Origin of the sequence: Cystobacter fuscus, assembly GCF_044360685.1 — a bacterium.
GTDB lineage: Bacteria > Myxococcota > Myxococcia > Myxococcales > Myxococcaceae > Cystobacter > Cystobacter fuscus_C.
This window is the reverse complement of record NZ_CP043491.1, coordinates 8,331,596-8,444,123: the sequence shown is the minus strand read 5'-3', so window position 1 is coordinate 8,444,123 and position 112,528 is coordinate 8,331,596. Positions and strand designations below refer to the sequence as shown.

At 69.8% G+C, this 112,528-nt stretch carries 97 protein-coding genes, 1 tRNA gene and 1 pseudogene (2 of these 99 cut by a window edge); 49 read left to right on the top strand and 50 right to left on the bottom strand.

Going from position 1 to position 112,528, the window contains the following annotated elements:
• The 5 genes in view from F0U63_RS34530 to F0U63_RS34510 are tightly spaced (at most 2 nt apart) and all read right to left on the bottom strand, a layout consistent with a single transcriptional unit that may run on beyond the window.
• On the bottom strand, positions 1 to 1,132 hold the 5' portion of the coding sequence (locus tag F0U63_RS34530) for an ABC transporter permease (protein WP_395836667.1). Its footprint begins 743 nt before the window's first position; the window shows 1,132 of its 1,875 coding nt (coding positions 1-1,132); its start codon is at positions 1,130 to 1,132; its stop codon lies beyond the left edge, outside the window.
• Positions 1,129 to 2,976 carry a hypothetical protein gene (locus tag F0U63_RS34525; protein ID WP_395836665.1) on the bottom strand — a complete coding sequence of 616 codons (1,848 nt, stop codon included), beginning with the start codon at positions 2,974 to 2,976 and terminating at the stop codon, positions 1,129 to 1,131. Before F0U63_RS34525 ends, F0U63_RS34530 begins: the two co-directional genes overlap by 4 nt.
• Complete coding sequence (locus F0U63_RS34520; RefSeq protein ID WP_395836663.1) at positions 2,973 to 3,851, bottom strand: ABC transporter ATP-binding protein; 879 nt, start codon at positions 3,849 to 3,851, stop codon at positions 2,973 to 2,975. Before F0U63_RS34520 ends, F0U63_RS34525 begins: the two co-directional genes overlap by 4 nt.
• A 2-nt stretch (positions 3,852 to 3,853) precedes the next feature.
• A complete protein-coding gene (locus F0U63_RS34515) occupies positions 3,854 to 4,252 on the bottom strand; it encodes a DoxX family protein (RefSeq protein ID WP_395836661.1) in 399 nt (132 codons plus the stop codon).
• Positions 4,249 to 5,718 carry a sigma-54-dependent transcriptional regulator gene (locus F0U63_RS34510; protein ID WP_395836659.1) on the bottom strand — a complete coding sequence of 490 codons (1,470 nt, stop codon included), beginning with the start codon at positions 5,716 to 5,718 and terminating at the stop codon, positions 4,249 to 4,251. Before F0U63_RS34510 ends, F0U63_RS34515 begins: the two co-directional genes overlap by 4 nt.
• 462 nt (positions 5,719 to 6,180) lie before the next feature.
• Between F0U63_RS34510 and F0U63_RS34505 the strand changes: the two genes are divergently transcribed.
• The 12 genes from F0U63_RS34505 (at position 6,181) to rpmE (ending at position 18,782) form a co-directional block, all read left to right on the top strand.
• A complete protein-coding gene (locus F0U63_RS34505; protein ID WP_395836657.1) occupies positions 6,181 to 6,939 on the top strand; it encodes an OmpA family protein in 759 nt (252 codons plus the stop codon).
• Positions 6,940 to 6,966: 27 nt separating this feature from the next.
• Positions 6,967 to 7,401, top strand: coding sequence for a chemotaxis protein CheW (locus tag F0U63_RS34500; RefSeq protein ID WP_002621268.1), 435 nt, complete (start codon positions 6,967 to 6,969; stop codon positions 7,399 to 7,401).
• A 9-nt stretch (positions 7,402 to 7,410) separates the two neighbouring features.
• The gene (locus tag F0U63_RS34495) at positions 7,411 to 7,776 is read left to right on the top strand and encodes a protein CrdC (RefSeq protein ID WP_395836655.1); all 366 of its coding nucleotides are present in this window, start codon (positions 7,411 to 7,413) and stop codon (positions 7,774 to 7,776) included.
• On the top strand, positions 7,773 to 9,572 hold the full coding sequence (locus F0U63_RS34490; RefSeq protein WP_395836653.1) for a methyl-accepting chemotaxis protein: 1,800 nt from the start codon (positions 7,773 to 7,775) through the stop codon (positions 9,570 to 9,572). The genes F0U63_RS34495 and F0U63_RS34490 overlap by 4 nt, the downstream gene beginning before the upstream one ends.
• On the top strand, positions 9,569 to 11,419 hold the full coding sequence (locus F0U63_RS34485) for a methyl-accepting chemotaxis protein (RefSeq protein ID WP_395836651.1): 1,851 nt from the start codon (positions 9,569 to 9,571) through the stop codon (positions 11,417 to 11,419). Before F0U63_RS34490 ends, F0U63_RS34485 begins: the two co-directional genes overlap by 4 nt.
• Positions 11,416 to 13,872: a response regulator gene (locus tag F0U63_RS34480; protein WP_395836649.1), complete on the top strand. Its 2,457-nt coding sequence runs from the start codon at positions 11,416 to 11,418 to the stop codon at positions 13,870 to 13,872. The genes F0U63_RS34485 and F0U63_RS34480 overlap by 4 nt, the downstream gene beginning before the upstream one ends.
• Positions 13,873 to 13,941: 69 nt before the next feature.
• Positions 13,942 to 15,000, top strand: a complete 1,059-nt coding sequence (cheB, locus tag F0U63_RS34475) for a chemotaxis-specific protein-glutamate methyltransferase CheB (RefSeq protein WP_395836647.1) — start codon at positions 13,942 to 13,944, stop codon at positions 14,998 to 15,000.
• 7 nt (positions 15,001 to 15,007) lie between these two features.
• Positions 15,008 to 16,333, top strand: a complete 1,326-nt coding sequence (locus F0U63_RS34470; protein WP_395836645.1) for a CheR family methyltransferase — start codon at positions 15,008 to 15,010, stop codon at positions 16,331 to 16,333.
• Positions 16,334 to 16,411: 78 nt separating this feature from the next.
• Complete coding sequence (locus F0U63_RS34465; RefSeq protein ID WP_395836643.1) at positions 16,412 to 17,263, top strand: tetratricopeptide repeat protein; 852 nt, start codon at positions 16,412 to 16,414, stop codon at positions 17,261 to 17,263.
• Entirely contained in the window at positions 17,260 to 17,391 is a 132-nt protein-coding gene (locus F0U63_RS34460) for a hypothetical protein (protein ID WP_395836641.1), read from the top strand. Before F0U63_RS34465 ends, F0U63_RS34460 begins: the two co-directional genes overlap by 4 nt.
• 123 nt (positions 17,392 to 17,514) lie before the next feature.
• Positions 17,515 to 18,369, top strand: a complete 855-nt coding sequence (locus F0U63_RS34455) for a 5'-nucleotidase (protein ID WP_395836640.1) — start codon at positions 17,515 to 17,517, stop codon at positions 18,367 to 18,369.
• A 122-nt stretch (positions 18,370 to 18,491) separates the two neighbouring features.
• Complete coding sequence (gene rpmE, locus F0U63_RS34450) at positions 18,492 to 18,782, top strand: 50S ribosomal protein L31 (RefSeq protein ID WP_395836638.1); 291 nt, start codon at positions 18,492 to 18,494, stop codon at positions 18,780 to 18,782.
• Between the two features lie 347 nt (positions 18,783 to 19,129).
• On the opposite strand, the gene F0U63_RS34445 is transcribed toward rpmE, so the two are convergent.
• From F0U63_RS34445 to F0U63_RS34405, 9 genes are read right to left on the bottom strand one after another with little or no spacing between them, the layout of a single operon-like run.
• Positions 19,130 to 20,281 (bottom strand): BMP family ABC transporter substrate-binding protein, encoded by a 1,152-nt coding sequence (locus F0U63_RS34445; protein WP_395836636.1) that lies wholly within the window; start codon positions 20,279 to 20,281, stop codon positions 19,130 to 19,132.
• A 19-nt stretch (positions 20,282 to 20,300) separates the two neighbouring features.
• Complete coding sequence (locus F0U63_RS34440; RefSeq protein WP_395836634.1) at positions 20,301 to 21,164, bottom strand: ABC transporter permease; 864 nt, start codon at positions 21,162 to 21,164, stop codon at positions 20,301 to 20,303.
• Complete coding sequence (locus F0U63_RS34435; RefSeq protein ID WP_395836632.1) at positions 21,161 to 22,216, bottom strand: ABC transporter permease; 1,056 nt, start codon at positions 22,214 to 22,216, stop codon at positions 21,161 to 21,163. The genes F0U63_RS34440 and F0U63_RS34435 overlap by 4 nt, the downstream gene beginning before the upstream one ends.
• Positions 22,213 to 23,769, bottom strand: a complete 1,557-nt coding sequence (locus F0U63_RS34430) for an ABC transporter ATP-binding protein (RefSeq protein ID WP_395836630.1) — start codon at positions 23,767 to 23,769, stop codon at positions 22,213 to 22,215. Before F0U63_RS34430 ends, F0U63_RS34435 begins: the two co-directional genes overlap by 4 nt.
• A 41-nt stretch (positions 23,770 to 23,810) precedes the next feature.
• Entirely contained in the window at positions 23,811 to 24,962 is a 1,152-nt protein-coding gene (locus F0U63_RS34425; RefSeq protein WP_395836628.1) for a VWA domain-containing protein, read from the bottom strand.
• Positions 24,946 to 27,177: a DUF5682 family protein gene (locus F0U63_RS34420; RefSeq protein ID WP_395836626.1), complete on the bottom strand. Its 2,232-nt coding sequence runs from the start codon at positions 27,175 to 27,177 to the stop codon at positions 24,946 to 24,948. The genes F0U63_RS34425 and F0U63_RS34420 overlap by 17 nt, the downstream gene beginning before the upstream one ends.
• Positions 27,174 to 28,259, bottom strand: coding sequence for an AAA family ATPase (locus F0U63_RS34415; protein ID WP_395836624.1), 1,086 nt, complete (start codon positions 28,257 to 28,259; stop codon positions 27,174 to 27,176). Before F0U63_RS34415 ends, F0U63_RS34420 begins: the two co-directional genes overlap by 4 nt.
• Positions 28,256 to 29,761, bottom strand: coding sequence for a DUF5691 domain-containing protein (locus F0U63_RS34410; protein WP_395836622.1), 1,506 nt, complete (start codon positions 29,759 to 29,761; stop codon positions 28,256 to 28,258). Before F0U63_RS34410 ends, F0U63_RS34415 begins: the two co-directional genes overlap by 4 nt.
• On the bottom strand, positions 29,758 to 31,086 hold the full coding sequence (locus F0U63_RS34405) for an SWIM zinc finger family protein (protein WP_395836620.1): 1,329 nt from the start codon (positions 31,084 to 31,086) through the stop codon (positions 29,758 to 29,760). The genes F0U63_RS34410 and F0U63_RS34405 overlap by 4 nt, the downstream gene beginning before the upstream one ends.
• A gap of 174 nt (positions 31,087 to 31,260) precedes the next feature.
• On the opposite strand from F0U63_RS34405, the gene F0U63_RS34400 reads away from it, so the two are divergent.
• Positions 31,261 to 32,145, top strand: coding sequence for a site-specific DNA-methyltransferase (locus F0U63_RS34400; RefSeq protein ID WP_071897515.1), 885 nt, complete (start codon positions 31,261 to 31,263; stop codon positions 32,143 to 32,145).
• A gap of 4 nt (positions 32,146 to 32,149) precedes the next feature.
• Here F0U63_RS34400 and msrB read toward each other — a convergent pair whose 3' ends face one another.
• The 3 genes and pseudogenes from msrB to F0U63_RS34385 form a co-directional block, all read right to left on the bottom strand.
• Positions 32,150 to 32,572, bottom strand: coding sequence for a peptide-methionine (R)-S-oxide reductase MsrB (msrB, locus tag F0U63_RS34395; protein WP_395836618.1), 423 nt, complete (start codon positions 32,570 to 32,572; stop codon positions 32,150 to 32,152).
• Positions 32,573 to 32,697: 125 nt separating this feature from the next.
• On the bottom strand, positions 32,698 to 35,922 hold the full coding sequence (locus F0U63_RS34390; RefSeq protein WP_395848473.1) for a PAS domain-containing protein: 3,225 nt from the start codon (positions 35,920 to 35,922) through the stop codon (positions 32,698 to 32,700).
• Between the two features lie 30 nt (positions 35,923 to 35,952).
• Positions 35,953 to 36,438, bottom strand: a pseudogene (locus tag F0U63_RS34385) (PAS domain-containing protein); the annotation flags it as partial.
• 303 nt (positions 36,439 to 36,741) lie between these two features.
• On the opposite strand from F0U63_RS34385, the gene F0U63_RS34380 reads away from it, so the two are divergent.
• Complete coding sequence (locus F0U63_RS34380; RefSeq protein ID WP_395836616.1) at positions 36,742 to 37,284, top strand: chalcone isomerase family protein; 543 nt, start codon at positions 36,742 to 36,744, stop codon at positions 37,282 to 37,284.
• A gap of 18 nt (positions 37,285 to 37,302) precedes the next feature.
• Here F0U63_RS34380 and F0U63_RS34375 read toward each other — a convergent pair whose 3' ends face one another.
• The 3 genes from F0U63_RS34375 to F0U63_RS34365 all read right to left on the bottom strand — a co-directional run bounded on the left by F0U63_RS34375 (position 37,303) and on the right by F0U63_RS34365 (position 40,343).
• Positions 37,303 to 38,124: a type VI immunity family protein gene (locus F0U63_RS34375; RefSeq protein WP_395836614.1), complete on the bottom strand. Its 822-nt coding sequence runs from the start codon at positions 38,122 to 38,124 to the stop codon at positions 37,303 to 37,305.
• Positions 38,125 to 38,189: 65 nt separating this feature from the next.
• On the bottom strand, positions 38,190 to 38,963 hold the full coding sequence (locus F0U63_RS34370) for a hypothetical protein (protein ID WP_395836612.1): 774 nt from the start codon (positions 38,961 to 38,963) through the stop codon (positions 38,190 to 38,192).
• Between the two features lie 84 nt (positions 38,964 to 39,047).
• Entirely contained in the window at positions 39,048 to 40,343 is a 1,296-nt protein-coding gene (locus tag F0U63_RS34365; protein WP_395836610.1) for a hypothetical protein, read from the bottom strand.
• Between the two features lie 213 nt (positions 40,344 to 40,556).
• On the opposite strand from F0U63_RS34365, the gene F0U63_RS34360 reads away from it, so the two are divergent.
• From F0U63_RS34360 to F0U63_RS34340, 5 genes are all read left to right on the top strand, one after another.
• Positions 40,557 to 42,671 carry a catalase gene (locus F0U63_RS34360; protein WP_395836609.1) on the top strand — a complete coding sequence of 705 codons (2,115 nt, stop codon included), beginning with the start codon at positions 40,557 to 40,559 and terminating at the stop codon, positions 42,669 to 42,671.
• A 19-nt stretch (positions 42,672 to 42,690) separates the two neighbouring features.
• Positions 42,691 to 42,780: transfer RNA gene (locus F0U63_RS34355), tRNA-Sec, on the top strand.
• A gap of 52 nt (positions 42,781 to 42,832) precedes the next feature.
• On the top strand, positions 42,833 to 43,231 hold the full coding sequence (locus F0U63_RS34350; RefSeq protein ID WP_395836607.1) for a hypothetical protein: 399 nt from the start codon (positions 42,833 to 42,835) through the stop codon (positions 43,229 to 43,231).
• A gap of 44 nt (positions 43,232 to 43,275) precedes the next feature.
• A complete protein-coding gene (locus F0U63_RS34345; protein WP_395836605.1) occupies positions 43,276 to 44,172 on the top strand; it encodes a hypothetical protein in 897 nt (298 codons plus the stop codon).
• Positions 44,172 to 44,522 carry a DUF2019 domain-containing protein gene (locus F0U63_RS34340; RefSeq protein ID WP_395848472.1) on the top strand — a complete coding sequence of 117 codons (351 nt, stop codon included), beginning with the start codon at positions 44,172 to 44,174 and terminating at the stop codon, positions 44,520 to 44,522. The genes F0U63_RS34345 and F0U63_RS34340 overlap by 1 nt, the downstream gene beginning before the upstream one ends.
• A gap of 45 nt (positions 44,523 to 44,567) precedes the next feature.
• On the opposite strand, the gene F0U63_RS34335 is transcribed toward F0U63_RS34340, so the two are convergent.
• The 3 genes from F0U63_RS34335 to F0U63_RS34325 form a co-directional block, all read right to left on the bottom strand.
• Positions 44,568 to 44,930, bottom strand: coding sequence for a GFA family protein (locus F0U63_RS34335; RefSeq protein WP_395836603.1), 363 nt, complete (start codon positions 44,928 to 44,930; stop codon positions 44,568 to 44,570).
• Positions 44,931 to 45,041: 111 nt separating this feature from the next.
• Positions 45,042 to 46,130 (bottom strand): metallophosphoesterase, encoded by a 1,089-nt coding sequence (locus F0U63_RS34330; protein ID WP_395836601.1) that lies wholly within the window; start codon positions 46,128 to 46,130, stop codon positions 45,042 to 45,044.
• Between the two features lie 43 nt (positions 46,131 to 46,173).
• The gene (locus tag F0U63_RS34325) at positions 46,174 to 48,915 is read right to left on the bottom strand and encodes an ATP-binding protein (RefSeq protein WP_395836599.1); all 2,742 of its coding nucleotides are present in this window, start codon (positions 48,913 to 48,915) and stop codon (positions 46,174 to 46,176) included.
• 274 nt (positions 48,916 to 49,189) lie between these two features.
• Here F0U63_RS34325 and F0U63_RS34320 point away from each other — a divergent pair, with 274 nt between their 5' ends.
• Positions 49,190 to 50,533 (top strand): family 16 glycosylhydrolase, encoded by a 1,344-nt coding sequence (locus F0U63_RS34320; RefSeq protein ID WP_395836597.1) that lies wholly within the window; start codon positions 49,190 to 49,192, stop codon positions 50,531 to 50,533.
• A 125-nt stretch (positions 50,534 to 50,658) separates the two neighbouring features.
• Entirely contained in the window at positions 50,659 to 53,079 is a 2,421-nt protein-coding gene (locus F0U63_RS34315; protein WP_395836595.1) for an FG-GAP repeat domain-containing protein, read from the top strand.
• Between the two features lies 1 nt (position 53,080).
• Here the strand turns inward: F0U63_RS34315 and F0U63_RS34310 are convergent, their stop codons facing one another.
• On the bottom strand, positions 53,081 to 54,835 hold the full coding sequence (locus F0U63_RS34310; protein ID WP_395836593.1) for a M1 family metallopeptidase: 1,755 nt from the start codon (positions 54,833 to 54,835) through the stop codon (positions 53,081 to 53,083).
• A 117-nt stretch (positions 54,836 to 54,952) separates the two neighbouring features.
• Here F0U63_RS34310 and F0U63_RS34305 point away from each other — a divergent pair, with 117 nt between their 5' ends.
• The 5 genes from F0U63_RS34305 to F0U63_RS34285 all read left to right on the top strand — a co-directional run bounded on the left by F0U63_RS34305 (position 54,953) and on the right by F0U63_RS34285 (position 61,485).
• Positions 54,953 to 57,343 carry a 3-hydroxyacyl-CoA dehydrogenase/enoyl-CoA hydratase family protein gene (locus F0U63_RS34305; protein ID WP_395836591.1) on the top strand — a complete coding sequence of 797 codons (2,391 nt, stop codon included), beginning with the start codon at positions 54,953 to 54,955 and terminating at the stop codon, positions 57,341 to 57,343.
• Positions 57,344 to 57,430: 87 nt separating this feature from the next.
• On the top strand, positions 57,431 to 58,603 hold the full coding sequence (locus F0U63_RS34300; protein ID WP_395836589.1) for a thiolase family protein: 1,173 nt from the start codon (positions 57,431 to 57,433) through the stop codon (positions 58,601 to 58,603).
• A gap of 142 nt (positions 58,604 to 58,745) precedes the next feature.
• Entirely contained in the window at positions 58,746 to 59,438 is a 693-nt protein-coding gene (locus F0U63_RS34295) for a TIGR02269 family lipoprotein (protein ID WP_395836587.1), read from the top strand.
• A gap of 24 nt (positions 59,439 to 59,462) precedes the next feature.
• Complete coding sequence (locus F0U63_RS34290) at positions 59,463 to 60,179, top strand: double-CXXCG motif protein (RefSeq protein WP_395836585.1); 717 nt, start codon at positions 59,463 to 59,465, stop codon at positions 60,177 to 60,179.
• A 52-nt stretch (positions 60,180 to 60,231) separates the two neighbouring features.
• Positions 60,232 to 61,485 (top strand): P1 family peptidase, encoded by a 1,254-nt coding sequence (locus F0U63_RS34285; protein ID WP_395836583.1) that lies wholly within the window; start codon positions 60,232 to 60,234, stop codon positions 61,483 to 61,485.
• Between the two features lie 33 nt (positions 61,486 to 61,518).
• Here F0U63_RS34285 and F0U63_RS34280 read toward each other — a convergent pair whose 3' ends face one another.
• The 4 genes from F0U63_RS34280 to F0U63_RS34265 all read right to left on the bottom strand — a co-directional run bounded on the left by F0U63_RS34280 (position 61,519) and on the right by F0U63_RS34265 (position 64,583).
• Positions 61,519 to 61,899 carry a VOC family protein gene (locus tag F0U63_RS34280; RefSeq protein WP_395836581.1) on the bottom strand — a complete coding sequence of 127 codons (381 nt, stop codon included), beginning with the start codon at positions 61,897 to 61,899 and terminating at the stop codon, positions 61,519 to 61,521.
• 132 nt (positions 61,900 to 62,031) lie between these two features.
• Positions 62,032 to 62,358, bottom strand: coding sequence for a hypothetical protein (locus F0U63_RS34275; protein ID WP_395836579.1), 327 nt, complete (start codon positions 62,356 to 62,358; stop codon positions 62,032 to 62,034).
• Between the two features lie 93 nt (positions 62,359 to 62,451).
• Entirely contained in the window at positions 62,452 to 63,306 is an 855-nt protein-coding gene (locus tag F0U63_RS34270; protein WP_395836577.1) for an SDR family NAD(P)-dependent oxidoreductase, read from the bottom strand.
• A gap of 35 nt (positions 63,307 to 63,341) precedes the next feature.
• Entirely contained in the window at positions 63,342 to 64,583 is a 1,242-nt protein-coding gene (locus F0U63_RS34265; RefSeq protein WP_395836575.1) for a cytochrome P450, read from the bottom strand.
• Positions 64,584 to 64,769: 186 nt separating this feature from the next.
• Between F0U63_RS34265 and F0U63_RS34260 the strand changes: the two genes are divergently transcribed.
• From F0U63_RS34260 to F0U63_RS34250, 3 genes are all read left to right on the top strand, one after another.
• Entirely contained in the window at positions 64,770 to 65,915 is a 1,146-nt protein-coding gene (locus F0U63_RS34260; protein WP_395836573.1) for a GDSL-type esterase/lipase family protein, read from the top strand.
• A 167-nt stretch (positions 65,916 to 66,082) separates the two neighbouring features.
• Positions 66,083 to 66,382: a hypothetical protein gene (locus tag F0U63_RS34255; protein WP_395836571.1), complete on the top strand. Its 300-nt coding sequence runs from the start codon at positions 66,083 to 66,085 to the stop codon at positions 66,380 to 66,382.
• Positions 66,383 to 66,422: 40 nt separating this feature from the next.
• Positions 66,423 to 66,545 carry a hypothetical protein gene (locus F0U63_RS34250; RefSeq protein ID WP_395836569.1) on the top strand — a complete coding sequence of 41 codons (123 nt, stop codon included), beginning with the start codon at positions 66,423 to 66,425 and terminating at the stop codon, positions 66,543 to 66,545.
• A gap of 437 nt (positions 66,546 to 66,982) precedes the next feature.
• Here the strand turns inward: F0U63_RS34250 and F0U63_RS34245 are convergent, their stop codons facing one another.
• The 3 genes from F0U63_RS34245 to F0U63_RS34235 all read right to left on the bottom strand — a co-directional run bounded on the left by F0U63_RS34245 (position 66,983) and on the right by F0U63_RS34235 (position 70,594).
• On the bottom strand, positions 66,983 to 67,474 hold the full coding sequence (locus F0U63_RS34245; RefSeq protein ID WP_395836567.1) for a response regulator: 492 nt from the start codon (positions 67,472 to 67,474) through the stop codon (positions 66,983 to 66,985).
• The gene (locus tag F0U63_RS34240; RefSeq protein ID WP_395836565.1) at positions 67,471 to 69,723 is read right to left on the bottom strand and encodes an ATP-binding protein; all 2,253 of its coding nucleotides are present in this window, start codon (positions 69,721 to 69,723) and stop codon (positions 67,471 to 67,473) included. The genes F0U63_RS34245 and F0U63_RS34240 overlap by 4 nt, the downstream gene beginning before the upstream one ends.
• 142 nt (positions 69,724 to 69,865) lie before the next feature.
• Positions 69,866 to 70,594: an ArsR/SmtB family transcription factor gene (locus tag F0U63_RS34235; RefSeq protein ID WP_395836563.1), complete on the bottom strand. Its 729-nt coding sequence runs from the start codon at positions 70,592 to 70,594 to the stop codon at positions 69,866 to 69,868.
• Positions 70,595 to 70,669: 75 nt separating this feature from the next.
• On the opposite strand from F0U63_RS34235, the gene F0U63_RS34230 reads away from it, so the two are divergent.
• Entirely contained in the window at positions 70,670 to 71,272 is a 603-nt protein-coding gene (locus F0U63_RS34230; protein ID WP_395836561.1) for an O-methyltransferase, read from the top strand.
• Between the two features lie 12 nt (positions 71,273 to 71,284).
• Here F0U63_RS34230 and F0U63_RS34225 read toward each other — a convergent pair whose 3' ends face one another.
• A complete protein-coding gene (locus F0U63_RS34225; RefSeq protein WP_395836559.1) occupies positions 71,285 to 73,156 on the bottom strand; it encodes an erythromycin esterase family protein in 1,872 nt (623 codons plus the stop codon).
• Between the two features lie 228 nt (positions 73,157 to 73,384).
• On the opposite strand from F0U63_RS34225, the gene F0U63_RS34220 reads away from it, so the two are divergent.
• On the top strand, positions 73,385 to 74,608 hold the full coding sequence (locus tag F0U63_RS34220; RefSeq protein ID WP_395836557.1) for a hypothetical protein: 1,224 nt from the start codon (positions 73,385 to 73,387) through the stop codon (positions 74,606 to 74,608).
• Positions 74,605 to 75,186: a hypothetical protein gene (locus F0U63_RS34215; protein WP_395836555.1), complete on the top strand. Its 582-nt coding sequence runs from the start codon at positions 74,605 to 74,607 to the stop codon at positions 75,184 to 75,186. The genes F0U63_RS34220 and F0U63_RS34215 overlap by 4 nt, the downstream gene beginning before the upstream one ends.
• A gap of 22 nt (positions 75,187 to 75,208) precedes the next feature.
• Here the strand turns inward: F0U63_RS34215 and F0U63_RS34210 are convergent, their stop codons facing one another.
• Entirely contained in the window at positions 75,209 to 76,024 is an 816-nt protein-coding gene (locus tag F0U63_RS34210) for a YhfC family intramembrane metalloprotease (RefSeq protein WP_395836553.1), read from the bottom strand.
• Positions 76,025 to 76,178: 154 nt separating this feature from the next.
• Here F0U63_RS34210 and F0U63_RS34205 point away from each other — a divergent pair, with 154 nt between their 5' ends.
• Positions 76,179 to 78,371, top strand: a complete 2,193-nt coding sequence (locus F0U63_RS34205; RefSeq protein WP_395836551.1) for an FUSC family protein — start codon at positions 76,179 to 76,181, stop codon at positions 78,369 to 78,371.
• A gap of 21 nt (positions 78,372 to 78,392) precedes the next feature.
• Here F0U63_RS34205 and F0U63_RS34200 read toward each other — a convergent pair whose 3' ends face one another.
• The 8 genes from F0U63_RS34200 to F0U63_RS34165 form a co-directional block, all read right to left on the bottom strand.
• Positions 78,393 to 79,103 carry a hypothetical protein gene (locus tag F0U63_RS34200; RefSeq protein ID WP_395836549.1) on the bottom strand — a complete coding sequence of 237 codons (711 nt, stop codon included), beginning with the start codon at positions 79,101 to 79,103 and terminating at the stop codon, positions 78,393 to 78,395.
• Positions 79,097 to 80,167 carry a TadE family protein gene (locus F0U63_RS34195; RefSeq protein WP_395836547.1) on the bottom strand — a complete coding sequence of 357 codons (1,071 nt, stop codon included), beginning with the start codon at positions 80,165 to 80,167 and terminating at the stop codon, positions 79,097 to 79,099. The genes F0U63_RS34200 and F0U63_RS34195 overlap by 7 nt, the downstream gene beginning before the upstream one ends.
• Positions 80,167 to 81,672, bottom strand: a complete 1,506-nt coding sequence (locus F0U63_RS34190) for a pilus assembly protein TadG-related protein (RefSeq protein ID WP_395836545.1) — start codon at positions 81,670 to 81,672, stop codon at positions 80,167 to 80,169. Before F0U63_RS34190 ends, F0U63_RS34195 begins: the two co-directional genes overlap by 1 nt.
• Positions 81,669 to 82,430 (bottom strand): TadE/TadG family type IV pilus assembly protein, encoded by a 762-nt coding sequence (locus F0U63_RS34185; RefSeq protein ID WP_395836543.1) that lies wholly within the window; start codon positions 82,428 to 82,430, stop codon positions 81,669 to 81,671. The genes F0U63_RS34190 and F0U63_RS34185 overlap by 4 nt, the downstream gene beginning before the upstream one ends.
• 118 nt (positions 82,431 to 82,548) lie before the next feature.
• On the bottom strand, positions 82,549 to 84,432 hold the full coding sequence (locus F0U63_RS34180) for a DNA mismatch repair protein MutS (RefSeq protein ID WP_395836541.1): 1,884 nt from the start codon (positions 84,430 to 84,432) through the stop codon (positions 82,549 to 82,551).
• A 131-nt stretch (positions 84,433 to 84,563) separates the two neighbouring features.
• Positions 84,564 to 85,310 (bottom strand): Crp/Fnr family transcriptional regulator MrpC, encoded by a 747-nt coding sequence (mrpC, locus tag F0U63_RS34175; protein WP_002621158.1) that lies wholly within the window; start codon positions 85,308 to 85,310, stop codon positions 84,564 to 84,566.
• 281 nt (positions 85,311 to 85,591) lie between these two features.
• Complete coding sequence (locus F0U63_RS34170) at positions 85,592 to 87,022, bottom strand: sigma-54-dependent transcriptional regulator (RefSeq protein WP_395836539.1); 1,431 nt, start codon at positions 87,020 to 87,022, stop codon at positions 85,592 to 85,594.
• Positions 87,023 to 87,027: 5 nt separating this feature from the next.
• Positions 87,028 to 88,032 (bottom strand): ATP-binding protein, encoded by a 1,005-nt coding sequence (locus F0U63_RS34165; RefSeq protein WP_395836537.1) that lies wholly within the window; start codon positions 88,030 to 88,032, stop codon positions 87,028 to 87,030.
• A gap of 271 nt (positions 88,033 to 88,303) precedes the next feature.
• On the opposite strand from F0U63_RS34165, the gene F0U63_RS34160 reads away from it, so the two are divergent.
• On the top strand, positions 88,304 to 88,564 hold the full coding sequence (locus tag F0U63_RS34160) for a hypothetical protein (protein ID WP_002621155.1): 261 nt from the start codon (positions 88,304 to 88,306) through the stop codon (positions 88,562 to 88,564).
• A 47-nt stretch (positions 88,565 to 88,611) separates the two neighbouring features.
• Here F0U63_RS34160 and F0U63_RS34155 read toward each other — a convergent pair whose 3' ends face one another.
• Together F0U63_RS34155 and F0U63_RS34150 are read right to left on the bottom strand one after the other, a co-directional pair.
• On the bottom strand, positions 88,612 to 90,864 hold the full coding sequence (locus F0U63_RS34155) for a hypothetical protein (RefSeq protein WP_395836535.1): 2,253 nt from the start codon (positions 90,862 to 90,864) through the stop codon (positions 88,612 to 88,614).
• Complete coding sequence (locus tag F0U63_RS34150; RefSeq protein WP_395836533.1) at positions 90,861 to 92,168, bottom strand: ATP-binding protein; 1,308 nt, start codon at positions 92,166 to 92,168, stop codon at positions 90,861 to 90,863. The genes F0U63_RS34155 and F0U63_RS34150 overlap by 4 nt, the downstream gene beginning before the upstream one ends.
• A 306-nt stretch (positions 92,169 to 92,474) precedes the next feature.
• On the opposite strand from F0U63_RS34150, the gene F0U63_RS34145 reads away from it, so the two are divergent.
• The 9 genes from F0U63_RS34145 to F0U63_RS34105 all read left to right on the top strand — a co-directional run bounded on the left by F0U63_RS34145 (position 92,475) and on the right by F0U63_RS34105 (position 100,569).
• Complete coding sequence (locus tag F0U63_RS34145; protein ID WP_395836531.1) at positions 92,475 to 92,858, top strand: hypothetical protein; 384 nt, start codon at positions 92,475 to 92,477, stop codon at positions 92,856 to 92,858.
• 83 nt (positions 92,859 to 92,941) lie between these two features.
• Positions 92,942 to 93,949 (top strand): SPFH domain-containing protein, encoded by a 1,008-nt coding sequence (locus F0U63_RS34140; protein WP_395836529.1) that lies wholly within the window; start codon positions 92,942 to 92,944, stop codon positions 93,947 to 93,949.
• Positions 93,946 to 94,848 (top strand): SPFH domain-containing protein, encoded by a 903-nt coding sequence (locus F0U63_RS34135; RefSeq protein WP_395836527.1) that lies wholly within the window; start codon positions 93,946 to 93,948, stop codon positions 94,846 to 94,848. The genes F0U63_RS34140 and F0U63_RS34135 overlap by 4 nt, the downstream gene beginning before the upstream one ends.
• Positions 94,849 to 94,981: 133 nt before the next feature.
• A complete protein-coding gene (locus tag F0U63_RS34130; protein WP_395836525.1) occupies positions 94,982 to 95,407 on the top strand; it encodes an MGMT family protein in 426 nt (141 codons plus the stop codon).
• Positions 95,408 to 95,448: 41 nt separating this feature from the next.
• Positions 95,449 to 96,810, top strand: coding sequence for an amidohydrolase family protein (locus F0U63_RS34125; protein WP_395836523.1), 1,362 nt, complete (start codon positions 95,449 to 95,451; stop codon positions 96,808 to 96,810).
• Positions 96,807 to 97,793: a class I SAM-dependent rRNA methyltransferase gene (locus tag F0U63_RS34120; protein WP_395836521.1), complete on the top strand. Its 987-nt coding sequence runs from the start codon at positions 96,807 to 96,809 to the stop codon at positions 97,791 to 97,793. Before F0U63_RS34125 ends, F0U63_RS34120 begins: the two co-directional genes overlap by 4 nt.
• Before the next feature lie 83 nt (positions 97,794 to 97,876).
• Positions 97,877 to 99,031, top strand: a complete 1,155-nt coding sequence (locus F0U63_RS34115) for a serine/threonine protein kinase (protein WP_395848471.1) — start codon at positions 97,877 to 97,879, stop codon at positions 99,029 to 99,031.
• Between the two features lies 1 nt (position 99,032).
• Positions 99,033 to 99,827 (top strand): tRNA pseudouridine(38-40) synthase TruA, encoded by a 795-nt coding sequence (gene truA / locus F0U63_RS34110; RefSeq protein WP_395836519.1) that lies wholly within the window; start codon positions 99,033 to 99,035, stop codon positions 99,825 to 99,827.
• Between the two features lie 49 nt (positions 99,828 to 99,876).
• Positions 99,877 to 100,569 carry a hypothetical protein gene (locus F0U63_RS34105; RefSeq protein WP_395836517.1) on the top strand — a complete coding sequence of 231 codons (693 nt, stop codon included), beginning with the start codon at positions 99,877 to 99,879 and terminating at the stop codon, positions 100,567 to 100,569.
• A gap of 25 nt (positions 100,570 to 100,594) precedes the next feature.
• On the opposite strand, the gene F0U63_RS34100 is transcribed toward F0U63_RS34105, so the two are convergent.
• Both F0U63_RS34100 and F0U63_RS34095 read right to left on the bottom strand, forming a co-directional pair.
• Positions 100,595 to 100,963, bottom strand: coding sequence for a translation initiation factor (locus F0U63_RS34100; RefSeq protein WP_395836515.1), 369 nt, complete (start codon positions 100,961 to 100,963; stop codon positions 100,595 to 100,597).
• 5 nt (positions 100,964 to 100,968) lie between these two features.
• A complete protein-coding gene (locus F0U63_RS34095; protein ID WP_002621142.1) occupies positions 100,969 to 101,202 on the bottom strand; it encodes a hypothetical protein in 234 nt (77 codons plus the stop codon).
• Between the two features lie 143 nt (positions 101,203 to 101,345).
• On the opposite strand from F0U63_RS34095, the gene F0U63_RS34090 reads away from it, so the two are divergent.
• The 4 genes from F0U63_RS34090 to F0U63_RS34075 all read left to right on the top strand — a co-directional run bounded on the left by F0U63_RS34090 (position 101,346) and on the right by F0U63_RS34075 (position 102,780).
• Positions 101,346 to 101,483: a hypothetical protein gene (locus F0U63_RS34090; RefSeq protein ID WP_187344977.1), complete on the top strand. Its 138-nt coding sequence runs from the start codon at positions 101,346 to 101,348 to the stop codon at positions 101,481 to 101,483.
• The gene (locus F0U63_RS34085; protein WP_395836512.1) at positions 101,480 to 102,211 is read left to right on the top strand and encodes a helix-turn-helix domain-containing protein; all 732 of its coding nucleotides are present in this window, start codon (positions 101,480 to 101,482) and stop codon (positions 102,209 to 102,211) included. The genes F0U63_RS34090 and F0U63_RS34085 overlap by 4 nt, the downstream gene beginning before the upstream one ends.
• A gap of 98 nt (positions 102,212 to 102,309) precedes the next feature.
• Positions 102,310 to 102,576 (top strand): hypothetical protein, encoded by a 267-nt coding sequence (locus F0U63_RS34080; RefSeq protein ID WP_395836510.1) that lies wholly within the window; start codon positions 102,310 to 102,312, stop codon positions 102,574 to 102,576.
• A 3-nt stretch (positions 102,577 to 102,579) separates the two neighbouring features.
• Entirely contained in the window at positions 102,580 to 102,780 is a 201-nt protein-coding gene (locus tag F0U63_RS34075; RefSeq protein WP_395836508.1) for a hypothetical protein, read from the top strand.
• Between the two features lie 207 nt (positions 102,781 to 102,987).
• Here F0U63_RS34075 and F0U63_RS34070 read toward each other — a convergent pair whose 3' ends face one another.
• Positions 102,988 to 104,607, bottom strand: a complete 1,620-nt coding sequence (locus F0U63_RS34070; protein WP_395836506.1) for a hypothetical protein — start codon at positions 104,605 to 104,607, stop codon at positions 102,988 to 102,990.
• A gap of 196 nt (positions 104,608 to 104,803) precedes the next feature.
• On the opposite strand from F0U63_RS34070, the gene F0U63_RS34065 reads away from it, so the two are divergent.
• The gene (locus F0U63_RS34065) at positions 104,804 to 105,484 is read left to right on the top strand and encodes a GNAT family N-acetyltransferase (protein WP_395836504.1); all 681 of its coding nucleotides are present in this window, start codon (positions 104,804 to 104,806) and stop codon (positions 105,482 to 105,484) included.
• A 9-nt stretch (positions 105,485 to 105,493) separates the two neighbouring features.
• Here the strand turns inward: F0U63_RS34065 and F0U63_RS34060 are convergent, their stop codons facing one another.
• The gene (locus tag F0U63_RS34060) at positions 105,494 to 106,093 is read right to left on the bottom strand and encodes an HmuY family protein (protein WP_395836502.1); all 600 of its coding nucleotides are present in this window, start codon (positions 106,091 to 106,093) and stop codon (positions 105,494 to 105,496) included.
• Positions 106,081 to 108,039: a TonB-dependent receptor plug domain-containing protein gene (locus F0U63_RS34055; protein WP_395836500.1), complete on the bottom strand. Its 1,959-nt coding sequence runs from the start codon at positions 108,037 to 108,039 to the stop codon at positions 106,081 to 106,083. The genes F0U63_RS34060 and F0U63_RS34055 overlap by 13 nt, the downstream gene beginning before the upstream one ends.
• Positions 108,040 to 108,126: 87 nt before the next feature.
• Between F0U63_RS34055 and F0U63_RS34050 the strand changes: the two genes are divergently transcribed.
• The gene (locus F0U63_RS34050; RefSeq protein ID WP_395836498.1) at positions 108,127 to 110,346 is read left to right on the top strand and encodes a UTP--glucose-1-phosphate uridylyltransferase; all 2,220 of its coding nucleotides are present in this window, start codon (positions 108,127 to 108,129) and stop codon (positions 110,344 to 110,346) included.
• On the opposite strand, the gene galK is transcribed toward F0U63_RS34050, so the two are convergent.
• Together galK and F0U63_RS34040 are read right to left on the bottom strand one after the other, a co-directional pair.
• On the bottom strand, positions 110,343 to 111,452 hold the full coding sequence (gene galK / locus F0U63_RS34045) for a galactokinase (protein ID WP_395836496.1): 1,110 nt from the start codon (positions 111,450 to 111,452) through the stop codon (positions 110,343 to 110,345). The genes F0U63_RS34050 and galK overlap by 4 nt on opposite strands.
• 15 nt (positions 111,453 to 111,467) lie before the next feature.
• A protein-coding gene (locus tag F0U63_RS34040; RefSeq protein WP_395836494.1) for a family 43 glycosylhydrolase crosses the window boundary here: on the bottom strand, positions 111,468 to 112,528 show its 3' portion. Its footprint extends 622 nt past the window's final position; 1,061 of the gene's 1,683 nt are visible here — the last part of the coding sequence; its start codon lies beyond the right edge, outside the window — the gene reads right to left on this strand; it ends in the stop codon at positions 111,468 to 111,470.

Genomic DNA, 112,528 nt, shown 5'->3' with positions numbered 1-112,528 from the left:
TCGTCTCGTGTCCGAGCACGGCGAGCGCTTCCTCGTCGCCGGAGAGGTTCTCGAGACCCATGCGCAGCGTGTTCCAGTAGGCCGTGCCCGCGGTGTGCCGCATGCTTCCACCGAGGTCGACACGGATGGGCTCTCCCGCCTCGACGCCCAGGAAGGCGCGCGCCTTCTCGAAGGCGGCATCCGCTCCCCGCAGGAGGGGCTCGGTGCGTTGGCGCAGGCTGGCGGGGTAGGTGAAGTGGTAGTGCCGGGTGTCGGCCTGGGCGCTGGCGCTGGTGGGGAATTCCACCCGGATCTCCTCGCCGCTCGTGGCCGCCTCGTCGTCGACGCCCCCCCACCGCATGAACACCGCGAGGAACAGTCCCACGGTGGCGGCCGAGGCCAGCACCCCCAGCCAGGAGCCCTGGAGCCGCTGTTGCGCGGCGGCGAGCAGCCGCTCTCCCCAGCCGAGGAACTGGACGAGGGCGAGGGCGAGCAGGGCCGCGGTGACGGAGAGCTGGAGGCGCAGGGCCTCCACGGGCCAGCGCCAGTGGTTTCCCTCGAACGCGGGCGCGGTGAGTCGGAACGGGTTGAGGGCGGACCACCCGGGAGCCCGGTCCTCGAGCAGACCCTGGGCGAGCATCAACACGGCGAGCAGGGTCCAACACAGCCGGCGCAAGGGGGCCAGGGCCAGGCCGAGGGCGAGCACGAAGAGCGCCTGCACGACGCGCAGCACGCTCGCCACGCCGATGACGTCCAGGTGCAGGCCGGGCTCGAGCGAGGTGCGTGACAGGACCTGTTCGACGAGCGTCCAGGCCGTCATCCCGAGCGGGTACACGAGCACGGTGGCGAGCGCGACGAGCACCTTGACCCAGAAGATCGTCCAGCGGGAGGTGGGCAGGGCGTCGAGGAACTCCAGCGTGCGGTCGTCCTGTTCCCGCACGAGCAGTCCGCTGCCGAGCGCGAAGGCGAGGAGGAAGGTGAGCACGGACAGGTCATCGTCCGGATCGAAGCGCTCCGGGAGGCTCACCGCGTAGGGGGAGAAACCCAGGGGCTCCCACAGCGCGGAGAGCACGTTGAGCAGGAGGAGGAGGAGCGCGAGTCCGAGGAACGGCCGTTGATCGCGCGCTTCCTTGGCGACGAGGGGGCGGATCATCGGATCTCCCGGCGCTGCGCGAGCAGGCGGATGGGGCACCCGAGCACCTCGGAGTCCACCTGCACCACGAAGAGCCACCGGTCTCCCCAGGCGAGGCCCAGGGGCAGCCGCGCGCTCGTCCCGGACATAACGTCCTGCCGGGAGAGGGCATGTGTGGGCACCTCGTTCTCGAAGGGCTCCAGCGCGTGGTGGAGCAGGGCGTAGCTCGGGGGTGGGGCCCCGGAGTCCGTCCGGAGCGCGTGTTCCAGGCGGAAGGTCCGTGCCGACTCCGCCACCAGGGTGAGGGTCGGCTGGAGCCAGGCCAGGGGCTCCAGCACGGCCGCGTGGGACTCGCGATCCCGCCGCAGCGCCTCGCGCCAGAAGCCCGCCAGCTCGTCTACGGTGGGCCCATCGCGGTGGGCCAGCAGCTCGGCCAGCCGGGGCTCCCGCCACAGGCCCCAGAACCCCGTGGCCTCGGGGAGCACGAGGACGCGGCGCATCAGCTCCTGGAAGGCGGCCTGTCCGAGCCGGTGCCGCAGCACCTGGATGCCCCGGGCGGCCAGTGCACCCGACAGACAGGGGCCGAGGCGCTCGCGCGTGGTCAACCAGTGCTTCTCCTCGAAGTCCTCGCGGGAGGCCACGGCGGCGCGTGCGGGCAGGGGCTCGGCGCCCGTCTGGTTCACCCACCACGAGGTGAAACCATCGAGCAGCCACTGACGCTCCTCGCGCAGCACGCGGCCCTGGCTGGCCTCGATGAGCACTTCCCGGAAGAGGAAGGACTCGAAGGCGAGCGGATCGAAGTCCGGGTCCGCGAGGTTCGCCCGGACGACGACACCATCGGCCTTCTCGAGCTTCGCGCGCTGGAACACGTCGGCATCGAGCTCGAGGATGGGCAGCACCGCCACGGGGGGGAGCTGCTCGAGCCCGAGGAAGTCGCTCACGGCCCGCAGGTCCGTGGCGAGCAGCTCCGCGAGCCGCCGGGCCCGCTCCGGGGGAAAGCCCACGCCGGAGGCCACCTGGAGCGACGAGGACTTCACCGTCACCCGCTCCGCCTCGCTCAGGGCGAAGGGCTTGCGCTGCTTCGCCTCGCCCCACGTGGCCACGCACACGAAGAGCCCGACGAGGAGGCAGGCGATGAAGACCTTCTCCCGGTGGCTCATCCGTTGGGAGAGCAGCTCGGCCAGGGTGCCATCCCGGTAGAGCACCAGCCCGAAGCCCGCGCCGGCCAGGGCGCCCGAGAGCGCCCAGCAGGTGAGCAGATCCTTCCAGGGCACCCGGTGGCGCTCGAAGGCGAAGTCCGAGCCGAGCAGGGCGACGGGCCCCCAGCGCGACAGATCGAAGTCGGTGAGGTGATCCGCCGCGAACAGGGCGATGAGGAGGAAGAGATAGAGGGGGTTGCGGTAGCGGCCGAGCAGTCCGGCGAAGGCGAAGAAGCACCAGCCCAGCAGCACCGGGGTGAACGCGCGCGAGAGCAGCAGCAGCACGAAGCGGCCGGAAATGGGCTCGTGCGCTCGTGCCTGGTGCCAGAGCAGCAGCAGGCTCAGCACGAGTGGCGGCAGCAGCGCCGCGGCACCCAGGACGAGCTTGGTGGCGAGCACCCGGGCGCGCGAGACGGGGAGGACCTCGAGGAAGAGCTGGGTGCGCTGACCGTACTCGCGCACGATCAACCGGTGGGCCACGAAGAGCGCGCCGCCCGTGGCGAGCAGCAGGGTGGGGCCCTTGAGCAACGCGAAGAGGCTGCCCTGTTCGGCGAAGGCTTCCTGTCCCCGCCACGCCACGAACAACACGGCGGCGACGAACGACTGGAGCAGCAGCCAGGCGCCGCGATGCTCGCGCCACTCCTTGCGCACCAGGGCCAGGCTCATGACTCGTCCGAGCGCCGGGCGTAGGCGAGGAAGATGTCCTCGAGCGAGAGCCGCTGGGTGGTCTCGGGGGAGAGGGACGCGGCGTCCCAGTCCGCGGGGGAGCCAAAGAGGACGGCGGCCACGCGCCCATCGGGCAGGTGCTCGCGTCTCACGAGCGAGAGGCCGGGGGGGAGGGACTCGGCGGTGGAGTCCAGGAGCACGCGCCGGACGGACTGGCGCAGGGTGTCGAGGCCTCCCTGGAAGCGCAGCCGGCCCTCGTGGAGGATGCCGATGCGGTGCGCCACCTCCTCCACCTCGCCGACGAGGTGCGAGGAGAAGAGCACCGTCTGTCCCTCGCGCCGCACCTGGTCGCGCAGGATGTCGAGGAACTCCCTGCGGGCCACGGGATCCATCCCGGCGGTGGGCTCATCCAGCAGCAACAGGGGCGGGTGGTGGGCCAGTGCGAGCGCCAGCCCCAGCTTCATCCGCGTTCCACCGGAGAGCTGCGCGGCCTTGCGATCCTCGGGGACGTCGAGCACCCGGAGCAGCCGCCGGAACTCCTCGTCACTCCAGCGGGGATAGAAGCCGGAGACGAACGCGCCCAGCTCGCGCGCGGTCATCCACGGGTAGAAGACCTGCTCCTGCGACACGTAGCCGAGCTGCCGCTTCTGGGTGCTGCCCACGCGGCGCACGCGCTGGCCCATCAGCTCGATGTGGCCCCGGTCCGGGCGCAGGATGCCCATGAGCATCCGCAGCGTGGTCGTCTTGCCCGCCCCATTGCGTCCCAGGAAGCCGTAGACCTCGCCCCGGTGCAGCTCCAGGTCCACGCCCTCCACGGCCGCCACCTCGTGGAACAGGCGGCTGAGCCCGTGGGTGCGCAGGATGATGTCGGACATGGTCAGAAGGGGCGGCGGCGCATCTTCGCATCGACGCTCAAGGGCCCTCCGCCGATGAACACGGCCGCGAGGAACACCGCGAGGTAGAGCACCGCCAGCTCCATGCGCCCGAAGGCATCCATGCGGTGCTGGTAGAGGGCCACCCCCATGGTGCAGGCCACGAAGAAGGCCCCGAGCCGGGTGAACAGCCCCAGTGCCACGAGGACTCCGCCCACCAGCTCCGACAGCGCCGCGGCCCAGGCGAAGTAGAGCGGGTAGGGGAAGCCCAGCGCCTCCACGCCCTGGGCGAAGCGATGCATGTCGCCCATCACCTTGGGCAGCCCATGGGCGAACGCCAACGAGAGTCCGAACACCACCCGCACCAGCGTCCAGCCCAGCGTGAGTCCACGTGAACCGTTCATCCTTCACCTCCCGAGGGGGACGGCTCCTTGTCGCCGCCGCGCTTGAGTCCGAGGGCCTTCAACTTCTTATAGAAGTGGCCGCGTTCCAGATCCAGCAACCGTGCCGCCTCGGTGACGTTGTCCTGGGTATGCGCGAGCGCGAACAGGAGGATTTCCCGCTCGGCGTCCTCGACCTGCTCGCGGAAGGTGCGGTCCGCGCGGGGCCGGAAGCCGCCCGGGGCCCCCGCGGGCACGGCCGTGGGAGCGGGAGCGCGGGGCGCCGGAGGAGAGGAGGCATCGGAGGGGGCGGGCGGTGGGGCGCCCTTGCTCCGAGGGAGCAGCTCGGCGGCCTCGGCGCCGGTGACGATGGGGCCCTCGCACAGGATGGCCAGACGCTCCACGAGGTTGCGCAGCTCGCGCACGTTGCCCGGGTAGGAGTGGGCGGCCATGACGGCGAGAGCGTCGGGTGACAGGGACAGCGGGCGGCGGCCATTGCGCGCGCACGCCTCCTTGAGGAAGGTGTCGATGAGGATGGGGAGATCCTCGCGCCGCTCGCGCAGGGGGGGCGAGTGAATCTGCACCACGTTGATGCGGTAGTAGAGATCCTCGCGGAAGCGGCCCGCCTCGATTTCCTTCTCCAGGTTCTTGTTCGTCGCGGCGATGACGCGCACGTCGACCTTGAGCGTCTCGGCGCCGCCCACGCGCTCCAGCTCGCCTTCCTGCAACACGCGCAGCAGCTTGGCCTGCATGGCCTGGGGCATGTCGCCGATCTCGTCCAGGAAGAGCGTGCCCTCGTGGGCGAGCTCGAACTTGCCCCGGCGCATGCTCACGGCGCCGGTGAAGGCGCCCTTCTCGTGGCCGAACAGCTCGCTCTCGATGAGCTCGTGCGGCACCGCCGCGCAGTTGAGCTTCACGAAGGGGCCGCCCTTGCGCCGGGAGTTCTGGTGCAGGGCGCGGGCGATGAGCTCCTTGCCGGTGCCGTTCTCGCCGGTGATGAGCACCCGGCCCTCCGAGGGGGCGGTGCGTTGGATGAGGGAGAAGATGTGCTGCATGGCCGGGCCGCCGCCCACCATGTCGTAGCGCCCCATCTCCGCGCGCAGGGCGCGCAGCTCCTCCAGGGCGGCCTGGTGCTTGAGCGCGTTGCGCAGCGCCACGAGCATCCGGTCCCGGGCGATGGGCTTCTCCAGGAAGTCGCGTGCCCCCAGTTGGGTGGCCTTCACCGCCGTGTCGATGGTGCCGTGCCCGGACATCATGATGACGGGCAGCTCGGGCTTGAGCTCCATCAGCCGGGCGAGCACGGTGAGCCCGTCCATGTCCGGCATCTTCACGTCCATGAGCACCACGTCCACGGGCCGCGCGGACACCACCTCCAGGGCGAGCTGCCCATGGGCCGCGAGCTCCACGTGGTAGCCCGCGAGCTGCAGCGAAGTCTGGAGCGTCAGCAGGATGTTCTTCTCGTCATCGACGATGAGGACGGAGGCGGGCATGGAGGCGCACCTGGAGAGCGGACAGGGTGGACGTCGCACCGTCTCGTAAATCAGCCAGCCCTTCAAGTGGGCCGAGCCCTCCCGGGGGTCCTCGTGGACGGCTCGCGGCAGCGGAACGACAGACACCCTTGCCACGCTGGGGCCGCGTGCTTGTCATTCTTTGCCGCGCTCCCGCCCGCTGGCCCTTTTCGAGTCCGGGGGTCAAGGGAAAAGCGGACCCTGAAGCCGTCCGCCCTGGCGCGGTCCGTGCTTCTCTCCACCGGGTTGAGTGGACGACAAATCGTCCGGCCCGTGTGGAAGTGTCCAACAGCAGTGCGTTCTTGCACCTGAAACAGACCGGCAAGGAGCGGGCCCGCTCCGGCCAGGGGGCAATGGACAAAAGGCTTTGACTCGATGTTCCAGGGCGGGCTAGAGGCGAGCGCGTTGCCCATCCACTGGATGACATCATTTTTTGGAGGATCAATGCGTCGGATCTCGATGGTCGCGGGGCTCGCCCTCGCCGTGGCCGTACTCACCGGCTGCCCGCCGACCTACCCCAACTGCAAGAGCGACGAGACCTGCCAGGAGAAGGGCGAGGTTTGCGTCAACGGCACCTGTCAGGAGTGCTCCACCGACGCCAACTGCAAGGAGGGCTTCGCGTGCCAGGGGAACAAGTGCGTGCCCAAGGCGCCCGAGTGCTCGCGTGACGAGCAGTGCACGGGCGGGCAGATCTGCGAGGGGGGCAAGTGCTCCGCGCCGCAGTGCACCGCCAAGGCGGACTGCCCCGGAGCCCAGGATTGCCAGAAGGGCCGCTGCGCGCTGCCGCCCGGCGCCTGCAACTCCAGCACCGACTGCGGTGATGGCCAGGAGTGCCAGCAGAACAAGTGCGTGGCCGCCTCGGCCCCCCAGGCCCAGTGCGACTGGGAGCCGGTGCGCTTCGGCTTCAACGAGTACACCCTGCCCTCCGACGCCCAGGGCCGTCTGAGCGAGCTGGCCCAGTGCATCAAGGCCGCGGGCTCGGGCCGGATCGAGCTCGCCGGGCATGCGGACGAGCGTGGCACGGAGGAGTACAACCTCCAGCTGTCCAACAAGCGCGCCGCCTCGGTGCGCAAGTACCTGCTGGACCTCGGCATCCCGGCCAACCGCCTCAAGGCGGTGGGCTACGGGGAGAACCGGCCGGCCGAGCAGGGGGCCACGGAAGAGGCCTGGGCGGCCAACCGTCGCGTCGAGTTCGTTCGCTAGCACCCTTTTGAGGTAGGCTGCGCGCGAATGGCCTCGATCGAGACCGAGACACGGCAGTCCTACCTCGTCTTCGCCTGCGGCGGCAGTTGGTATGCCGTGCCCGCCGAGTGCGCGGCGGAAGTGGTCAGCTTTCCGGAGCTGACGCGGGTGCCCGGTGCCGCCGGGCATCTGCTGGGCGTTTTCGCCCATCGCGGGGAGGTCATCCCCGTGGTGGACATCAGCATGTTGGTTTCTGGGGAGCGCGAGCCCACGCGTCGCGCGGTGCTGGTGCGGCTGACGCGCGGCACCCTGGCGCTGACGGCCAGCCGCGTGGCGGGCGTCTCCCAGGTGGATGGCCGCCTGGAGCCGCTGGGCGCTGGCGGGGTGCACCTGCACCTGCGTGGCCCGGCTCGCAGCGCGCAGCGCGACGTGGCGGTCATCGACCCCGAGGGACTGTTCGACCACCTCAGCCAGGGAGGCTGAGCGATGGGGATGGACAGCCGTATCACGGGCACGCTCCTGTGCCGTGCGGGCGAGGGCCGTGTGGCGTTCGCCGCGCATGAAGTGGCCTCCATCGAATCTCCCGAGACGTTCGGAGGCTGGGCGGGCTCGGCCTGCGAGGCGTTCGCGGAGGAGTCCTCCTCCGGGCGCATCCTCGTGGCCGCCTCGGGCGAGGCGGTGGGGGTGAGCGCGCTGGAGATCGACGCCGAGCCCTTCACGGTATTGCCCGCGCCGGCCCTGCTCGTGCGCGTGGCGGGGGGCAGCTTGAGGGGCTTCATCCAGGTGCGTGGCATGTTGTGGCCGGTGATGTCCCTGGTGGACTTCGGCCGTTTCCTGGCGCCCGGGGAGGCCGCGTGAGGGAGCCGAAGGATCTCAAGGGGCTGTCGGCGTGGACCCTGCGGCCGTCCTGGTGGGGCGGGGTGCTGGGCCTGCTGTTGTCGTTGCTGTACGGGTACGTCACGCACTCGCTGCCCCGCGAGGGCCTGGGGCTGTTCCTCGGGTTGGTGGGGGCGGTGATGACGATGAACGTCCTGCTGACGTCCGCCCAGGAGCGGCACGCGCTGCGTGTGCTGTGGGCGCTGGAGCAGGGGCGGCTGCCCGCGAGCCCGGACAACCTGCGCCGGGCGTTGCAGGAGGTCCGCCGCGTTCCTGGACGCTCCTTCTGGTTCACCCTCCAGGGGTGGTTGGGGGGCACGCTGCTCCTGGCGGCGACCTACACCTCGCTGGCAGGAGTGCACTGGATGGTGGGCGTGCGCATCGGCCTGGTGGGCGTGTCGCTCGGGCCGCTGTCCTCCATGCTCGTCTATCTGCTGGTGGTGCGCCGCAGCCGCCGGGCCGCCGTGCTCCTCGCGGACAAGGGCCTGTCGCCGCAAGAGGTCATCTCGGCCCTGCCCGCCGAGCGGTTGCGGCTGCGCAGGCGCCTGGTGTTGTTCACCGCCGTGGCGGTGCTCTGTCCGTCCGTCTTCATCCTCGACGTGTCGGTCAGCCGCACCATGGACACCTTCGATCAGATCCTCCAGACGAGGGATCCCCAGGAGCAACAGCGCGTGGTGCATCAGGCGCGCCGGGCCACGGGCCTGCCGCTGGGGGTGCTCGCCGGGCTGGTGGTGGTGCTGGTGCTGGGCACGGCGTACGTGGCGGGCACGGCGCTCGCCGAGCCGCTGCGCGCCTTGTCGGAGGACGCCACGCGCATCGCCCAGGGCGAGGTGCGCACCCCCCGCTTCATCCCCGCCGAGGACGAGGTGTGGGCCGTGTCCGCCGCCTTCACCCGCATGCAGGCGCAGCTCGCCCAGGCGCTCGTGCAATTGCAGCGCGCGGGGCTTCAGATCTCCTCCACCACCGAGCAGTTGGTGGCGACGTCCGCGGATCAGGAGTCCGGCGCGGGCGAGCAGGCCGTGTCGCTCAACGAGACGCGCGCCACCACCGAGGAGCTGGCGCGCTCGGCGCAGCAGATCGCCGTCAACGCCGAGTCGGTGTCCGCCATGGCGGAGACGACCTTCGGGGCGGCGCAGAGCGGGCAGCGCAGCGCGGCGGCCTTCCTCGCCGCCATGCACCGCATGAAGGGCGACAACCAGGCCATCGCCGACGCCGTGGTGCGGCTCAACAAGCGGGTGCAGCAGATTGGCAAGGTGGTCGAGTTCATCAACGAGATCGCCGACAAGTCGGACCTGCTCGCGCTCAACGCCGAGCTGGAAGGCACCAAGGCGGGCGAGCCCGGCCGGGGCTTCTCGCTGGTGGCGGCGGAGATGCGCCGGCTGGCGGAGAACGTGCTGTCCTCCACCCTGGCCATCGAGCGGCTCATCGATGAAATCCGCGACGCCACCCAGGCGGCGGTGATGGCCACGGAGGCGGGGTTGAAGACGACGGAGCGGGGCGCGTCGCTGGCGGCGCAGGTGGACGCGAGCCTGGGCCTCATCCTCGAGCTGGCGCGGCAGACGTCCCACGCCGTGCGCTCCATCTCGCTCGCCACCCAGCAGCAGCAGACGGGCACGGATCAACTCGCCGCGGCCATGGGCGACATCCTGCGCGTGACGGAGGAGAACGCCGAGGCCACCCAGCAGATGGTGGCCGCCAACACGGACCTGTCCGCGCTCGCGCGCGACCTGAAGGCCACCGTGCAGCGCTTCCGCGTGGCGGACCGGGAGGGGGCATGAGCCGTCCCGTGTTGTCGTGGCTGCACCGTCCCTTCAGCCGCCCCCTGATGGGCGCCATCGTCACCGCCAACGTCATCACCGCGCTGCTCGGCTCGCGCTACGCGCTGTTGACCGCCAGCATGCGCCTGAAGGAGAGCCTGACGCTGTTCCTCTCCCTGATGGGCAGCTTCTGTCTGGCGGCCATCGCGGTGGTGTGGTTCCTGGCCCTGCGCCGGCTGCGCGTGCTGCGCGAGGTGGAAGTCCTCCGCCCTCCCGTGGCGCCCGAGCGCTTGAGCCAGGCCATGCTGGAGAGCCACCGGCTCGCGGACTTCGCCTTCGTCGCCACGCTGGCGGGGTGGCTATTGGCCGCCGCGTTCGCCAACGTCGCGCTGTGGAGCCTGGGCGGGTTCACGGGCTCGCTCGTGGAGCTGCGCACCTGTCTGCCGGGCCTGCTCTTCGGGCCGCTCGCCGCGCTGCTCACCTACTGCATGGTCACCCTGCGCGCACGCGCGGTGGGCTTGTACCTGTCGTCCCGGGGACTGACGCACCCGCAGGCCATCGCCTTGGCGCCCAAGCGCGCGCAGATCCGCCTGCGGCTCATCCTCTTCACCGCCATCGTCGTGGTGACGCCCGCGGTGTTCATCTGGGACGTGTCCTCGGTGCTCACCCACCGGGCCTACGACGAGCTGTTGGCGACGAGCCCGGATCGCCAGGCGGCCCTGGTCGAGCAGCTGCGCATGGACGCCATCGAGGTGGGTGGCGCCATGTGCCTGCTCGTCTTCGCCGTGGCGTTGGCGGCCGCCTACCTGGGCGGCACGCTCCTGGGCCGCCCCATGCGGCAGCTCGGCGAGGCGGCCCACCACATCGCCGAGGGGGACCTCAGCCAGTCCCGCCTCATCCCCGCGGAGGATGAGATCTGGTCCGTCTCCGCCGCCTTCTCCACCATGCGGGCGCACCTGGCGGGCGTGCTCGCGCAGCTCCAGCGCGCCGGCAGCCGCATCGGCACCACCACCGAGGAGATCCTCTCCACCTCCTCGCGCTACGAGGCCGGGGCCGCCGAGCAGGCCAGCTCCCTGGATCAGACGAGCGCCACCACCGAGGAGCTGGCGCGCTCGGCGCGGCAGATCGCCGAGAACGCGGGAAGCGTGGCGGAGATCGCCCACAAGACGCTCGCGGCGGCCAAGGCGGGCCAGGCCAGCTCCGAGGCCTTCATGGAGACCATGAGCCGCATGCGTCACGACAACCAGGCCATCGCCGCGGCGGTGGCCCGGTTGAACAAGCGCGTGCAGCAGATCGGCAAGATCGTCGAGTTCATCAACGGCGTGGCCGACAAGTCGGACCTGCTCGCGCTCAACGCCGAGCTGGAGGGTACCAAGGCCGGTGAGGTGGGGCATGGCTTCTCGCTCGTGGCGGCGGAGATGCGCCGGCTCGCGGAGAACGTCATCGAGTCCACCAAGGAAATCGAGGGGCTCATCGAGGAGGTGCGCGACGCGTCGGGGGGCGCGGTGATGGCCACCGAGGGCGGCGTGCGCGCCACCGAGACGGGCACCACGCTCGCCCAGCAGGTCTCCGAGTCGCTGCGGCAGATCGTCGAGCTGGCCGGGAGGACCTCGGACGCGGTGCGCGCCATCTCGCTCGCCACCCAGCAGCAGCAGGGCGGCACGGACCTGCTGGCCGAGGCCATGGCGGACATCCTGCGCATCACCCAGCAGAGCCACAACGCCACCAAGCAGGTCATCGGCGCCAACGGGGACCTGTCCACGCTGGCCCGGGACTTGAGGAGCGTGGTGGAGCGCTTCCAGATCGAATCCTCGTCCGCTTCTTCCTCCTCCTCCTCGTCTTCTGCCTCTCCGGGAGCATTCGGGTGAGCAGCGCGCGGGAGAAGTTGCTCAAGCAGTTCCGCGAGCTGGTGGGGGTGCGCCTGGAGCGCATCAACCGCCGCATCGTGGAGCTGGAGGCGGGAGCGAGCCTGGAGGCGGGCCGCACCGTGTTGCGCGAGCTGCACGGCCTCAAGGGCGAGGCGCGGATGATGGGCTTCGACGCCATCAACGCCGTCGTCCACGAGATGGAGGAGCTGGTGCGCTCCACGGAGCGCGTCGACCATGCGCTGTCCGCCGGCTCCATCGACGCGCTCCTGCAGGCCGGGGACGCGGTGTTGGTGTTGTCCGGCGCCGCCGTGCATGAGCCTCCGCAGCCGCCTCCCGAGGTGGACAAGCTGGTGCGCTGGCTGCAGGAGTGCACCCGTCTCGAGCAGTCCGGTCTCGCGGGAGCGGGGCAGGGGAGCACGGCGCCTTCGTCCCGCGCGGTCCCTCCCCCCGCGCCGCCCCCTCGCCCCGAGCCCTTGGAGCGGGTCGAGGAGGACGTCACTCCGGCCTGGGGCTCGGCGCCGGTCACCTTCGCGGCCCCGTCGCTGGTGTCGCGTCAGACGACGCCCCCGCCCACGCCACCTCCCTCGCCCGCCGCTTCCCGGACGCCGCCAGGAGGACGGATGGGAGGTGAGCCCGCGCGCCCCGTGGCCTCGGCGGTCGTCACGGCCACCGCCGCCGCGATTGGCCGGATGCCGCCCGCGGCGCCCGAGCCTCCCGCTCGGAGCACGGGCGCCTCCCCCGCGGTCCGCCCGGGGGATCGCGCGGATGGCTCGGTGCGCATCGGCGTGGCGAGCCTGGACCGGTTGACGAGCGCGGTGACCAACCTCACCCAGGTGTCGCGCCGCCGCGAGCTGGCCACCACCCGGCGGTTGGATCTGGCGCGAGAGCTGAGTCTGCTGGCGCGCGCCGCGGAGGACCTGGGCCCGGCGGTCGCGGAGCTGGCCGAGCGGCTGGGCCGCGCCAAGGAGCTGGCGGCCACGCTCCACCGCGAGGAGAAGCTGCTGGCCAACGAGGAGCTGCGGGATCTGGGCTACGTGGCCGACGAGGTGCAGCGGCTGCGCATGCTGCCCCTGTCGGTGCTCTTCGAGCCCTACCCGCGCATGGTGCGCGACCTCGGGCGCGAGCTGGGCAAGGAAGTGGAACTGAAGGTGGAGGGCGAGGACACGCGCGCCGACCGGGCCGTGGTGGAGGCGCTGAGGGATCCGCTGCTGCACCTGGTGCGCAACGCCCTGGACCATGGCCTGGAATCGCGCGTGGACCGGGTGGCCGCGGGCAAGCACCCCCGGGGCCGGTTGTCGCTGGTCGCCGCGCGCGATGGCAACCGGCTCGTGCTTCGGGTGGAGGATGACGGCGTGGGCCTGGAGCCCTCGCTGCTGCGCCGGGCGGCGGTGCGCAAGGGCTTCCTGGACGAGGCCGCGGCGTCGGCGTTGACGGATCAGGCGGCGCGCGAGCTCATCTTCCTCTCGGGCTTCACCTCGCGCGAGGTGGCCACGGACATCTCCGGACGGGGCGTGGGGCTGGACGCCGTGCGCAGCTCGCTCCGGGCGCTGGGCGGCGACGTGCTGGTGTCCTCCGAGGCGGGGGCGGGCACGCGCTTCGAGCTGCGGGTGCCCGTGTCCCTCACCGTCTCCCCGCTGCTCTTCGTGAAGGTGGCCGAGGAGACGTTGTGCCTGAGCGCCGCCCATGTCTCGCGGGCGGTGAAGGTGGAGCCCGGTCACCTCAAGGACGTGGCCGGGCGCGCGGTGCTGCAGGTGGATGAGCAGCCCATGCCCTTCGCCTCCCTGCGCTCCCTGCTCGGCCTGGGCGCCGAGCCGGGCCTGGACGAGGGCGCGCTGGTGCTCGTGGTGCGCAGTCAGGGCGCCATGGCCGCGCTCGCGGTGGATCGCGTCCTGGAGGAGAGCACCCAGGCCATCCTCCCGCTCAAGGGGTTGCTGGCCCACTTCCCCCACCTCACCGGAGCCACCACCCTGGCGGATGGCCGGCTGGCCATGGTGCTGTCCGCAGCGCACCTCATCGCCAGCGCCCGGGGCCTCGCGGGCTCACGCATCGCCCGGTCGGCCGCCGCCCCCCGTCCCGCGCCCGCTCCCCGCCGCCGCATCCTCGTGGTGGATGACTCCCCCCTGACGCGCGAGCTCATCTCCTCCCTGCTGGAGGCCGTGGGCTACGACATCCTCATGGCCACCGACGGAGCGGAAGCCCTGGACCTGCTCGCCCAGAATCCGGTGGACCTGGTCTGCACGGACCTGGAGATGCCGCGCGTGGATGGGCTCGAGCTGACCCGCCGGCTCAAGGAACACCCTACCCACAAGGTCCTCCCCGTGGTCATCCTCACCACCCGTGGTGGAGAAGAGGACCGCCAGCGTGGGCTCGCCGCAGGGGCGGACGGGTACATCACCAAGGGTGACCTGGTGCGTCAAGATCTCGTGGATGTGGTTGGCCGGCTGCTCGGCTGATGGCGCAATGCCGCATGTGGGGCCACATTGGCTATACTCCAGGAAGTGCGCACGGGGTATGGAAGTCACATGGGCAAGAAAGTGTCGGTGCTGGTCGTTGACGACTCGCACATCTGCCGACAGCTGATTTGCGAAGCGCTGAGCCGGGATCCGGATCTGGAAGTGGTGGGCACGTGCGCCAACGGCAAGGAGGCGCTCGACGCGGCACGGGATCTCCGTCCCCAGGTCATCACCATGGACGTGGAGATGCCGGTGATGGATGGGCTCACGGCCGTCGAGCACATCATGGCCGAGGTGCCCACGCCCATCCTGATGCTCACCGCGGATCCGCGGCAGCAGGCGCCGGAGCTCACGTGCCGGGCGCTGGAGATCGGCGCCCTGGCGCTGCAGATCAAGCCCTCCATCGACGCGGGCACGGAGGCGTGGAACCTGTCGCGCGAGGTGAAGCTCCTGTCCTCGGTGCGCGTCATCCGCCACATCCACAGCAAGCGCCGGCCGCCCCTGCCGGGCGGAGGCGTGGCGCCGCCCGCGCCGGTGGGCATGCCCTATGGCGTGCTCGCGGTGGCCAGCTCCACGGGAGGCCCCCAGGTGCTCTTCCGCATGGTGTCGGAGCTGCCGGCGGACTTCCCCACGCCCATCGTCATCGTGCAGCACATCAACGCCGCCTTCTCCGAGTCGCTGGCGGGCTGGCTCGCCAACTCCTCCAAGCTCAAGGTGCGGCTGGCCCAGGACGGCGAGCAGCTCCTGCCGGGCAATGTGCTCATCGCCCCGCCGGGCCAGCACATGTCCATTCCCTTCCGGGGCCGGGTGGCGCTGCGGCCGGGCGTGGAGCGTGACGGGCACATGCCTTCCGGCACGGTGCTGCTGGAGAGCGCGGCCAAGGCGTACGGCCGGCGCTCGATGGGTCTCATCCTCACCGGCATGGGCGAGGATGGCGCGGATGGCATGCTCGCCATCAAGCAGGCCGGGGGCCTGACGCTGGCGCAGAACGAGGAGTCCTGCGTGGTGTTCGGCATGCCGGGCGCGGCGGTGGCGCGCAAGGCGGTGGACCACCTGGTCCACGGAGATGACGTGGCGAGCACGCTGGTGCGCCTGGTGCGCGGTGAGTCCCTCTCCGTGGGTCGCTGAAGCCTCGGTGCCTCCCTCCCGCTCTCCCTTCGCTCCCATCCACGCGCTCGTGGCGCGGCGCACGGGCATGGCCCTGAGCGAGCTGCAGTGCCGTCGCATCGACGAGAAGCTGGCGGGGCGGGACGGCAGCACGAGCGCGCGCTACGTGCTCTATCTGCAATCCCCCGCGGGGGCCGCGGAGCTGGCCGAGCTCATCGACGCCATCTCCGTGCAGAAGACGGAGCTGTTCCGGGACGAGGCCCAGCTCGAGGCGCTGCGCACGCACGTGCTGGTGCCCCTGGTGGCCCGGGCCCGCCGGCCGCTGCGGCTGTGGAGCGCGGGGTGCGCCACCGGCGAGGAGGTGGCCACGCTGCTGGTGATGCTCGCCGAGGCGGGCGCGGATCCGGCCAGCACGGTGCTGGGCACGGACATGTCGGAGACGGCGATCGCGCGCGCGCGCGAGCTGTGTTTCAGCTCGGAGCAGCTCCAGCGGGTGCCGCTCGGCGTGAGGGATCGCTGGTTCGTGCCCCTGGGCTCGGGCCGCCACTCGCTCATCGGTCACCTGAAGGAGCGCGCCAGCTTCTTCGTCCACAACCTCGTGGATCCGTCCTATCCCTCGACGGCGGAGGGGCGGGGCTTCGACATCATCGTCTGCCGCAACGTGCTCATCTACTTCACCCCCGCGTCCTTCACCCAGGTGGTGGATGCGCTCGCCGAGCGGCTCTCGCCCGAGGGTCTGCTGGTGCTCTCCTCCGCCGAGCCGCTGCTGAGTGCTCCGCCGAGCCTGCGCACCCTGCGCTACGCGGACGCGTTCTTCTATGGCCGTGCGCCCCCCGCGGCTCCGCCGGCTGTCCCGGCCCCATCCCTGTCGGGTCTGCCCGCGTTGCGCCCCTCTCAATCGGGCCTTCCCGCGGTACGTCCCTCGCAATCGGCGCTGCCCCCGGTGCGTCCCTCGCAGTCGGGCCTTCCCGCGGTGTCTCCCACCCGGCCGGAGGCTCCTCCGGAAGCCGCTCGCGGCGAGGACTCCGCGCATCGGGACGCCGATGCGCTCTTCAGCCAGGTGCTGGAAGCGGTGGGCAATGAGACCCAGCCGAATCCCCAGACGGAGGAAACCCTGCGGCGGTGCCTCTTGTTGGATCCGGATCTGGCCGCGGCGCGCTATCTGCTGGGCATGGTGTTCGAACAACGCGGCGCGTGGGCGGAGGCCGCGGGCGAGTACCGGCGCGCGCTGCGCTCCCTGGAGGAGGGCAGGGCGCGCGCCACTCCTTTCTTCCTCAACAACTCCCGGCTCCAGGTGGCCTGCGCGCGGGCCATCGAGCGCGTGGAGCGGGCCACTCCCCCGACGTCGCGCTGAGGGGCGGACGGGCGGGCCCACCCGAAGCGTGAAGAAGCACACGCGCGCCGGGACTTTGCCCGATAGGATGCGCCGCCTATGCGAAGGCTTGCCCTCATCGCCCTCCCTTTCCTGCTCTCGGGCTGCTTCTACCCGGCGGCTCGCGGACGCGCGCTGGAGACCCGGCTCGATCAACTCGATGCCTCCCAGGCCCAGATCCAGGCGGAGCTCAAGCGCACGCGCGAGCAGCTCGACGCCACGCTGCCGCTCATCGACGAGAAGATCGCCCAGGTCACCAAGGCCCTGGACGGTCTGGACAAGGCCTCGCGCCGCTCGGGCGCGGACATCGGCATCCAGCTGCAGAAGACGGTGGAGGACCTGGCCCAGTTGCGCGGTCAGGTGGAGACGTACGTCTACAAGATTGGCGAGCTGGAGGCGGCGCTCGCGAGGACGAGCGAGGACACCGACAAGCGGCTGCTCGAGCTCAAGGGCGAGCAGGCGCTCAAGGAGGCCGAGGCCCGCAAGAAGGCCGAGGAGCTCAAGCGCCCCACGGACAAGAAGGAGTTCCTCGCGCTGGCCCAGGACAAGGCCAAGGCCGGTGACGTGGTGCTCGCCCGCCAGCTCTACGGGGAGTTCCTCAAGAAGTGGCCCAAGGACGCGCTCGTCGCCGAGGCCCACTTCGGGCTGGGCGAGAGCTACTTCGCCGAGGACAAGTGCCGCGAGGCCCTCTTCGAGTACGGCAAGCTCTTGCAGGAGCACCCCAAGGCGGCCTCCACGCCCGAGGCCTACCTGCGCTCCTCGGAGTGCTTCCAGAAGCTGAAGATGCAGGACGAGTCGCGGCTGGCGCTCGAGGAACTGGTGAAGGGCTACCCGAAGTCCGAAGCGGCCAAGACGGCCAAGACGCGGCTCGCCGAGCTGGACAAGGCCAAGAAGAAGGGAAGCAAGAAATGAGCAGACGACCGTTGCTGCTGGCGCTGCTGGCGCTGCTGCTCTCGCCCTGGGGGGCCGGGGCGGAGCCCAAGCACGTGGTGCTCCTCTTCACCGGAGACAATGGGGGCGAAATCGCCCCCTGTGGTTGAAGCCACAACCCGTCTGGCGGTCTGGCCAGACGAAAGACGGTCTTGTCGCGGGAGCGCGCGAAGGGGCCGGTGCTGGTGCTGGATTCAGGAAACGCTCTGTTCAAATCCCCCGCTCCCGGAGGCATGGCTCGGGAGAAGGAGCGGGCCGTGCTGTTGCTCGAGCAGATGGAGGCCCTGGGCACCACGGCCCTGGCCGTGGGCGCGCGCGATCTCACCCTGGGGGCCGGCTTCCTCACCCAGACGGTGAAGGGCAAGAAGCTCAAGTTGCTGTCCGCCAACCTCGTGGACGCGGAGGGCAAGCCCCTGTTCGCCGCCTCCACCGTGGTGACGGTGGGCGGGGTGAAGTTCGGCGTGGTGGGCGTGTCGCCCTCGGGCCCGGTCTCCACGGCCAAGGGGGTGAAGGGCCTGCCTCCAACCAAGGCGGCGCTCTCCGAGGCACGCCGGCTGCGCGAGCAGGAGAAGGTGGACGTGGTGGTGGTGCTCGCGGCGCTTCCCCAGGACGAACTGGAGCCCCTGTCGGTGCAGGTGGGCACCACGGTGGACTTCATCCTCCAGTCCCACGAGGGCCGGGCGTTCCTGCCCCAGCGCAACGACTTCGCCGTGCTCCTCGGGGGAGCGGAGCGGGGCAGGCAGGTCGCCCGGCTGGAGCTCTCCGTGGAGGGGAAGGGCCCCTTCCAGGATCTCTCGTCCGCCGAGCGGGCCCAGCAGGGCGTCAAGCTCGTCGAGGAGAACCTCCAGCAGGCCCGGCGCAGCCTCGCCGCCGCCAAGGACGAGACGGTCCGGGCCTCCTGGCGCGAGACGATTGCCAGCCTGGAGAAGCGCGTCCAGCAGCTCACCCAGGAAGCGAAGCTGGTCGGGAAGGCGGGCGAGCGCACCTTCCGCTTCTCCTACCTCCAGCTGGGGAGCGACGTGGTGGATGATCCGGCGGTGAAGCGGCTCGTGGAGCGAATCGAACCCGCGGGGTCCGCATCTCACTAGGACGGAACAGGGCCCGGTCACGGGCCTTGTGCCCCGCCCGGCGCGCCGTTATAAGCGCCGGCCTACCTCGAAAACGCCAGACCTCCCACCTTGGGGTGGGGGCAAGGCGCAGGGAGTTGCACATGAAGCCCGATCTGCACCCGGTTTACGCCCCGTCTCGCATCACCTGTGCGTGTGGCAACGTCGTCGAGACGCGGTCCTCGCGTGGCTCGTTCGCGGTGGAAGTCTGCTCGAACTGCCACCCCTTCTTCACCGGCAAGTACAAGCTGCTCGACACTGCGGGCCGCGTGGAGAAGTTCCGCAAGAAGTACGCCTCCAAGCCCGCCGCCGGCGAGGGCGCCGCGGAGGGCGCTGCCCCCGCCGCCGCTCCCGCGGCTCCCGCCAAGAAGGGCGGCAAGAAGGCCGAGGCCTGATCGTCTCGCCTGGTCGTTGCTTCACCGCCGGGCACGGCGCCGGAAATCCTCTCCGAGGGTTTCCCGCCGTGCTCGCGGCGTTTGAGGGGGCGTCTAGAACAGACTCGCGAGAGACGGCGGAGTCTGCTTCGTCGACGCGGTCGCCATGGACAGAAGCTCGAGCCGATCCTGCCCAGTGCTCTCGTCGGGATTGGTGCCTTCGTTCATGTTGCGGAGCCGAGCCATGAACTCCCCACGAAATGGAACTGCCTCCTGCTCGTGGGGTGCACGCGCGGGAGGCAGCAAGCGGTGAGCCGCTCCGGACTTCTATGGATTCGTCATGACGGGCACCCCGGCCTTTTCTTCGTCTATTTGGGCTCGTCGGCCACCGGGCCGGTGACGCCGGGGGACACCCACTGCATCTGGTTGAGCTCCTCCTTCGTCAGCGTCTTGCCCGCGGGCACGCGCGTGGCCCCGTGGCGATCCGGGAGCGGACCGGTGAAGGGATCGAAGCCGGGCTTGCTCGAGGACATGTCCTTGAGCAGCTCCAGCACCCGGTCATGCACGGACACCTGCTTGCCGCCGACCGTCATCTGCGCCTTCTTCAGCGCGTCCACGAACTTGGGATTGATGGGCACTCCCGGCTGGCCCCCCATCTCCACCGCGCCCTCGCGCAGCAGCCACCAGTAGTCCACGTCCTGGAGCTTGCCCGGCGCGTACGTGCCGTCGCGCACCTTGCTCAGGAAGTCGATGTAGATCTTCTCCCAGTGCACCAGTTGTCCGGACACCACGAAGTCCGGCGCGAAGCGCAGCATGGGCGAGTAGTGCGAGAAGACCGGCACCTTCTTGCGTCCCGCCACCTGCACCACCGTGGCCGTGTCCTCGCTGAAGGCCAGGACGTCATTGCCCTCGGCCATCAGCGCCTCGGCCGCCTCGCGCGCCTTCACGGGGCTCACCCAGGAGCTGATCCACTTCACGTTCACCGTGGCCTGGGGATTCACGGCCCGCACGCCCATGGCGAACGCGGAGATGTGGCGCTTCAACTCGGGAATCGGGAAGGCGCCCACGTAGCCCACCTTGCCGGACTTCGTCAGCGCTCCCGCCATCAGGCCGTTGAGGTAGTAGATTTGATAGAAGTCGGCCATGTAGGTGGCCATGTTGGGCGCCCGCTTGAAGCCCGCGGCGTGCGCGAACACCACCTTCGGGTACTTCTTGGCCGCCTCGAGCGTCTGATCCATGAAGCCGAAGCTCGTGGTGAGCACCACCTGGCAGCCGCCCTTCACCAGCCGATCGATGACGGGCAGCGCCTGGCCCTCGGGCACGGACTCCACGTACTGGGTCTCCAACCACGGCAGCGCCTTCATCGTCAGCTTGCGTGCCTCGTCGTGCGCATGGCTCCAGCCGATGTCGCCCACCGGCCCCACGTAGATGAAGCACGCCTTGAGCTTCGCCTCGTCCGCTCGCGCCGAGCCGGACAGGCCCAATGCCAGCAATACCAGCCACATCACAGGTGACTTCATCCGTATGCTCCTTGTCTGATTACCGCTCGCCCCGATGATAGGGTTTGCCCAACGACGCCGGCGCCGAGCCCTGGGTGCGCCGCAGCCCCGCGAGCGCCAGCACCCCCACGACGAGCAGGTAGGGCATGGCCGCGAAGAGCTCGGTGGGCACCCGGCTCTGGTCCTGGAGCCGGAATTGCAGATAGTAGAGCAGTCCGAAGAAGACCGAGCCGAGCACCGCGCGCGGGGGGCTCCACCCCACGAAGATGACCAGCGCCACGGCGATCCACCCGAGGCCCGCCGTCATGCCATCCGTCCACGCGGGACGGTAGGCCAGCGACAGGAACGCGCCGGCCAGTCCCGCCAGCGCTCCACCCACGGCCACCGCCAGGTAGCGCACCCCGCCCACGCTCACGCCCAGCACGTCCGCCGCCGCCGGGTTCTCTCCCACCGAGCGCAACACCAGCCCCGGCCGCGTGGCGTACAGGAAGGCCCAGAGGCCCATGGCCAGCACTCCCGCCGCCACGGTGAAGGGCAGCTCGGGCGCGGGCTCCAGCAGGATGGCGCCCTCGTAGCGGTTGCCCAGCAGCCCCGACACGCCCAGCCCCAGCATCGTCAGCGCCAGCCCGGACACGTACGCGTTGGCGCGCAGCGTGAGCGTCACGAATCCATGCAGCAGCGCCGCCAGGGCTCCGGCCACCAGGGACAGCGCCACCGCGAGCCCCAGCGACTCCGTCTCCGTCGCCACGCCGAAGGCCGTCAGGGCCCCCAGCGCCATCATCCCCTCCACTCCCAGGTTCACCACGCCCGCCCGCTCGTTGACGAGCGCGCCCAGACACGCCAGCAGCAAAGGCGTGCCAAAGGAGAGCGCGCGGAGCAGCGCCTGGAGCATTTCGTCGATCATCGTCCCCACCTCACGCGGTAGCGCGCCAGGGCCTCGCCGGAGATGAGGCAGAGCAACAACACTCCACTGAAGACGTCGATGACCCGGAAGGGCATGTTGAAGCTGATCTTGAGCAGATCCCCTCCCGCGAGGATGACGCCCATGAGGGGCGCGGTGAGCAGCACCAGCGCCGGGTGACCCCGGGCCAGCCACGCCACGATGATGGCGGTGAAGCCGTAGCCGAGCGAGAGCTGGGTGGGATCCAACAGCCGGTGATGGATGCCGGCCACCTCGCCCACGCCCGCCAGCCCCGCGGCTCCGCCCGACAGCAGGCCGGTGAGCAGCACCACGCGCCCCGTGGGCAGGCCCGCGTAGCGCGCCGCCCGGGGGCTCGCCCCCACCACCCGCAGCGCGTAGCCGAGGGACGTCCGGGTGAGCAGCACCTGCAGCGCCAGCGCGAGCACCACCCCGAGCACCCCGGTGGGCCAATGCACCAACGAGTCCCCCAGCACCGGCAGCGAGGCCTCGTCCGGGAACGTGTCGGTATAGGTGTAGCCCTGCACCTGCTCCCCTCGCCACGGACCACTGACGAGGTAGAGCACGAAGGCGCTGGCCACCGCGTTCAGCATCAACGTGGTGAGGATCTCGTTCACGTCCACGTTCGAGCGCAGCCACGCGGCGGGCAGGGCCCACAGCCCTCCGGCCACCGCGCCCGCGAGGAACATGAGGGGCAGGCTCAGCACCCCCGGCGGCAGGAAGAGCGCGACGGCCGTGCCCCCCACCGCGCCCATCAGGAGCTGGCCCTCCGCGCCGATGTTGAAGAACCCCACGCGGAAGGCCAGGGTGAGCCCGCTCCCAATGAGCACCAGGGGGAGGGTGCGGCGCAGGACCTCGGCCAGCCCCTGGCGCTCGCCCAGCGTGCCCTCCAGCAGCGCGCGGTAGACCTCCCACGGGCTCACGCCATAGGCCGCGAAGACGCCTCCGGTCAGCGAGAACGCGACCAGGCCCATCCCCAGATACACCCCGAGCACCTTCGCCCGGCGGGGCCGGGGCTCCTGTTCCAGGCGGATCACGCCGCGCCCTCCGTCGCCTGCGTCATCATCCGCCCGAGCCGCTCCACGTCCACCTCGCCCGCGGGCCAGGGCCCCCTCAGCTCGCCCTGGTAGAGCGCGGCCACGCGATGCGAGAGCGTGAACAGCTCCTCGAGATCCTCCGTCACCAGCAGCACGGACATGCCTTCCTGGGCCCGCTCGATGAGCAGCCGGTGCACCCGCTCGGTGGCTCCGATGTCCACCCCATAGGTGGGATGGACCGCGATGAGCAACCGGGGCGAGCCCGCCAGCTCCCGGGCGATCACCGCGCGCTGGATGTTGCCTCCGGACAGCAGCCGCAGGGGGGTGCTCGGGCCCGGCGTGGCGATGCCATACGTCTGGATGATGCCGAGCGCCTCGCGTTCCATGCGCGCCCGATCCAGCCAGGGCCCGCGCCGCAGCGCCGTGTTCCACGTGCGCAGGGCGAGGTTCTCCGCCACGCTCAGCGCGGGGACCGTTCCGGCGGCGCGCTCCTCGGGGACATGGGCCACGCCCTGGGCGAACAGCTCGGCGGGTGATGTCGCCCGCAGGGGCTGCCCCTCGAAGCGCACCTGCCCCTGGTAGGGCCGCAGGCCCGTGAGCGCCTCCACGAGTTCTCGCTGGCCACTGCCCGCGACTCCCGCGATGCCGAGGATCTCCCCGGGCGCGAGCGAGAAGTGGATGTTCTTCACCGCCCGCGTCCCGCGATCCGAGCGGACCTCCAGGCCCTGGACCTCCAGCCGCACGCCCGGCCGGGGCGGTGCGAGTTGGGGCCGGGGCACCGCCTCGCGACCCAGCATCAACTTCACCAACTGCTCCCGCGTCGTCTCCCGCGCGGACGCCTCGCCCACCTTGCGGCCCGCGCGCAGCACGGTGATGCGATCCGAGTGCGCGAGCACCTCATCCAGCTTGTGGCTGATGAAGAGGATGCCCACGCCCCGGGTCTTGAGCTGGGCGAGCTGCTGGAAGAGCGGCTCCACCTCCTGGGGGGTGAGCACGCTGGTGGGCTCGTCCAGGATGAGGACGCGGACGCCTCGCAGCAGCGCGCGGAGGATCTCCAGCCGCTGCTTCTCTCCGGCGGAGAGGTTCTCCACCCGGGTGTCGAGGTCCATCGGAAGAGTTTGTCCGGCGAGCCGCTCGCGCAGGGTGGCGCGCAGCCGGCGCTTGGTCATCAACCAGCCGCCACGCAGGCCGAGTGCCAGGTTCTCCGCCACGGTGTGGCGCTCGACGAGCAGGGGGTGCTGAGGCACCAGGGCGATTCCCCGCCGCAACGCCTGGGCGGGAGAGCCCATGCGCACGGGGCGGCCGTCGACGAGGATCTCCCCCGAGTCCGGTGCATCCAGCCCGTAGAGGATGTTCATCAACGTCGTCTTTCCCGCGCCATTCTCGCCCAGCAGGGCATGGACCTCGCCCGCGTGGAGGTCGAGGCTGACGTGGTCGTTGGCGACGACGCCGGGAAAGCTTCGGGTGATGTCCAACAACCGGAGGAGCGGGGGGGACGTCTCCATGCGGGCCGCGAGCTTGCCACAAGGCGGGGGCGCGCGAAGCGGGTTCACGTGCGAGCACGTCGAATCTCCGTGAGGCGTCTCCGCCGCGCTCACCCGGGGCGGGCCACCTGGAGTTCCTGGCGTGAGGCCCAGGCGCGCAAGTCCTTGCGTTGAAGCGCCGCGGCCATGAGTTCCGGAAAGAGGTCCGGTGTGCACGCGAAGGTGGGGATGCCCAGCGCCGCGAAGTGCGCGGCATGGTGCGGGTCATGCGAGGGCGTGCCCTGATCGCTCAAGGCCAGAAGACACACGACCGTCACGCCGCTCTGGACGAGCGCGGCGGCCCGCTGGAGCATCCGCTGTGCGTTGCCTCCCTCGTACAGGTCCGTGACGAGCACCAGGATGGTCTGTGCCGGGCGGGTGATGATCTGCTGGCAATACCCGAGCGCCAGATCGATGTCCGTGCCCCCTCCGAGCTGGGTGCCGAACAGCAGGTCCACCGGATCCGACAACTGCTCGCTCAGGTCCACCACCGCCGTGTCGAAGAGCACCATCTTCGTGGACACCGCCCGCAGGGACGCGAGCACCGCGCCGAAGATGCTCGAATAGACGACCGACGCCGCCATGGAGCCGCTCTGGTCGATGCACAGCACCACGTCCCGCAGGCTCGAGCGCTTGCGTCCGTGGCCCACCAGCTTCTCCACCACCACGCTCTTGCGCTCGGGCAGGTAGTTGCCCAGGTTGGCCCGCAGCGTCCGATCCCAGTCGATCTCCGAGGCCCTCGGCCGGCGCGTGCGCGACGCCCGTGACAGCGCTCCCCGCACGGCCCGCTCGGTGGGGGCCCGCAGCCGCCGCTCCAGCTCGTCCACCACCTTGCGCACCACCCGGCGCGCCGTCTCCTTCGTCTTCTGGGGGATGACCTTGCGCAAGGACAAGAGCGTGGCCACCAGCTGCACGTCCGGCTCCACCGCCTCCAGCATCTCCGGCTGGAGCAACATCTCCGTCAGCCCGAGCCGTGCCATCGCATCCCCCTGCATGACGCGAACCACGGACGAGGGGAAGTACTCGCGGATGTCCCCGAGCCAGCGCGCCACCTGGGGCGAGGACGCGCCGAGCCCCGCCTTGCGCTCGGAGTCGTACAGCGCCTCGAGGGTCTTATCCATGCTCCGCTCGGTCTCCCCGAGTGACACCCCCAGCGATTCCTGCGCCGGCTGCCCCAACACCAACCGCCAGCGCTCCAGCCGCTCTTCATCCGAGGTTTTCATCGAGCCTCACTCCCAAGATGAGCGACAGCACGGGCAGCACCTGCGCCACACGCTCGGGATCCAGATCGTCTCCAGCCCTCGTGCTCCGGGCTGCTCCCGGCGCGGTGGAGGGCCGCCGGATGCGCTCCGCCATGGCGCGCCGCTCGGCTGCTCCGAAGCGCGAGAACGCACGCCGCACCAGGGGAAGCTGCTCGACGAAGGTCTCCCGCGTGAGGCCGGAAAGCCACCCGTCGAGCGCCGCCCACAGCTCGTCGCGGTGCAGCAGCAGCAGCGCGCTCCCGGTGACGAGCCCCTCCAGCCACGCGGCCGCCTCGGCGGGGGGCACCGCCGGAGACAGCGCCTTCCGGGCGAGCGGGCCCAGCACGGCGTCCTCCACGTGGCCCATCTCCACCCGCAGCCGCAGCGCCGCTCCGCGCAGCAGCCCGTGCACCGCGTCCCGCTGCACGAGCCCCTCCAGCGCCTGGGACCACTCCTCCAGGCGCGCCTTGTCCTCGAGCAGCACCATCGCGGCGTGCAGGGCGCTCAACTGGCCATGGCGCTCGCGCGCGGCGTCTTCATCCAACGCGACGCACGCCCCGGGCAGTCCGATGAGGATGCGCTCGAGCAGCCCATGGATGATGGCGAGGATGGGCTCGGTGGGTGTTTCCCGGACGCTGCCGTAGCGCACCGTGCGCACCAGGGGCGGGAAGGCCTCCATCAGCTTCGGCACGTCCGCCGAGCGCGTGGAGAGCTCCTGCACATGGCCGAGCACGGTGTTGATGGACGCGGACAGCTCCGCGAGGAGACTCGCCTCGAGCAGGGCCGTCAGCGTGTCCAGCTCCTTCGCCTCGGCGGCCCGGGCTTTCACCCGGCCCGTGGCCGCCGACTCCACCGTGTTGCCAAAGAGGCTCGCCTCCACGACGCGCACGGCCAGCTCGGGCTCCCACTTCACGCGCCAGTTCTCGCGGAAGGTGCCCTTCGCGTTGCGCGTGTCGTCCTCGGGCGCTCCCCAGGGAATGTCGAGCAGTCGCAGCCGGTGCAGGAGTCGGCTCCGGCCCCGATCGAGCTCCTTGCGCAGGTCCAGCTCCAGGAGCTTGCTCTCGGCCGTGGGCGGCAGGCGCAGGGACTTCTGCAGCGCGGCCAGGTCCCTCGCGAGCGGCACCGCGGGCACGTCGGAGGGCACCTCGCCCAGGCCCGTGCCCACCTCCAACCGGTCGTGCACGAGCGCCAGCGGGGTCGCGTCCCCCTCGCACAGCACGCTGAGCGCGGCGTCGCGCAGCTCTCCCAACCCCACCGCGCTCCGCCCCCGCAGCGCCGCGAGCGCCTCGGCGAGCCGCACCGTCTCGATGACGCTCGCGGATGATGCGTCCAGCCCCTCACCGCGCAAGAGCTGCGCGATGCGCGCCGCCCAGGTGCTCACCGGCCGCTCGGGGGTGAGCCACAGGTGCGCGTACCACCCGGGGGAGTCCACGCCCGCGCCGTACCCGCTGCGCCAGCCGAGCCGGTCATACGTCCAGGGAATCCACGTGGCCGCCACCTTCGTCTTCGGCAGGCCCTTGAGCAGCGCGTCGTCCTCGCGCGCGGGCTTCGCCTGGACGAGCGCCGGGCCATGCCACGCGCCACACACGACGGCGATCCGCTGGAAGCCCTCCTTCCTCGCCTGGCGGATGCAGCGCCGCATGTGCGCCTCGCGCAGGGCCTCGCGCGCGGGAATGTCTCCCCCCGCCTCGCGCACGGCGGTCATCGCCTCGAGCACGGCCTCGAAGACGCCCCGCGCGTCCTGGCGTTGCTCGATGAGCTGCTCCCACCACGCCTCGCCCTCCTCGTGGCCGGCCGCTCGCGCGAGTCCCCCCAGCGCATCCTCCCGGGGCGGCTCCGCCTTCTCCTGGGCCAGGGCTTCCGGCACGAGCTGGTGCGCCTGGGGCAGGTCGATGAAGCGCACGGGCAGCGAGCGCCCCAGGGCGTACTGGATGGCCTGCCACTCCGGGGAGAAGACGGCGAACGGGTAGAAGACGGCGTGCGCGGGCGTATCGAGCGCGTAGACGAGCAGCGCCACCGGCGGCTTCATGCCGGCCTGGGCCGCGAGCGGCAGGAGCTCGTCCGCGTCGGGAGGGCCCTCGATGAGCACCACGTCGGGTTGGAGCGCTTCCAGCGCGGAGCGCACGCCGCGCGCGCTGCCGGGCCCATGGTGCCGCACGCCGAGCACATGAACGGCCGCGCCCGGCTCCGTGCTCACAGGACCTCCATGCACGCGCGGTAGAGGTCCTTCCACCCCTCGCGCTCCTTCACCACCGTCTTGAGGTACTCCAGCCACACCACCCGGTCCTGCACGGGATCCTTCACGATGGCGCCCGTGAGGCCCGCGGCCAGGTCCGGCGCCTTCAGCACGCCGTCCCCGTAGTAGCCCGCCATGGCCAGGCCCCCGTTCATCACGGAGATGACCTCCGCCGTGGACAGCGCGCCCGAGGGCGTCTTGAGCTTCATCGTCCCATCCAGCGTCGCGCCGCCACGCAGCTCGCGGAAGAGGGTGACCACCCGGCGGATCTCCTCCAGCGCGGGCTTCTCCGCGGGCAGCGCCAGGGTGCGTCCCATCTCGGCCACGCGCTTCTCGACGATCTCCACCTCCTGCTCCAACGAGTCGGGGGTGGGCAGCACCACCGTGTTGAAGCGGCGCAGCAGGGCGCTCGACAGCTCGTTCACGCCCCGGTCGCGGTTGTTCGCCGTGGCGATGACGTTGAAGCCCGCGCGGGCCTGCACCTCGCTGGACAGCTCCGGAATGGGGAGCGTCTTCTCGCTGAGCAGGGTGATGAGGGCGTCCTGCACCTCGCCCGGCATGCGTGTCAGCTCCTCGATGCGCGCGAGCTTGCCCTCGCGCATGGCGCGCATGATGGGGCTTGGGACCATGGCCTTCTCCGAGGGGCCCTCCGCGAGCAGCCGCGCGTAGTTCCAGCCATAGCGCAGGGCCGCCTCGTCCGTGCCCGCCGTGCCCTGCACGAGCAGTGTCGAGTCCCCGCAGATGGCGGCGGCCAGGTGCTCGCTCAGCCAGGACTTGGCGGTGCCGGGCACGCCGTAGAGCAGCAGGGCCCGGTCGGTGGCGAGCGTCGCCACGGCGATCTCCACCAGCCGCGCGTTGCCGATGTACTTGGCGCTCACCCGGAAGCCGTTGGGCAGCGTGCCGCCGAGCAGGTAGAGGCGCACGGCCCAGGGCGAGAGCGTCCAGCCCTGGGGCTTGGGCCGGTCATCCGCCTTGGCGAGCGCGGCCAGTTCCTCGGCGTATTGCTGCTCGGCGTGTTGACGGAGAAGGGCGGTGGCGGTCACGGTTTCAGCTCCTCGTGAAGGGTCCGGCAGAGCGAGACGCTCGTCTGGAAACGGTGCAGGGTCCGCTCCCAGTAGGACAGGGGAGTGGGCAGTTGGATGGGCTCGGCGGCGGCGGCGAGACACTCCGCGGGAAGAATGAGCGCGGAGCGGGTGAGAACTCCGAGCAATGCCTCGGCCCGGGGAGTCGCGTCGAGCTGCTGGCGAAGGGCCGAGAGCCAGGCCCGGGCGAGCTCCTCCGGCCAGGGCGCGGGCGTCAGGTCGAGGGCGCGCTCCAGCGGGGGCAGGGGCTGTGCTCCACGCAGCACGCGCAGGGTGTGTCCGGCGCGCTCCGGGGGAGGCAGGGCCTCGAACAGCGTGGACGCCAGGTCCTCCGCGCGCTCGGGCGGGAGCACCTTGGGTTTCTGACGGGCCCAGAAGTCGAACAGGGCGGAGGCCCAGGCCGGCGAGGCTCCCAGGCGCACCGCGTGGGCCCATCCCACCGTGAGCCCGATGCCGTCCTCGCTCCTCTCGGCGGCGGCGACGAGCTGCTCCGGCGTGGCGCCGAACGCGTTCTCCCAGGTGGACAGGGGGAGGGCCGACAGGAGCCGCTGGAGCCAGTGCTCGCCCTGGCCGAGGCCGGCGGGCGGCTTGTCCAGACCATCGCGTTCGGCCTCGGCGTCCCACTTCGCGGGGAAGCGGACGCGGATCGTCCCGGGTGCCTCCCAGTGCAGCACCGCCCGGGCCCGCTCCTCCATGCGCCGCGCGAAGGCGGACATGGGCAGCCGGGAGAGCAGCTCCCTCGCCACCTCGCGCACCCCGGCCGCGCGATCCTTGCGGCCCAGCTCCAACAAGGGCTCATCCTCCGGGGAGAGTCCCTGCTTCAGGCTGGAGAGGAACCGGACGCGGTGGTCGCTCTTCTCCTGGGCGAAGGTCCCCTGGAGCCAGGCACGGGCGCGGGCCGGCTCCGTGAGCCGGGTCTGCTCGAGCACCGTGCGCCGCTCCTCGAAGGTCCCCTCCGTCCACACGCGCTCGGCCTCCTCGGGGGAGGTGCCGGTGCCGGTCGGCGCGGAGCGCCATTCGGGGTGGAGACGGGCGAGCCACTGGCCCCGCTCGCCCAGCACCGGAACGATCGCCTCGCGCATCGGTCCCTTGAATCCGAGCAGGCGGGGCAGCAGCTCCGGGGGAAGGCGGCGGCGTACGTGGGCCATCCGCTCGAGGATCGCCCGCAGCATCTCGGCGTCCGCGGCGGCCATGACCTCCACCAGGAGGGCGCTCACGCGGGGAGGACAGACTTCCAGGGTGTCGGGCGGTGCCGCTTCCCCGGGCGGGCCGAGCTGGGACAGGCGGCCACCCGCGGCCCGTGCCACGCCCCGCGCTCCGGCCGCGAGCAGCACCCGCTTCTCCACGGACAGGGCACTCAGCGCGCGCGCCGTCTGGCCCTCCACGCCTCCCAGGGAGTCGGGCTCGGGCGCGTGGGCGGTGCCCAGGAACGCGAGGCGCGTCAATGCATCCAGATCGTTCACCGCGCGCCTCCTCCCAGGGAGTACAGCGTTCCGTCCACGAGCACGCTCAGCGGACGCAGCCGTTCCCCATCCCATTCGCCGAACACGTCCACCGGGTGGCCTCCCGACAGCGCCAGCAGCTTCCACCGGTCACACGGGCCGAGCCGGAGCGCCGAGCCCGTGGCGTCGCGCAGCCACATCCGCTCCTCGTTCTCCAGCACGGGGACGACGCCGCCCAGCATCGCCGCCACGCGCTCCTGGAAGGGTTGCCGGGCCAGCTCCTCGGCGAAGCGCCGCTGGAGCGTGTCGAGCGAGAGCGAGGGCAGGGCGCCCGTCCAGGGCCGGAGGTCTCCCCGCCGCTCGAGGACCTTCGCCCGCTGGGGCGCCGCGCTCGGCCAGTACACGAGCTCCGCGTCGAAGGCGGTGCCCGGAATGAGCTTCTCGGAGAACTGCCCCGAGGCCCCGACCGCGAACTGGAGGACGCGGGCCGTCCGGCCGTGGGTGGTGCCGAGCAGCCACGTGCGTTGCTCGCGCACGTGCGTCGAGTCGTCCAGCTCCTGGCTGACGACGGCCCAGGTGTCCTGGAGGCGCTCGCCGCGGGCGAGGACATCCTCGTCGCGCAGCGGGGCGCCCACCCGCGCCTGGACATCCGCCGCGAGGGGCTCGGGTAGCTGCTCCAGCTTCCGCCAGGCCTCGACGACGAGGGCGATCCGCCCGAGCCGCTCCACGAGGCGCCGGGGCTCGGGACGTCCCTCCAGCTCTCCCGCGAGCAAACGCAGTTGCGCCGCGAGGCCCGGGCTCTCCGCGTCCACCAGCCGCGCCGCCTGTTCATGCACGGACGCCGCCGTGTCGAGCCGGGCCAGTCCCCCGCGCACGAGATCCTCCATCCACAGCCCCAGGGCGTCCATGCCCCGGGCCATGCGCTCCTGGCGCTCGGAGGCGCGCTTCGCCCGTGCCTTCGTGTCCACGGGGGCGGCGCCTTCCGCCGCGGGCGCCGCCTTCTTCGCCGCCTTGCGCTCGGCGGCCGCGGAGCGTTTGGTGAGCCACTCCTCCACCCAGGCGGGAGTCGCGGCCTGGGGCAGGCGCTCCGCGGCGAGCAGCAGCAGCAACCCGATGCAGTGCTTGCAGGGAATCTTGCGGCTGGGGCACGTGCACGAGGGCGTGAGGTCCGATAGATCGATGCGCACCTGGTACAGCGCGCTGCCCTGACACTCGCCCCAGGCGGCGCGCTCGCCGAGGCCCAGGAGCTTCCACTCCCGCTCCCGCGCGAGCTTCTGGCCAGAGGCGGCCACGGAGGAGTCGGGCGCGAGCGCGAGGGCCTGTTCGGAGGTGAGGGGCGGAGCCATGGTGGTTGGTGCCGGTGAGCATAGCGGCTCGGGTGACATGGAGTGGAGCCGTCAATTTTTTGGACGCGCTTCGGGTGCTACAGGATCGATCAGACAAAAACAGGCTGGGAATTAGACGTAGCCGATTGTTGCGGCACATTGCCCTCCGTTCACCGACCCCCTGACGGAGGCGAGATGTCCGCCGAAGCCGCAGCTCCTGTCCTGAAGCTTGTTCAGCCCACCCTGCGCGAGAGCCTCTACGCCAAGAGCGATGCGTACCGGCTCTACCAGGGGGACAGCCTCGCGCTGCTCGAGCAGTTCGAGCCGGGCACCTTCGACATGGTCTTCGCGGATCCGCCCTACTTCCTGTCCAACGGCGGCTTCACCTGCAAGAACGGCAAGCGCGCCGCGGTGAACAAGGGCGGCTGGGACGTGTCGCGCGGGGTGGAGGAGGACCATGCCTTCACCACCGCGTGGCTCAAGGCCTGCCAGCGCGTGCTCAAGCCCACCGGCAGCATCTGGGTGAGCGGCACCCAGCACGTCATCTTCTCGGTGGGCTTCGCGATGCAGAAGCTCGGCTACAAGCTGCTCAACACCGTCACCTGGTACAAGCCCAACGCGAGCCCCAACCTCGCCTGCCGCTACTTCACCCACTCCTCCGAGCTGCTCATCTGGGCGTCGCCCAAGCCGGCCGCCAAGCTCCAGCACACCTTCAACTACGCGAAGATGAAGGCGGACAACGGCGGCAAGCAGATGCGCGATGTGTGGGCGCTGCCGCGCTCGGGCGAGGAGGAGTTGAACGCCGACGAGTCCGGCCGTGTGTGGACGATGACGGCGCCGCGCAAGGAGGAGAAGGCGCACGGCAGCCACCCCACGCAGAAGCCGGTGTCGCTGCTGGAGCGCGTCATCGAGGCGAGCACCCCCGAGGACGCGCTGGTGTTGGATCCCTTCAACGGCAGTGGCACCACGGGCGTGGCGGCGCTCAAGCTGGGCCGGCGCTACGTGGGCATCGACATGGACGAGAAGTACCTGTCGCTGTCCAAGAAGCGCCTCACCGAGGCCGAGCGCGCCACGCGCTGAGCCCTCACTTCGTGACGAGCGGGAGGCTCTGTCCCTCCGGCGCGTGCTTCATCGCCACCGAGTTCATGCAGTAGCGCAGCCCCGTGGGCGGAGGGCCATCCGGGAAGACGTGTCCCAGGTGCCCATCACACCGGCCGCAACGCACCTCGGTGCGCACCATCCCGTACGAGACGTCGCGATACTCCGTCACCGCGTCGGGTTTGAGCGGTTGGGTGAAGGACGGCCAGCCCGTCCCGGACTCGAACTTCTCGCCCGACTTGAACAGCGGGTTGCCGCAACCGGCGCAGACATACGTGCCGGGCTCCTTCGTGCCCAGGAAGCAGCCGCTTCCCGGCCGCTCGGTGCCGTGCTGGCGCAGCACCTGGTACTCCTGGGGGGTCAGCCGCTTCTTCCACTCCTCGTCACTCAGGACCAGTTTGTCACTCATGCGGGGATCCTGCTGCCCGGCCCTCCCGGGAGCAAGCCCATCGCATGCCCCCGGGCGCGTGTGTTCCCCAAGTGCCCCCTGTTCTGTTGGCTCCTCCCCAGGCGGCTTGGAGGCGCCCCGGGGCGCTACCGCTCCTGCTCCAGGACCTTCTGGATTTGAGGCAGGGCATAGGGCTTGGGCAATACCACCACCCCTTGCAGGCGCGCGTCCGCGCCGGTGAGCGCCGAGCTGCCGTGTCCCGAGGCGATGACGATCTTCATCCCGAGCTGGAGCCGGATGACTTCCCGGGCCAGCTCCACGCCCGACATGCCCGGCAGTGACACATCGGTGAACAGCACGTCGAAGCGCTGGCGCTTGAGCACGCGGCTGGCCTCCTCCGCGCTCCCCACCGCCACCACCTCGTGTCCCAGCAGGCCCATCAACTCGAGCGCCGACGTGCGGATGTCCTCATCGTCCTCCACCAGGAGGATGCGCAGGAACGCGGGCTCGTCCGGGCGCGGCGGGGATTCGGGTGTCCGGGGCTTCTCGGGGGCGGGCGGGGGCGGGCGGGGCGTCTCCCGCCGTGGCGGGCGCTGGTTGAGCAGTTGCCGGAGCTTGCGCGCCAGCTCCTCCCGGCGGTGCGGCTTGCTCAACAGGTGGACCCCCGGGTCGAGCCGTCCTCCGTGCACGATGGCGTTCTCCGTGTACCCCGAGGTGAAGAGCACCTCGATTCCCGGTTGCAGGGCCTTGGCCTGCCGGGCCAGGTCGGTGCTGCGCACCGGACCGGGCATCACCACGTCGGTGAACAGCAGATCCACCGGGAGGCCACTCTGGATGATGGCCAGTGCGCCCTGGCCATCCGCGGCCTTGAGCACGCGGTAGCCCAGGTCCGCGAGGATCTCCACCACCGTGGCGCGCACCTCGGCGTCGTCCTCGACGACGAGGATGGTCTCGGTCCCTCCCTCCACGGGCCCCTCGGGGAGCTCCTCGATCGGCATCTCGGCCTGGAACGCCCGGGGCAGGTAGATCTTCAGCGTCGTGCCATGGCCCACCTCGCTGTAGATCTTCACGTGGCCGCCGCTCTGCTTGACGAAGCCGTACACCATGCTCAGGCCCAGCCCCGTGCCGCGGCCCTCGGGCTTGGTGGTGAAGAACGGCTCGAAGGCTCGCTCGATGACCTCGGGGGGCATGCCGCTTCCGGTGTCGGAGACGGCCAGCAGCACGTACGGCCCGGGCTTCACGTCCGGGTGCATCCGCGCGTAGCGCTCGTCGAGCCGGGCGTTGCTGACCTCGATGGTCAGCTTGCCCGACTTCTCCATGGCGTCCCGGGCGTTGATGGCCAGGTTGAGCAGGACGTTCTCGAGCTGGTTGGGATCGACGGCCGTGTTCCACAGTCCGCCCGAGATGATGGTCTCCACCTCGACGTCCTCGCCCAGGGCGCGGCGCAGCAGATCATCCATGCCGCGCACCAGCCGGCCCAGGTGGAGCACCACGGGGGTGAGCGGCTGCCGGCGGGCGAAGGCGAGCAGTTGCGAGGCGAGCCGGGCCCCGCGTTCCACCGAGTGGATGGCGGTGCGCACGCGGCGCATCCCCCGCTCGTTGCCCACCAGGTCGCGCTGCAGCAGTTGGAGGTTGCCTCCGATCACCTGCAGCAGGTTGTTGAAGTCATGGGCCACGCCGCCGGTGAGCTTGCCCACCGCCTCCATCTTCTGGGACTGGCGCAGCTGCTCCTCGGTCTGCCGCTGGTCCGTGATGTCCCGCGCGGTGGAGTAGGTGATCCCCTCCTGGGACATGGGGACCGCCTTCCAGGACAACAGCCGGTAGGTGCCGTCCTTGTGCCGCAAGCGGTTCTCGAAGCGCATGACGGGCTGGCCATCGGACAGGTTGCGCCGTTCCGCCTGGGTCTTCTCCAGATCCTCGGGGTGCTCCAGCCAGGCGGACGTCTTGCCCAACAGCTCCTCCGGCGTCCATCCCATGAGGGTGGTCCACGCCGGGTTGACGCGCAGGAACCTGCCCTCGGTATCGGACACCACCAGCAGATCCTGCGACACGGTCCAGACCCGATCGAGCTCTCGCGTGCGCTCCACGACACGCTGCTCCAGCGTCTCGTTGGCTTGCCTCAATTGCGCCACGGCCCGCACGCGCTCGCTCGCCGTCCGGACGCGATCGGCCACGTCCCTCAGGAAGTCGATCTCGTCCTGGCTCCACTGGCGCACCTGATCGTCGTGGAGGTAGAGGAGCGCGACGAGGCGGCCTTGCTCCAGCAAGGGCACGTTGAGCAGTGCCCGGATGCCGAGCACCCGCAGGTTGTCGGCGCCAGAACTCGTCCGCTCGTCCTGCTCGACGTCGGGGATGGCGACGGTTTCGCCCCGTTTGAGCGCCTCGATGTAGACGCCATAGTCGGCGAAGCGGTGCAGGCCGGCCACGCTGAGGGTGTCGGGACGGGAGACCCAGTCCCGCTCGATCTCCACATACTGCTGCGAGGCGTCGATCGTGCCGTACCCCGCGCGCAGGATGTCCAGCAGCCGCCCGACCCGCTCCATGGCGGTGCCCGCGATATCGGCCGTGTCGGTCAGGTCGCGCAGCCTGTCGCCGATCTCGATGACGGCCGCCTGGCGCAGCTCCGCCTGTTTGCGCTCGTCGATGTCCATCAGCAGGCCGGGAAAGCGCAGCGGCTGGCCGTCGGCGCCGAGCTCGCAGTGGCCGTTGGCTTCAATCCAGAAGTAGGGCCCCCCCTGGGTGCGGCGGACGCGGTACTCGCAGCGGTAGGGTCCTCCCGTGCGCAGCGTGAGGCGGGTCTGATCCGCGACGCGGGTGCGATCCTCCGGGTGGACGAACGCCCCGTACTCCTCGATCGGCAGCCCTCGCGCGGCCTGCTCCGGCGCGAGCTCGAACGTCCGCGCGAACCGCTCGTCACCCGTGAGCAGCCCGGCGGGGATGTTCCACACCCACGTGCCGAGCACCGAGCCCGCGTTGAGCGCGAGCTGGAGCCGCTCGTTGGTTTCGCGCAACCTGTCCTCGGCCGCCCGGCGCTCCGTCACGTCCTGCACGACACCGAGCAGCCGTAGCGGGTGGCCCTTCTCATCCCGGATCATCTCGCTGCGCCGGGCAATCCATCGCACCTGTCCCGTGCGGGCCTGACGGATCCGGTACTCGGCCTGGGTGCTCACGCGGCCGTGAGCGCGGAACTCCACCGTCGCGGCGTGGTGCCGATCCTCGGGGAGGAGGGTCTCCTCGATGGCCTTGGAGGGAGGATGCTCCATCGGCTCGATGCCATACAGACGGCAGAACTCCGGCGTCACGGTCAACACGCCGGTGGCCATCTCCACCGTGAACACGCCAATGCCCCCGATTTCCTGCGCGAAGCGCAGATGCCGATCCCGCTCGTGCAGGCGCTCCTCGGCCTCCCGGCGGGCGGTGATGTCCTGGGTGACGCAGATGGCGAACTTCGGGCGGCCCCGCTCATCCCGGGCGAGCGTGACGTGGTTGTTGACCCACACCACGGAGCCGTCGGGCCGCACGTTGCGCTTGTCCACGGTGTAGGGCTCGCCCGTCTCCAACAGCTTGCGCCACTGGGCGGCATGCGCGTCGCGATCGTCCGGATGCGTCAGGGATTGTTGGGAGTGGCCAATCACGTCCTCGAGCGCGCGCCCGACGATGTCGCAGAAGCGCTGGTTGGCCATGACCAACGTGCCGTCGAGAGCCCGCTGGGTGATGCCCACGCTCGCCTGGTTGACGAGCATGTCCAGCCGCTCCCGATCGTCCTCGCGCCGCGCCGCGCCCGTCTCCGGGGAGCTCTCCTGGTGGGGGATTCCAGGGGTCGTGGGGGCTTCGTCCTCGACCTTCAACGAGGGATCCTGACCAGGGGGAGGCTGACTCAGAGTCATAGGGGCGGGTGGACTCGCGCGAGGGCGCTTCGCGGACGACAGTTGATGCAGGAATCGGCCGCGCCACGCAACGACAAGCCCATTTCGCGCTCCTCCCCGACCCAGCGTCCTGGGCTCGGAGCGGATGCCGCAGGGCTCGCCCAGGGAGGGGAACCATAGCACGACCAACGTGCGCTCCCCGCCAGTCCCTCCGCTCACCATTGGACACTGCGAGGGGGTCCGGGCCGCGTCCCTGGTTGGCGGCCTGGTCGCGGGTGCGCACCATGGACCCTACCTGTTGGTGGGGTGGCGAGGGGGTCGGAGATGGTGCGCAAGGGATGGAAGCTCGCGGGAGCGTTGGCGGCGTTGCTGTTGAGCATGGGCTCGGCCCAGGCGCGGGAGCTCGCGGGGGTGCGAGTGCCCGAGGAAGTCATGCTGCAGGGCAAGCAGCTGTCGCTGGCCCACGTGGAACTGCAGCAGATGTTCTTCTTCAAGGTCTACGTCTGGTCGCTCTACTTCGAGCAGCCGCCGCGGGCGAAGTCCGAGGCCATCTCCTCCAATTGCATCAAGCGCCTGCAACTGCGCTTCCTGCGCCATGTCACCCGGGATCAGCTCGTGGATGCCTTCCGCGATGGACTGGCCCGGAATGCCGCGCTGCGCCACTCTCCCCTGAGCGACGACCTGGAGCGGCTGCTCGGCTCGTTGAGGGACGTGCCCAAGGGCGGCGAGCTCACGCTCACCTATGTGCCGGGAGGAGGACTGCAGGTGGAGGGCGAGGCCACCCACGGTGTGCACATCGGGGGCAAGCCGTTCGCGGACGCGCTCTTCGTGTCCTGGCTGGAGAACCACCCCATCTTCGCGAACTGAAGCAGGGGCGGGGCGTCCTCAGTCCAGGAAGCGACGTTCCCAGCGGAGCATCTCCTCGGGGGTGAATTCATCCTTGATGTAGGTCTCATGGTAGAGCCAGGGCTCGAGGACGCGCGCGAGTTCCCGGTACGCCGGGAGCGGCTGCTCCTCGCCGGTGTCTCCGGCCTCGGGAGCTTCGCCCAGGGTGACGACGGCGCGTTCATCTCCCAGTTCCCGCACGGTGGTTCCCGGAGAGGAGAGACGGGAGCGGAGCGCGCTCGCACCGCCCAGTTCCCCAAGCGCCGGTGGGCCCAGGAAGTTCATCCAGTGGGTGCCATTGATGCGAGTGCCCAGGTTCCAGGACAGGTGTCCGACCTCGGTCCTATCCATTCCAGGGTAGCTGGAGCACAGGGCGTGGAATCCAGGGGTTCTGCCAAGACGGTGGAGGGAAAGCCCCGCGTGTCCGGAGCAGAAGGGGAGGAAGGAGCCCAGTCCCAAGGCCAATTCCTGCACACGGCCCGGACCGTGCTCTTCCATGAACTCCGTCGGTAGCCAGAAGGCCATCGCGCACACTTTGCTTGGGAAGGACGGATCTATCGTCCTCCCCCGATACTCGAACTGATACCCGCTGATCGCATCGGGCCTCTCCATCAATTCGACAATGCCGCCCCCTTCGTCGCGGAGTTTGTGCTGCACCCATTCCCAGCCCTTGTCGTCAAGTTCCCAGAAGTCTCCGCGTTCATCATCTGGATACCAAGCAAGCGTCTTGGGGCCGACCGCGAGAAGATAAAACTCCAGGGCGCGTCTGACATGCTTCGCGATGTCTTGGTGAGAACGTGAAAGATAAAAGCAGATGCTCAAGCTCTCCCGGAGAAGGAGCGCCCCCATTTTTGGATGGTGGATTCTGAGTCTGGGAATTGGGGGCATCAGTGAACTCCCCCGTTGGGCGCCACACGGAATGCAACCGCACCCAATGCGTGCTGGTACATGTCACCTTGGTTTTCAGGGTAGTGGGGATGCCCTTCGGGATACTTGGTCCAAGAGGGCTGGTTGGTCGAAGGACAAGGAAACTTGAAGTCGTAGATGGCCAGGGCTTCAAGAGGGTTTCCCGAGTGGATGACCACATCGGGAACGAGGGTGCCCTTGAGTTCCTCTCCACAATCCTGTTTCCGGAGTGCTCGGGCTTCTTCTCGGCTGATGAGTTTCGTGCTTCTGGTCTGCTGGTCGTAGCGATAGCGCTGCTCCAGGCTGAAGCGTCCAGGGAACAGGCGATTGAATCGCTCCTGGATGCACTGGAGGGCCAACTGGTGCTTCTCGGTGCCCAGTTGCATGGCGCGGGTTACCTTCTTGCCGCAAGGATCCCACCCGGGCAGTACCTCCTGGCACTGCTCGCGCGATGGTTGATCGCCAGCGAAGCGACGAATGTTGACCCGAAAATCCGCCCGCTCAGCGCATTCCACCAACTCCCGTTCGACTCGTGTTTTCATGTCGGTCGGCAGCAGGCGGAGGGTGGCCGCGATGGAGGCTATCTCGGCCGCGCCCTTCGTGGCGGGCGCGGCGGCTTCCTTGCCCGTCAGTATGGCGCAAGACGCCGGGTTCTTTAGGCAGGCGTTCGTGACGGAATCCGCGGCGTGGCCGGTCAATCCGAAGCCCAGGAGTTGACCCAGGAGGACAAGCCGTCCGAGGCGCTGGCGCTTCATGGAAGAGCGAGTGAGGTGCACCGGCGTGATGTTCTCCCGGAGGGCACCGTCCGTCGAGAAGATCCGGAGGTTGATAAAGGATTGCTAGGTGTCGCCCCAGGTGAAGCCGGTGCCCAGGGTGAAGGAGATGCCGCTCGCCCACGGGCCCGGCGACGGGGAGAAGAGCCGGTACTGGGCTTCCGCGCTGAGCGACAGCCGCGTGCCCAACTGGGTGTGCAGGCGCAGGCCCACCGGAAGCTCCGGACGGGGCGCGCCGCCGAGGAAGGACAAGCCCCCGCCCACCGTGGCGCGCAGATCGAACCCCTTCGCATAGCCCAGCCGCGCCGCCCACAGCGGCGGAGAGAGCACGGACAACGACCAGCAGCTCGCCCCGCCCGCCAGGAGCGGAGCGCTCAATGTCTGGGCATAGCTGGCCGACAGGGCCATCGCCCACGGCAGGGGAAGCAGTGCCCGCGCGCCAGCCACCGGCGTGGCCCCTCGTGGGGACGCAAGGGCTCCTCCCATCACCTCCAGGGCGAGCGCGGGCGAGGGGGCCCACTGGGCGCGCATGACCTGCTGGCGCTCCCGGGCCAGGGTGGTGAGCCGCTCCGTCGCCCACACCAGGAAGGCGCGCGAGTAGGCCATGGCCGCCTCCGCCCGTCCGTTCACGAAGTCCTCGTACACGGCGGGGTCCACCTTCCACGCGCGCCCCTCCCAGCGCACCCGCGCCGCGCCGAAGGCGTTGCCCACCTCGCCATAGCCGCCGAACACGCCGGGGTTGGCATGGATGGGCTCGGCCCAGAACGCGCTCCAGGGGATGTTGCCGTCCACCACCGGCAGTGCACCCGTGCGCACCAGCTTCAGCGTCTCCTCGGCCAGGGCGAGCTGCGCCTCGTCGCCGGGCATCGGCGGAATGTCGATGCGGGGCCCGTGGGCGAGGGTCTCTGGCGCGATCGCCCGCTGCTCGAAGCGATCCGCCAGCCCGTGCATCACCGGCACCACGTGCGGCGGCGACGCCATGTCCTGGATGTGATGCACCAGGTGTCCCACGCGGCCGAACGCCTGAGTCAGGTCGCCGTGGCTCGCGGCCTCCTCGGCCTCCTGCCACAGCGCCCGCACCCGCGACGAGGAGTCCTTGCGAAAGGCCATGTTGAGCGTCTGGCCCGGGTGGAAGAAATGGTTCCACCCGGTCCACTTGACGTGCAGGTTCAGGTCCTCGTCCCGGCTGCCCGCCACCACGATGGCGCGGTGCGCCGCGAGCTCGGGCAGGCCGTCCGACGCGACCGCCGCGTCGATGGAGGCGCGCGTCAGCGCCTCGTGGTTCGGCACCGAGAAGGCGTTGGCGAGCGAGGGGATGAGGACCGTGGCCAGCAGGAGCGGGAGGAGTCGGGGCGCGTGCATGGGGAGGCGTCATGCTACCGCGACGGGCTCCTTCTATTTCAGGGGGGCAAGAGCAGGCGGGCGCCTGCCCGGTCACCCGGTGATGACTTCCACGTGACAAGTCCGCTCCAGGGTCCGTTCTCCAATGGGCACACCCGGGTGAGGACTCCGTGAAGCGCTCGCCTCCTCTCCCGCCCATGCCTATCCGGGCGGGGGACTCCCAGGAGAACGCACTTGAACAAGAAGACCCCGGACGCAGTGAGCATCGACGCGCGCAGCAAGGACGAGGCCCTCGCCAGGGATCGCTCGAATCCCACGGGCCATCGGATGACGTCGGACCAGGGGATTCCCATCGAGAACACCGACAACTCGCTGCGCGTGGGCGCGCGCGGCCCCACCCTGCTCGAGGACTTCCACTTCCGCGAGAAGATCATGCGCTTCGACCACGAGCGCATCCCCGAGCGCGTCGTGCATGCCCGGGGCTCGGGCGCGCACGGCTACTTCCAGCCCTATGAGTCGCTGGCCGAGCTCACCAAGGCGAAGCTCTTCCAGGATCCCTCCAAGAAGACGCCCGTCTTCGTGCGCTTCTCCACCGTGGCCGGCTCGCGCGGCTCCATGGACACGGCACGCGACGTGCGCGGCTTCGCCGTGAAGTTCTACACGGAGGAGGGCAACTGGGACCTGGTGGGCAACAACATCCCCGTCTTCTTCATCCAGGACGCCATCAAGTTCCCGGACATCATCCACGCGGCCAAGCCGGAGCCGCACCATGAGATGCCCCAGGCGGCCTCCGCGCATGACTCCTTCTGGGACTTCATCTCGCTCATGCCGGAGAGCGCCCACATGCTCATGTGGGTCATGTCCGATCGTGCCCTGCCGCGCAGCTACCGCATGATGGAAGGCTTTGGCGTCCACACCTTCCGCCTGATCAACGACAAGGGCGTGTCTCGCTTCGTGAAGTTCCACTGGAAGCCGAAGCTCGGTGTGCACTCGCTCGTGTGGGACGAGTGCCAGAAGCTCGGGGGCAAGGACCCCGACTACCACCGCCGCGATCTCTGGGAGAACATCGAGAAGGGCAACTTCCCCGAGTATGAGCTGGGATTGCAGATCATCGAGGAGAAGGACGTCGCGAAGCTCGGCATCGAGATCCTCGATTCGACGAAGATCATCCCCGAGGAGCTCATCCCGGTGCGCCGCGTCGGCAAGCTCGTGCTCGATCGCAACCCGACGAACTTCTTCGCCGAGACCGAGCAGGTCGCCTTCTGCACCGCCAACGTCGTGCCGGGCATCGACTTCACGGATGATCCGCTCCTGCAGGGGCGCAACTTCTCCTACCTCGACACGCAGCTGTCCCGGCTGGGCGGGCCCAACTTCGTCGAGATCCCCATCAACCGGCCGCTCGCGCCGGTGCACAACAACCAGCAGGATGGCTTCAAGCGGCACACCATCCTCGAGGGCCGCGCCAACTACTTCCCCAACTCGCTCGGGGGCGGCTGCCCGTTCATGAGCGTCGCGGCCGAGGGCGGCTACCGGCACTTCCCGGAGAAGGTGGAAGGGGAGAAGCTGCGCGCGCGCGGCGAGTCGTTCCAGGATCACTTCACCCAGGCGGGCATGTTCTTCCGCAGCATGTCCAAGCCCGAGCAGGAGCACATCATCGCGGCCATCCTGTTCGAGCTGGGCAAGGTGGAGCGCAAGGAGGTGCGCGCGCGCGTGGTGGAGCAGATCCTCGCGAAGATCGACGAGGAACTCGTCACGCAGGTGGCCGAGGGCCTGGGCCTGCCCGTGCCCAAGCCCGCCGTGGAGAAGGGGAAGATCGACAAGTCCCCGGCGCTGAGCATCGAGTACATGAAGAAGGACGCGAAGAAGGACGCCATCCCCACGCGGCTCGTCGGCGCGCTGGTGGCGGACGGCTTCGACGCGGATGACCTGTCGGCCACGCGCGCGGCCATCGAGAAGGCGGGGGGCCAGGTGGTGGTCATCGCCAAGCGACTGGGTACGGTGAAGGGCTCGGATGGCCAGCCGGTGATGGTGGACAAGAGCTCGCTCACCACGGCCTCGGTCGAGTACGACGCCGTCTTCGTGCCCGGTGGCGCCGCGAGCGTGGCGGTGCTCAAGAAGGACGCGGACGCGATGCAGTTCATCCAGGAGGCCTACCGGCACTGCAAGGCGATTGGCGTCACCCGCGAGGCCAGTGAGCTGTTGGACGCGGGGGGCATCTCTTCCTCCGCGCCGGGCATCGTCGCGGACGCGAAGGGGGCCAAGCACCACCACTTCACCGCGAAGTTCATCGAGTCCATCGCCGAGCACCGGCACTGGATGCGCTTGGACCGCAACACCGTCCCGGCCTGAGCCGGGGCCCCTCCAGGCGGGAAGCCCGGGCGTTCATCCCCGGGCTTCAAAACCGGTGGGGGACATGGAGACATGTCCCTGGGGAGGTTCGATTCCTCTGGCCTACCGACGGGTATTCTTCCGGACTGGTTACCCATAGAGGGGTGGCCGGGAGGATGCCCATGAAGCTGTGTTGTACGGCTGTGATGCTGGTTCTCCTCGTCGGGTGTGGCACGGCACCCGGGGTCGTGCGCCTGGACACGGGCCAGACCGACACCATCGTCTTCACCCCTCGTTCAGTCGCCAAGCCGGTGGCACTGGGCAACGGCGAGTTCGCGCAGGCCGTGTCGGCTCTGGCCCGGGACGTTCGGCTCCCCACGCAGCCCCGGGAAGCCGCCCGTCGGCTGTTCGAGGTGGAGGCACGGAGCGGTTCGTACACGTACGAGACACCCAGCCGCCGCATCACTCTGCTCGAGCCGGGCAAGCACCTGGAGGGGCCAACGGCGGAGGTGGAGTTGACGTGTGACTACCTGCGTTGGTGCGAGCGCACCGGCAGGCCCGGGACTGCCTCCGCCTGCTGACGGAAAGCTCCACCGTCAACGGGGATGGTCGTTTCGCACTCGCCATGGCCCTGGCCCAGGGCGCCGTGCTGGACGAGATGCTGGAGGCGTTCAAGGACATGGCCTACCCACACGCCATGGTGGCGGCCGTGCTCTGGACCTGGACCACGTACATGGTCCTCGTCTCCATTCCCGACGTGACGGTCTCCAAGGGCCTCGCGGCCGTGATGACCGCCACGATCATTTCCTACGTGGGCGTCGAGACCTTCTGGGGCCTCGTCGTCGGCTTCAAGCGGCTGATGGACGAGGCAGACCGGGCCACCACGTTCAACGAACTGCGCGAGGCGGGCGAGCGGTACGGCAAGCTCATGGGCCGCAACGCGGCGCGAGCGTTCGCCATGCTGGCCATGGCGGCCATCGGCAACACGGCGCCGGGGCTGGCCGCGAAGGTGCCGAAGTTGCCCGGCTCGATGCAGGCGGCCGTGCAGGCGGAGACGCAGGTGGGTATCCGTCTCGCGATGGTGGGGCAAGTGGAGACGGTCGCCGTGAGCGCCGAGTCCGTCACCATCGCCCTTGCTCCTGGTGCGGTCGCCATGACGGCTCGGGCCATGAGCGGCGCCGCTGCCAAGGCGCCTCCCAACGGATTCAGGGCGTGGGGCTCGTACAAGAGCTTCAAGCGGGCCATGGGCTCGGCGGGCCCAGGGAAGGAGTGGCACCACATCGTCGAGCAGACGCCGGGCAACGTGAACCGGTTCGGGGCCCGGGCCGTTCAAAACACCGAGAACATCGTCCCGTTGGACAAGGGCATCCACACCCGTATCAGCTCGTTCTACTCGTCGGTTCGCCGCGATATTACGGGCTCGCCCTTGACGGTGCGAAAGTGGCTGAGCTCGCAGTCGTACGAGGCCCAGCGCGAATTCGGGTTGCTGGCCATCGAGAACATCAGGAAGGGGCTCTGGTGATGAAGTTGGAAGAGTTGGTCGAGCAGTTCGCTCTGAACGTGGCCGCGCAGACCGAGGCCATCTGGAGAGGGGACGCCAAGACCGGGAACAAGCACGCCAGGAAGTACGGTGCCGCGGTCGATAAGCTCCTGGCCCACGGCGATGCCGGGCGTGATGCACTCCTCGTGTTGCTCAAGCACGAGCGTATGGACGTGCGCGTCATGGCCGCCGCGCATCTGCTCCGCTACCGGACGGCCGAGGCCAAAGCGGTCCTGGAGGAGGCAGCGAAGGGCGAAGGGATGATCCCCTTTGGCGCACAGCAGGCATTGAAGCGATGGGAGGAAGGCACCTGGGCCCTTGATCCGGGGTAGCCACCACGGGTCTGGAGCGAGGAGCCTTCCCCTCCTGCTCCCGGGCTAGAAGCGCCGACCGTCGACGGGTTGGGGCTTGAGGGCGGCGAGGTCCACGTCCTCCAGACACCGCACGTTGACGGCGTACATCCGCTTGCCATCCGGCGTGGTCCCCGTGGCGAACGACTCCACGCCGCACTCCGGGCAGAACATGTGGTGGATGACCTTCTTGTTGAACTGGTAGTCGGTGAGCGCCTTCTCCTCGCCCTTCTGGAGGGCGAACTGCTCGGGGGGCACGAAGGTGAGCAGCAGGCCCCGCTTCTGGCAGATGCTGCAGTTGCAGGAGATGACGTTGTCGAGGTTCGCGTTCACCTCGTACGCGACCTTCCCGCAGTGACAGCCGCCCGTGTACTTCTTCAATCCCGACATGTGGAGGTCTCCAGACGTGACGTGGGCTCGTGCCCCCGCGTGGCGCGAGGCGCATGCCCGGCGCGCACGATGGCACACCTCATCGGGCGGGTGGCATCGGGATGAAGGGACTCACGCCCGGCGCAGGGTGATGACGGCCAGCTCCGCCGGAGCACCCAGCCGCACCGGCGGTCCAGTGGTGCCCGCGCCGCGGTTCACGTACAGCCACGAGCGGCCCTGCCGGTAGAGCCCCGCCGTCCAGCGGCTGATGAATCGGGCCAGTGACAGGTCGCGCACGCCCGGCACCGCGAGCTGCCCGCCGTGGGTGTGGCCCGAGAGGGTCAGCTCGACCGATTGGGCCAGGGCCTGGGGGAACAGGTTGGGGTCATGCGCGAGCAGCACCGTGGGCACCCCCTCCGGCCGCGCCGCGAGGGCCCGCCGCAAGTCATGGCGCGAGGTCCAGGTGTCATCCACTCCCGCGACGTACAGGCGCGCGGTGCCCCGCTGCACGACCACGCCGCGGTTGCGCAGCACGGTCAGGCCTTGCCGCTCCAGCGCCCGCACGAAGTGCTCCCCATCCGTGAAGTAGTCGTGATTGCCCATGCACGCGAACACGCCGTCCCGGGCTCGCAGCCCGCCGAGCGCCCGGGAAACCGCCTCGACGTGCGAGGAGCCCTGGGTGATGAGGTCTCCCGTGACGGACATCAGGTCGACGTCGAGCTCGTTGAGGCGGGCGACCCAGGTGGCCACGCGGCTCTCGGGGACGTAGGGGCCGCAGTGCACGTCGGAGATCTGCCCGATGCGGTAGCCGTCCAACTCGGGGGCGAGCCCCTCCACCCGCACGACCAGCCGCCGCAGCCGGGGCCGGCCCAGCACCGAGTGCACCCCCGCGGCGAGCGCGATGACGCCACACGCGCCCCAGGCCCAGGCGCGGGGAAGGCCCGCATGGATGGCCAGCGTGGCGGGAAGCAGGAGCACGCCGAACACCAGACACGCCGACCACCAGCCCAGCGTCAGGTAGGCCACGCGCGCGGGGCTCGTGGAGTGCCAGGGCGTCCGCAGGTGGCGCAGATAGGGCAGGGACACCAGCACCGCCCCCAGCGCCGGCAGGGGCGAGTGGGTGACCCAGCAGGCCCACGACACCGCGGGCAGCTGGATCAGGGCGACGAAGAGGAGCATGAGGACCTGGAGTCGGCCCAGGGGAGGGGGATGGCTGGCCATGGACCCCCCATGTCTAACGCACGCGCGCGGGGAGTGCTGGAACTCAGGCGTTGGCGTGCCGCGTGCCCTCCACCCCGTGCAGCGGCAGGCTGAAGCAGAACGTGGTGCCCTCGCCCGGGGTGCTCTCCAGCCAGATGCGGCCACCATGCGCCTCGATGATGCGCGAACTCAGGTGCAGCCCCAGTCCGGCCATGCCCGCGTAGCCTGGCGCCCCGGAGGGCAGGGGCTCGTAGAGCGGCTCGAAGACATGGGGTTGGCGCTCGGGGGGAATGCCCGGCCCGTGGTCGTGGACCGACACCACGGCCTCGTGGCCCACGCACCCCAGCCGGATCTCGATGGGCCGGGCGGGAGGGGAGTAGCGCAGGGCGTTCTCCAGCAGGTGGGCCAGCACCTCGCCCATGCGCTGGCGGTCCGCGTCGATGATGGGCGTCTCCTCGGCGACGAGGTGGATGGGGTGATCCGTGCTGCGCGACAGGCTGGCCACGTGCTCGGCCAGCAGGGCGCGCAGGTCCACCCGATCCTTCTCCAGCTTGGCCAGGCCCGGCGCCATCCGCAGGGCCGTGAACAGGTGCTCCACGAGCCGCCCCAGCCGCCGGGCCCCCCGGGAGATGGCGGCGAGTCCCTTGCGCTGGCGCTCGGCGCCCGCCTCCTTCCGGGTGAGGATGTCCGCCCAGGTCTGGAGCGTGGTCACCGGCGTCTTCAGCTCGTGGGCCGCCGCGGACATGAACTCCTCGCGCAGCCGCAGGGCCTCGCGCACCTCCTGGAACAGCCGGGCCTTCTCGATGGCCACGGCGACGAGCTGGCCCACGGTGGTGTGGAACTCGCGCTCGCTCGCGGACAGCTCCAGCGGCTCCCGGGAGAAGCACGCCAGGACGCCCACCAGCCGCGCGCGCGAGTGCAGGGGGACGAGCACCACGCTGGCGAAGCCTTCCCGCTTCGCCAGCGCGTGGCCCGGGAAGGACACGTCCGCGCTCCCCTGGGTGTCGATGAGCTGGATCGTCTCGTCCTGGACGGCCCCGGGGGGCAGCTCGCACGGGGGTAGTTCCTCCAGGGCCTCGTGGCCCGCCGACGAGAAGCCATGGGCGGCCATCCAGGTGAAGCGCGAGGGATCCGGGTGCGCCAGCCACAGCCCGACGGCATCCGCGCCGAGCGCCTGGCGGCACTGCTCGCTGGCCACGGAGGTGATGCGCTCGAGCTCCACCTCGCGCACCAGGGCCTGCCCGATGCGGGCCAGGGCCTGCTCTCGCGCCAGGAGCCGCGCCCGCTCCTCCTCGATCTTCTTCCGCTCGGTGATGTCGTGGAGGACGATCTCTCCGAGGATGATGCGCCCGGTGGCGTCGCGCACCGGCGCCCCGTTGACGCTCACGAGGTACTCCTCGCCCGTGAGCGAGCGCATGCGCAGCTCCAGGTCCGAGAAGGTCTCCCCCCGGAGCGCGCGGCTCAGGGGCAGCTCCTCCAGGGCCACGGGGCGGCCGTCGGGATGGCGGATCCACGAGCGCTGGAGGTGGTCGGTCAGCAGTACCTCCAACTGGGTGTGCTCCGTGACGCCCAGCAGCCGCAGCCCGGCGGGATTGGCGTCGAACAACCGCCCGTCCGGACTGGCCAGGAGGATGGCATCCGGCACGCTGGCGATGATGGCGGCGAGTTGCCGGGCATGGTCCTCGGCCTCGGCGCGCAGGGCGTCCACTTCGCGCTGCCGCTGGGCGATGTGGGTGGCCATCTGGTTGAAGGCCTCGCCCAGCTCCTCCATCTCGTCGCCCGTCTGGATGTGGGCGCGCCGGACCATGTCCCCCTGGCCCAGGGCGTGGGCGAGCGACTGGAGCTGACGCACGGGCCGCGTCTGGCGGCGCGACAGCACCACGGCCAGCATGCCGCTGAACAGCGCGATGCCGAGGACGGCGCCCAGCTTCAGGTACAGCCGCTGGGTGAGCGGGGCCATCGCGAGTTCACGCGAGGCCATCACCCCCACGGCCCAGCCGTAGTGGGGCGTGGGCACGAAGGCCCCCAGGATGTCCTCGTGGGTGAGCGGATCCGTGGCCTGGTTGATCCGCATGGCACGGCCCTCGAGCGCCCCTCGCAGCGGGGGGAACGAGGCGAAGGCCTGGCCGCGCGTGAAGGGCAGGGTGGGGGAGTGGGTGTGAAAGGCGAGCCGGCCAGCGGGGTCCACCAGGAGGATCTCCTGCTGGGAGTGGTGCCGGGTGGAGAGATAGCGTTGGGCCAGCAGGTGGGTCTCCATCACCACGTTCACCACGCCCAGGGGTTGTCCCTGGTCGTCGCGGATCGGCACGGCGATGATCAGCGCCGTGCGCACGGGCCGCCGCAGCTCGAGCACCTCCGAGACGACGGGCGTGTTGGTGGCCATCACCTTCTGGAAGTAGGGCCGGTCTCCAATCCAGAGCCGGGGCTCGGCGGGCAGCTGCGGATCCCCCCAGCCGCGGTTGTGACCCTGGGCGTCGTAGACCCCGATCGAGCTGAAGCGGGTGTGGTGCCCGGTGAGTTGCAGCAGGTGCGCATCCAGTAGCCCGGGGTTGAGCGTGCGCACGAGGGGATCATTGGCCAGCGCCCAGCCCAGATCGATCGCCGCCTCGAAGGACTCGGTGACCTGCACGGCGACGGCATGGGCCGTGAGGCGCTGGGCGTCCAGGAGCGTCTTGCGCGTCATCCGCGCGTCCTCGACGAGATCCACGCCCAGCAGCACCATCACCGGCAGCAGCACCGCGGCGGAGGCGAGCAACAGCTTGCGCTGGAAGGTCAGGCGCAACGGAGTGCCGGGGACGGTTCGCACCCATTCACAACCCCATGTGTTCCCTCCTCTCGTCCCTGGCCTTTCCAGGGTGCTTCCGGAGCAGGCGGGCCGCCGACCGCTGGGCCAGGAAAGCAAGAGAATCCAGGGCTGCGTTCCGGGTCAAAAAACTCAGTTTTCCGAGGGAAAAAATCTAAGAGTGTCTGCTGGTGGACGACTCCGTTCATTTAAGTTTTCCTCGATTTTCCAATAAGCCACCTTGTGCCTGCCCTGGCAGCCAAGAGGGAGCCAGGTCCGACATCTACGAGGAGTTTCCATGAGTTCGAGACTGTGGAAGACGCTGGGAATGCGCGGGTTGCTGACGGTGGGGATGGGGGGCGTGATGCTGGGCGCTGGCGCCTGTGGTGTCGCCGCGCAGGAGCCCGCCGACCTGGTCACCGAGACCCAGGCGCGTCCGCTGGCGGCGGCGCCCATTGGTCAGACGATCTGGCTCAAGGCGTGCTCGACCCAGAAGTACGTGTCGGCGGACAAGAACCTCAGCGCGGACGCCCCCCTGGTGGCGGACCGTACGGCCGCGGCGGGCTGGGAGCAGTTCCAGGTGGGTGACGCGGGCAATGGCTACATCACGCTGCGCGTGGCGGAGACGGGCCAGTACGTGTCGGCGGACACGAACCTGGGTGGCAAGCTCGTGGCCAACCGCGCGAGTCCGGGCGACTGGGAGCACTTCCAGTGGGTGGATTACGGCAATGGCACCGTCGGCTTGAAGGCCAGGAGCAACGGCCTGTTCGTGACCTCGGACCTGAACCAGGGCGCGGCGGCGCCGCTGGTGGCCAGCCGCGCGGCCTCGGGCGGGTGCTGGGAGGCCTTCTCGTGGGCGTCCGTGGGCGGCGGCGGCAACCCGGACCCGGGCGGCAGCTGGGTGCAGATCTGGAGCGATGAGTTCGACGGCACCAGCATCAACACGTCCAACTGGGCCTATGTCACCAACATCCACGTGAACAACGAGCAGCAGCAGTACACGACCTCGTCGGAGAACGTGCAGGTCAGCAACGGCACCCTCAAGCTCATCGCCCGCTACAAGCCGACCAACGGCTATCCGTACACCTCGGGGCGCCTGGAGAGCGCGGGCAAGCGCGAGTTCGCGCACGGCCGCATCGAGGCGCGCATCAAGCTGCCGGTGGGCCCCGGGCTGTGGCCGGCGTTCTGGCTGCTCGGCAATGACATCAATACGGTGGGCTGGCCCGCGTGCGGCGAGCTCGACATCATGGAGAACGTGGGCTACGGCGACTGGACGTCGGGCGCGCTGCATGGCCCCGGCTACTCGGGCAACACGCCCATCAACAGCCGCTTCTACCCGAACTCCTCCGTGAGCAACTGGCACGTGTACCGCACCGAGTACTCGCCCACGGACATCAAGTGGTACATCGACGACGTGCTGGTGAAGACCACGCCGAAGTCGGAGGTCACCCGGTACGGCAACTGGGTGTACGACAAGCCGTACTACGTCATCCTCAACCTGGCGGTGGGCGGCACCTATCCGCAGGGCGTCAACGGCGCCACCTACCCGTACCCCGGCGTGCCGCAGTCCACGGCGGACCTCATCCGCAACACGCCCCAGGTGATGGAAGTCGACTGGGTGCGCGCCTACCAGTGGCGCTAGCCGGTTGGGGCGTAGCCAACGCCCCCTTCCGCTCCTGAAGCGTCCTCCCTTGCCGGTCCTCCTGTTCGTGCGCATGTGCTGCACGGCCAGTGAAGGGACCGGCAAGTGTGTTTTGGAGGGGACGGATGAGGACGCGGATCGGTCTGGTGGTGGGCGCGGGGTTGTTCCTGGCGTGTGGGGTGAAGTTGCCCGGTGCGGACATCCCGGCACTCCCGGGTGGGTTGAAGCCTCCCCCCCGGCCGAGCCAGCCACCGAGGCCCGTGCCGGGAGAGCTTCCCGGAAACCCGCCCGAGCTGCCCACGGACCCTTCCTCCGAGCCTCCTCCAGGGCCGGACGGTGGCCATGGACGCGGGCAGTGGCTGCGCGCTTCCTTCTACGCGGGGGTGTCCCCCGAGGGGCTGGCGGTCGGTGACTTCAACGGGGATGGCGCGCCCGACGTGGCCATCAACGCGGGCGGCCGCAACTACAGCAGTCAGTACGTGTCCCGGACCGGGGAGTTCCTGCTGCTGCGCAACGACGGAGTGGGACGCCTCTCGCTGGCCGCGGAGCCGTTCCGGCTGACGAGCTCTGGACGCATCGTGGCGGGCGACGCCGATGGGGATGGCCACCTGGACGCGCTCGTGGGCACCCGCTACGGCCTCCGGCTCCTGCGTGGGAAGGGGGACGGCGCCTTCGTGGATCATGTGTTCCCGTGGCGGACCACCGACGGCGTCGTCTCGAGCCTGGGCCTGTGGCCCACGGCCTCCGGTCCGTCCGTCCTCTGGTCCCTGGGCAATTACTTCGATCGGGCCACCCCCGGAGGGATGGCGGGCTTCTTCCTGCTGAGCCCCTCGGGAGCGGGCACCTGGAGTCCCAGTTCCCTGAAGCTGATCATGAACGACACCGACTATCCGGTGGTGTACGGGCTCGACACGGGACGGGCGGCGGCGATCGCGGACTTCAACGAGGATGGCCTCCCGGATGTGGCCTTCAACGACGCCCAGGGTCATGGGTGGCGCGCGCATGTCCTCCTGGGCACGGCCTCGGGCCATGTCCAGCCATCGGGCGAGCTCCCCACGTCGCGGTTCTTCCGCCACGTGTACGCCGCGGACTTCAATCGGGACGGGCATGTGGATCTGCTCGGCGCCGGGGACTCCTTCCTGGAGTTGTTCCTGGGCGACGGGCACGGGGGTTTCTCCGCGGGGCACGTCCAGGAGCTCTCCACCGTGGCGGAGGATGCCGCCGTGGTGGACCTCGACGGAGATGGGGCCCAGGACGTGGTGGCCCTGCACGGCTCGACGTCGGAGGTGTCGCTGTTCCGGGGCAAGGGCGATGGAACGCTCGTGCCTCACGGTCGCCTGACGGTGGGCCGGCGTCCGAGCGCCGCCGCCGTGGCGGACCTGGACCGGGATGGCGAGGTGGAGCTGCTGGTGGCCGAGGCGGATGACAACACGGTGTCCGTGTACACGGTGCCTCCCGTGCCCGGGTCCCCGCCGGCCGTCGCCGCCACGTGTCCCCTGGACCTCCACGCCACTCCCATCGAGGAGCCCGTATCGCCGGTGGCTCGTTTCCAGGTGGGACAGGCGAGCTCGTCCGCCCTGGCGGTGGGGGATTTCGATGGAGATGGCCGGAGGGATCTCGCGCTCGCGCTGGGGAGCGTCCGGCTGGTGTTGAACCAGGGCAACGGCCTGTTCATCACCCGGGAGGTGCCCGACCTCTCCGATGCGACCAGCCTGGCCGCGGGTGACTTCGACGGGGATGGACGCGTGGACCTCGCCGTCACCTCGAGCGGGTCGCCAGTGTTTGTCTTGTGGAACGACCCGGAGGGACACTTCGAGGCGCGTCAGACCCTGGGGCGCTCCGATGCGCACGGCGTGCGGGCCGGGGACTTCAACGCGGATGGGCGCGTGGATCTGGTGGCGTCCTTCTCCGGGTGTGTGGGGAAGGTGAGCCGGTTCACCAACCTGGGCCCGCGCACGTTCCGCGAGGACGTGTTGAACGACTACAACCCCGAGCCGGATGATCGGTGCCCAGGCTCGAGCGCGGCGCTGGCCGGGGACTTCAATGGAGACGGCACGCTGGACCTGGTCCACACCACACTGGGCATCAACCTCAACCCCACCGCGAAGGACGGCACCTCGCTGCCGGGCCATGGGTTTGATTCGGCCCAATTCGGCAATGAAGCCTGGAGCGTGGACGCGGATGGTGATGGCCGGCTGGACGTGGTGAACCGGGTGCGTCCCTCCGTGGCGGAGGTGCGGTTCTATCCGGGAGATGGGCACGGCACGCTGCGCGCCCCGTTCACCTGCGCGCTGCCCCCGCTCGGCCGGTTGCTCACCTGGGAAGACGTGAATGGGGATGGCCGCGTCGACGTCGTCGCCGAAACCCAGGACGGCCAGGGGCTCTGGGTGGCGCTGGGCCAGGGCCAGGGCCAGTGGAGCACGTGGCGCTACCCGCTGGGTGGCGCGGTGACGTGGGCTCGCGCGGTGGACCTGGTGGGGGATGCCCGCCCCGAGCTCGTCGTGCTGATGAGTTCGGGGGAGCTGAGGGTGTTTCCGATGTCGTGACTCAGGCGCGCTGGAGCATGGACTCGACCGACGCCCGGGCGATGGGGTGATAGCGCTCGGCGTAGTCCTGGAAGAGCTGCCGCGCGCGCACCTTGCCCTCGGGGCTCGTCAACAGCGCGCCATAGAGGGGCTTGAGGTACTTCATCCGGCCCACCTCGCCGAGGTAGGTCGCGGCGCGCTCCCAGGCGGGCTCCCAGCCCGAGCGCAGCGCCACCGTGAGCCACGCCACCAGCACCTCCGCGTTGCCGCTCCGGGTGAGGTGGAAGCGCTCGTCCAGCTCGCGCAGCGTCTTGCGCGGCGTCTGCGCGGGCAGCCGCTCGATGTAGAGCTGCCACTCGGCCGGGGTCCAGTCCTTCACGTCCTCGGCGGAGGGCACACGTCCCGTGAAGTGTGCCAGGGCCGCGAGCCGCTCGGAGTGGGCCGTGGGCGCGCCCGGGGGGATGCCCGGCCGGCTCAGGTAGGCCTCCGCGTCCACCTTCGCCAGCGCCCCCGGCAGGCGCCGCTCCACGAAGGCGGTGAACTCCTCGGTGGTGAGCGCCTGGAAGCGGTGCGCCTGGAGGTAGTCGCGCAGGAAGCCGTCGAAGGCGTCGCGGCCCACCGCGTCCTCCAGGGCGCGCAGGAAGAGGAAGCCCTTCTCGTACGGCACGAGCGAGAAGGCCTCGTCCGGATCCACGCCCGTCAGGTGGGTGCGCAGGCACGTGAGCTGGGGGTGCTCCTTGAAGTGCTGGAGCGTCTCCACCAGCGCGCCCCGGCCCAGGGTGGCGTGCAGTGCCGCCACGTCCTTGCCGTAGAGCGCCTCCACGATGCGCCGCTCGGCGAAGACGGTGAAGCCCTCGTTGAGCCAGAAGTGCTCGGCGGACGCGTTGGTGACGAGGTTGCCCGTCCAGGAATGCGCCAGCTCGTGCGCCACCACCGACACCAGGCTCTTGTCCCCGGCGAGCAGCGTGGGGGTGAGGAACGTCAGGCGCGGGTTCTCCATGCCCCCGTAGGGGAACGAGGGCGGCATCGTCAGCAGATCGAACCGTTCCCAGTCATACGGGCCGAAGAGCGCCTCGGCCGCGCGCAGCATGGCGTCCACGTCCTCGAACTCGGCCGCGGCACGCTCGAGCAGCTCGGGCTCGGCCCACACGCGCGAGCGAGGCCCCAGCTCCTTGGAGGCGATCCGCCCCACCGCGAACGCCAGCAGGTAGGGCGGAATGGGCTGGGGCATCTCGTAGCGCTCCACCGCCTCCGCTCCCTTCTCCTCGCGCCCGACGAAGCCCGCGGCCATCACCGCGCGCAGCTCGCGCGGCACGGTGAGCTCCGCCTCGTAGCGGATGCGCAGCCGCGGCGTGTCCTGCATCGGCACCACCGAGCGCGCGTGGATGGCCTGGCACTGGCTGAAGAGGTAGGGCGCCTGGCCGCCCGCCGTCTGCACGGGCGTGAGCCACTGCAGGGCGCTCGCTCCGGGCGAGGTGCGGTAGCGCACCGTCAGTTGCCTCACACCCGGACGCAGCTCCACGCGCAGGCGGCTGCCCAGGATGGGTTCGGCAGGTGACACGAGAAACGACAGGGGCCGGCCTTCCCCATCCACCACCGACTCCACGTCCAGCTCCCGGGTATCCAGGTCCAAGGGCCCCGCGGACGCCTCCTTCAACGTGAGGGTCGCCTCGGCGTGCAGCCGCTTGGACTCGAAGTCCACGCGCGCCTTCCAGGTGAGGCGCTCGGTCTCGGGTTGGAGGTCATCACTGTACGAGTGCGGATCGCGTCGGGCCATGGGGCGCACCTTACCCTCCACGCCTCCACAGAGGGGACCTCAACAGGCGATTGACTTTTGAATCAACCGGCGCGATGTCTCCCGCCATTCCTTTTTCCTGATTGGGAGCCTCATTCGATGACGATGCGGATCCGCAAAGTGGCAGTGCTGGGAGCGGGCGTGATGGGCAGTGGCATCGCCGCGCACCTGGCCAACTCGGGTGTTCGCGCTCTCCTCCTGGACATCGTGCCGCCCAAGGCGGCGCCCGGCGAGGACACGGCCTCCAAGGCGTTTCGCAACAAGTTCACGCTGGGCGCCCTGGCGAACCTGCGCAAGCAGAAGCCCAGCCCCATCACCACCGAGCAGGCGCTGGGCGCGCTGGAGATCGGCAACCTCGAGGACGACATCGGGCGCATCGCCGAGTGTGACTGGGTCATCGAGGTGGTGAAGGAGGAGCTGTCCGTCAAGCAGGCCCTGTTCGCCAAGGTGGAGCAGCACGCGCGCAAGGACGCCATCATCAGCTCCAACACCTCCGGCCTGTCCATCAAGGGCATGCTGGAGGGCCGCGGCCCCGAGTTCCGCAAGCGCTTCCTCGTCACGCACTTCTTCAACCCGGTGCGCTACATGAAGCTGTTGGAGCTCGTCGCGGGCCCGGAGACGTCGCCCGAGGTGATGAAGACGATCCACCAGTTCGGCGAGGAGGTGCTCGGCAAGGGCGTGGTGTACGGCAAGGACACCACCAACTTCATCGCCAACCGCATCGGCACCTACGGGATGATGCGGGTGCTGGCGGACATGCAGAAGGCGGAGCTGTCCATCGAGGAGGTGGACAAGATCTTCGGCCCCGCCATGGGCCGCCCCAAGTCGGCGGTGTTCCGCACCGCGGACATCGTCGGCCTGGACACCTTCAGCCACGTGGCCAAGAACTGCTACGACACGCTCGCGCACGATGAAGAGCGCGAGGTGTTCGCCGCCCCCGACTTCCTCAAGAAGATGGTGGAGAAGGGGATGCTGGGCGACAAGACCGGCGGCGGCTTCTACAAGAAGGACCGGGCCTCGGGTGGCAAGGACATCCTCGCGCTGGACCTGAAGACGTTCGAGTACCGGCCCCAGGGCAAGGTGCGCTACGAGTCGCTGGGTGCCGCCAAGGACGTGGAGAACGTGCGCGAGCGCGTGGCCACGGTGATGCGCGGCCAGGACAAGGCGGCGAAGTTCGCCGAGCGCGTCACGCTGGATACGCTCGCCTACGCGAGCCGCCGCATTCCGGAGATCGCCGACGACGTGGTCAACGTGGACGGCGCCATGCGCTGGGGCTTCGGCTGGGACCTGGGGCCCTTCGAGACCTGGGATGCCTTCGGCGTGAAGCAGGGCGTGGAGCGCATGAAGGAACTGGGCCTCAAGCCCGCCGCGTGGGTGGAGGAGATGCTGGCCGCGGGCCGCACGTCCTTCTACGGCGTGGAGAACGGCAAGGACACCTACTGGGACATCCCCAGCAAGTCCGTGAAGACCGTGGCGCAGAACCCGCGCACCCTGCGCGTGGAGTACCTCAAGCGCGGCAACAAGAAGATCTCCGGCAACGACAGCGCCAGCCTCTGGGACATGGGCGATGGCGTGACGCTGCTCGAGTTCCACTCGAAGATGAACTCCATCGACGACGGCATCATCGAGATGATGAACACCGCGCTCGATGAGACGGAGAAGAACTTCCGCGGCCTGGTGGTGGGCAACGACGGCGGCAACTTCTCCGCCGGCGCCAACATCTTCTCCATGCTGTGGGCGGCCAAGGCCGGCGAGTTCGAGACGCTGCGCAAGATGGCGGGCGCGCTGCAGACGGCCAACCAGCGCATGCGCTACAGCCCGGTGCCCGTGGTGACCGCGCCCTTCAACCTGACGCTCGGCGGCGGCGCCGAGGTGGCCCTGGGCGGCAACGCCATCCAGGCCTCGAGCGAGCTGTACATGGGCCTCGTCGAGGTGGGCGTGGGCCTCATCCCCGGCGGCGGCGGCACGATGATGTTCCTGCGCAACGTGATGGGCGCGTACGCGGGGGACAAGGACTTCGATCCCTTCCCCTTCATCAAGAAGGTGTTCCTCACCATCGGCACCGCCAAGGTGGGCACCAGCGCCGAGGAAGCGCGCGAGATGGGCTTCCTCACCGCGGCCGACGGCATCAGCGCCAACCGGGACTTCCTCCTGTCGGACGCCAAGCAGCGGGTGATTGGCATGGCCAACGCGGGCTTCCGCGCGCCGCGCCCCACGCGCTTCCGCCTGCCCGGGCCCAGCGGCTACGCCACCATCGACATGATGCTCTACGACATGGAGCTCAACGGTCAGGTGTCCGCGCACGATCGGAAGATCGCCCAGAAGCTCGCCCGGGTGCTCACCGGCGGAGACACCAGCCCCTCGGTGCTCCTGTCCGAGGAGCGGGTGCTGGAGCTGGAGCTGGAGGCGTTCCTGAGCCTGGCGGGCGAGGAGAAGACGCAGGACCGGCTGCAGTACATGCTCGAGAAGGGCAAGCCGCTGCGCAACTGAGCCAGCGGCGTTACGGGAAGTCCCACGTCATCCAGTTTTCAAGCATTCAAGGCCCGGGGTTCGCTCCCCGGGCGAGGAGACAGACAGATGCCCGGTCGAGTCGTGATTGCCAGCGCGGTGCGTACCCCGTTCACCCGCGCGCACAAGGGAGAGTTCAAGGATACCCGGCCCGATACGCTCGCGGCCCTCGCCATCAAGGAGGCCGTGGCGCGCGTGCCCGGTCTCAAGGCCGAGCAGGTCGAGGACGTCATCCTCGGCTGTGCGATGCCCGAGGCGGAGCAGGGAATGAACGTGGCGCGCAACGCCTCGTTGCTGGCGGGTCTGCCGGACACCGTGCCGGGGATGACCATCAACCGCTTCTGCTCGTCGGGCGTGCAGTCCATCGCCCAGGCGGCGCAGGCCATCCAGGCGGGGTCCATCCAGGTCGCCGTGGCCGGTGGCACCGAGTCCATGACCATGGTGCCCATGGGCGGCAACAAGGTGAGCGCCAACCCGGAGATCATGGAGAAGTTCCCCGAGGTCTACACCTCCATGGGCGTCACCGCGGAGAACATCGCCTCGCGCTACAGCGTGTCGCGCGAGGACGCGGACAAGTTCGCCTACGAGAGCCAGCGCAAGGCGGCCACCGCGCGCGAGCAGGGCAAGTTCAAGGACGAGATCTTCCCCGTCACCACCACCGTGTATGACGAGGAAGGCAACGCCAGGCAGGTGACGGTGTCCGTGGACACCATCCTGCGCCCGGAGACCACGCTGGAGGGGCTCGCCAAGCTGCGTCCCGCCTTCAACCAGAAGGGCGTGGTGACGGCCGGTAACGCCTCGCCGCTGACGGACGGCGCCGCCGCCGCGGTGGTGATGAGCGAGGAGAAGGCGAAGGAGCTGGGCATCAAGCCGCTCGGCTACTTCGTGGACTTCCAGGTGGCGGGCGTGCCGCCGGAGATCATGGGCGTGGGCCCGGTGCCGGCGGTGAAGAAGCTGCTGGCGAAGAACAACCTCAAGATCGAGGACATCGACGTCTTCGAGCTCAACGAGGCGTTCGCGGCGCAGGCGCTGCACTGCCTGCGTGAGCTGGGCGTGCCCCTGGAGAAGGCCAACCCGAACGGCGGCGCCATCGCCCTGGGCCACCCGCTGGGCGTGTCCGGTGCGCGCATGGTCGCCACCATCCTGAGCGAGCTCAAGCGCCGCGACGGCCGCTACGGCGTGGTGACGATGTGCATCGGTGGTGGCATGGGCGCCGCCGCCCTCATCGAGCGCGTGAAGTAGTCTCTGTTACCCGACGTGCGGTGCCCCACGGCCCTTCCTGGCAATCCAGGAGGGGCCGTGGTGTTTCGAGCGCCCGTCAACTTCACTTCGTCGTTCCTCGAAGAACACCTGCCATTGCTCTTGGAGCGGTAGGCTGGGTCGGATGAACGGCCTGCGTTATTGGGGATGCGCTCTTGCCGTGCTCTACGTCCTGCTGGGCGCTTGTGTCACCACGCCTGTCCCCGCACAGCGGGAGGGCCTGGCGCCCACGCCTATGGTCTCGTGGGAAGAGGCCCGAGCAGACCCGGCGTGTGTCATTCCCGCCTGCGACGAGGCGCGCTGTACGCTCTGGCGCTGTCAGACGCTGGATGAAGAGGGTGCCGCGCCCGTGGTGTTGGCACGAGGCACGGTGGGTCTTCGTCCGCCCCCGATGGCTCATCCCGGCCGCTGGTGGGGACGTACTCTGGCCGCGCCCACGGGCGTGGAACCCGTCTTCGAGATTCCCTGGTACCACTGGAACACTCGCGGCCAGTTCGCGCGTAAGGCGCGTCCCCTTTCCTGCATCCCGCCGCCAGAGCCCCTCGAGAAACACCACATCTTCCCTCAGCAACCAGAGTTGGTGAACTGGTTCAAGCTCAAGCAGATCGACATCCACGCCTACACCATTCCCCTCCCCAGAAGCTTCCACGCGAGGCTTCACAGTGGTGGTCCACAAGGAGGACAGTGGAATCAGGCCTGGAGGGAATTCCGAAAGGAAAATATAGGAGCAACCCAGGAGGAGATCTGGCAGTTCGCGTTCACACTCATGTCGAGATTCGGTGTGAATGCTCAGTTCGTGCCCTATTACTGCCGTTGACAAAGGCGGCCGGAGCATCCGGAAGTGCGTTACTTCATCATCGAGGCAGACAGGGCGGCAGGCTACACGGGCTCCATCGACGGCACTCACAAGTGGGGACTCCCAGGTGTTTTACGTTGTCCCACCTGCCAGTCCACCTGGGGCGATAACTCCAGAGCCTATCCCTCGGTGGACCTCACTCCAGTGGCTTCGCTCGCCGATTTCGAGCAGGTGCGCGCCGAGCCCATCGAGGAGTATGAACGCTTGTGTGCGCTGGTCCGTCCCCTGCTCCCTCCAGACGCGCTGCCGGAACCAGGAATGTCGTTAGGTCCCCTCGTGGGTAGAGCAACGGGGCGCTTTGGAGCGCTTTCATCTCCTTGGCCATGGTGGCTGTTGCTTCAACGCGAGGCCCTCGAAAAGCTCCAGGCCGAGGGAGTTCGAGGGCTCAAGGGTTGCCCTCATCAACTCCACTTCCGCCAGCGCCAGCCCCCCGAGTTGCTCGAACTGGAGTTTCTCGACGCGGGTCGTCTGCATCCAGACTGCCTGCCACCCGACCGCAAGCCGCCTTGCGCGCGCTGCGGTCGTGAAAGGCGGACCTTGCCCAAGAGCCGGTTGCTGGACGCCTCCACGATTCCCGTTCACCTGGACCTGTTCAGGTTGGTGGACTTCTCCACCGTCATTGTCTGCACCGAGCGCTTCGTCGACGCCTGCCAGCGACTGAGCCTGGATGGCGTCGCCTTCCAGGCTCTCCCGGTACGATGAGTTCTCGCTCCTGCATTGGCATTCCAGGAGGGGCCGTGGTGTTTTCCGGCTCATGAACCTCCGCGTCTTCGTCCCTTTGGCCGCGCTGTTCCTCCTGGGGCTTGCCCCAACTCCTCCGAAGGAGGACGCCGCGCCCCGGAAGCCCCGGGCGCGCGAACTGGGCATCACCTTCGGGGGCCAGGCGGGCCCGCTCGATGCGATCACCGACGTGCCCGGGGTGGAGGTGGGCCAGACGACGCTCATCTCCGGCGAGGGCCGGCTCCAGGTGGGCAAGGGCCCGGTGCGCACGGGCGTCACCGCGGTGCTGCCCCGGGGCCGCGCCCGGCTGGCCGAGTCCGTGTTCGCCGCCACCTACGCCCTCAATGGCAATGGCGAGATGACGGGCACGCATTGGGTGAACGAGTCGGGCCTGCTCGCGGGTCCCGTCATGCTGACCAACACCAACAGCGTGGGGGTGGTGCGCGACGCGGTGGTGTCCTGGGGCGTCCAGCATGGCGCGGCATGGGAGCTGGCCCTGCCCGTGGTGGCGGAGACCTATGACGGCATCCTCAACGACATCGATGGGTTCCACGTGAAGGCGGAGCATGCCGTGCGTGCCATCGACGGGGCTCGCGGGGGTCCGGTGGCCGAGGGGAACGTGGGCGGCGGCACGGGGATGATCTGCCACGGCTTCAAGGGAGGGATTGGAACGGCCTCGCGCCGGCTGCCCGAGTCGCTCGGGGGCTACACGCTCGGCGTGCTGGTGCAGTGCAACTACGGCAGCCGAAGCCTGTTCTCGGTGGACGGGGTTCCGGTAGGCCAGGAGATCAAGGATCTCTTGCCCTGCCACACGGGGAACGAGGCGCCTTCCTCCGCGTTCACCAAGGACTTGAAGCCCTGTGCCCAGCGAGCGGAGGTCACCCCTCGCTCCGTGTCGGAGGGCCTGGGCTCCATCATCGTGGTGGTGGCCACGGACGCTCCGTTGCTGCCGCACCAGTTGGGCCGCATCGCCCGCCGCGTGCCGCTCGCCATCGGGAAGATGGGGGGATTGGGCGAGGACTCCTCGGGCGACATCTTCCTGGCCTTCTCCACCCAGCCGACGAAGCCTCCGTCCGGGAGCCGGGTGGCCCAGGTGGGCTTCCTGGACAACGAGCACCTCAACCCGCTCTTCGCGGCGACGGTGCAGGCCACGCAGGAGGCTATCCTCAATGCCTTGCTCACCGCGGAAACCCAGACAGGGGCGGATGGCGTTCGCGTGTTCGCCCTGCCGCATGACCGGCTCATCCAGGCCCTGCGCAAGTACGGGCGGCTCACGCCCGCGCGTTAGGATTTGGGGCTCGTTCTGGGGGCGGAGCGCCCGTCACCAGCCGCCGTAGGGGACGGTGATGGCCTCCATGAGGTGACCCGAGGGATCCTGGAAGTAGACCCCTCGTCCCCCATCGTGGGTGTTGATCTCTCCGGGGTGCTGGCCATGCGGGTCGGCCCAGTGCTGGATTCCGCGCTCGCGGATCTTGGCGATCAGCGCGTCGAACACGTCGTCCGACACGAGGAAGGCATAATGCTGGCCGGGAATGTCGACGCCGGATTCGATGTAGTCCAGCGACACCCCGTCATCCAGCTTGACGGCCTGGAAGGGCCCGAAGGGTCGCGGCTCGGGCAGCCCGAGCAGTTCGGCGAGGAATCGCGCGGAGCGCACCTTGTCCTTCGCGGCGATGATCGTGTGGTTGAAACGGACGGTCATGGAGGGGTCCTTGTCGGCGCGTACCTCCATGCTACCCCGTCATGCCGAGCGGGACGGCTCGGCGCCAGACACTGTCTTCCACTGATCAAGTAGCGCGGACGTGTCGTGCTCCAACCGGAGGAGTCGTCTGGCTCAGTTGCGCGGGCTCGTGGCGTTACTCTGTTGCGCGTTCCACTGGGCCGTCGATGCCGCCTCCTCGTCCTCCTCGGTGAGGAGCGCGCCTCCCGCCGCGGCCGACACCGCGCCCGTCGAGACCTTCGTCTCCGAGTCCTTCGGCTCGCACACACATCCGGCGGAGTTCCTGATGATGACCACCCCGCTCAACTTCATGCCCAGCTCCTCGCAGTTCGTGGCGCACTCGGTGGCGCGCTCCTTCGGTACCTTGCTGTAGGCGGCCGGCGTCGTTGTCAGACAACCCGTGGACAGCAGACAGCACAGCATCGCAAGCGTGTGGCGCATCGTGAGCCCCCTGGTGACTGGTGGATGCTCTCGCTTCTGCTCGGGCGTGGACGCCTTGTCAATGTGCTTGCTTCCTGTGTCCGCTCCTCGGCGTCAGGAGGGTGGGCCCGCGGACAACATCATCTTCCTCCACCGCCGCCGCGCTCCCGCCACCAGCAGGCGCTGGTAGAGCGTGGGCAGCAGGCGCTGCAGCAGATCGATGAGCACGGCGTCCGAGCCGATGAGCAGCCGCCGCCGGTTCTTGAGGACGGCGGAGAGGATGTCGGACGCGGCGCGCTCGGGCGTGGTGGAGAAGAGCTTCTCGAAGTCCGCGGAGGAGTCCGGCCCCACCCAGCCCTTGCGGGGGATGCTCCGGGCGCTCCGGGCGATGTTCGTCTTGATGCCGCCCGGGTGCACGCACGTGACCCCGATGGGAAGTCCCTCGACCTCCAGCTCCTGGCGCAGCGCCTCGGTGAAGCCCTTCACGGCGAACTTCGCGGCGTTGTAGGCCGCCTGGGTCGGCACGGCGATGAGCCCGAAGACGCTCGAGACGTTGACGATGTGGCCCTCTCCCGCCGCCTTGAGGTGCGGCAGGAAGGCCTTGGTGCCGTGCACCACGCCCCAGAAGTTGATGTTCATGAGCCACTCGAAGTCCTCGTACCGGGTGTCCTCGATGGTGGCGCCCAGGGCGACCCCGGCGTTGTTGATGACGAGGTGGACCGCGCCCAGCTCCCGCGCCACCTCGTCGGCCCAGGCGTGCACCGCCTCGCGATTCGCGACGTCCACCCGCGCCGTGTGCACCCGCGCGCCGTGGACCCGGCACTTCTCCGCCGTCTGCTCGAGGCCCTGCTCGTTCACGTCGGAGATGGCCACATGGCAGCCGCTGCGCGCGAGCAGCTCGGCCGTCGCGCGGCCGATTCCCGAACCCGCGCCCGTGATGGCCGCGACCCTTCCCTTCACCGACTTCATGGGTTGACTCCGCTCTGGTGGGTGTCCCCGCCTGCCTACCACCGGACGTGCAGCGAGGAGAACCCGCGGAACGCCAGGCTGTGGTGTTTGACGGGCGTGTGCTCCTCGTCCAGGCGCAGGCCGGGCAGCCGTTGGAGCAGCAGCTCGAGGGCGATCTCCAGCTCGCGGCGGGCCAGGCCGGACCCGATGCACTGGTGCGGACCGAACCCGAAGCCCACGTGCCGCGTCTGCGTCATGTCCCGGGTGATGTCGAACCGGTCCGGCTCGGAGAACACCTCCGGGTCGCGGTTGGCGGCGCCCAGGGCGAACATCACGTGCGAGCCCTTGCGGATCGTCTGCCCGCGCAGCTCGAAGTCCTCCACCGCGAAGCGGCCGATGAAGGGCACCGCCGGGTTGAAGCGGATGCTCTCCTCGACGGTCGAGCCGAGCAGGCCGGGGTTGTCCCGCAGCGCCTTCAACTGGTCGGGGTTGGTCAGCAGCGCATGGACGCAGTTGCTGAACTGGTCCGTGGTGGTGGTGTGCCCGGCGAACAGCAGCAGCAGCGCGTTGGCCACCACCTCCTCCGTCGTCAGCTTGCCCTCTTCCTCGGCGCTCACCATCTGGCTGAGGATGTCCGGCCCGGGCGCGCTCCGGCGCTCCTCGACGATCTTCGTCAGGTAGCCACTGAACGCCATCATCGCCCGGTTGACCTCCTGCACCAGCACGCCCATGTCCGCGCCCGGCGCGGGGCTGGAGAAGTCCGCGATGGGCTTGGACCAGGCCCGGAAACGCTCGCGATCCTCCACCGGGATGCCGAACAGCTCGGCGATGACGAGCGGGGGCAGCTCGTAGGAGATCTCCTTCACCAGATCCATCTGGCCACGGGCCTGGACGTGCTCGAGCAACTGCTCCATCGTGCGGCGGATGGCGGGCCGCCATTTGTCGAGCGACTGGGCCGTGAAGCCCGGGTTCATGTTGCGGCGCAGCCGGATGTGCTCGGCGCCGTCCTTCATGAACACCTGATTGCGGATGATCTTCATGAAGTCCTGGATGCTGGCCGGGCCGAGGCTCTGCACCTGGTGCTCGAAGAACGCCGTCCGGTTGGCGCTCAGGCGCGGGTCGCGGAAGCCGGCCACCACGTCCTCGTGGCGGGACACCAGCCAGGTATTGATGGGTTGCGCCCAGTACACGGGCGCCTGGCGCTGGAGCTCCCGGTAGAACGGAACCGGGTCCGCGAGGTTCTGGGCACTGACGGGATTGAGATCGAACGGCACGGCGGTGGGCGTCATGCGCCCCATGTTAACCGCATGCGCCGCTCGGGTCTGGATTCCAGACGGTCTGGAAGCCTTCAGTGGACATGCAATCTCTCTCATGTGGACAGCCGGGCAATCAATGGAAGATGGGTCCCATGAGGATTCCATGTCTCGTCAATAGCGCGTGACGCCCCGAGTGGCTCCGGCCATAGTCGCGCGCAGGAGGCCTGGATGATTCTCGCGCGCTGGTTGTGGTTGCCCCTCGTTCTCGGCATGGCTGGATGTGAGCCTTTCGACCCCTGGTACGACTTCCCCGCGAATGACAACCGGTTGCAGTTCATCGGGCGCATGGACTTCACCACTCCGGATGGGCCGACCTATGCGCACCCGGGGACCACCATCCGCTTCCGCTGTGATTGCACCGGCGTGGACGTGTCCTTCGAGGACAAGGGCAAGGGCGGCGACGAGCACACCAACTTCGTCAACATCCTCGTGGATGGCGAACAGGCCGCCAGGGTCGAGCTGCGCCCCGAGGCCGGGATGCTCCGGGGGGCGCGGGCCCTGCCTCCTGGCGAGCACGTCATCGAGATCGTCAAGCGGACCGAGTCCTATGCCGGCAACATCCGCTTCCTGGGGGTCAGCGTCCAGGGCAGCCTGTTGGAGCCACCCCCCCGGCCCGAGCGGCGCATGGAGTTCATCGGCGACTCCATCACCTGCGGCTATGGCAACGAGGTGCGCATCTTCGCCCCGACCTACACCGAGCCGAACACCGGCTACCACTCGAAGAACGAGGACATCTCCAAGGCCTATGGCTCACTGCTGGGCCGCAAGTACAACGCCGAGGTGATCACCACCTGCATCTCCGGCATGGGCGTCTACCGCAACCTGAATGGCGCGACGGGAGACAAGGCCTTCCCCAACCTCTACCGCCGCATCTACCCCGGCCAGGACAAGCCGCTCTGGGACACCAAGCTCTTCGTGCCCGAGGTCATCGTCATCAACCTGGGCAACAATGACTTCAACGTGCGCGATGAGACGAAGACGCCGAGCGCCCCGCCCGCCAAGCCCTTCCAACAGGCCTACAAGGCCTTCGTCCAGCAGCTGCGCGGGTATTACCCCGATGCGAAGATCGTCTGCTCCATCGGCCCGCTGATGAACGACAACTATCCCGTGGGACGCAAGCACTGGACGCTCATCCAGAAGTTCGTCTCCGAGATGGTGGACTCCCTCCGCGAGGAGGGGGACTCGAAGGTCTACTACTTCGCCTATACCCCCGTCATGACCGACCCCTACGGCGAGGACTGGCACCCCACGGCCGAGGTCCACGCGGCGATGGCCAAGGAGCTGGGCGCCTTCCTCGACGCGAACGTGCTCTGACGTCCGGCGGGAGGGCCCGGGCGGCTCGGCCGCCACGTGGACCGTGGCCCGCGGAAATGCTTGGAAGGCCGAGCATCTCGGGGGGGCCGCGCGTCCCTGGTCAGCGGCGGGCAGGCCATGTATGAAGCGCGCCTCGGGCGAGAGGGTGTGGCGCCCGAGAGGATGTCATGAAGGCCGCGGAAGTCATCGTCTTCGAGGGAGCCGATCCCCGGGAGTTCTCGCGCGTGGATGCCATCGCCCGGGAACGCGCCCTGGAGGGCCTCTCCGACTACCCTGGCTTCAAGAGCATGACCCTCTTCGAGGACTCCTCGCTCGGAACGATCCACCTCATCTTGACGTTCGCGACGGAGTACGACCGCCTGGAGACGAACTCGGCGATCGAGCAGATCACGCGTGTCGTGGCGCTCGCCCTGGGCGCCAGGACGGTGCGCCGCTTCGGGTGCCCCGTGTTCAAGGCCCTGAAGTGATGGATCCCCATGCAGCGTGGACCCTCCCCAGGAGTCACACATGAGCCAGCAGGAGAAGGGAACGCCAGGTGAGCGTTGGAGCCGTGCGCTCGAGACGCTCTTCCGGGAGCGCGAGCCGGCGCTGCCCGCCTTCCTTTGCGCCATGTGGACGTCGAGGGCCTGATAGGCGGCGATGGTGTGGGCATTGGCCTGGACTCCGCACATGCCCCCGCGCTCCGGTGTCCACTGGCGGGCCCGCCGCAACTCCACGATCGGGACGCCGGGGTAGCTGAAGCGCTCGTGGGACGGGCCGGGGCGGGCGCGCGTCACCTCGTGTGGCACCTCGCCCAGGCCGAGCCTCAGCAGCTCGGGGAGCACCGAGAGGGGGCGGTGGACCGCGTGAGGAGAAGGGGAGTCGTCGACGACGCCCGGCCCCGCTTCCCATGGAAGGGAGGCGTGCCGGGCGCCGGGGGGAGGGCCGGGGCGTGTGTTCAAGCGAGGAGTGCCTTCTCGGGGATGAAGCGTGCGCCCCTATAACTTCAAGGGCCTCCTCGTGGCCAGGGGCATGGCACCTGGCCGGGGGCCGTGGCACGCGGTTGCGCGAAGGTGCTTCGCCGGGCGCTACGCGTGCTGCGCGCCGGTGAGCTCGAGCGCGAGCTGGCGCAATTTCTGGCTGTTGAAGGGCTTTCTCAGCTCCAGCAGCAGCTCGGACTCGCCGAACTCGCGGCGGATGTCCTCCCAGGTGTAGTCGCAGTAGGCCGAGCAGAGCACCACCCGCAGCGAGGGCGCCACCTGACGCAGGTGCCGCAGCGTCTCCACGCCGTTCCAGCCCGGCGGCATGCGGTAGTCCAGGAAGACCAGCTCATAGGGGTGGCCAGTGCTCTGGGCCTCCTTCACCTTGGCCAGTCCTTCTTGTCCCTGGAAGGCCGAGTCCACCTCGAACTCCACCGCGGCCGTGCGCTTGCTGGAGGAGGGCATGCCGAAGAGGGCGTCTTCCAGCAGATCCAGCTCACCGCTGTCCGTCTTGTGCTCCGGGCAGAGGATGCGCAGGACATCCTTGTGGATGGCGGATGAGTCGTCGATGACCAGGATTCGTTTCTGGGGGTCCGTCATGAGCTGGAAGTCTCCTCGATGGGTTGGTAGGGAAGCTCCAGCGTGAACGTGGCGCCGCGCCCGGGTCCCTCGCTGTGGGCCTTCAGGGTGCCGCCCAGCTCCTGGGCCGCCACCGCGCAGGAGTGCAGGCCGAAGCCATGCCCCTCCTGGCGGGTGGTGAAGCCGTACTGGAAGATACGCGTCATCATTTCCTGGGCGATGCCCATGCCGTTGTCGCGAACCTCGATGCGCACGCGGTCGGTGACGGGGACGTCCAGCTTCACGGTCAGCAGGCGCTGCTCCGCGGGGATGTCATCCATGGCGTACTTCGCGTTGCTGATGAGGTTGACCAGGATCATCAGCACCTTGTGCTTGTCTGTCATCACCGGGGGCAGGTAGGTCAGCTGCCGCACTTCCTTCACCTGGTGCCGGCTGAGCGCGGCCGTGTTGATGCGCATCGCGTCGTCCACGAGCGTCGCGAGCGAGACGGGCTCGCTGAGCCGGGGCGTCCGGGCATGGTTCTGCTGCACCTTGACGATGTCTCCAATGTGCTCCGTGTACCGGCACACGTCCTCGAGCAGACCGATGATCTTCTGACGCTCTTCCAGCAGGTTGCCGCCCAGCTTGTGCAGGAAGGGCAGCACGTTGCGTCCGCGTTCGTCCCGCCGGATGAAGGTGTCGAGCTCCTCCTGGTGCTTCTCGAGCAGGTGGGCCATCTTGCTCACGTGCTCCAGCCGCAGCTCGCGCACGCTGTCCAGCGCGAGCTGGGAAGAGGTGTAGACGCTGTTGAGCACATTGCCCACGTTGTGCAGCACGTTGGTGGCGATCTCCGCCATGCCCGCCTGCCGGGCCGTCTGCACCAGTTGCCCGTGGACCGTCTTCAACTCCCGGGTGCGCTCCTCCACCCGCTGCTCCAGCCCATCGTTGGCCTGCCGCAGCTGCTCCTCCCGCTGCCGTACCTTGTCGGACATGGTCCGGAAGGCACTCGCCAGGCGCCCCAGCTCATCACGCCGCGCGCAGTCCAGCTCCACCTGGAAGTCACCGGAAGCCACGTGATCGGCCGCCTGGGTGAGTCCCAGCAGGGGCCGGGCAATCTGCCGCTGGAGCACCCAGTACATGATGATCAGCTCCAGCAGCAGCGACATCAGACCGAACACCAGGACATAGCGCGCCGACCGCAAGGCCGCCGCGGACACCACGCTCCTGGGGAGCACCGTGACGAAGTTCCACTCCGGTCCCTCGAGCCGGTCCACGGCCAGGTACTCGTCATGCTCCTCGAGTTCCAGGACGCTCTCGTCGGGAGCGCGAGCGCGCACCTGCTCGAAGAGCTGCCGCAGATGGGTCCGCTGCTCCTCGGAACCCAGCTTCGGGGGAACCTCCCCCGGCTTCAGCGCGCCGCCCAGGATGTTGTAGCCGACGTTGGCCTCCTGGAGGTTCAGCGAGGGATGGGCGATGAGCTGGCCATCATCGCGCACGAGCAGGTTGTAGGCGTTGTCCAGGTGGTCCTCGATGGAGCGATCCATCAGCTCATCCAGCAGGACGTCATGGGCGAGCGAGGCGACGTGGTGGCCCTCCAGGTCCAGCGGGGTGGTGACCGTGACCATCCACTGTTGGGTGACGGGATACTTGAAGATGCCGCTCCAGACCGTGCGCCGGCTCGGGTTCTTCCCGGGCGTGCTGATGGTGTAGTACTCGTACTCGAGCGTCGGATCGTCCGCTGGCATGTTCTGGGCCCAGTTGGGGACCGAGGGCCAGTAGGTGAGCAGCGGCCCTTCCACCAGGGTGACGTAGGTGCTGTTGAAGCGTGTCGAGAAGGCGGGCCCGTACTGCATGAGGACGTCGTGGGCGGCCAGGATGCGGCGGCGCAGCTCCGTGTCGAGCTTCACGCCTGGGGGGATGAAGACACCCACCATCTTCGTCGCGTCGAAGCCCTCCGCGTGGGAGCGGACCGAGCCGTCTGGCTGCTGGGTGAACAGGCTGTCGAAGCGGGGGTTGGGGTCCTGCTGGCTCCAGGCCAGGATGCGCTCCATCAGCGCCTTCTTGAGCAGGGTGTGGTTGTCTTCCGCCAGGACGAAGATGGCCTGTTCTCGTTGACTGCGCTCCATCACGTGCCGTTCCAACTGCGCACGTGCGTCCTCACGCAACGTCTGGAACATGTGCACGTAGCTGGCCAGCGTGGTCAGGAAGATGATGGCGCCGATGCGCACGCCCATGTGGATGAGCGTGGATCGGGCCAGGGTGGCAGGTGGCCGGGAGTTCTGTTCTGACATTCGAGGAACGGCTCAACACCTGGTCAGACCGGAATGTTTCCCGCGTCCTCCTGCTCTCTTCCCAGGGGAGAAGCCGTGAACAGGGTTTGTCCGGTGTCTGTCTGGCTCGAATGGACAAAGCCTGACCCAGCGCCCCCCCGGCTCAGGAGGTGCGCGCCGCGATGCCGAGCTCCCTGGCCAGGCCCTGTTCTCCGAGAGAGGTCAGGCGCAGCGTACGCACCCGCGGGACCTTCTTGAACCAGCCCAGCTCCAGCAGCCGCGAGGTCAGCGCCTCCGCGACGCGGCCCCCCAGGTGGGAGCACTCCTCGGTCCAATCCGGACACGCGGTCGCGAAGTCGACGGTGTCCGCTCGCTCCTCGTGGACCGTGACGCCCAGGGTCTCCATCCAGGTCCGGCCGGCGCTCGTGAGGGCATAGCCGTGCGGGCGCCGCCGGAGGAAGCCGCGCTGGAGCAGCGCTTCGGTGACGGCCACCCCAAGCTCTCCGGCGAGGTGGTGATGGCAGATCCTCGCCCGGCGGAAGGCCCGCCGGACCGGCTCCAGGGCCAGCCGCTGTCGCGTGACGGCGGGAGTGGGGGAGAGGCTCGCGACGGCGACGAGCGTATCGGCCACGCGGCCACTGGCGAGGCGGAAGTGGCGGTCGCGTCCTTCCTGCTTCACCGAGAGCAGGCCCCCCTCGACGAGCTTCGCCAGGTGGGCGCTGGCTGTCTGGGGGGTGACGCGGGCCGCCCTGGCGAGGTCTCCCGCCGAGTGGGGGTTTCCATCCAGCAGCGCCAGCAGGATGGCGGCCCGGCTCGGCTCTCCCAGCAGCGCGCCAATCCGCGCCACCTCATGGCGCGCGGCGGGAAAGGCGGGATTCGGATCGATCGACATGGGGTAACTATAGCCAGGGCGTCATTTCGATGAGCGCCGAAGCATCGCGCACGGGGCCCGCGCTATGTCTCCCCCATGTCCATCTCGTACCCTTCAGGCCTGCGCGAGCTGCTGGAAGAGCTCGAAACCTTCGGAGAGCACAACGACGCGACCACCCCGGAGCGCGCGTCGAAGATGCTCAACATCACGCCGGAGACGGGCGTGTTCCTCTCGGTCCTCGTGCGCTCGATGTCCGCCCGGAACATCCTGGAGATCGGGACCTCCAACGGCTACTCCACGGTGTGGCTCGCGTCGGCGGCCGCCGCGGTGGGCGGCCGGGTCACGACGCTCGACGTGGACGCCCGGAAGACGCAGCTCGCGATCCACAACCTGCGCCGGGCGGGCCTCGAGCACGTGGTGGAGCCGCTCACCGGGGACGCCGGCGTCCATCTCGCCCGCGGAGCCGCTGGGAGCTGGGACTTCATCTTCCTCGACGCGGACCGCAAGCCCTACGCCTCGTGGTGGCCCGATCTGTGGCGCGGGCTGCGGTCCAACGGCCTGCTCGTGGTGGACAACGCCGTCAGTCACGCGGCGGAAATGGAGCCGCTGGTGGAGCGGATCCGCCAGGAGCCGGGCGCGACGCGGGTCCTGGTCCCCGTGGGCAAGGGCGAGCTCATGGTCCTCAAGGCCACGAGCTGAGCCTGGGCGCTGTCACGGATTGGGCCGGGCCCGGGTGGTGCGCTCCACGAAGAGCAGCCCGTCGTAGCATTCCAAGGCCCGCACCGAGCCCACCGCCGGGTAGCCCTGGTCCGAGTAGACGAAGCCGATGTCATGCGTGAGCTGGGTGCGGCGCCACCATTCGTAGGCGGGACCGCCACGCGGCAGCGCGCGGAGATCCACCGCCAGCAGGGGGGCTCCCGCGCGGGCGAGCATGTCATCCAGCGAGCCCTCGGGGGAGGGCGGGACGGAGAACTCCACCATGCCCTTGCGCTCCGGCGGTGGGTTCGGATCCATGTTGAAGGCCTGGAAGGCGCCCTGGTGGAAGGCGAACCCGAAGGCATACAGCGCCGGGCCGAGCGCCTTCGCGAGGTGTCTCCCCATGGGCATGTCCCCCCACTCGCCCGGACCTCGCTTCACATGCCCGTTGTGCGCCCACACCACGGCCCGCGTCCCAGGCCCCGCCTGCTCCAGCAGCCAGAGCAGGTTCTCCGCCATGGCCCGATCCCTCTCCGCGCCCTCCTCGTGGAGCAGGTGGCCCAGGTACTGGCGCAGCACCCGGAGGTTCTGTCTCGCCAGGGTCCACTCCTCGGGGCTCGACTGGCGGGTGTAGGGCCCGCGCTCGCGCTCGAAGTGCTCGGCGAGGGTGTCGAGCAGCGCACGCATCTCCTGGCGGCGCTCCTTGGGGAGCCGGAGGAAGGTGCCCGCGTTGCGCTCGGTGAGGGGCGCGAGCGGCGCCTGGAACTGCGCGGCCCGGGCGGGGTCCACCTTCGTCAGGTAGGCCAACAGCCGGGCCACCGCCGCGGGCGAGTACTGCATGTCCACGCCCTGGAGCCGGAGCTTCCTCGGGTGCGAGGGATCCTCGTTGTACCGGCGCATCCACCGCACGAGCTCCAGCACCTCCTGGGTGTCCCACGTCTCTCCCTTCAAGAGTTCCGCGGGATCGCCTCGTCCGGTGAGGACGTAGTCGTCGAGGGCGAGCATCTCGGCGAAGTTGCTCTCGAGCGCCAGGACGGTGAAGCCCATCCGGGTGACGAGGAATTCGAAGAGGCGGTGCTTGAGCTGGAAGAACTCCCGGGTGCCGTGCGTGGCCTCGCCCAGGGCCACCACCCGCACGTCCTGGAGCACGGGCTGGAGCGGAGCCAGATCCTCGAAGCCCCGTCCCGCCTCCACGGACTGGAGCCTCAGGCCGTTGCGCCTGAGCCACTCCACGGCCGCCCGCCGCATCGCCTCGTCCGCGGCGCGCTCCAGGGTCACCACGACGGCCTCTCCCAGCCGCGGTACCGGATGCATCCGCGTCGTGAAGCCCGGTGCCGAGGCGATGAGGCTGTACGAGCCCTCGCGCGTCGTCTCCAGGTGGAAGCGGCCCGTGGACGTGGCCGGAGGGAAGGCGACGTCATCGTAGGGCATGCCCACTCGCACGACGCGCAGCTCCGCGCCCGGCAGGGGTGCACCCGTCTCGTCCACCACGGTGACGTCCCAGGCCACCCGGGCCTCCGGCACTCGCAGCTCCCGGGGCGCCCCGGCTTCACCCGCCTTCACCTCGAGGCGCTTCGCGAACAGGACCGCGCCCTCGCGGGTGACGACGGAAAGGCCATAGCCGCCGGGCGCGAGCGGTCCGAGTCCGAAGGTGCCCTGGGCGCCTGACTGGACGAGCGCCACCGGAGCATCCGTCCGGAGATTCCAGGAGGGGACGAAGGGGATCAGCGCGACCCTCGCGTCCTCCAGCGGTGTTCCATCGGCTCCCCGCACGAGTCCCGTGAGCAGGGCACCCGTCGAGGAGGAGGGAAGGGGTCGGGGTGGCGGACGGGCCGAGCTACAGCCCAGCCCGCATACGAGCAGCAGGATCCACGAGGCGGTGCGCATGGGGGTGCCTTTCAGGCGAAGGGTCGCGTGCCGGGAGGAGGATGTCACCGTCTCCGGCCAGGGATGGTGGGCGCCGCACGGGACGTGGCTCCTGGCGCCGCTTCCTCACGGTGGTCTCGGAGCGCGCTTCGCGTCCGGCTGGCCCGCGATTTGCCCTGGGGCGGTTCGCCGCGCGTCCTGACCCGTGAAGGATTCTGGAGAACCCGCGCGGCCGGAGGAGAAGCGAACATGAACCGCGTTGGTTCGAGCCGTAACGATGATGTGCTCGTGCTCGGGATGAATCCTCATACCGGGACCGAAGCCGAAGCCATTCACCGCGCCAATCCCAGGGCGCGGGTGACCACCCTCCAGGACACCGCCCGGAACGATCAGATCGTGACCTCGAGCGCGCGGGGGGGCGAGCGGGTTCACGATCTGAAGGGGGAGGCGGGCATCCAGTCCTTCGTGGCCACCCTGGAGTTGCCCTGGGCCCAGTCCCAGCGGGTGGCGGCGGCCCTCGCGGGCGCGGGAGAGGATGCCCGGGATGAGCTCGCGCAACTGGCCCAGGTGTGGGCCCGGGCGGAGAAGGGCGGCGTCATCCCCTCGCGCCTCGTGCTCTCGGGACACAGCGGGGGCTCGAGCCTGTGGGGCGAGGAGCGGGGCTTCAAGAATGGCGTGCTGTCGCGCGACAACATCGCCCAGCTCGCGGCGGCCCTGCCTCGCGCGGCGGCCGGTATCGAGGACCTGTGTGTCGCGGCCTGTTACAACGGAGGGCAGACCTCGGTGGAGGCGTGGCGCGCCATCTTCCCCCAGGTGCGCACGGTGTGGGCCTATCACGGCAGTGCCCCCGGGGCCGCTTCCGGCTCCACGGCCCACCTGGCGCGTTGGGAGAAGGCCACGCGGGGCGAGGTGAACGCGCTCCAGGCGGATGCGGCCCGGGGTCTGCGCAAGGGAGAGAACCTCGCGGTGTGGTCGCGTCGCGACGGCTACCAGACCGCCACCGTGAGCGCGAACCTCGATGAACTGCGGACGCGCTACGCCTCGGGCCAGGGCGTCCTCGAGCGCTCCTTCTCGGGCGCGGAGGCGGTTCGGGATGCCCAGCGCGGCCCGCTGCGTGAGCACTACAACACCCTCCAGGCCCTGCTGGGACGGCCCGAACTCCCCGCCTCGGAGCGCGCGGGCCTGGAGCGGGCGAGGGATCAGACGCTGCGGGTCCTCTTCTACGGCAACGTCGCCGAGCAGTTTCAACGGACCCATCAGACGAGCCTTCAGCGAGGCTTCGCGGCGCTGGGCTGGAGCGCCCCGGATTTCTCCCGGCTGGGCCGGGGCGAGGCGCTGTCCGTCATCCAGTCCTTCGAGACCGAGCTGTCCCGCCGTCAACCGCCGCCCCCGGAGGCGCGGCGACTGCTGCCCCTGCTGACCGAGGGCTTGAGAGATCTCCGTCGCGAGCGCGTTCCGGAGAACTGGCTATGAGCCTGTCCGCCCTGGTGTTGGGGGTGTGGCTGGTGGGCGCCCTTCCTCCCGGTGCTTCCGCGGAGGTGGCGCGAGGGGCGGAGCCCGTTGCCCCCGAGGTGCTCGCCCGCTGTCATGCGGACATGGAGCGGGTCCTCGGTGAGGCGGCGCGGTTTGGTTCCGTCCAGCGGCGGGCACAGGCCCTGCTAGCGGGGCTGTCCACCGCGTGTGGGGAGGTGCTCCCCGAGCGTCTCCGGGAGGGCGCGGGGATGGCGGCTTCGGCACGCCGGGCCGAGCGCTCCCGCCGCCTGCTCGAGGCGGCGCGGGGGGTCGTCCCCGAGGCATGTCTGGCCTCGGAGCCGGCACGGGCTCGCGAGGTGGAGGCGCTCTGCCCACCGCCCGAGGACACCCTCTTCGTGCGTCCCCTGCCGGACTCCCTCGACGCGGGCAGCTACGTGTTCGCGCTCGCCGTGAGGGCGCGGCTGCGAGAGCGGGGCGCGTACGATGCGAGGGCTCAACGCTGGGTCGCGGAGTTCCTCCTGCGCAGTGCCCTGGATGGAGAGGCGGAGGCACCTCGGGGAACGAAGCGCTCCGACTGAGGGGAGGACGGCGCGTCGCGCCTCAAGGGAGGACGGGCTCGGCTGTCGGCCCGTCCTCTTCGCCCTTCTCGCGCAGCCGCAGGATGATCCACAGCGACAGCAGGCCGAACACCGTGACGACGCCCTCGGCGGCCACGTTGCCCGCGGCTCGCGCCACCAGGACGGAGCTCAGGTTGAACAGGGTATGGAGGCCCACGGCCAGCCAGTACCAGCGGCGTTGGTCGCGGAGGAACCGCTGGAGGACCAGCACGCTCATCGCGATGTGGAACAGCAGGGCCCACACCCGCTCATAGGCGCCCAGCAGGGGCTCCCACCAGCGCAGCCCGGCCACCTGGGCCTTCGCGGCGCGAACCTGCTCGAGCTGCTCCGCGGACAGTGGAAGGGTGGAGGGATCCATCCGTGAGAGCACCACCACGTTGATGAGCCCGATGATGGCCATCCCTCCCACCAGCAGGGTCGCCTCCAGTCCTCCATGGCCGATGCCGAACCCCACCGCGTCGCGCCAGCGCCGGAAGTCCTTGAGCGGGCGTTTGAAGGCGATGAGCCGTGCCGTCTCCTCGAACAGTCCGGCGGTCAGGGACAGGAAGACGAACCAGAGGGTGAGCAGGGTCTGGGAGTTCTTCAGCTCCTCGCGCAGCAGGTACTGAATCCCCTGTACCGCGGGCACGCGTGTCAGCAGTTGTGACAGAGCGAAGGCCAGTGCTCCCACGCCAACCGTCTTCCAGGCGAAGCCCAGCCGGCGCCGCGCCCACAACGCGACGAGCAGGGGCATTGCCAGGTCGAAGGCGATGACCAGGCAGAAACTCACGATGAGCCGTACGTCGAGTCCCGACATCATTTCACTCGAGGGCAGGGGCCGCCGGAGTCCAGCGCCACGTCGTGCGCGCCATCTTCTCATGTCAGGCGTGAGCGCGCTGCGCTCTCTGGCCGACAGGAGCCCTGGCGCCTGGGGTGTCCTCGGGTAGTGTGCTCCCCTGAAGGAGGAGGGCACGATGATGCGGCGTCTGGTCGAGCACGCCAGGGAGGCGGTCCGGTTCGCTCCGGTGAAGCCGGCGGTGATGGCCGGGATCCGGGCGGCGATCGCGACCATCTTCCCCGTGGTGGTCGCCACGGCCCTGGGGCTGCCCGATGGGGTGTGGCTGAGCCTGGGCGGGTTCAACGTCTCCTTCGCCGACAAGGGAGGTTCCTACCGGGCCCGTGCCACGAGCATGGCGTCCGGTCTGATCGTCGGCGCGCTCGCGGCCTTCCTGGGCGCCGTGGCCGGGGAGCACCCGGTGCTGACCATCGTGATGGTGCTGCTCTGGGTGACGGCCTGCTCGTTCGCGGGGGTCTACGGCGTGGCCGCCAGCGTGGTGGGCAACACCGCCGCGAGCGCCTTCGTCGTCTCCCTGGCCTTCGCGTCCTCGGGGTTGGGAGAGGCCCTGGAGCGCGGGGGCATGCTGGCCCTGGGTGGCCTGTGGGCGATGTTCCTCTCGCTCGTGCTCTGGCCCATCCGGCCCTATCGGCCGTCCCGGCTCGCCGTCGCCCAGTGCTTCCGGGATCTGGCGGAGTACGCGGGCGAGGTGAACCGGGTGTTCACCGGAGAGGAGGACGGCTCGCTCTGGCAGGGGCTCATCCAACGCCACCACGCACGGATTCGCGAGACGCTGGAGGTGGCGGGCAGCACGCTCGCCGCCACGCGCCGGGGCCGCGGCGAGAGTCAGCGCGGCGAGCAGCTCCTGGTGCTGTTGCAGATCGCCGACACGATGTTCGGCACGGTGATCGCCCTGAGCGACGTGATGGAGAGCCTGCCACGCGAGCGCCGGACCGAGCCGGCGTGGCGGCTGGTGGAACGTTCGGTCGCCGGCTTCTGCGCGTCGCTCCAGACGCTCGCGCGGGGCGTGGAGACGGAGGGCAAGGTGAAGCCCCTGCCCCCGCTGGAGTGGGGGCTCGAGCCCCCGGAGAGCCCCCGGCCCGCGGCGGGAACCGAGGAGCGGGCGAAGTACCTGTACGCGCTGCGGCTGCTCGCCCAGCTGCGCGACTTCATGGGTGCGGCGACGCGGACGGAGACGCGCCTGGCCGATCCGAACGCCCTGCGCCAGACGGAGCCCCTCCCCTGGACGCAGTGGATGCTCGGGCCGGTGCGCGACAACCTCTCGTTGGACTCCATGGTGCTGCGCCACGCGCTCCGGGTGGGGTTGACCACCACGGTCGCCGTCTGCGTGTCGCTCGCGTTCATTCCGAGCCACGGCCATTGGGTGACGATCACCGTGCTCACCATCATGCAGCCCTACACGGGCGCGACGTTCCTCAAGGGGTTGCAGCGGGTGGGCGGCACGGTGGTGGGGGGCATCCTCGCCGCGGCGGCCGCCTCCAGCATCCAGCAATACCCCCAGGCGCTCCCGCCGCTGCTGTTCATCACCGTGGCGACCAGCATCGCCGTCATTCCGCTCAACTACGGGCTGTATACCGCCTTCCTCACGCTCACCTTCGTGCTGCTGGCGGAGATGGGGACGGGCGACTGGGGACTGGCCCGGGTGCGCATCCTCAACACGCTCATCGGCGGCGCGCTGGCGCTGGCGGGCACCTGGTTGTTGTGGGAGCGCTCCGAGCACCAGCTGCTTCCCGAGCAGATCTCCGCCGCGCTCCGGGCCAACCGCGAGCACTTCCTCCAGGTGTTCGCCAACCGGCGCGAGCCGTCGAGGGATCCCCAGGAGGGCTTCTCCGAGGCGCGGCGCAAGATGGGCCTGGCGACGCTCAACGCCGAGGCCTCCTTCCAGCGGCTGCTCTCCGAGCCACGCCGGCGCACCGAGCCGCTCGAGCCGTTGATGACCCTGCTCGCCTACCTGCGGCGGTTCGCGGCGTCGGTGGTGGCCCTGTCGGCGACCCCAGGGGAGGCGTTCCCCGAGCGGAGCCGGGCCCTGCTGGATCGCTTCGCGGACACCGTGAGCGGGGTGTTGGAGGATCTCGCCGACGCGGTGGTGCGGGGCCGTCCGCCCTCGCCGCTGCCGGATCTGGAGGGGTGGCTGCGGCAGGCGCCGCTCGCGGCGGAGCACGCGGAGGCCGGAGCCGAGGAGGAGTCGCTGCTGCGCATCCAACTGGAGCGGGTGACGCGGCGGCTCATCGTCCTGCACGGGGCCGTGTCGCGCCGGGGGACGCGCTCGCCCCTGGAGCGCACGTCGGGCGCCGTGGCGGCGATCCGCTGACGGCGGGAGCGGCGCGGAGGCTCACGGCGCGGCGTGCAGCGAGGTGCCTTCGGCTCCGGCGGTCTTGATGAAGAGGAGCGCGTTGGTGCCCATGTTCTGGACCTTCAGCGACAGGTGGATCTCCTGGTCTCCCCTGCGGAAGACGAGGGGCGCGTCCTCCTTGTACCCGGCGGCGAGCAGCCGCTCGCGGTACCAGGTCTCCACCTGATCCGTCCGCGCCGCCGCCCAGAAGGAGAGGGTGCGCGCCCCCTCGAAGTCTCCCTGGAGGACATGTTTCGCCCCGGGGTAGGTGGGCACGAGCGAGGGGGTGGAGGGCGCCGCCTTCTGATCCATCTTCGCCTCGCCGAGCACGACGGTGGTGAGGCCTTCGGGCGAGGGATTGAGGATGAGGGTGTAGGCGGTGAGCGTGCGCGTATCCAGCGCGGTGAGGTGGGGCTGGCGCGCCACCCGCCGCGTCGTGCGGGGGATGTAGAGGCCCGCCGCGCTGGAGGCGTTGGCGAAGGACTGCAACAGGGACTCGACCGGCTCGCGCGAGGTGTAGACCTGGAGGCGGATGGGAATGTTGCCCACGTTCATCTCGCCGGGGACATCCAGCGTGGACACCAGCCCGGGCACCTTCCAGTGGAAGGGAGCGGGGGGCGTGGAAGGCGTGACAGACACGCTGGGCCGGGCGGGTGGGGGGGCCGCGGCCAGCCACCCCGCGGCGAGCACCACCAGCAGACCGCTCAGCATTCAGGGATGCCCAGGAAGCACGTGTTGGAGTCACGCCGGACCGGGTCGGGGTCGTGATCGACGCCACCCGTGTTGTAGGGCCGATCCTTCATGTCCAGGGCCTCGCCCTCGGGCGTCTTGTTCTCGATGTACCCGTCCTCCTCGCCGCGGTAGCTCATGAAGAAGCCGTCCTCGTCGATGGGGCTGAAGCCCGCGAACTCCTCGGCGAACTCCGAGCCGGCCTTGCCGGTGGAGCCCAGGTTGCGATCGAACACGCTCATCGCCGAGTAGTAGAAGGCCCGGTTCTCCCCGCAGGGCTCGTCGGGCCGCTCGGGCTGGAGGGGGCAGTGCTCACTGACCTCGCGGTCGGCGAAGGCCCAGTCCCCGAGCAGGATGCCATAGCGGCCCTTGCACTCGCCGTTCTTGGCGCGGCCCACGGCGCACACCTTCATGGTGAAGCGCGTGGCCAGCGGGGTGTCGAAGAAGCCGCCGTTCTGCTGTTCCAGGAAGTGCCTGGGCAGCGAGGGCAGTGTGTCGAGCCGGGCCTCGGCGCGGCACGAGATGCCGCCCATGTTCTGGTAGACGTCCGTGAGCACGCTGTCCGTGTCGTTGCCCGTCTCCGCGCCGGCCGGAGGCTGCGCGAAGTCACCGTCGACGGCCTCGTAGAGGGCCGGGCGCCTGCCACGCACCAGGTCGAACTCCACCTCGTCCTCGCGCTCGCAGCGCACGAGCATGTCCTGGATGCGGGTGAAGACCTGGGTGACGGCGGTGTCGCCGTTGCCCGGGGTGGAGCTGCGCCCGTCGAAGTCGTGGTAGCGCCCGTTGGCGTTGGCCTCCACCGAGGTGGGGATGGCGGGGAAGGTGGAGAAGTCGCCGATGTTGGTCTTGCTGCCGCGCATCCGGTGGACGCGCAGGGCGGTGCTGTCCCAGAGCGGGGAGACGGCCGCCTCATGCACCTTGATGGGCAGGTAGCCCACCTCGGCGAAGTGGATGCCGAGCATGACCACGGAGATGAAGAGCAGCAGGGCCAGGGCCAGTTCCACGATGGATTGGCCCCGGGGGGCCTTGCGCGCGATCCGCTTCATCAGTGCGTTCCCTTGAAGCCGGCCTTGACGAGGGCGTTGTAGGCCTGGGCGGCGGGGCCTCCCACCGTGCGCTCGACGTCGGCGTTGCCATCCGCGTCGACATCCGCGGAGGCGAGGGTGGCGCGCCAGAAGGGATTCCAGAGGTTGGGGGGTTCGTTCCAGCGCCCGCGCCGGTGGTAGTAGGCCAGCCCCGTGGCGAGCGAGTACTGCACGCTGATGTCGGTTCCGCTGGCGAGCGTCAGGCCGCGGTTGTCGAACGAGCTGGTGCGCGCGGGGGAGAACTGGAAGTTGAAGCGCAGCAGCCAGGGATCGGGCCGTACACCCGCCGCGTCGCGGACCTTGTAGTCGCGCTGGACGAGCGAGAAGAGCTTGGGCTGGGCCCAGAGATTCTTGTCGTTCTGGTCGCCGGTGTTGAAGGCCATGCCGCCGACGAAGACGTTCGGGCAGTACTTGGGGTTGTCACAGGGCAGCAGCGTGTGCCGGTACTGCTTCTCCTTGCCGGGGTCCTCGCCGACCACGCCCGCGGCACCCCAGGTGTGGTTGTCACTGGTGTCGTTCTGGTCGGTGGCGCGCACCGAGGCCCGGGCCCGCACGGGCGTGCCCGCGCAGCCGGCATAGCTGGCCGTCACGGTGGCGTGGTCCTCGGCGATGAGGAAGTCGGTGGTGCCAGGCTCCCCCGTGCTTCCTCCATGGCCGTTGGCGTCACCCGGAGGGGTATCACCCCAGTAGGTGCTGCCCCCGCCCGCTCCGTCGGGCGTGACGGTGATCTCCAACTGCCCCATGGGGCCATCGGCGGTGGCGGTGGGCGGGGGAACCGCCCGGCGGGTGATGAACTCGTAGCCGCGGCTGGCCATGGCCATGTCGCGGAACCAGCCATAGCCCAAGGTGGCATAGGTCAGCTCGTCCAGGGACACCTGCGTGGCGCCCCCCTGGAGTTCTCCCTCGAAGCGGGTGCCCTCGCTGGCCAGCTTCGACAGCTGGGTGGCGAAGGACTTCGGCCCTCCGTCGACGGACTCCTGCAGCTGCTTGTACAGCTTGCCCTCGAGACCCGACAGGTGCCAGGCCATCATCTGGATGTTGAGCGCCTGCACGCCCGCGGCCGCGTCCAGCTCGTCCCACTTCTCCTGGATCTCCGCGTTCTCTTCCTCGAGGGCCGCGATCACCTCGGGCGGGGGAGAGCAGCCGGCGATGCTCGCGCGCGCGGCGACGAGGCTGGCGCGCACCATGCTGGTCCAGCTCACCAGGCTCTCCGTGGCGGTGAGGGCCACGAGCTGGCCCGTCTGCGCGCGGTTCATCAGGGCGATGCTGTTGAAGGTGCGCGCGGTGGCCACCGCGCTGCTGTAGGCGGCGAGGTCCGCGATGCTCTGCGCCTCCATCTTCTCGCGCACGCGCATGGAGAAGGAGAGCGTGACGCAAACCATGAGGGTGAGCAGCAGCATCGTCAGGCTCATCAACACGAGAGCCTGTCCACGGGGGCGACCCGGCGGGGGGAACCGGGTCTTCACAACCCCTCCGGGGTCGGATTGCAGTTCTGCCGGGCGAAGTTCCTGCGACGCGGGGGCGTCATCATGCGCATGGCGTAGTTGGCTTGGAGTGGGAAGACGTATTGATGGCGGCTGGCGCGATCGAGCAGCTCCTGCCCGATGAGGCCGTTGAGCCGGAAGGCCGTCTGACTGCCCCACTGCGCCCGTTGGGGGGACATGAGCGGGTTGTCGGCGGTGTAGTCGCGCAGCCCCAGGTGGGCCAGGAACATGCGGCCGAGCACCCAGTTGGCGAAGGGGATGCGCATCGGGTACCAGAAGATGAGCCGGGCCTCCAGGCGCGTCACGTCCGCCACGCCGGTGTAGCGCGCGGGATCATCGAAGGACTCTTCCTCGTTGGCGCGGATCTCCCCGAGCACGGGCCGCTCGCGCACGATCCACACGATGGCTCCGGTGTGTCCCGAGTCGTGGCCGGCCGTGTACTCGTTGTCCCGGTGGTTGCGAAAGGCCGCGCCCAGCGCCGCGGGCGAGTCCGTCCGGGCGAAGGTGGGCAGCAGCGCCGCGATGGCCGCGTGGGTCATCGCCTCGCAGTTGGCGTGCTTCACGCTGCCGGTGCGCACGGCGCGAAACGCCGCGTACTCCGTCATCGTGCGCGCCTGGAGCAACAGGAAGAACTGGATGGTCCCCAGGATCAGGAAGATCGATAACGGGAGCGTGAGCGCCGCTTCCACCGCCGCCTGTCCGGACTCGCCGTCCACAGGGCGATTGTTCTTCCTCGACATGGGCGCCTACTTTCAACCATTTCCGGTCCTGAATCCACCGGGTATCGTGCCGTCCACGCTTTCCTCGTTTAAAAGGAATGGAGAGACGGCGACGAGGCAGGCAGGCGTGATTCCTCGATCAGGAGAGGCTTTCACCCGGAGTGGAACGGAGCGGGACGGGAGGTGAGTCCTCCACGGGAACGCCGGCCATCTTCAGGACGCGCAGGGCGTTGGTGGTGTCCACGACGCCGGGGCGCAGGTGGTAGTCGAATACCATCTTCCCGTCCTCCAGGTGATCGCGGAAGTGCATGTTGACCACCCGGCCGCCGTACTCCTCGGCGAGGCTGGCGAGGGACAGGTCGTGCGTGGTGACGCCGCCGCTGGCGCCGGTGGCGAGCAACAGGCGCAGCACCTCGCGCGAGGCGATCTGCCGCTCGCGGGTGTTGGTGCCGAGCAGGATTTCATCCAGGAGGAAGAGCGCCTGGCCGCGGGCGGCGCTCGCCGCGTCCAGCACGGCCTTGATGCGCTGCACCTCGGCGTAGAAGTAGGACACGCCCCGCTCCAGGGAGTCCTTCACGCGCATGCTGGTGAGCACCTGCACGGGCGAGACGCGGAAGGCGCGCGCGCAGACGGGGGCACCGGCCAGGGCGAGCACCGTGTTGAGCCCCAGGGCGCGCAGCAGCGTCGTCTTGCCCGACATGTTGGAGCCGGTGAGCAGCAGCGCGCACCCGGGCCCCGGCAGCTCCACGTCATTGAGCACGGGGGCGTCCAGCAGCGCGTGGCCCATGCCCTCCGCCTTCACCCGGGGCCCCGTCTCCTCGAGCGTGGGCCAGACGAAGCGCGGCCGATCATACGCCAGCCCCGCGAGGCACGAGAGCGCCTCCAGCTCCGCCAGGGCCTCGAACCAGCCGCGCACCTGGGTGCCATGGCGCTGCTTCCAGCGCTCCAGGGCGAACATCGCGTGCACGTCCCACAGGGTGAACAGGTGCACCAGCGGGTGGAACTGGTGCCGTTTGAGCTCCACGAAGGAGTAGAGGAAGCTGAAGCGCTTGAGGTGCGAGGACACGGGCTCGTGCGTCTCGCGCTGCATGCCGCCCTGGATGCGGCGCAGCTCCGGGTGCTCGAAGCGCTCGCGCTCCACGCGCTCGAAGACGGGGGCATAGCGCACGAAGCCCCGCTCGCCCGCGCTCATGCGCTCCTCCATGGCCTGCAGCCGCCCCCGGGTCAGCATCACCACGCCGAGCTGGGCGAACAGCCCGAGCCACCACGCCCACCCGGGGAGCAGCTCGAGCTGGCCCAGCACGAAGAGCGTCAGGGTGATGGGGGGCAGGAGGAGCGCCACGGGCCGGGCCCATTGAATGTCCGTGAGCGCGGGGCCGCTCTCCGCCCAGGCGATGAACAGCGCCGGGTCCGCCTTCTCCCGGGCCACCGTGCGCGCCTCCACGCACACCTCCTGACGGAAGTCCAACCGGGGGATGAGCTCGCGCGCCGCCTCCTGCCGGGTGCGCACCTCGGACGCCGTCGCCGGCGCGGACAGCCACGCCGCCAGCCGCTCCTCGCCCGCGCGTGTCGCCGTCTCGTTCATGAGCTGGAAGACACTGCCCTGGCCGAAGACGTCCAGGTCCGCCGCGTACAGGTGCGAGCCCGACAGGAAGCGCTCCCCGCGCTCGGGGAAGTCGTGCCAGCCGCGCGTCATCCGGGCGAGGCCGCGGGCGTTGAGTTGAACGAACTGTCGCTGCCGCGCCTCGCGCAGGAACACCTGGTGGTGCAACACCGCCAGCACGATGTAGACGAGCAGGGCCAGTCCGGCGGCCCACCACCCCGTCCGGGGCAACCGGCCGAACATGACGGCCACCGCCACCGCGGCGCCGGCGGTGAAGACGACGGCGCGCAGGTTGGCGTAGCGGGCACTGACCGTGTCCAGCCGCCGCAGCTCCGCCTCGGCGGTGGTGCGGCGCTCGGTGTACGTGCGATCGGGAAGGGCGGAGTCGAAGGGGGCGGGAGTCGTCACGGGCCCGCGCATGCTGGGTCTCCCGGACGGAGGGAGCAAGCCCGGAGACACGCGGAGCGCGCGAAAAAGAAGAACCCCGGCGCCCACCCCGGGTGACGGGAGGCGGCCGGGGCCTGGAGCTTCCCGGAGGGGAAACGGCGGGACTACTTCTCCTTGGAGGCCAGCTTGCGCAGTGCCTTCTGGTCGCGGATGCAGAGGATGCGGCCCACGTTGCCGAGCACGCCATCGCGCTTCATCTCGTTGATGAGCGTGGAGACGAAGGAGCGCGAGGCGCCCACCAGGTCCGCCAGATCCTGCTGGGTGATGCCGCGCAGGTCGGTCTCGCCGCCGTGCGGGCAGCGCTCGCCGTGGGCCTCGGCCAGGGTGAGCAGGGTGTCGGCCAGCCGGGCCGGCACTTCCTTGAAGGTGAGGCCCAGCACGCGCTTGCGCAGCGAGCGCACGCGCTCGGCGTAGGCGCGCACCACGTCCACCGCCAGGGCCGGCCGCGCCTCGAGCTGCGCGCGGAAGTCACGTCCCTCGATGCTCCACACCTCGGCCTCACCCGACGCGATCGCCATCTCCTCGACCGGCGTGCCCTCCGGACGGAACAGCTCGCCGAACAAGTCCCCCGCGCGCAGGATGCTCACCACCGAGCGCGAGCTGTTCTTGCCCAGCCGCATCAGGCGCACGCGCCCGCTCTTGAGCAGGTACACGCGGTCCGTCGTGTCGCCGGGGCGGTAGATGACGGAGTTGTGGGGGAAGGACTCAACCTTGAAGTAGCCCTTGAAGTCGATCGCCTCCTGACCGGGCACCAGCTTGTTGGCCGTGACGAGCATGCCGGAGCTCGTGGTCTGGATGGGGGCAACGACGTTGGAACCGATGGGACCGAGGGGGCGGTTGAAACCGTGCATGGCGGGCACTCCTGCAGGCGGTTGAGGGTTTGGAAGAGGGGTTGCTGTGCTGCGAACGGAACAGTCCCTTTCCAAGCTTTGTGCCAACCCCAACGTTCTTTCCAAATCCTGAAAAAGCCTGCGATGACGCCTACTTAGCGATGCGCCGCGCCGTGACGTGGTTTCGAATGTCCGAAAGCTGAAACAGAACGTTCAAACAGTCTGATCAATTTGAACGTTTCGTTCAATCCGGTGGAGGTGGTGTTGGAGGACCGACACTGTCCACCGGCGAGCCTTTGCCCCTACGGCTGATGATCCTGTCGGACTCCGTACTTCTGGAGCTTGCGCTCGAGCGTGGGGCGACTGATGCCGAGGATCTGGCACGTCTTGCCCTTGTGGCCCTTGGTCACGTTGAGGGTGAGCTCGATGAGCATCCGCTCCGCCTCTTCCAGGGTGGGGATGAGGTTGGGGTCGGCGATGGGGGAGGCGAGGAAGTTGGGCAGGCCGTTGGCGGCGGAGGGGCCCGGGGCGTGGCCGTGCTCGGAGGGGGTGGGCTCCAGGGCGGGGAGGCTCTCGGCGAGCAGCACCTCACCCGGGGCGAGCACCACGGCGCGCGTGAGCACGTTCTCCAGCTCGCGCACGTTGCCGCGCCAGGGCAGGCGCGTGAGGTGCTCGAGCACCTCCGGGGGCACGCGGGTGACGCGCTTGTGCACCTTCTCGTTGATGCGCTCGAGCAGGTGGTGCACCAGCGGGGGGATGTCCTCGCGCCGCTCGCGCAAGGGGGGCAGCTGCAGGGTGATGACCTTGAGGCGCTGGTAGAGGTCCTCGCGGAAGCGCCCCGCGGCCACCTCGTCCGCCAGGTGGCGGTGGGTGGCGGCGATGACGCGCGCGCGCAGTTTTATCCGCTTGACGCCGCCCACGCGCTCGAACTCGCGCTCCTGGAGCACGCGCAAGAGCTTGGCCTGGAGCATCAGCGACATGTCGCCGATTTCATCCAGGAAGATGGTGCCATCCTCGGCCATCTCGAACTTGCCGGGCTTCACGGCGCTGGCGCCCGTGAAGGCGCCCTTCTCGTGGCCGAACAGCTCGCTCTCCAGGAGCGTGTCCACGATGGCCGAGCAGTTGATGCCGATGAAGGGCTTCACCTCGTCATAGGAGTAGTTGTGGATGACGCGGGCGATGAGCTCCTTGCCCGTGCCGCTCTCGCCGTGGATGAGCACGGTGGCGTGGCTGCCGGCCACCTTGCCAATCTCCTTGACGAGCTGCTGCATGAGGGGGCTCGTCCCCACGATGTCGCCCAGGCGCGCCGCGGCGCTCTCCACGTTCACCGTGGCGGCGCGGCGCGACAGCTGCCGGTACTCCAGGGCGCGCGCCACCACGATGTCCAGGGCGGCCAGGTCCGGAAAGGGCTTGTGGATGTAGTCGAAGGCCCCCGCCTTCATCGCCCGGATGGTGGTCTCCATGTCATGGAAGGCCGTCACGAGGATGATGCGCGCGTCGCCGCACAGGTCCTTCATCTCCTCGATGATGTCCAGGCCCGTGCGGTCCGGCAGCTTCATGTCGAGGATGACGACGCTCGGCTGGGCCTCCTCCGCCAGCCGCAGTCCCTCGGAGGCGCGCGTGGCCGTCACCACCTGGTAGCGCGGAGCCCCGTCGTGCTCGATGTCCTCGAAGTGCATCTTCAAGGATTCGAGCAGGGACAGGTCGTCGTCGACGATGAGAAGCGTCTCCATGGCCCTCAGACCGTAAAGGTAAGGGTGAAGACCGTGCCCCCGTGGGGTCCAGCCTCGGCGGACACGTCGCCCCCCTGGTGCACCAGCACGCGGCGCAGGGCCGCGAGCGACAAGCCCGCGCCTCGTGCCAGACTGCTCTCGAAGGGGACGAACAGCGAGCCGCGCTCCTCCTCGGAGAGCGTGCCGGCCGTGTCCTCCAGCACCACGCGCACCCGTCCCGGCGGACCCGGGTGGATGGTCACTGGCACCTGGGTGCCCGCCGCCTGGCCCATGGCCACGTTGAGCAGCACCTGGGCGAGCACGGGCCTCAGCCGGCCGGGCTCCACCCGCACGCGCGGCACCTCCCCGCGCTCCGTCACGCGCACCTCCACCTGGCGCTCGGCCAGCTCCGGCGCCACCACGGCCGCGGCTTCCTCCAAGAGGGTGCGCGCGGCGTGCGGCTCCAGGGTGGGGGTGGTGTCCCGGGCGTACTCGGACAAGAGCCACAGCATGCGCTCCAGGGTGCGCACCTCCCGGTTGGCGATGGTCAACCGGCGTTGATCCCGCTCGGACAGGCCGGTGTTGCGCGCCAGTGTCTGCACCGCCATCTTCACGGAGCTCAGGGGGTTGCGCAGCTCGTGGCTGAGCTGCGAGGCGAGGCCGGAGAGCTGCACCGGCGGGGCGTCCTTGAGCAGGGCCCGCAGGTCCAACACCACCGCGCTGGCCTCACCCGCCTCCAGCCCGAGCGCCAACCGCAGCGGCACCGGATCCTGGGAGCCGAACGTGCCCGGCAGGAACTCCACCGCCCGGCGATCCTCGCGCGCCAGGGCGTCGAGCGCCCGGACCTTCTCGGCGGTGGTTCCCAGCACCACCTCGAGGGGGCGATCCACCATCTCCGAGGCGGGGCGGCGCAGCACGCTCTCGCAGTCCCCCCCGGCGCGGGTCACGCGCAGACTCGGAGACCAGGACAACTGGACGGCTTGCAGCAGCTGGACGGTCATGGGCAGGCACGAACCATAACGAGCCGCCATGGTGGGGGGACCCCTTCATGGCGCCGCGGTTTCCCTTTAGAATTCAATACATTGGAGCGCTACCCATTGGGAAGGCGCTTTGAGAGGGCCCGGGGGTGTCCACCCCTCGACAGAGGAGCGGGGGAGAGACCAGGGAGGAGGAGCCCCGGAAATTCCAGGGAAGTGCGATCATCCTCCTGATGACGGATAGAGCGGCAAGGGGGAGCAAGGTAGCTTGCGCATCGTTGGTGAGGGGCACCCCCCCCCAGTCGTTACTCCCCGGAGGCATCACATGACCACCCAGAAGAGCCAGAAGAAGCTGCTGCGCAAGCGCCGCGGCCAGGGAATGACCGAGTACATCATCATCGTCGCCCTCATCGCCATCGCGGCGATCGGCGTCATCACCCTCTTCGGCAACAACATCCGCAAGCTCTTCGGCGCGTCGGCCGAGGCCCTGGCGGGTAACGAGGACGTGAAGAACACCGGGCAGACGGCCAACCAGCAGCTCCAGCGCAAGAACCTGAAGAACTTCGGTTCGAACAGCGCCGACTGATTCAGGCCGTCCGCGGACGGCTTGATGGTCGCGAGGGCGGTCTCCTCCTATGGAGGGGCCGCCCTTCGTGCTTTGCGGGGCCCGTGCACGAGCACCCACGCGCCCAGGGCCAGCCCCGACAGGAGCGCGCCCCAGCGGAAGCTGCCCGGGCGGTAGTCGAAGCGCACCGTGTGGACTCCGGCGGGCACCGGCACCGCCCGCAGGAGGGCATCGGCCCGTCGCAGGGGCACCGGCGCCCCATCCCGCGTGGCCTCCCACCCCGGGTAGAACCAGTCACTGAGCACCAGGTAGCCCGGGCCACACGCCTCCAGCTCCACCTCCACCCACGCCCGTCCCTCCCGGGTGATGCGCGCCGTCGAGCCCTGGCATCCCGGGCCCGCCAGGGGCTCCCCCTCGGCGAGCAGCGCCTCCCGCCGCAGTGGCTGAGCGGGGTCCACGAAGGCCGCCAGGGCCTCCTCGTCCGAGGCCACGCGCGCGGCATGGACCAGGAAGGCCCTCGGCAGGGCGGTGCCGGAGCGGTAGAGGGTGGGCAGTCCGGGAAGGGCCAGCACGGGTTCCAGATCCTCGAAGGGAGGCGGACCCCGGCGCACGTAGTAGTCCACGCCCAGCACATCGAACGCCGCCCGCGCGCCCGTGCCCGACAGGGACTCCACGTGCCGGGGCTCCGGAGCCCCATAGCCCTCGAGGACGCGCAGGTGCTCCTCCACGAAGCGGTTGGGGACCAGCGCATCCCGGCTGAGCGCGATGTAGGAGCCCCCTTCCTCCTCCGGCGGCGCGGTGCGGGGGCTCGCGGCGCGCGACACGTCGGTGAGCTCGTCCCCGGAGAGCTCCACGCTCACCCGGCCCGTGTACGCGGAGGGGAGGGCGGCGGCGAGGCGGGACGCCCGGCTCAAGGCTTCCATGGGCGCGCTGCCCGTGCCCCCTTGCAACAGGTGGAAGGCCCCCACTTCCAGCAGGGCGAGTCCGGCGAGCAACCCGCGCACCCGGTGGGCCCGGCGGGGACCCGCGGCGGGAAGGCACAGGGCGAGGGCTCCCGCGCCCAGGGCCAGCACCACCCAGGGCAGTCCGGCTTCCACGCCGGGGCGGAAGAGCGGAAGCCGTGTCAGGGGCAGCCCGAGCAGCAGCGCCGCGAAGAGGGCGGCCACCACCCCGGCCACGCCTGGCAACGAGCGGTGTCCCCCTCGCGCCCGGCGGGCGAGGGTGTCCAGTCCGAACGCGGCGAGCACCGCGAGGCAGAACGCCGCCCCGACGAAGTACTTCACCGGGTAGCGGAAGAGGTGGAAGGGCGGCAGTTGGAGGAGGAGCGCGGCGGGAGGCAGGTGGGCTCCGAGCGAGAGCGCCGTGAGGCCCAGGGCGCCGAGCCCGAAGGGCAGCCTCCGCCCCGAGCGCCCGAGGCCCGCGAGCGCCAGGGCACACACGAGGGTGCCCAGGAAGAGCAGGAGGATGAAGAACTGATCCCCGCCCTCCCAATAGCGCGAGCGCGGATGCTCGGCGAAGGGCCACGCCACCGACAGCAACTGGGGCCAGGACAGGGACCACTCCAGGCCATTCATCCCGCCCGTGCTCCGGGTGGAGTGCCGGGCGAACTCCAGCGCGGGCAGGGCCACGAGGGCGCCGAGTGCGCCCCCCCAGGCGAGTCCGCCCCCCACCGCCCCGAGCGCGCGGCCCGTGCGCCGGGTGGAGAGCGCCACGAGGAGGGCGAGCGGGGCCTGCCACAGCCAGGTCTCGGGCGAGCCCGCGAGGAAGGACAGGCCGGCGAAGAGCGCCACCCGCGCGGCGCTCCGGGGTGAGGGGGTGCCCGCGGCCTGGCGCGAGGCGAGCAGCAGGAAGCCCGTCCACGCGGCGGCGCTGGCCACGTTCTGCTGGGTGGCGAGCTCCGTGAAGGGCGCCGAGAGCGCGAAGGCGGCCGCGCCCACCATGGCCGCGGGGCGCGAGGTGCCCAGGTGCCGCGCGAGCCGCCAGGTGCCCGCCGCGGCGATCCCCACGTGCAGCAGGTGTTGCAGGGTGAAGCCGAGCACCGGGCCCGCGAGCAGCACCGTGAGCAGCCGGGGGGGATAGAAGACCTGGGAGTACAGGGTGGCGGCGAAGGGCTGGCCGAGCCTCGGGTAGGGCGTCCACAGGGGAATCTCTCCCGCGCGCAGCGCCTCCAGGAGGAAGGCCGAGTCCGGAAAGAAGATCCGGAAGGCATCCCGTCCCGCGAGCACCTGTCCTCGCAAGAGGGCGCGGTACACGAGCGCCATGCCCAGCAGCAACCCCACCCAGGGCAGCAGCCGCCGTGCCGCCTTCGCGCGCCCGCTCATGAAGAGGGCGGGACGGCGGACGGGGCGGCCGACGCGGAGGGCGCCGTGGGCATGAAGACGCGGAACGTGGTGCCCTTGCCAACCTCGCTCGACACCTCGATGCGCCCGCCCATCGACGTGACGATGCCATGGCAGATGGACAGCCCCAGCCCCGTGCCCACGCCCACGGGCTTGGTGGTGAAGAAGGGCTTGAACAGGCGCTGCAGGTTCTCCGGGGGAATGCCCACCCCCGTGTCCTGCACCGCGATCTCCACCCACCCGTCCGACGCATGGCCCGTGGTGAGCCGCACACAGTGCCCCTTGGCGTCCCCATCCGGAATGGCCTGGGCGGCGTTGACCAGCAGGTTGAGGAAGAGCTGGCCGAGCCGGGACTCGTTGCCGAGCACGGGGGGAATCTGCCCGTACTCCTTCACGAGCTGGGCGCGGTGGCGCAGCTCGCCCCGGGCCAGGCTCGCGCACGAGTCGAGCACCGCGTGGATGTCCACCGGCCCCTGCCGCTCGTCCTCCCGGCGCGAGAAGCTGCGCAGGTCGCGCACGATGTTGCGCATGCGCTCGCCGCCCTCGAGCGACTCCTGCAGCGCCTGGAGGATCTCCTGGGCCTGCTCGTCCGTCATCGGCTGGCCCGCGCCCAGCCGCTCGTTCAGCTCGTCCATCGCGAAGCGCAGGTTGCTCAGCACGTAGGACAAGGGGTTGTTGAGCTCGTGGGCCACACCCGCGGCGAGCGTGCCGAGCGACACCATGCGATCCGTGGAGCGCAGCTTCTCCTGCACCTGCCGGCGCTCGGTGACGTCGCGGGCGATGGACACCCACGCCGGCTCACCCTCGAAGGGGATGGAGAAGGTCACCACCTCGCCGAGCACCGCATGGCCCTGGCGGTGGCGCAGGTGCACCTCGCGCATGACCTCCGTCAGGGGCGCCTGGGTGAGTGGATCCAGCTCTCCGGGCATGAGCAGCTCGCGCACCTCGATGCCCCGCAGGGTGTCCTCCCGCTCGTGGCCCAGCAGGGCCGCGGCCGCCGGGTTGGCGAAGAGCACGCGCCGGGCCCGGTGGACGAAGATGGCGTCCGGCGCGCGCTCGATGAGGGTGCGGAAGCTCGTCTCCGAGCGCCGCAGGGCCTCTTGATCCTGGCTGATGCGCTCGGCCATCTCGTCGAACGCCCGGCCGAGCCGTCCCACCTCGTCCATGCCCCGCAGCCCCGAGCGCACGTGCAGCTCCCCCGCGGCGAGCTGGCGGGCGGCGCTCTCCAGGCGCTGCACCCGCCGCCCCAGCACGAAGTGGAAGAGCACCCCCATCAACCCGGCCACCGCCGCCTGCACCAGGCTCGCGCGCAGCGCGTAGCGCTCGGCCCGGTAGCGCTGCTCGGCCTTGAGCAGCGACAGATCCTGCTGGAGATGGATGAGGCCTATTCTGGGGGGCGTGCCGCCCGGCCCGAGCACCAGGGGATAGGTGGCCTCCACCCGGTGGCCATCCTCGCTCAACCACACCGTGCCCTCGTGCCGCGCCTGGACGCCGTTGCGCCGGGCGGTGACCTCCGCGCTCGTCCAGTCCGGCCAGAGGCGGTGCACCGGCCGGCCGATCCACGAGGGTTGGATGGCGGCCAGCACCATGCCGTGGTCATCGACGAGGATCGCCGCGTTCAGCAGGGAATTGGCCCCCAGCGTGGAGACGACCTGCCGGGCGGCGTCGAGCTGCTCGATGCGCAGCAGGTACTCGAGCGTGCCGCGCAGGGACATCATCTGCAGGGTCAGCTCCTCGAGGGCCTTGTCCTCCACCTGCTTCTCGCGCTGCCGCAGGGTGCGTTGAAGGGTCGTGACACCGAAGCCACAGGCGTAGGCGAGCAGCAGGAGGGGGACGAGCACTCGGAGCGACAGGAGCCGGTGCCATGGCTGGAGTCTCGGCGCATTCATGAAGGGTCGGCCGAGAGGATACCAATCCGGCGGGAGTCCGCCCGGGAGATCCGCGCATCCGGGCCTGGCCGGTCCGCTCCGCAATGAACATTCCGGGCCGTACGGGAGTGGGGCTAAGGTCGCCGGGTCGCGGTGATTTCCCGGCTGGGAGGACCGCGAGGAGGGGACCGATGGACATACTGCAAGATCTGGGCGGTGGATTCCTGCTGGGCGCGTTGGCCTGGTTCGTGGTGCGCTGCATCCTCACGGGCTTCTTCACCGTGGATCAGAGCGAGCGCGCGGTGAAGGTGCGCCTGGGACGCGCGGTGCGGCTGGCGGGCGAGCCCACGACGCGCGAGGGGCCGGTGAGCGAGGGGCTGGCGCGCACGGACGAGGATCGCTACGTCTACCCGCAGCTCGAGGTCATCCAGCCCGGGGGGCCGTACTTCAAATGGCCCTGGGAGAAGGTGATCAAGGTCTCGGTGTCCACGCAGACGCTCAGCATGGCCTACGATCCGGAGTCCCCGGACGCCAACCAGGGCGGCACGGTGCTCGACGCGGTGACCAAGGATCAGCTCAACACCGGGCTCACCGGCCAGCTGCGCTACCGCATCTCCGAGAAGAACCTCTACGCGTACCTGTTCGCGGTGAAGAACCCCATCGCGCACGCCATGGGCTACTTCATCTCCATCCTGCGCGAGCGCATCGCCAGCTTCGAGGCGCCGCCCCCGCCCGCCCCCGAGGGCACGCTGGAGGCCGTCGAGGCCTCGGTCGTCTCCGGGGTCTCCATCAATGATCTGCGCAAGAACCTGCGCGACCTCAACGAGCACATGGACCGGGAGTGCCGGGGCAGCCTGTCGCGCTATGGCCTGGTCCTGGACGCCTCGCTCATCACCGGCATCGATCCGCCCGCGGAGGTGGAGTCGGCGCTCGCGGCGATCAACACCGCGCACAACCACGTCTCCTCCGACATCAGCCTCGCGCAGGCGGCGGCGGACCAGAAGATCGTCCAGTCGCGCCGGGCCGTGGAGATCGAGACCCTCAAGGCCCAGGCGGAGGTGGAGCCCCTGAACGCCATGGCCGAGCAGCTCACCGTGCTCAAGCGCAGCGGGCCGGGCGCGCTCCAGGCCTACCTGCGCAACATCCGCCTCGGCCTCTTCTCCAAGGCGAGCCAGGTGGTGCTGGGGGTGAAGTCATGAGCCTGCTCATCGGACTCATCGCCGGCTTCATCGCCATGGGCGTGGGCGTGCCCGTGGTGCTGGGCCTGTGCCGGATGTTCGGCCTCTACGCCATCGTGGAGGAGCGCACCTGCCGCGTCTATGTATTCCTCGGCAAGGTGCTGGGTGTGCTGGACGAGCCCGGGCTGCACTTCCTGTGGGCCCGGCTCGGGTGGAAGGCGTTCCTGGTCAACTGGTTCGGGCGCTGCCATGTGATCGATCTGCGGCTGGATCAGCAGTACCTGCGCAGCCAGGCCGTCAACTCCGAGGAGGGCGCGCCCATGGGGATCGGCATCTGGTACGAGATGTACATCTCGGATCCCCTCAAGTACCTCTTCGAGAACGCGGATCCGCGCGGCTCGCTGGCGGCCAACGTGAGCAACGCCGCGGTGCGCTGCCTGTCCAACATGAAGCTGGCGGACATGCTGGAGAACCGCCACGGCATGAGCCGCACGGTGCGCGCCGAGGTGTCGCCCATGTCGCATGCCTATGGCTACCAGCTCGGCTCGGTCTACATCCGCAAGGTGCACTTCCGCGACGAGGGGATGATCCGGCAGATCGAGGAGAAGGTGGTCAACCGGCTGCGGCAGGTGACGTCCGCCATCCGCCAGGACGGCGCCAACCAGGTGAGCATCCTCACCAGCTCCGCGGACCGCCAGGCCGCCATCGCCTTCGCCAAGGCGGCCGCCCTGCGCCCGCAGATCGTCGGCGAGGCCCTGCGCCGCATCTCCCAGGATCCCGAGGTGGCCACGGCCATGTTCGAGATCCTCGAGGTGCAGCGGCTCCAGGACGGCACGGCGAAGGTGACGCTCGTGCCCGAGTCGCAGAAGAACGATCTGCTCACGCAGATGTTGGCGGCCTCCCCGGTCCCCACCCGCTGACGGCGTGAGTCATGAGGGTGGGACGCCCGGCCGCCGACCTGACGTGTCGGGTCGTCCATCCTACGGCGGACGTCCTACCGCCTTCCCCAGGGCCGTCCTCCGAGGTAGGACGGGGCATCTGACTGGAGAAGACATGTCCACGACCGTCACCATCACGATGCAGGAGCGCCGGTACTTCGAGCGCATCCACCAGATTGTCGAGCAGGTTCCACGAGGGCAGGTGTCCACCTATGGGGACATCGCGCTCATCGTGGGGGGAGGGTGCGATGCCCGCATCGTCGGGCTCGCCATGGGGGACCTGGGGCCGCGCGCCGTCCAGGTGCCCTGGCAGCGCATCATCAACCGCTCCGGAGGCATCTCCACCCTGGAAGCCGTGGGCCAGCGCGAGCGGCTGCGGGCCGAGGGGGTGGAATTCGACGAGAAGGGCCGGGTGCTGCTGGAGCGCTTCCGCTGGGCCGGACCCACCCCGGAATGGGCCGCCCAGCACGGTTTCACCCCGCTGCCCGCACGCTCCACGGCCAAGGACGAGGAGGACAAGTCCCAGTTGCGGTTGTTCTAGATACCGGCCGGGCGGGGGTCCGTGCGTATACTCCCGCCCCCATGGAAGGCCGTCTGGTCCTCAAGAATTGCTCCATCTTCCGCGCGGACGGCCGGGGCCGCGCCGGAATGGCCGTTGTCATCGAGGGTGGTCTCATCCGCCGGGTCGGCCCCGACGAGGAGATCCCCGTGCTGCCGGGAGACTGGGAGGTGGCGTGCCGGGGCCGGCTGGTGATGCCGGGCCTGGTGGACTGCCACTCCCATCTGGTGGGGGATGTGATCATGCCCCCCTCGAGCGAGCTGCTGCTGCATCCCCCCCACATCCGCATGGAGCACGAGCGTCTGTTGTCCTCGTTCCTCACCGCCGCGGACGTGGAGGTGCTGTCCCGGTTCGCCATGGCGCGCGCCCTGCGCTCGGGCGTCACCCTGTCGGTGGATCACCTGTCCTGTCCGAGGGACGTGATGGGCGGGCTGGAGGCCATGGCCCGCTCGGCGGAGCAGCTCGGCATGCGGCTGGTGGCGAGCCACTGCACGCACGGTCTCGACGGAGACGCCCAGGCCGTGGCCCAGGCGCGCGCCAACGCGGAGTTCGTGCGCAACCAGGGCTCGCACCCCCTGGTGCGGGGCGCGCTCGGCTTCCACTCCTCGTGGACGAGTGGGGACGCGCTGCTCGGGGAGCTGCGCCGCTCGCGCGAGGTCTCGGGCTCGCCCGTCATCTTCCACCTCTCCGAGGGGGATCATGACCTGGCCATCACCTGGGCGAAGCACAACCAGCGCGTGGTGCCCCGGTTGGAGTCCTTCGGGCTGCTCGGGCCGTTGTCGGTGGCCGCGTACGCGCGCTCGGTGGACGACGCCGAGTCCATCCGCCTGGCCGAGTCCGGCACCTGTGTGGCGCTCGGCCCCGCGGCGGCCCTGCTCGTCGAGCCGAGTGGGCGCTCGCTGGAGACGCTGTATGGCCGCCAGAACCTGTTGGGGCTGGGCAGCGCCGGCCACGGCAACCTCTGGGAGGCGTTGTTCGTCGCCCTGGGTACCTCCCTGGGTGCCTCGCGCGGCTCGCGCCTGGTGGATCCGGACGGGGTGCTGGTGCAGCTCTTCTCGGATGGCCCCGCGGAGCTGTGCTCGCGCCTGTTCGGCCTGCCCTCCGGCACGGTGGAGGAGGGGCGGCTGGCGGACCTGGTGGTGTTCGACTGCGTGCCGGCGCTGGATCCGGACAGCGGACAGACGCCGCACATGATCGGCCAGCTGCTGCGCTCCCGGGTGGCGTGGACGGTGGTGGATGGCCGGGTCACCGTGCGCGAGGGGCAGGTGCTCGGCGTGGACGAGGTGGCCCTGGCGCACGAGGCCTCCCTCATCCTGTCGAGGCTGTGGGCCCAGGCCCGGCTGCCGGAGCCCGCGCCTCCGCCCGTGCCGGCGCGCCGGACATGAGCCCTCGGGCCGCTTCCCGGGTGGAGCTGTTGCGCCGGGCCCACGAGCGGCGGGCTCCGCTGCGGGAGCAGCCGGGCACCACCGCCTACCGGCTCGTCCACGGCGCGGCCGATGGGGTGCCCGACGTGACGGTGGATGTCTTCGAGTCGCTCCACGTGGTGAGCCTCTACCGGGACTTCTCCCCGGCCGAGGAGGAGGCGTTGCTCGGGGACGTGGACGCCGCGTGGGCGCCGCCGTGTGTCTACCTCAAGCGCCGGCCCCGTGAGGCGCGCCACCTGGCGAACGTGGCCCGGGAGCAGCTCGCGCCCGAGCAGGCCGTGCGGGGGGCCTCGGTGGAGTCGGTGGTGGCGTGGGAGAACGGGTGCCGCTTCCTCATCCGCCCGGGGCAGGGCCTGTCGGTGGGGCTCTACCTGGACATGCGCGACACCCGGGCGTGGGTGGCCCGGGAGGCGCGCGGGCGCACCGTGCTCAACCTCTTCTCCTACACGTGTGCCTTTGGCGTGACGGCGACGGCGGGAGGGGCGCGGCGGGTGCTCAACATCGACGCGAGCCGGCGGGTGTTGGAGTGGGGTGAGGAGAACGCGCGCCTCAATGGCCAGCCGGTGGACCGGTACGACTACGTGGCGGGGGATGTCTTCGAGTGGTTGGAGCGCCTGGCGCGCAAGGGTGAGGCGTTCGAGCTGGTGGTGGTGGATCCGCCCTCCTTCGCCACCACGCGCACCAGCCGTTTCTCCGCCGCGAGGGACTACGCGTCACTGGCCACCCTGGCCGCGCGGGTGGTGGCCCCGGGAGGACGGCTGGTGGCGTGCTGCAACCTCGCCACGCTGGCGCCCCGCCGCTTCGAGACGATGGTGGCCGAGGGGGTGGCCCGGGCGGGCCGGCGCGCGGGGGCAGGGGAGAGCCTGGGTCCCTCGCCAGTGGACTTCCCGGCCTCCGCGGAGCACCCGGCGGCGCTCAAGGTGCGGGTGCTCGAGCTGGCGTGAGACAGGGAGTGGGGCTCCGCGCAACTCCCCCGCGCAACTCCGTTGTCCGCGCGGACCTGGGAGGCGCTATCGTGCCGCCTCTGATGGCTCCCGTCGCGCCGCGCGCCCCCGTGCCCTTTGGGCAGTACCAACTCCTCGAGCGCATCGCCGTGGGTGGAATGGCGGAGCTGTTCCTGGCCCACCAGTCCGGTCCGGACGGCTTCGACAAGCCCGTGGTCATCAAGCGCATCCGCTCGGAGCTGTCCAAGCAGCCGGCCTTCGTGCGCATGTTCCTCAACGAGGCCCGGCTCGCCGCCCAGCTCAACCACCCCAACATCGTGCAGATCCACGACCTGGGGAAGGTGGAGGACAGCTACTTCATCGCCATGGAGTACCTCTTCGGCCGTGACACGCGCAAGGTGGTGCCCATGGCCGAGTCGCTCGGCATCTCCTTTCCCATGGTGTACGCGCTGAAGATCGCCTCGTCCGTGTGCGAGGGCCTGCACTACGCGCACCAGAAGGTGGACCTGTACGGCTCGCCGCTGAACATCGTCCACCGGGACGTGACGCCGGAGAACATCTTCGTGTGCTTCGACGGCACGGTGAAGGTGCTCGACTTCGGCATCGCCAAGGCGACCAACCGCGCCCAGCAGACGACGCGCGCCGGGGAGCTGCGCGGCAAGCTCAGCTACCTGAGCCCCGAGCAGTGCCTGGGCAAGCCGGTGGACCACCGCAGCGACTTGTTCTCCCTGGGGGCGGTGCTCTACGAGTGGCTCACCGGCTTCCAACTCTTCTCGGGTGACTCGGAGGTGGCGGTGATGCGCGGCATCGTCGAGGGCAAGGTGTATGCGCCCTCGTACTTCCGCGCGGACATCCCCGAGCCCGTGGAAGCCATCCTCATGAAGGCGCTGGAGCGCGACCGGGACAAGCGCTACCCGTCGGCCTGGCACTTCCAGCAGGACCTGGACCGCTTCCTCAACGCGTACGACTTCACGCCCACCCACGTGCACCTGTCCAACTTCCTCAAGCAGCTCTTCCTGCGCGAGCTGGAGGAGGAGCAGGAGCGGCTGCGCTCGGTGCCCCGCACCACCCAGGAACAGGTGCCGGCGTCGGACTCGCCCTCCGGCGGCGAGCACGTGCTTCCCGTGCCCGTCTCCGCCGCGCAGCTCGAGCAGTTGGAGGCGATGGCCCGCCGCAACAACGTCCCCGTGACACGCATGGTGGGCGAGGTCCTCTCCGCCTGGCTCAAGTACCGCTGACATGCCCCGCCTGAAGCTGACGGTCGAATACGACGGCACGAACTACGTGGGGTGGCAGGTCCAACCCAATGGCGTCTCCATCCAGGCGCGGCTGCTGGACGCGGTGGAGAAGCTGCTCGGCGAGCGCGTGCCGGTGGAGGCCGCGGGCCGGACGGACGCGGGCGTGCATGCCACCGGGCAGGTGGTGTGCTTCACCACCGGGCGCGTGCTGCCGCTCAAGGCCTACTGGATGGGGCTCAACAGCCTGTTGCCCGAGGACATCGCCGTCGTCCGGGCCGAGGAGGTTCCCGCCGATTTCGATCCCCGCCGCTGGTCGTTCGGCAAGCGCTACCGCTACCGGGTGAGCAACGCGCCCTCGCGCTCGCCGCTGCTGCGCGCCACGCACTGGGAGGTGTTCGCCCCCTTGGACGTGGAGGCGATGCGGCGCGGCGCGGCCCATCTGGTGGGGCGGCACGACTTCTCCTCCTTCCGCGCCTCGGACTGCCAGGCGGCCCACGCCGTGCGCGAGGTGCGCCGGGTGGACATCCAGGGGGAGAGCCGTGGGGTGCTGTCCTTCACCGTCGAGGGCACCGCCTTCCTCAAGCACATGGTGCGCAACCTCGTGGGCTCCCTGGTGGAGGTGGGCAAGGGCCGCCGGCCCCCGGACTGGATGGCCGAGGTGCTCGCCGCCCGGGACCGCAAGCGCGCCGGCCCCACCGCGCCGGCCCATGGGCTCGTCCTGGAGGAGGTGTTCTATGGGGAGGGCCCGCCCCCTCGTTCCCCCGGCGGCACGGCGGACGGGGGCGACGAGGAGTGAGCGTCCCGGAATGCCTGCCCGGTCAGGCTTGCGCTAGGCTCGCTTCCCCGTGAGCTCCTCGAAGGCTTTTCTCGAACCGCTGCGTGTTCGCATCCGCCGTTTCCAGTTCACCGTGGGGCTGGGGTTTCTCGCCTTGATCCTCGGCTCCATCGTGAGCGTGGCCCTCTCCCAGCGCCTCATTGGCCGGGTCCAGGCGTTGCCCTTCGGCTACGTGCGCTTCGCCATTGGCCTGGGCGTGCAGAACCTGTGGGTGCTCGTCGTGCTGCCCCTGTTGTGCTACGGCGCCGCGCGCATCCTCGAATTGCGCCCCCTGTCCACCGCGCTCGGGGCCGCGCTCACCGGCGAGCTCTTCCTCGTCGCGCTTCAGTTCGTGCAGGACGGCATCGACGGGTGGGTGGAGCGCGGGTGGGTGGTGCTCTCGATGGAGGCGGCCGTGTTCGCCCTGGGCGTCTGGCTCACGCATCGCGCCCTCCAGCGGGGCCGGCACGACGCGGCCCAACAGGCGGTGCAGGCCCAGCAGCGCGCCGCCAGCCGCAAGGACGAATACGCGGAGTTCCTTCGCGAGGCCGAGCGCGCCGGGGAGAAGAGCGCGCAACGTGACGCCCAGAAGAACGAGACGCCCGGCGGCGCGCCCGAGACGCCTCCCTCCTCGCCGGAGCAGCCCGCGCCGCCGCCCGAGTCGCCCCCGCCGGAGCCCGTCGAGCCCACCACCGGGGAGCCGTCGAAGACGCCCGTGGTGTGAGTGTCCCCGGGGGGAGCGCCCGCGCTCAGCCCTGGACCACGCGTTTGACGCCGCGGCGCAGCAGCAGGTCGGGCAGGGAGAAGCGGTGATCTCCCCGGAGCCGCAGCCGCTCTCCCTCCACGGTTCCGGTACACGCGAGGCCCCGCTGGAGCGCCTGCAACCAGACCTGGAGCTCCGCCGCGGGCAGGCCCAGTCCCTCCACCACGGTGAAGTCCTCGCCGCCCTTGCCGCTCTCCCGGCGCACCGTCACGCGCTCGGGCCCCTGGTCGGGTGGGGTGGCGGGGAAGTCCTCCGGACGCAGCTCGGGCTTCGTGGAGGGCAGGGCGTCGCGCAGACCCCCGAGCCTGGCGAAGGGCTGGTGGAACCCCTTGGACTTGTCGTCGTTCCTGGCCACGGCCCTCACTCCTCCTTCGCCCGGGGCATATGCCGCCCCACGAGTCGGGAGAGGAGGGCCTGGAACGCATCGGGACTGATGTCCAACTGCTCGACGACGTGTCCGTAGAGCTGCGCGGTGGGCACGGCGCGCCCGGGGCGCTCCTGCTCGAGCCGGTGCAGGGTGTGCAGGATGATGCGCTCGGCCCGGGTGAGGCCGTCTCGCACGTCGGGGAGATGATCGAAGGGGTGGCCGGACATGGGGGATTGCCTGCCCGGCAGCCTAGTCCAACGGGCCGGGTGCCCGCCCGCCCTGGGGCCTGGATTGACAGCTCCTCCGCTCAAACGGATATTGCGCACGTCCGCTTCTGCGGACATGATTCCGTTATCGGAGACACTTCCTCATGAATCAGGCCGCCGAAGTCATCAACCTCGAAGAGTTCCGGAAGCGGCGTGAGCCCAGGGCCTCGTCGGCCTGGACACACATGCCCATGCACCGCTGGACGCCGGTGTGGGTGTGGGTCATGGTCTGGCCGACGTGAAATCGGTTCGAGAAAACACCCCTCCCTCGTCGGAGGAAGCCGAAGTCGCTCCGGCCAAGGGCCGGAAGCGGGAGCCGGGTGCGAAGAAGGTGGCGCCGCCCGTGGCCGAGGCCCCCTCCTCCGAGGAGGAGTGGGCCTATGAGGTCGCGCACGCGGAGTCGTCCACCGATCTGGCGCCCATTGTCGGACGCAACCTGCGCCGGCTGCGCACCCAGCGGGGCCTGTCCCTGGAGCGGCTCGCCAAGGCCTCGGGCGTGAGCCGGGCGATGCTGGGGCAGATCGAGCTGGGACAGAGCGCGCCCACCATCAACGTCATCTGGAAGATCGCCCGGGCGTTGGGCATCCCGTTCTCGGCGCTGATCAGCACCACGGCCCAGACGGGTACCCGCCTGATGCGCTCCCTGCAGTCCAAGCGGCTGTCCTCCCATGACGGGAAGTTCGTGTCGCGGGCGCTCTTCCCGTTCGACGAGCCCCGGCGCGTGGAGTTCTACGAGCTGCGGCTGGCCGCGCAAGCGACGGAGACGGCGGACGCCCACCCGCCCGGCACCATGGAGAACCTGGTGGTGACGTCGGGCACGGTGGAGATCGATCGGGGCGAGGAGCGCCACGTGCTGAACGCGGGAGACGCCATCCTGTTCGAGGCGGACGTGGCGCATGTCTACCGGAACACCGGCAGCGTGGACTCGGTGATGTACCTGGTGATGACGTACGCGGAAACGGTCGGCTGAGCGGGCCTCGCGCGTCCCCGAAAACACCGAGAGCCGGCGCGGCCCCGTGGGGCGGCACGCCGGCTCTCGTGCTTCGTGCCTGGTGGGGCGCGGACTACTTGGCGTTGCCCATCATCCCCATCATCATGGGCATGCCGTTGCACATCATCATCATCGGCATCCCCATGGCCATCATGGAGTTCATCGCCTCGCAGCACTCCTTCATCATGTCCATCTGCGAGGCGTCCATGGGCATCATCCGGCACATCATGCCGTCCTTGCCCATCTCCATCGTCATCCGGCACATCATCGGCATGCGCATCATCATGGGCATCATCATGGGCATGCCGCCCATCATCGGGTTCATGCCCATCATCGGCATCTGATTCATGCCCATCATCCCGCCCATCATGGGCATGGGCATCATGCCGCCCATCATCGGCATCTGGTTCATGCCCATCATCGGGTTCATGCCCATCATCCCGCCCATCATGGGCATGGGCATCATGCCGCCCATCATCGGCATCTGGTTCATGCCGCTCATCATCGGGTTCATTCCAGACTGCATGGGCATGGGCATGGGCATCTGAGAAGCAGGCATCATGGTGCGTCCTCGCGTGGCTGTGACTGCGTGTATGACTTCGACGCAGCTACGGTAGAGAGCGACGCGCACCGCGACAATCCACCCGATTTTTTTCCTCCAGTGAAACGGAGGGGCCGCCTCCGGCGGCGGATGACGTGTGGGATTCAGTACGGCGAGCCGGGCGGAAGGGGTACCTTGCCCGGCATCTGGCCGTCTAGCGGCACTGGGGCTGTTCGGAGGCTCCGGTGCTGGAGGCGACGAGCCGCAGGAACTCGTCGGGCGCGGGCTCCGCGCCGTTCTCCCAGAGCGTGGCTTCCGCCCAGCACTGCACCCAGTCGGTGTTCCAGTTGGCCGGCAGGGCATTGCACGCGGAGCGGCGCGCGGCGCCTCGCACCCGGGCGTCGTGCTGCACCGCCGCGAACACGTGCGGGGCGAGCCGCTCGAGGAAGGCGCCGGAGAAGGCATGGGGGGGCGGCATGTCGAGTGGATCCGCCGAGATGCCGGCGGGCCCGAAGCCCACGTGCTCCGCGTCCGAGAAGCGCAGCACCCCGGCATCCTGCACCGGCGGCGAGCCCCCCGGAGTGTTCGCGCGCAGGGTGAACTGGTAGGGCGAGCTCCAGTCGTGCGTCAGCACGGAGTAGGTGAAGGTGTCGTAGACGTCCTCGGTCACGGTCTCGGAGAGGCCATCCAGCGCCCGGCCCGCTTCCTCCCGGGCCGCCACCTTCTGCTTGCGCTCCTCGTCGAGCTGGCGCGCCTCGTCACAAGAGGGAGTGCTCGCGGGGGGCGAGTCCGGGCAACCCACGCACGTCGCATCGTGCGCCGGCGGGTTCTTCTTGCACTCCTTGTCCTTCTCCTCGAAGGCCCGCTCGGCCCTGCGCAGCTCGCGCTCGGCGTCTCCAAGCCGATCGCGGGCCCGCTCGAACCTGGGGTTGGGCACCTGCCGCGTGCCGCTCACATAGCGCACGTGGTTCACGTCCTCGGAGACGCGCTCCACCACGCGCTGGACGACCGCGTCCACCTGGAGCACGAGCGGCGAGGGCTGACCGGGCACCGTTCCGTTCTCGGCGCACCGGCTCCCCCGGGGCAGGCCCGAGGCCAGGCTGGAGCACGGCGTGGACAGCCCCTGGGCGATGGGACGGTAGATGGAGCCGTCGAGCCGGGTGTCGACGGGAATGCTGCTCTGGGCGAGGAAGTCCTGCTGGGCGCGCTGGAGCTCGGCGCTCGTGTTGTCCGAGGGGGCCAGGCACCGCGCCGTCGTCCACAGCACGGCGGCGGCGCCTTGCGTTCCCCGGTCGCGCGCGGTGGTCGCGAGCGTCGCGAAGCGCGAGGAGAGCTGGCTCGCGCGCGAGGCGAGGAGATCCTGATAGGCGGCCACGGGAAGCTGGTGTCCCCGGGCCTGGAGGCACGCGAAGCCCGCGACGGCCGAGCCCACCGAGCCGTTCTCCTTCCACTGGCTGGCGCAGCGCTCGGTGTGCAACTGGCTCGCCTTGTCGAGCATCGCGTTGACCTCGGCGTGCTCGGGCAGCAGATCCCGCGCGTCGAGCAGCGGCGGCAGGCAGCGATCCAGATCGCCCGAGTCACACCCCGGCCGGGCGCTGGTGATGGCCTGATCCGTGGCCTTGACGGAGAAGAGGGGCACACGGCCGCAGGCCTCCTCGTCATCGGGCGCGGCGCGGCAGGCGTCGCGGTAGGAGCGCGCCGCGGTCAGGAAGTCGCCGCGGATCGCGGCTTCCCGGGCGCGGTTGAAGGCTTCCCGATAAGCGCTGTTACAACCAGCCAGTAGAAGGAGGGCGAAGACCGAGGTGAATCGTAGCGGGGACGAGGCGGTGTTCATGGCGGAAGAAGGACGCGGGCGAGCGGGAATGGCGCTCCGGACGGGGACCCCGCCCCTCTATTCAGCCCCATCCACCGTCAACTTCCAAACCCCCCTCCTGTCCACTGAAGTCCACTGGCTCCGTCCGGAGGGCGGGGCTTGTTGACGCGATGCGGCGTGGGTCTCACGTTATTAGGAAAGGAGCAGGAGGGCCTCCATGGGTTCCTATCGTCGTTTCCATCCTGGGTTTCGAGAGCGGGTGATGCTCGAGGATGGGACGTGGGCGGAGGTGCGCATGGTGCGACGCGAGGACGCGCAACTCCTGCGGGAGGGGTTCGGGCGGCTGTCTGCGCGGGCCCGCTACCAGCGCTTCCTGTCCGCCAAGCCCCGGCTGACGGACGAGGAGCTGCGCTACCTCACCGAGGTGGATGGGGAGAGCCATGTCGCGCTGGGCGTGGTGACGTGGGATGACCTGGGCCGGGAAGTGGGGCTGGGCGTGGCCCGCTTCTTCCGGCTGGCGGACATGCCCGAGGTCGCCGAGGCGGCCATCACCGTGGTGGACGATGCCCAGGGCAAGGGAATCGGCCGCCTGCTGATGGACAGCCTGGTCCAGGCCGCGCGCGAGCGGGGCGTGGATCGCTTCGAGTTCCGCGTGCTCCCGGGCAACCAGCCCATGAACCGGCTCATCCAGGCGCTCGCCCCGAGTGAGCCCCGGCACGACGGCGAGGCGCTGTGCTTCAGCGTGCCGTTGCACTCGTCCTCGCTCGAGGGCAACGAGCTCCTCCGCCCCCTGCTGTCGCTCGCGGCCCAGGGGGCGCTGACGCTCGTGGGCCCCACGTGCCGCGCCCGGCTGCTGCCGTACACGCCGCTCGCGCGGCCGGAAGTCCACGCCCCCTGAGGGCGCGACTCAGGGAGGGGAGGGGGGCGCCGCCACTTCCTGGTAGCGGAACGAGGGCCGCGCGGGAGTGCCCGCGGCGTCGTAGTAGGCGAGCATCCGCAGCTTGAAGAACCGCCCGCGGCTGCTGCGCACCACGTAGAGCAGCTCGTCGCGCGGCTGGAGGCGGTGCTTGACGAGATCATAGACGTACCAGCCGCCCTGCGCGCCGTTGAACACCGTCTCGGAGGCGTCCTGCTGGTAGCCCTCGGCGGGCGCCTGCGTGAGCGCATCCCAGCCCTGACCCTGGAGCACCGCCACGCGCACCGAGCCCGCGGGGTTGCCACCGCCACCGTTCATCGTGACGGTGAAGCGCTGGAAGGCCAGGTCCCACTCGTTGCTCTCCAGGGCCTCGTCGGTCTTCATCTCCCGGCCCTCGTCGATGTCGAGGTAGACCTGGGCGGACTTGTTCGTCGCGTCGATGAGGGCGACGTGGCTGCCGTCCTCCTGGAGTGTCACCTCGACGAGCGGCCCGGTGGTGATCTGGCCATCGAAGGGGTAGTCCTCGCGCAGGTCCGGCGCGCACGCCGCCAGCGCGAGCCCCATCATCGGTCCCAGCCTCAGTATTCCCATTGCACACCCCCGAGCACGCCGCGTGGCGGGCGCGGGTTGAACTGCTGATCGCCCGCGTTGAACAGGTTGTAACCGTTGACGAAGAACTCGAATCCCGCCTTGAAGTGGTACGTCACCTGGGCCTCGAGATCGAAGTAGGCGGGCACTCCCACGCGCGTCTCCTGCCCGGCGCCGATGACGTTGGCGAAGCCTCCTCCCACGCCGAGGTAGTAGGGCCGGGCGCTCACCCACGAGCCGCGCACCACGGCCTCGAGGTTCCACGGGCGGTAGCGCGTGGACAGCTGCGCGTTGACGCGGTGCCGCGAGCGGCCTTCCAGCGGCCGGTCCCGGGTGCGATCCCTCGCGTCCAGGAACATGTACGCCAGGTCCAGGTACGTCGAGCGCACGGGGAGCCGGAAGCGGCCGTTGAGTTCGAGGCCCTGGGTATAGGCGCGCGCCACGTTCTCGTAGTTGAAGGTGACGGGGTTGTCGGGGTTGGGCTCGCCCGTGGCGGTGACGTTGATGAGGTTGCGCAACTGGGTGTGGAAGCCGCTCGCGGAGAAGAGCCACCCGTCGATCGGTGGCCGCCAGTCCACGCCGACATTCACGCCCACGGAGCGCTCGGCGGTGAGCTCGGGGTTGCCCGCGACCACGTAGCCGATGCCCGTGTTGGCGAAGCGCAGGTAGAGCTCCTGGAACGAGGGCGGACGGAAGCCGAGTCCCGCCGAGGCGCGCACCGTGAAGGCCGGGCTCGGATCCAGCTTGAGCGCGAGCCGGGGCGAGGGCGCTCCGCCGAACTGCGAGTCCAGATCGAAGCGCAAGCCGGGGGCGATCTTCAGCTTCGGCCCCGTGCCCTCCGCGCCCAGGGCCACGTCCCACTCGTCCTGGAGGAAGGCGGCGCCCCGGAGGCGGTGCACGGGACTCCGCTCGAGCCGCGCCGAGTCGAGCCTTTCCCCGAGCAGCTCCACGCCCCCGGTGAGGGCATGGGCGCCGAGGCGATGGTCCGCCTGGACGACGCCCTCGTAGAGCCGGGTGAGGTTCTGCGAGTAGTCATCGAGCCCGCGCGAGCCGCGCTGATCCTGCAGGAGCTGCTCGCGGAACAGGCCGAAGTGTCCTCGGGCGAGCAGGGTGGGGCCGCCGGAGAACCGGTGCTGGCCGCCCAGGGAGAGATCGAACTGCTCCTGGCGCTGCCGCCGGTCGAGCACGGCCCCCGAGGGGTTGAGGTCCACGGCGTTCTCGTCGCGCCGGTTGTAGCCGCTGCGCAGCCATACCCGCGACTGCTCGTCGGGCGCGTAGGCGAGCGCCACGTCCCCATCGAAGCGCTTCAACCCGGCGCCGCTCGTCGCCGCGTCCTGGGGCTCCCAGTCATAGGGATTGCGCGTGCGGTAGCCTCCGCCCACGCGCACCTCGAAGGGCCCCTGCTTCGTGCCCGCGTGGGCGCGGACATCTCCCTCCAGCAGCGTGCCGAACAGGCCCCGTACGCTGGCCTCCAGGGGGCGCTGGACGCGGCGGGTGATGAGGTTCACCACGCCCCCCATGGCATCCGCGCCGTAGAGCGCCGCGGCCGGCCCCTTGACGATCTCCACCCGCTCCAGCTCGTGCAGGCTGAAGCGCCCCAGGTCGAGCGTGGTGCCCACCCGGCCACTCACGCGCTCGCCGTCCACGAGGACGAGCACGTATTCAGGATCCAACCCTTGCAGGCGCAGCCCCACGCCTCGGAAGGTGTAGACGAGCTCCACGCCCGGGTGCTGCTGGAGGAGCTGCCCCAGGTCCCTCGCCCCGGTGGCCTCCATCTGCTGGCGGGTGATGACCTCGGTGGCCACCACCGCGTCCTCCAGCTTGCGCTCGGCGCGCGAGGCCGTGACGACCGTCTGCTGGCGCCGATCGGGCTCCTCGGGCCCGGAGGCCTCGGGCGCGGGGAGGGGGGACTGGGACGTGAGTGCCGCGGCCACCAGGGAGAAGATCACGAAGACAACTCTCTGCCTGGGATGTCACCCAGCGTCAATGAAACCCAGTTGCCGCGTGGGGGTGCAGGGCTTAAACCGGGCCCACCTATGACCGACACGTCTCCAGGTTTCGATCCGACGAAGTTCCAGGAATTGGTGGCCAAGGTCCGACAAGAGCAGCAGAGCGCCGGACCGTCCACGCCCGCGGTGGAACTCCGCCCGCTGGATCCCTCCGACATCGAAGCCGTGCCCGCGCCCGGCACGCCGCTGTACGAGGAATGTCTCCGCCTGGGCTCGGAGTCCCTGCGGCGGGGTGAGGTCGCCATGGTCATCCTCGTGGGGGGCGCGGGGACCCGCTTCGGTGGGGCCGTCAAGGCCCTGGCCCCGCTCATCGACGAGCGCACCTTCCTGGACGTGCGGCTGGAGGACGTGCGCCAGGTCTCCCAGCGTCACGGGGCCCCGGTGCCCGTGGTGCTGATGACCTCGCCGCTGACCCACGAGGGCATCGAGGCCTTCGTGCGCGCCCGGGGTCTGGGCCGGGACATCCTGTTGTTCCAGCAGCGGATGCTGCCGCGGCTGACGCCCAACTGGGAGCTGTTCCGCGACAAGGCGGGTGAGCTGTCCCTGGCCCCGTCCGGACACGGGGACTTCTTCCGGGCCATCCGCGAGAGCGGCACGGCGGCGGAGCTGCACCGGCGCGGCGTGCGCCACGTGTTCTTCTCCAACATCGACAACGTGGGCGCGACGCTGGATCCCATCATCGTCGGGCTGCACCTCAAGCTTGGCCGGGAGATGACGGCGGAGGTGACGCCGCGCGCGAACCAGAACGGAGCGCTCGACACGGGCGCCGCCCCGGTGCGCATCGGCAATCACCCCCAGCTCATCGAGCACATCGATCCCAAGCAGCACCGGCTCATCAACACCAACAACATCGCCTTCGCGCTGGAGGCGCTGCTCAACAAGAACATCGACCTGCCCTACCGCGTGGCGCGCAAGAAGGTGGAGGGCCAGGAGGTGTTGCAGCTCGAGCAGGTCACGGGCGAGGCCAGCACCGTCGTGGGCCCCGACCACCGCCCGGTGCTCTCCGTGGCCTTCATCGAGGTGCCGCGTGACAACCCCGTCACCTCGCGCTTCGAGCCGGTGAAGGCGCCCGAGGATCTCTCCTACGTCGTTCCCCGGCTGCGCGAGCGGCTCCAGGCGGCCTCCGCCCGGGTGACCGCGGGCGCGTCGGAGACGCCGCGCTTCGATCCTTCCGAGCTGGAGACCAAGCTGTCGCGCGTGCGCGCGGTGCTGGAGAAGCACGGCCTGGGCGCGGTGCGGCTGCGGGGCGTGGACTGGTTCGCCTGGGCGACCTGCGGGGGCTCCAACGTCGTCCTGCTCTCCTCCGACGTGGGCGTGGCCGAGGTGCTCATCACCCGGGACGGTGCCTGGGTGCTGACGGACGCCATCGAGGCGGCCCGCCTGGAGGAGGAAGAGGTGCCCCCGGGCCTCACGGTGTGGTCCGGTCCTTGGCAGGACAAGGGCCAGCGCGAGACGTTCGTCGCGGCGCGTGCGGGCAAGGCGCCGGTGGCGTCCGATCGCCCCACGCAGGGCGAAGTGCCGCTGCCCCAGGAGCTGTTCCACACCCGCTGGTCGCTGCTCCCCCAGGAGCTGGAGCGCTACCGGGTGCTCGGGCGTGACGCGGCGGAGGCGATGACGGACGTGCTGCTCGCGGCCAAACCGGAGTGGACGGGCTGGCAGCTCGCGGGCGCGGGCGCCGAGGCCCTGTGGGCTCGGGGCATCCACCCCACGCTGACCCTGGTGGGCGAGGAGCGCCGCCTGCCCCTGCACCGCCACGCCACGGCGAGCCGGGAGAAGCTGGGCGGACGCGCCATGCTCGTCTTCTGCGGCCGCCGCCACGGGCTCTTTGCCAACCTCACCCGCTTCGTCTACTTCCGCAAGCCCACCCCCACCGAGCGCCACCTCATCGCGGACGTCGCCCAGGTCGAGGCCGCGGTCTTCAAGGTCTCGCGTCCGGGCGCCACGCTCGGCGAGGGCTACGACGCGCTCGTGAAGGCGTACGCGGCGCTGGAGCGCAAGGGCGCCGAGGCCTTCCACCACCAGGGCGGCTCGTGCGGCTACCTGTCGCGGGACGAGGTCGCCCGGCCGGGCTCTCAGACCGTGCTCCAGCCCCACAACGCCCTGGCGTGGAACCCGTCACTGCCCGGCGCGAAGATCGAGGACACCGTCGTCACCAGCGAGGGCGGGGTGGAGATCCTCACGGTGGACCCGCGCTGGCCCACCGTGAGCATCGACGGCCGCCCCCGGCCGGACATCCTGGTGCGTTAGGCCCCGGAGGGCTGGGGCAGGAGGATCGTCGGGCGCTGGCCGGAACGGGCCGCGTAGCGCTCGGCGATCCGTTTGGCCACGGCGGCGCCGGTGCCGTCGCGGGCCAGCATCACCACCGAGCCGCCGAAGCCTCCGCCCGTGAGGCGCGCGCCGTACACGTCCGCGTCCTCCCGGGCCAGGTCCACGAGCAGATCGATCTCCGGGACGGACACCTCGTAGTCCAGGCGCTGGGAGTCGTGCGAGGCGTAGAAGAGCCGGCCCAGGCCGGGGAGATCTCCCTTGCGCAGCGCCTCCACGGTGGCGAGCACGCGGGCGTTCTCCGTCACGACGTGCCGCACGCGCCGGCCCAGCGGCTCGGGCAGGGTGGCGGCCCGGGGGAGATCCGCCTCGGTCAAGTCCCTCAACTGGGCCACGCCGAGCTGCTTCGCGGCGCGCTCGCACTCCGCGCGGCGCACGCGGTAGTCACCCGCCGAGTGGTTGTGCGCGACGCCCGAGTTGATGATGACGGGGTCCACGCCGGGCGGGAGGGGAACGCGCTCGAAGCGCATGGTGTGCGTGTCGAGGAAGAGCGCGACGTTCAGGCCCGCGATGCTGGCGGCCATGGGATCCATCACGCCCACCGGCGCGCCCACGAAGTCCACCTCCACGCGCTGGCCGAGCAGGGCGATCTGCACGTCATCCAGCGGCAGGGAGAACGCCTCGCGCAGCGCGCGCAGTAGGCACACGTCCAGTGACGCGCTGGAGGACAGCCCGCTGCCCAGTGGCACTTCGGAGGTGATGCGCAGCTCGACGCCCGACAGGGGGAAGCCCGCGTGCTGGAGCACGTGGGTGACGCCCTGGACATAGTCGAGCCAGCCCTTGCCCGTGGACTCCTGGCCGAGCTCGAACTCGAGGATCTCCCCCGCGGCGCTCTTGTTGGTGCTGAAGGCGCGGACACGCCGGTCCCCCCGTCGACGCAGCTCCACGTGCGTCTGCTGGGGGATGGCCATCGGCAGCACGAAGCCGCCGTTGTAGTCGGTGTGCTCGCCGATGAGATTCACCCGGCCGGGGGCTTGTGCGACGACCTCCGGCGGATGACCGAACAATTCCTGGAAGGTAGGGCTCACGCCCCCTTTCATCGATTATTCGGGGGTGATGCGCAACGAATCAAAGCGGGCGGAGGCGTCCGGAGCCCCACCGGTGGTGAGTCCCACGCGCACGCCGCGGTCCCACGGAGGCAGGAGGATGGGTCCATCCTTGCGGTAGCTGATGCCGCCGTCCTGCTCGCCGCCCACGTCCACCCAGCTCCCGTCCTCGCCCCGCACCGAGAACAGGAACCGGTGCCCGGCCTTCGCCTTCATCCGCAGGGTGAGCTTGCCGTCGGCCGGGGTGGGCGCGTCGAGGGAGGTGACCACCACCGGCTGGCGCTCATAACGCCGCCAGACCTCGACCTTGTCGCCATTGAGCACGACGCCGATCCAGTTGTCCCAATCTCCCACCGCCGCGAGTCCCGCCTGGGCTCCCGGGGTGACGCCGGTGACGTCCAGGACGGCCTCGGCCGAGTAGGAGCCGGTGTTGGTGGCGCGGGCGAGGATGGCGCCCACGGGGTTGTTCGCCCGGTCCTTGGTGGGGACGCTCAGGGTCAGCAGGCCGTTGGCGAGGCTCGGGACGGGCGGGAAGGTGTTCGGCCACTGCCAGCCGAGGGCGAGCGACTGGGAGGTGAACTCATCGGAGAAGGGCGCGAACCGGGTGAGCACCTTGCCGCCCGGGCCCCGGCGCGAGTTGATGGTGGGCCAGCCATCCGCGCCCCACTGGATGACGTCCAGCATGCCCTGGCGGCCGACGTAGACCGAGTCCGTGGTGCGGTAGGCGTGGTACAGCAGGTAGTCGCGTCCCTTCGCGTCCGTCACCACGCTGCCGTGGCCCGGGCACTTGAAGGACTCGTTGTTCTTCATGATGGGGTTGAGCGGGTTCTTCTCCCAGCCCTCGAGCAGCTTGCGCGAGCGGGCCACGCCCACCCCGTAATTGCAGTCGCGGCCACAGCAACCGGCGCCGGCGTAGAACAGATAGAACCAGCCATTGCGCTTGATGAGGTGCGGCCCCTCGATGAGCTGGCCCTCCCAGGGCGTGTCGTTGAGGAGGATCTGCGTCTTGTCTCCCACGAGCCTGGGCTCGTTTCCGCTCACGTCCAGCCGCTGCGCCC

Excerpts from the sequence above, each read along its gene's own strand:
- F0U63_RS34525 (WP_395836665.1), bottom strand. The coding sequence starts at position 2,976 with ATGAGCCTGGCCCTGGTGCGCAAGGAGTGGCGCGAGCATCGCGGCGCC.
- F0U63_RS34520 (WP_395836663.1), bottom strand. The coding sequence starts at position 3,851 with ATGTCCGACATCATCCTGCGCACCCACGGGCTCAGCCGCCTGTTCCAC.
- F0U63_RS34515 (WP_395836661.1), bottom strand. The coding sequence starts at position 4,252 with ATGAACGGTTCACGTGGACTCACGCTGGGCTGGACGCTGGTGCGGGTG.
- F0U63_RS34510 (WP_395836659.1), bottom strand. The coding sequence starts at position 5,718 with ATGCCCGCCTCCGTCCTCATCGTCGATGACGAGAAGAACATCCTGCTG.
- F0U63_RS34505 (WP_395836657.1), top strand. The coding sequence starts at position 6,181 with ATGCGTCGGATCTCGATGGTCGCGGGGCTCGCCCTCGCCGTGGCCGTA.
- F0U63_RS34500 (WP_002621268.1), top strand. The coding sequence starts at position 6,967 with ATGGCCTCGATCGAGACCGAGACACGGCAGTCCTACCTCGTCTTCGCC.
- F0U63_RS34495 (WP_395836655.1), top strand. The coding sequence starts at position 7,411 with ATGGACAGCCGTATCACGGGCACGCTCCTGTGCCGTGCGGGCGAGGGC.
- F0U63_RS34485 (WP_395836651.1), top strand. The coding sequence starts at position 9,569 with ATGAGCCGTCCCGTGTTGTCGTGGCTGCACCGTCCCTTCAGCCGCCCC.
- cheB (WP_395836647.1), top strand. The coding sequence starts at position 13,942 with ATGGGCAAGAAAGTGTCGGTGCTGGTCGTTGACGACTCGCACATCTGC.
- F0U63_RS34465 (WP_395836643.1), top strand. The coding sequence starts at position 16,412 with ATGCGAAGGCTTGCCCTCATCGCCCTCCCTTTCCTGCTCTCGGGCTGC.
- F0U63_RS34460 (WP_395836641.1), top strand. The coding sequence starts at position 17,260 with ATGAGCAGACGACCGTTGCTGCTGGCGCTGCTGGCGCTGCTGCTCTCG.
- F0U63_RS34455 (WP_395836640.1), top strand. The coding sequence starts at position 17,515 with ATGGCTCGGGAGAAGGAGCGGGCCGTGCTGTTGCTCGAGCAGATGGAG.
- rpmE (WP_395836638.1), top strand. The coding sequence starts at position 18,492 with ATGAAGCCCGATCTGCACCCGGTTTACGCCCCGTCTCGCATCACCTGT.
- F0U63_RS34445 (WP_395836636.1), bottom strand. The coding sequence starts at position 20,281 with ATGAAGTCACCTGTGATGTGGCTGGTATTGCTGGCATTGGGCCTGTCC.
- F0U63_RS34440 (WP_395836634.1), bottom strand. The coding sequence starts at position 21,164 with ATGATCGACGAAATGCTCCAGGCGCTGCTCCGCGCGCTCTCCTTTGGC.
- F0U63_RS34425 (WP_395836628.1), bottom strand. The coding sequence starts at position 24,962 with ATGAAAACCTCGGATGAAGAGCGGCTGGAGCGCTGGCGGTTGGTGTTG.
- F0U63_RS34405 (WP_395836620.1), bottom strand. The coding sequence starts at position 31,086 with ATGGCTCCGCCCCTCACCTCCGAACAGGCCCTCGCGCTCGCGCCCGAC.
- F0U63_RS34400 (WP_071897515.1), top strand. The coding sequence starts at position 31,261 with ATGTCCGCCGAAGCCGCAGCTCCTGTCCTGAAGCTTGTTCAGCCCACC.
- msrB (WP_395836618.1), bottom strand. The coding sequence starts at position 32,572 with ATGAGTGACAAACTGGTCCTGAGTGACGAGGAGTGGAAGAAGCGGCTG.
- F0U63_RS34380 (WP_395836616.1), top strand. The coding sequence starts at position 36,742 with ATGGTGCGCAAGGGATGGAAGCTCGCGGGAGCGTTGGCGGCGTTGCTG.
- F0U63_RS34370 (WP_395836612.1), bottom strand. The coding sequence starts at position 38,963 with ATGAAGCGCCAGCGCCTCGGACGGCTTGTCCTCCTGGGTCAACTCCTG.
- F0U63_RS34365 (WP_395836610.1), bottom strand. The coding sequence starts at position 40,343 with ATGCACGCGCCCCGACTCCTCCCGCTCCTGCTGGCCACGGTCCTCATC.
- F0U63_RS34350 (WP_395836607.1), top strand. The coding sequence starts at position 42,833 with ATGAAGCTGTGTTGTACGGCTGTGATGCTGGTTCTCCTCGTCGGGTGT.
- F0U63_RS34345 (WP_395836605.1), top strand. The coding sequence starts at position 43,276 with ATGGCCCTGGCCCAGGGCGCCGTGCTGGACGAGATGCTGGAGGCGTTC.
- F0U63_RS34340 (WP_395848472.1), top strand. The coding sequence starts at position 44,172 with ATGAAGTTGGAAGAGTTGGTCGAGCAGTTCGCTCTGAACGTGGCCGCG.
- F0U63_RS34335 (WP_395836603.1), bottom strand. The coding sequence starts at position 44,930 with ATGTCGGGATTGAAGAAGTACACGGGCGGCTGTCACTGCGGGAAGGTC.
- F0U63_RS34330 (WP_395836601.1), bottom strand. The coding sequence starts at position 46,130 with ATGGCCAGCCATCCCCCTCCCCTGGGCCGACTCCAGGTCCTCATGCTC.
- F0U63_RS34320 (WP_395836597.1), top strand. The coding sequence starts at position 49,190 with ATGAGTTCGAGACTGTGGAAGACGCTGGGAATGCGCGGGTTGCTGACG.
- F0U63_RS34315 (WP_395836595.1), top strand. The coding sequence starts at position 50,659 with ATGAGGACGCGGATCGGTCTGGTGGTGGGCGCGGGGTTGTTCCTGGCG.
- F0U63_RS34310 (WP_395836593.1), bottom strand. The coding sequence starts at position 54,835 with ATGGCCCGACGCGATCCGCACTCGTACAGTGATGACCTCCAACCCGAG.
- F0U63_RS34305 (WP_395836591.1), top strand. The coding sequence starts at position 54,953 with ATGACGATGCGGATCCGCAAAGTGGCAGTGCTGGGAGCGGGCGTGATG.
- F0U63_RS34300 (WP_395836589.1), top strand. The coding sequence starts at position 57,431 with ATGCCCGGTCGAGTCGTGATTGCCAGCGCGGTGCGTACCCCGTTCACC.
- F0U63_RS34295 (WP_395836587.1), top strand. The coding sequence starts at position 58,746 with ATGAACGGCCTGCGTTATTGGGGATGCGCTCTTGCCGTGCTCTACGTC.
- F0U63_RS34285 (WP_395836583.1), top strand. The coding sequence starts at position 60,232 with ATGAACCTCCGCGTCTTCGTCCCTTTGGCCGCGCTGTTCCTCCTGGGG.
- F0U63_RS34280 (WP_395836581.1), bottom strand. The coding sequence starts at position 61,899 with ATGACCGTCCGTTTCAACCACACGATCATCGCCGCGAAGGACAAGGTG.
- F0U63_RS34275 (WP_395836579.1), bottom strand. The coding sequence starts at position 62,358 with ATGCGCCACACGCTTGCGATGCTGTGCTGTCTGCTGTCCACGGGTTGT.
- F0U63_RS34270 (WP_395836577.1), bottom strand. The coding sequence starts at position 63,306 with ATGAAGTCGGTGAAGGGAAGGGTCGCGGCCATCACGGGCGCGGGTTCG.
- F0U63_RS34265 (WP_395836575.1), bottom strand. The coding sequence starts at position 64,583 with ATGGGGCGCATGACGCCCACCGCCGTGCCGTTCGATCTCAATCCCGTC.
- F0U63_RS34260 (WP_395836573.1), top strand. The coding sequence starts at position 64,770 with ATGATTCTCGCGCGCTGGTTGTGGTTGCCCCTCGTTCTCGGCATGGCT.
- F0U63_RS34255 (WP_395836571.1), top strand. The coding sequence starts at position 66,083 with ATGAAGGCCGCGGAAGTCATCGTCTTCGAGGGAGCCGATCCCCGGGAG.
- F0U63_RS34250 (WP_395836569.1), top strand. The coding sequence starts at position 66,423 with ATGAGCCAGCAGGAGAAGGGAACGCCAGGTGAGCGTTGGAGCCGTGCG.
- F0U63_RS34245 (WP_395836567.1), bottom strand. The coding sequence starts at position 67,474 with ATGACGGACCCCCAGAAACGAATCCTGGTCATCGACGACTCATCCGCC.
- F0U63_RS34240 (WP_395836565.1), bottom strand. The coding sequence starts at position 69,723 with ATGTCAGAACAGAACTCCCGGCCACCTGCCACCCTGGCCCGATCCACG.
- F0U63_RS34235 (WP_395836563.1), bottom strand. The coding sequence starts at position 70,594 with ATGTCGATCGATCCGAATCCCGCCTTTCCCGCCGCGCGCCATGAGGTG.
- F0U63_RS34230 (WP_395836561.1), top strand. The coding sequence starts at position 70,670 with ATGTCCATCTCGTACCCTTCAGGCCTGCGCGAGCTGCTGGAAGAGCTC.
- F0U63_RS34225 (WP_395836559.1), bottom strand. The coding sequence starts at position 73,156 with ATGCGCACCGCCTCGTGGATCCTGCTGCTCGTATGCGGGCTGGGCTGT.
- F0U63_RS34220 (WP_395836557.1), top strand. The coding sequence starts at position 73,385 with ATGAACCGCGTTGGTTCGAGCCGTAACGATGATGTGCTCGTGCTCGGG.
- F0U63_RS34215 (WP_395836555.1), top strand. The coding sequence starts at position 74,605 with ATGAGCCTGTCCGCCCTGGTGTTGGGGGTGTGGCTGGTGGGCGCCCTT.
- F0U63_RS34210 (WP_395836553.1), bottom strand. The coding sequence starts at position 76,024 with ATGATGTCGGGACTCGACGTACGGCTCATCGTGAGTTTCTGCCTGGTC.
- F0U63_RS34205 (WP_395836551.1), top strand. The coding sequence starts at position 76,179 with ATGATGCGGCGTCTGGTCGAGCACGCCAGGGAGGCGGTCCGGTTCGCT.
- F0U63_RS34200 (WP_395836549.1), bottom strand. The coding sequence starts at position 79,103 with ATGCTGAGCGGTCTGCTGGTGGTGCTCGCCGCGGGGTGGCTGGCCGCG.
- F0U63_RS34195 (WP_395836547.1), bottom strand. The coding sequence starts at position 80,167 with ATGAAGCGGATCGCGCGCAAGGCCCCCCGGGGCCAATCCATCGTGGAA.
- F0U63_RS34185 (WP_395836543.1), bottom strand. The coding sequence starts at position 82,430 with ATGTCGAGGAAGAACAATCGCCCTGTGGACGGCGAGTCCGGACAGGCG.
- F0U63_RS34180 (WP_395836541.1), bottom strand. The coding sequence starts at position 84,432 with ATGCGCGGGCCCGTGACGACTCCCGCCCCCTTCGACTCCGCCCTTCCC.
- mrpC (WP_002621158.1), bottom strand. The coding sequence starts at position 85,310 with ATGCACGGTTTCAACCGCCCCCTCGGTCCCATCGGTTCCAACGTCGTT.
- F0U63_RS34170 (WP_395836539.1), bottom strand. The coding sequence starts at position 87,022 with ATGGAGACGCTTCTCATCGTCGACGACGACCTGTCCCTGCTCGAATCC.
- F0U63_RS34165 (WP_395836537.1), bottom strand. The coding sequence starts at position 88,032 with ATGGCGGCTCGTTATGGTTCGTGCCTGCCCATGACCGTCCAGCTGCTG.
- F0U63_RS34160 (WP_002621155.1), top strand. The coding sequence starts at position 88,304 with ATGACCACCCAGAAGAGCCAGAAGAAGCTGCTGCGCAAGCGCCGCGGC.
- F0U63_RS34155 (WP_395836535.1), bottom strand. The coding sequence starts at position 90,864 with ATGAGCGGGCGCGCGAAGGCGGCACGGCGGCTGCTGCCCTGGGTGGGG.
- F0U63_RS34140 (WP_395836529.1), top strand. The coding sequence starts at position 92,942 with ATGGACATACTGCAAGATCTGGGCGGTGGATTCCTGCTGGGCGCGTTG.
- F0U63_RS34135 (WP_395836527.1), top strand. The coding sequence starts at position 93,946 with ATGAGCCTGCTCATCGGACTCATCGCCGGCTTCATCGCCATGGGCGTG.
- F0U63_RS34130 (WP_395836525.1), top strand. The coding sequence starts at position 94,982 with ATGTCCACGACCGTCACCATCACGATGCAGGAGCGCCGGTACTTCGAG.
- F0U63_RS34125 (WP_395836523.1), top strand. The coding sequence starts at position 95,449 with ATGGAAGGCCGTCTGGTCCTCAAGAATTGCTCCATCTTCCGCGCGGAC.
- F0U63_RS34120 (WP_395836521.1), top strand. The coding sequence starts at position 96,807 with ATGAGCCCTCGGGCCGCTTCCCGGGTGGAGCTGTTGCGCCGGGCCCAC.
- F0U63_RS34115 (WP_395848471.1), top strand. The coding sequence starts at position 97,877 with ATGGCTCCCGTCGCGCCGCGCGCCCCCGTGCCCTTTGGGCAGTACCAA.
- truA (WP_395836519.1), top strand. The coding sequence starts at position 99,033 with ATGCCCCGCCTGAAGCTGACGGTCGAATACGACGGCACGAACTACGTG.
- F0U63_RS34095 (WP_002621142.1), bottom strand. The coding sequence starts at position 101,202 with ATGTCCGGCCACCCCTTCGATCATCTCCCCGACGTGCGAGACGGCCTC.
- F0U63_RS34090 (WP_187344977.1), top strand. The coding sequence starts at position 101,346 with ATGAATCAGGCCGCCGAAGTCATCAACCTCGAAGAGTTCCGGAAGCGG.
- F0U63_RS34075 (WP_395836508.1), top strand. The coding sequence starts at position 102,580 with ATGCCCATCATCCCGCCCATCATGGGCATGGGCATCATGCCGCCCATC.
- F0U63_RS34070 (WP_395836506.1), bottom strand. The coding sequence starts at position 104,607 with ATGAACACCGCCTCGTCCCCGCTACGATTCACCTCGGTCTTCGCCCTC.
- F0U63_RS34065 (WP_395836504.1), top strand. The coding sequence starts at position 104,804 with ATGGGTTCCTATCGTCGTTTCCATCCTGGGTTTCGAGAGCGGGTGATG.
- F0U63_RS34060 (WP_395836502.1), bottom strand. The coding sequence starts at position 106,093 with ATGGGAATACTGAGGCTGGGACCGATGATGGGGCTCGCGCTGGCGGCG.
- F0U63_RS34050 (WP_395836498.1), top strand. The coding sequence starts at position 108,127 with ATGACCGACACGTCTCCAGGTTTCGATCCGACGAAGTTCCAGGAATTG.